Annotated in this window: 105 protein-coding genes and 8 pseudogenes; 32 read left to right on the top strand and 81 right to left on the bottom strand. The window is 68.0% G+C overall.

Translation table 11 applies throughout. The features are described from left to right. Positions 1 to 38: 38 nt before the first annotated feature. The 3 genes and pseudogenes from HUT19_RS42520 to HUT19_RS00545 form a co-directional block, all read right to left on the bottom strand. Positions 39 to 225: pseudogene (locus HUT19_RS42520) on the bottom strand (IS30 family transposase); the annotation flags it as partial. Between the two features lie 1,050 nt (positions 226 to 1,275). After that, entirely contained in the window at positions 1,276 to 2,229 is a 954-nt protein-coding gene (locus tag HUT19_RS00550; protein WP_176178561.1) for a sigma-70 family RNA polymerase sigma factor, read from the bottom strand. Between the two features lie 87 nt (positions 2,230 to 2,316). Beyond that, positions 2,317 to 2,738, bottom strand: a pseudogene (locus HUT19_RS00545) (IS5 family transposase); the annotation flags it as partial. Positions 2,739 to 2,940: 202 nt separating this feature from the next. On the opposite strand from HUT19_RS00545, the gene HUT19_RS00540 reads away from it, so the two are divergent. Further along, on the top strand, positions 2,941 to 4,311 hold the full coding sequence (locus HUT19_RS00540; RefSeq protein ID WP_254885339.1) for an IS701 family transposase: 1,371 nt from the start codon (positions 2,941 to 2,943) through the stop codon (positions 4,309 to 4,311). A gap of 169 nt (positions 4,312 to 4,480) precedes the next feature. Next, a complete protein-coding gene (locus HUT19_RS00535; RefSeq protein ID WP_254885339.1) occupies positions 4,481 to 5,851 on the top strand; it encodes an IS701 family transposase in 1,371 nt (456 codons plus the stop codon). Between the two features lie 64 nt (positions 5,852 to 5,915). Here HUT19_RS00535 and HUT19_RS00530 read toward each other — a convergent pair whose 3' ends face one another. Together HUT19_RS00530 and HUT19_RS00525 are read right to left on the bottom strand one after the other, a co-directional pair. Beyond that, a complete protein-coding gene (locus HUT19_RS00530) occupies positions 5,916 to 6,446 on the bottom strand; it encodes a transposase (protein WP_254886098.1) in 531 nt (176 codons plus the stop codon). Positions 6,447 to 6,487: 41 nt separating this feature from the next. Next, positions 6,488 to 6,982 carry a winged helix-turn-helix domain-containing protein gene (locus HUT19_RS00525; RefSeq protein ID WP_176178559.1) on the bottom strand — a complete coding sequence of 165 codons (495 nt, stop codon included), beginning with the start codon at positions 6,980 to 6,982 and terminating at the stop codon, positions 6,488 to 6,490. Positions 6,983 to 7,185: 203 nt separating this feature from the next. On the opposite strand from HUT19_RS00525, the gene HUT19_RS00520 reads away from it, so the two are divergent. The 7 genes from HUT19_RS00520 to HUT19_RS00490 all read left to right on the top strand — a co-directional run bounded on the left by HUT19_RS00520 (position 7,186) and on the right by HUT19_RS00490 (position 16,091). After that, entirely contained in the window at positions 7,186 to 8,556 is a 1,371-nt protein-coding gene (locus HUT19_RS00520) for an IS701 family transposase (protein WP_254885339.1), read from the top strand. Between the two features lie 674 nt (positions 8,557 to 9,230). Then, a complete protein-coding gene (locus HUT19_RS00515; RefSeq protein ID WP_176178557.1) occupies positions 9,231 to 9,491 on the top strand; it encodes a hypothetical protein in 261 nt (86 codons plus the stop codon). Between the two features lie 33 nt (positions 9,492 to 9,524). After that, positions 9,525 to 10,643: a helix-turn-helix transcriptional regulator gene (locus HUT19_RS00510; RefSeq protein ID WP_176178556.1), complete on the top strand. Its 1,119-nt coding sequence runs from the start codon at positions 9,525 to 9,527 to the stop codon at positions 10,641 to 10,643. Between the two features lie 816 nt (positions 10,644 to 11,459). Next, complete coding sequence (locus tag HUT19_RS00505) at positions 11,460 to 11,723, top strand: helix-turn-helix transcriptional regulator (RefSeq protein WP_176178555.1); 264 nt, start codon at positions 11,460 to 11,462, stop codon at positions 11,721 to 11,723. A gap of 180 nt (positions 11,724 to 11,903) precedes the next feature. After that, positions 11,904 to 12,782 carry a DUF6083 domain-containing protein gene (locus HUT19_RS00500; RefSeq protein ID WP_254885338.1) on the top strand — a complete coding sequence of 293 codons (879 nt, stop codon included), beginning with the start codon at positions 11,904 to 11,906 and terminating at the stop codon, positions 12,780 to 12,782. A 49-nt stretch (positions 12,783 to 12,831) separates the two neighbouring features. After that, positions 12,832 to 15,390, top strand: coding sequence for an ATP-dependent RecD-like DNA helicase (locus HUT19_RS00495; protein WP_176178554.1), 2,559 nt, complete (start codon positions 12,832 to 12,834; stop codon positions 15,388 to 15,390). A gap of 248 nt (positions 15,391 to 15,638) precedes the next feature. Continuing rightward, positions 15,639 to 16,091 (top strand): hypothetical protein, encoded by a 453-nt coding sequence (locus HUT19_RS00490; protein ID WP_176178553.1) that lies wholly within the window; start codon positions 15,639 to 15,641, stop codon positions 16,089 to 16,091. A 1,560-nt stretch (positions 16,092 to 17,651) separates the two neighbouring features. Here the strand turns inward: HUT19_RS00490 and HUT19_RS00485 are convergent. Then, positions 17,652 to 18,140, bottom strand: coding sequence for a hypothetical protein (locus HUT19_RS00485; RefSeq protein WP_176178552.1), 489 nt, complete (start codon positions 18,138 to 18,140; stop codon positions 17,652 to 17,654). Between the two features lie 199 nt (positions 18,141 to 18,339). Here HUT19_RS00485 and HUT19_RS00480 point away from each other — a divergent pair. Next, positions 18,340 to 18,544, top strand: a pseudogene (locus HUT19_RS00480) (transposase); the annotation flags it as partial. 195 nt (positions 18,545 to 18,739) lie between these two features. Here HUT19_RS00480 and HUT19_RS00475 read toward each other — a convergent pair. From HUT19_RS00475 to HUT19_RS42515, 4 genes and pseudogenes are all read right to left on the bottom strand, one after another. Beyond that, on the bottom strand, positions 18,740 to 19,861 hold the full coding sequence (locus HUT19_RS00475; RefSeq protein ID WP_176178551.1) for a serine hydrolase domain-containing protein: 1,122 nt from the start codon (positions 19,859 to 19,861) through the stop codon (positions 18,740 to 18,742). A 14-nt stretch (positions 19,862 to 19,875) separates the two neighbouring features. Beyond that, entirely contained in the window at positions 19,876 to 21,054 is a 1,179-nt protein-coding gene (locus tag HUT19_RS00470) for an MAB_1171c family putative transporter (protein WP_176178550.1), read from the bottom strand. Positions 21,055 to 21,632: 578 nt separating this feature from the next. After that, positions 21,633 to 23,009 (bottom strand): IS1380 family transposase, encoded by a 1,377-nt coding sequence (locus HUT19_RS00465; protein ID WP_176178549.1) that lies wholly within the window; start codon positions 23,007 to 23,009, stop codon positions 21,633 to 21,635. A 357-nt stretch (positions 23,010 to 23,366) separates the two neighbouring features. Continuing rightward, positions 23,367 to 23,676: pseudogene (locus tag HUT19_RS42515) on the bottom strand (helicase); the annotation flags it as partial. Between the two features lie 155 nt (positions 23,677 to 23,831). Here HUT19_RS42515 and HUT19_RS00460 point away from each other — a divergent pair. Next, positions 23,832 to 24,305, top strand: a complete 474-nt coding sequence (locus HUT19_RS00460; RefSeq protein WP_254885336.1) for a DUF3592 domain-containing protein — start codon at positions 23,832 to 23,834, stop codon at positions 24,303 to 24,305. Between the two features lie 77 nt (positions 24,306 to 24,382). On the opposite strand, the pseudogene HUT19_RS42510 reads toward HUT19_RS00460, so the two are convergent. Then, a pseudogene (locus HUT19_RS42510) lies at positions 24,383 to 24,885 on the bottom strand (helicase associated domain-containing protein); the annotation flags it as partial. Positions 24,886 to 25,279: 394 nt separating this feature from the next. On the opposite strand from HUT19_RS42510, the gene HUT19_RS00445 reads away from it, so the two are divergent. From HUT19_RS00445 to HUT19_RS00430, 4 genes are all read left to right on the top strand, one after another. Continuing rightward, the gene (locus HUT19_RS00445; RefSeq protein WP_176178546.1) at positions 25,280 to 26,215 is read left to right on the top strand and encodes a DUF6192 family protein; all 936 of its coding nucleotides are present in this window, start codon (positions 25,280 to 25,282) and stop codon (positions 26,213 to 26,215) included. A 2-nt stretch (positions 26,216 to 26,217) separates the two neighbouring features. Continuing rightward, the gene (locus HUT19_RS00440) at positions 26,218 to 26,634 is read left to right on the top strand and encodes a hypothetical protein (RefSeq protein ID WP_176178545.1); all 417 of its coding nucleotides are present in this window, start codon (positions 26,218 to 26,220) and stop codon (positions 26,632 to 26,634) included. A gap of 34 nt (positions 26,635 to 26,668) precedes the next feature. After that, complete coding sequence (locus HUT19_RS00435; protein ID WP_368661738.1) at positions 26,669 to 27,598, top strand: IS5 family transposase; 930 nt, start codon at positions 26,669 to 26,671, stop codon at positions 27,596 to 27,598. A 312-nt stretch (positions 27,599 to 27,910) separates the two neighbouring features. Further along, the gene (locus HUT19_RS00430) at positions 27,911 to 29,212 is read left to right on the top strand and encodes an MFS transporter (protein WP_254885334.1); all 1,302 of its coding nucleotides are present in this window, start codon (positions 27,911 to 27,913) and stop codon (positions 29,210 to 29,212) included. A 532-nt stretch (positions 29,213 to 29,744) separates the two neighbouring features. Here HUT19_RS00430 and HUT19_RS00425 read toward each other — a convergent pair. Next, positions 29,745 to 30,146 (bottom strand): ATP-binding protein, encoded by a 402-nt coding sequence (locus tag HUT19_RS00425; protein ID WP_176178543.1) that lies wholly within the window; start codon positions 30,144 to 30,146, stop codon positions 29,745 to 29,747. 281 nt (positions 30,147 to 30,427) lie between these two features. Here HUT19_RS00425 and HUT19_RS00420 point away from each other — a divergent pair, with 281 nt between their 5' ends. Both HUT19_RS00420 and HUT19_RS00415 read left to right on the top strand, forming a co-directional pair. After that, the gene (locus tag HUT19_RS00420; RefSeq protein ID WP_217712214.1) at positions 30,428 to 30,682 is read left to right on the top strand and encodes a DUF397 domain-containing protein; all 255 of its coding nucleotides are present in this window, start codon (positions 30,428 to 30,430) and stop codon (positions 30,680 to 30,682) included. 88 nt (positions 30,683 to 30,770) lie between these two features. Beyond that, positions 30,771 to 31,706, top strand: coding sequence for a helix-turn-helix transcriptional regulator (locus HUT19_RS00415; RefSeq protein ID WP_176178542.1), 936 nt, complete (start codon positions 30,771 to 30,773; stop codon positions 31,704 to 31,706). Between the two features lie 17 nt (positions 31,707 to 31,723). On the opposite strand, the gene HUT19_RS00410 is transcribed toward HUT19_RS00415, so the two are convergent. The 6 genes from HUT19_RS00410 to HUT19_RS00385 all read right to left on the bottom strand — a co-directional run bounded on the left by HUT19_RS00410 (position 31,724) and on the right by HUT19_RS00385 (position 36,681). Next, positions 31,724 to 32,539, bottom strand: coding sequence for an SAM-dependent methyltransferase (locus HUT19_RS00410; protein WP_176178541.1), 816 nt, complete (start codon positions 32,537 to 32,539; stop codon positions 31,724 to 31,726). A gap of 158 nt (positions 32,540 to 32,697) precedes the next feature. Continuing rightward, positions 32,698 to 33,051 carry a sigma-70 region 4 domain-containing protein gene (locus HUT19_RS00405; protein WP_176178540.1) on the bottom strand — a complete coding sequence of 118 codons (354 nt, stop codon included), beginning with the start codon at positions 33,049 to 33,051 and terminating at the stop codon, positions 32,698 to 32,700. A 174-nt stretch (positions 33,052 to 33,225) separates the two neighbouring features. Further along, positions 33,226 to 34,218, bottom strand: coding sequence for a helix-turn-helix domain-containing protein (locus HUT19_RS00400; protein WP_176178539.1), 993 nt, complete (start codon positions 34,216 to 34,218; stop codon positions 33,226 to 33,228). Positions 34,219 to 34,476: 258 nt separating this feature from the next. After that, positions 34,477 to 34,743: a hypothetical protein gene (locus HUT19_RS00395; protein ID WP_176178538.1), complete on the bottom strand. Its 267-nt coding sequence runs from the start codon at positions 34,741 to 34,743 to the stop codon at positions 34,477 to 34,479. Positions 34,744 to 35,590: 847 nt separating this feature from the next. Continuing rightward, the gene (locus tag HUT19_RS00390; protein WP_176178537.1) at positions 35,591 to 35,821 is read right to left on the bottom strand and encodes a DUF397 domain-containing protein; all 231 of its coding nucleotides are present in this window, start codon (positions 35,819 to 35,821) and stop codon (positions 35,591 to 35,593) included. Then, the gene (locus HUT19_RS00385) at positions 35,818 to 36,681 is read right to left on the bottom strand and encodes a helix-turn-helix transcriptional regulator (protein ID WP_176178536.1); all 864 of its coding nucleotides are present in this window, start codon (positions 36,679 to 36,681) and stop codon (positions 35,818 to 35,820) included. Before HUT19_RS00385 ends, HUT19_RS00390 begins: the two co-directional genes overlap by 4 nt. A gap of 396 nt (positions 36,682 to 37,077) precedes the next feature. On the opposite strand from HUT19_RS00385, the pseudogene HUT19_RS00380 reads away from it, so the two are divergent. The 5 genes and pseudogenes from HUT19_RS00380 to fxlM all read left to right on the top strand — a co-directional run. Further along, positions 37,078 to 37,422 (top strand): annotated as a pseudogene (locus HUT19_RS00380) (ATP-binding protein); the annotation flags it as partial. Positions 37,423 to 37,562: 140 nt separating this feature from the next. Beyond that, a complete protein-coding gene (locus HUT19_RS00375) occupies positions 37,563 to 37,760 on the top strand; it encodes an FxLD family lanthipeptide (protein WP_176178534.1) in 198 nt (65 codons plus the stop codon). An 86-nt stretch (positions 37,761 to 37,846) separates the two neighbouring features. Continuing rightward, positions 37,847 to 40,888 (top strand): lantibiotic dehydratase, encoded by a 3,042-nt coding sequence (locus HUT19_RS00370; RefSeq protein WP_176178533.1) that lies wholly within the window; start codon positions 37,847 to 37,849, stop codon positions 40,886 to 40,888. Further along, complete coding sequence (locus tag HUT19_RS00365; RefSeq protein ID WP_217712213.1) at positions 40,885 to 42,036, top strand: lanthionine synthetase C family protein; 1,152 nt, start codon at positions 40,885 to 40,887, stop codon at positions 42,034 to 42,036. Before HUT19_RS00370 ends, HUT19_RS00365 begins: the two co-directional genes overlap by 4 nt. Positions 42,037 to 42,131: 95 nt before the next feature. Further along, complete coding sequence (fxlM, locus tag HUT19_RS00360) at positions 42,132 to 43,346, top strand: methyltransferase, FxLD system (protein ID WP_176178532.1); 1,215 nt, start codon at positions 42,132 to 42,134, stop codon at positions 43,344 to 43,346. A 680-nt stretch (positions 43,347 to 44,026) separates the two neighbouring features. Here the strand turns inward: fxlM and HUT19_RS00355 are convergent. The 4 genes from HUT19_RS00355 to HUT19_RS00340 form a co-directional block, all read right to left on the bottom strand. Next, the gene (locus HUT19_RS00355; protein ID WP_176178531.1) at positions 44,027 to 45,232 is read right to left on the bottom strand and encodes a hypothetical protein; all 1,206 of its coding nucleotides are present in this window, start codon (positions 45,230 to 45,232) and stop codon (positions 44,027 to 44,029) included. Next, positions 45,229 to 45,840, bottom strand: coding sequence for an RNA polymerase sigma factor (locus tag HUT19_RS00350; RefSeq protein ID WP_176178530.1), 612 nt, complete (start codon positions 45,838 to 45,840; stop codon positions 45,229 to 45,231). The genes HUT19_RS00355 and HUT19_RS00350 overlap by 4 nt, the downstream gene beginning before the upstream one ends. Further along, positions 45,837 to 46,133: a hypothetical protein gene (locus tag HUT19_RS00345; protein WP_176178529.1), complete on the bottom strand. Its 297-nt coding sequence runs from the start codon at positions 46,131 to 46,133 to the stop codon at positions 45,837 to 45,839. Before HUT19_RS00345 ends, HUT19_RS00350 begins: the two co-directional genes overlap by 4 nt. Before the next feature lie 78 nt (positions 46,134 to 46,211). After that, positions 46,212 to 47,020, bottom strand: a protein-coding gene (locus HUT19_RS00340) for an IS5 family transposase (RefSeq protein ID WP_176178528.1) whose coding sequence is annotated in 2 segments (ribosomal slippage) — positions 46,212 to 46,670 and positions 46,673 to 47,020 — 807 coding nt in all. Because the reading frame shifts where the segments join, the coding sequence is not laid out codon by codon here. Positions 47,021 to 47,641: 621 nt separating this feature from the next. On the opposite strand from HUT19_RS00340, the gene HUT19_RS00335 reads away from it, so the two are divergent. The 5 genes and pseudogenes from HUT19_RS00335 to HUT19_RS00315 all read left to right on the top strand — a co-directional run. Further along, positions 47,642 to 48,241, top strand: a complete 600-nt coding sequence (locus HUT19_RS00335) for a helix-turn-helix domain-containing protein (protein ID WP_176178527.1) — start codon at positions 47,642 to 47,644, stop codon at positions 48,239 to 48,241. Between the two features lie 46 nt (positions 48,242 to 48,287). Then, complete coding sequence (locus HUT19_RS00330; RefSeq protein WP_176178526.1) at positions 48,288 to 50,426, top strand: hypothetical protein; 2,139 nt, start codon at positions 48,288 to 48,290, stop codon at positions 50,424 to 50,426. Beyond that, positions 50,423 to 50,668: a hypothetical protein gene (locus tag HUT19_RS00325; protein ID WP_176178525.1), complete on the top strand. Its 246-nt coding sequence runs from the start codon at positions 50,423 to 50,425 to the stop codon at positions 50,666 to 50,668. The genes HUT19_RS00330 and HUT19_RS00325 overlap by 4 nt, the downstream gene beginning before the upstream one ends. Next, entirely contained in the window at positions 50,665 to 51,414 is a 750-nt protein-coding gene (locus tag HUT19_RS00320; RefSeq protein ID WP_176178524.1) for a hypothetical protein, read from the top strand. The genes HUT19_RS00325 and HUT19_RS00320 overlap by 4 nt, the downstream gene beginning before the upstream one ends. Before the next feature lie 237 nt (positions 51,415 to 51,651). Next, positions 51,652 to 51,930 (top strand): annotated as a pseudogene (locus HUT19_RS00315) (CRISPR-associated endonuclease Cas3''); the annotation flags it as partial. Here HUT19_RS00315 and HUT19_RS44135 read toward each other — a convergent pair. From HUT19_RS44135 to HUT19_RS00280, 9 genes and pseudogenes are all read right to left on the bottom strand, one after another. Further along, positions 51,903 to 52,277 (bottom strand): annotated as a pseudogene (locus HUT19_RS44135) (lantibiotic dehydratase); the annotation flags it as partial. The pseudogenes HUT19_RS00315 and HUT19_RS44135 sit on opposite strands and share 28 nt — an antisense overlap. 128 nt (positions 52,278 to 52,405) lie before the next feature. Continuing rightward, entirely contained in the window at positions 52,406 to 52,591 is a 186-nt protein-coding gene (locus HUT19_RS00310) for an FxLD family lanthipeptide (protein WP_176178522.1), read from the bottom strand. An 83-nt stretch (positions 52,592 to 52,674) separates the two neighbouring features. Further along, positions 52,675 to 52,827, bottom strand: coding sequence for a hypothetical protein (locus tag HUT19_RS00305; RefSeq protein ID WP_176178521.1), 153 nt, complete (start codon positions 52,825 to 52,827; stop codon positions 52,675 to 52,677). A 363-nt stretch (positions 52,828 to 53,190) separates the two neighbouring features. Continuing rightward, the gene (locus tag HUT19_RS00300; RefSeq protein ID WP_176178520.1) at positions 53,191 to 54,453 is read right to left on the bottom strand and encodes a GntR family transcriptional regulator; all 1,263 of its coding nucleotides are present in this window, start codon (positions 54,451 to 54,453) and stop codon (positions 53,191 to 53,193) included. Then, positions 54,450 to 54,659 carry a DUF5999 family protein gene (locus HUT19_RS00295; RefSeq protein ID WP_176178519.1) on the bottom strand — a complete coding sequence of 70 codons (210 nt, stop codon included), beginning with the start codon at positions 54,657 to 54,659 and terminating at the stop codon, positions 54,450 to 54,452. Before HUT19_RS00295 ends, HUT19_RS00300 begins: the two co-directional genes overlap by 4 nt. 129 nt (positions 54,660 to 54,788) lie before the next feature. Beyond that, positions 54,789 to 54,920 carry a hypothetical protein gene (locus tag HUT19_RS43875; RefSeq protein WP_303331496.1) on the bottom strand — a complete coding sequence of 44 codons (132 nt, stop codon included), beginning with the start codon at positions 54,918 to 54,920 and terminating at the stop codon, positions 54,789 to 54,791. 505 nt (positions 54,921 to 55,425) lie between these two features. Continuing rightward, the gene (locus tag HUT19_RS00290) at positions 55,426 to 56,010 is read right to left on the bottom strand and encodes a hypothetical protein (RefSeq protein WP_176178518.1); all 585 of its coding nucleotides are present in this window, start codon (positions 56,008 to 56,010) and stop codon (positions 55,426 to 55,428) included. After that, the gene (locus tag HUT19_RS00285; RefSeq protein ID WP_176178517.1) at positions 56,007 to 56,432 is read right to left on the bottom strand and encodes a hypothetical protein; all 426 of its coding nucleotides are present in this window, start codon (positions 56,430 to 56,432) and stop codon (positions 56,007 to 56,009) included. Before HUT19_RS00285 ends, HUT19_RS00290 begins: the two co-directional genes overlap by 4 nt. Continuing rightward, positions 56,429 to 56,803: a DUF6415 family natural product biosynthesis protein gene (locus HUT19_RS00280; protein WP_176178516.1), complete on the bottom strand. Its 375-nt coding sequence runs from the start codon at positions 56,801 to 56,803 to the stop codon at positions 56,429 to 56,431. Before HUT19_RS00280 ends, HUT19_RS00285 begins: the two co-directional genes overlap by 4 nt. A gap of 478 nt (positions 56,804 to 57,281) precedes the next feature. Between HUT19_RS00280 and HUT19_RS00275 the strand changes: the two genes are divergently transcribed. Both HUT19_RS00275 and HUT19_RS00270 read left to right on the top strand, forming a co-directional pair. Next, on the top strand, positions 57,282 to 58,673 hold the full coding sequence (locus tag HUT19_RS00275; protein ID WP_176178515.1) for a helix-turn-helix transcriptional regulator: 1,392 nt from the start codon (positions 57,282 to 57,284) through the stop codon (positions 58,671 to 58,673). A 33-nt stretch (positions 58,674 to 58,706) separates the two neighbouring features. After that, a complete protein-coding gene (locus HUT19_RS00270) occupies positions 58,707 to 59,612 on the top strand; it encodes a phosphotransferase (protein ID WP_176178514.1) in 906 nt (301 codons plus the stop codon). 366 nt (positions 59,613 to 59,978) lie between these two features. Here the strand turns inward: HUT19_RS00270 and HUT19_RS42505 are convergent, their stop codons facing one another. From HUT19_RS42505 to HUT19_RS00150, 24 genes are all read right to left on the bottom strand, one after another. After that, positions 59,979 to 61,697, bottom strand: a complete 1,719-nt coding sequence (locus HUT19_RS42505; protein ID WP_254885330.1) for a DUF2637 domain-containing protein — start codon at positions 61,695 to 61,697, stop codon at positions 59,979 to 59,981. 60 nt (positions 61,698 to 61,757) lie between these two features. After that, positions 61,758 to 65,126: a LysM peptidoglycan-binding domain-containing protein gene (locus tag HUT19_RS00260; protein ID WP_176178513.1), complete on the bottom strand. Its 3,369-nt coding sequence runs from the start codon at positions 65,124 to 65,126 to the stop codon at positions 61,758 to 61,760. Next, positions 65,126 to 65,593, bottom strand: coding sequence for a pilus assembly protein TadG-related protein (locus HUT19_RS00255; RefSeq protein ID WP_176178512.1), 468 nt, complete (start codon positions 65,591 to 65,593; stop codon positions 65,126 to 65,128). Before HUT19_RS00255 ends, HUT19_RS00260 begins: the two co-directional genes overlap by 1 nt. After that, positions 65,594 to 66,010 carry a TadE/TadG family type IV pilus assembly protein gene (locus tag HUT19_RS00250; protein ID WP_254885329.1) on the bottom strand — a complete coding sequence of 139 codons (417 nt, stop codon included), beginning with the start codon at positions 66,008 to 66,010 and terminating at the stop codon, positions 65,594 to 65,596. 26 nt (positions 66,011 to 66,036) lie between these two features. Further along, complete coding sequence (locus HUT19_RS00245; protein ID WP_303331491.1) at positions 66,037 to 66,465, bottom strand: TadE family protein; 429 nt, start codon at positions 66,463 to 66,465, stop codon at positions 66,037 to 66,039. Continuing rightward, the gene (locus tag HUT19_RS00240) at positions 66,465 to 66,671 is read right to left on the bottom strand and encodes a hypothetical protein (protein ID WP_176178510.1); all 207 of its coding nucleotides are present in this window, start codon (positions 66,669 to 66,671) and stop codon (positions 66,465 to 66,467) included. Before HUT19_RS00240 ends, HUT19_RS00245 begins: the two co-directional genes overlap by 1 nt. Before the next feature lie 32 nt (positions 66,672 to 66,703). After that, the gene (locus HUT19_RS00235; protein WP_176178509.1) at positions 66,704 to 67,588 is read right to left on the bottom strand and encodes a type II secretion system F family protein; all 885 of its coding nucleotides are present in this window, start codon (positions 67,586 to 67,588) and stop codon (positions 66,704 to 66,706) included. Further along, positions 67,585 to 68,511, bottom strand: a complete 927-nt coding sequence (locus tag HUT19_RS00230; RefSeq protein ID WP_176178508.1) for a type II secretion system F family protein — start codon at positions 68,509 to 68,511, stop codon at positions 67,585 to 67,587. Before HUT19_RS00230 ends, HUT19_RS00235 begins: the two co-directional genes overlap by 4 nt. After that, positions 68,508 to 69,995, bottom strand: a complete 1,488-nt coding sequence (locus HUT19_RS00225) for a CpaF family protein (RefSeq protein ID WP_176178507.1) — start codon at positions 69,993 to 69,995, stop codon at positions 68,508 to 68,510. The genes HUT19_RS00230 and HUT19_RS00225 overlap by 4 nt, the downstream gene beginning before the upstream one ends. A gap of 28 nt (positions 69,996 to 70,023) precedes the next feature. After that, on the bottom strand, positions 70,024 to 70,866 hold the full coding sequence (locus HUT19_RS00220; protein WP_176178506.1) for a hypothetical protein: 843 nt from the start codon (positions 70,864 to 70,866) through the stop codon (positions 70,024 to 70,026). Beyond that, positions 70,866 to 71,540, bottom strand: a complete 675-nt coding sequence (locus tag HUT19_RS00215) for an SAF domain-containing protein (RefSeq protein ID WP_176178505.1) — start codon at positions 71,538 to 71,540, stop codon at positions 70,866 to 70,868. The genes HUT19_RS00220 and HUT19_RS00215 overlap by 1 nt, the downstream gene beginning before the upstream one ends. A gap of 24 nt (positions 71,541 to 71,564) precedes the next feature. Then, the gene (locus tag HUT19_RS00210) at positions 71,565 to 72,491 is read right to left on the bottom strand and encodes an ATP/GTP-binding protein (protein ID WP_254885327.1); all 927 of its coding nucleotides are present in this window, start codon (positions 72,489 to 72,491) and stop codon (positions 71,565 to 71,567) included. Then, positions 72,437 to 72,973: a hypothetical protein gene (locus HUT19_RS00205; RefSeq protein ID WP_176178504.1), complete on the bottom strand. Its 537-nt coding sequence runs from the start codon at positions 72,971 to 72,973 to the stop codon at positions 72,437 to 72,439. Before HUT19_RS00205 ends, HUT19_RS00210 begins: the two co-directional genes overlap by 55 nt. A gap of 193 nt (positions 72,974 to 73,166) precedes the next feature. Beyond that, positions 73,167 to 73,973: an SAM-dependent methyltransferase gene (locus tag HUT19_RS00200; protein ID WP_176178503.1), complete on the bottom strand. Its 807-nt coding sequence runs from the start codon at positions 73,971 to 73,973 to the stop codon at positions 73,167 to 73,169. Further along, the gene (locus HUT19_RS00195; protein WP_176178502.1) at positions 73,970 to 74,818 is read right to left on the bottom strand and encodes a helix-turn-helix transcriptional regulator; all 849 of its coding nucleotides are present in this window, start codon (positions 74,816 to 74,818) and stop codon (positions 73,970 to 73,972) included. The genes HUT19_RS00200 and HUT19_RS00195 overlap by 4 nt, the downstream gene beginning before the upstream one ends. A 204-nt stretch (positions 74,819 to 75,022) precedes the next feature. Then, entirely contained in the window at positions 75,023 to 75,973 is a 951-nt protein-coding gene (locus HUT19_RS00190) for a replication-relaxation family protein (protein ID WP_176178501.1), read from the bottom strand. After that, entirely contained in the window at positions 75,970 to 78,600 is a 2,631-nt protein-coding gene (locus HUT19_RS00185) for an ATP/GTP-binding protein (protein WP_176178500.1), read from the bottom strand. The genes HUT19_RS00190 and HUT19_RS00185 overlap by 4 nt, the downstream gene beginning before the upstream one ends. Before the next feature lie 691 nt (positions 78,601 to 79,291). After that, positions 79,292 to 80,410 carry a bifunctional lytic transglycosylase/C40 family peptidase gene (locus HUT19_RS00180; protein ID WP_254885326.1) on the bottom strand — a complete coding sequence of 373 codons (1,119 nt, stop codon included), beginning with the start codon at positions 80,408 to 80,410 and terminating at the stop codon, positions 79,292 to 79,294. Further along, on the bottom strand, positions 80,407 to 82,989 hold the full coding sequence (locus tag HUT19_RS00175; RefSeq protein WP_176178499.1) for a hypothetical protein: 2,583 nt from the start codon (positions 82,987 to 82,989) through the stop codon (positions 80,407 to 80,409). The genes HUT19_RS00180 and HUT19_RS00175 overlap by 4 nt, the downstream gene beginning before the upstream one ends. A 6-nt stretch (positions 82,990 to 82,995) precedes the next feature. Continuing rightward, complete coding sequence (locus HUT19_RS00170) at positions 82,996 to 83,385, bottom strand: hypothetical protein (RefSeq protein ID WP_176178498.1); 390 nt, start codon at positions 83,383 to 83,385, stop codon at positions 82,996 to 82,998. Then, positions 83,382 to 86,036, bottom strand: a complete 2,655-nt coding sequence (locus HUT19_RS00165; RefSeq protein ID WP_176178497.1) for an ATP-binding protein — start codon at positions 86,034 to 86,036, stop codon at positions 83,382 to 83,384. Before HUT19_RS00165 ends, HUT19_RS00170 begins: the two co-directional genes overlap by 4 nt. After that, on the bottom strand, positions 86,036 to 86,650 hold the full coding sequence (locus tag HUT19_RS00160; RefSeq protein WP_176178496.1) for a hypothetical protein: 615 nt from the start codon (positions 86,648 to 86,650) through the stop codon (positions 86,036 to 86,038). The genes HUT19_RS00165 and HUT19_RS00160 overlap by 1 nt, the downstream gene beginning before the upstream one ends. Further along, entirely contained in the window at positions 86,647 to 86,958 is a 312-nt protein-coding gene (locus HUT19_RS00155) for a hypothetical protein (protein WP_176178495.1), read from the bottom strand. Before HUT19_RS00155 ends, HUT19_RS00160 begins: the two co-directional genes overlap by 4 nt. Beyond that, on the bottom strand, positions 86,955 to 87,965 hold the full coding sequence (locus HUT19_RS00150) for a conjugal transfer protein (protein WP_176178494.1): 1,011 nt from the start codon (positions 87,963 to 87,965) through the stop codon (positions 86,955 to 86,957). The genes HUT19_RS00155 and HUT19_RS00150 overlap by 4 nt, the downstream gene beginning before the upstream one ends. Before the next feature lie 674 nt (positions 87,966 to 88,639). Between HUT19_RS00150 and HUT19_RS00145 the strand changes: the two genes are divergently transcribed. From HUT19_RS00145 to HUT19_RS00135, 3 genes are all read left to right on the top strand, one after another. Next, positions 88,640 to 89,008, top strand: coding sequence for a hypothetical protein (locus tag HUT19_RS00145; protein WP_176178493.1), 369 nt, complete (start codon positions 88,640 to 88,642; stop codon positions 89,006 to 89,008). A 40-nt stretch (positions 89,009 to 89,048) separates the two neighbouring features. Continuing rightward, entirely contained in the window at positions 89,049 to 90,356 is a 1,308-nt protein-coding gene (locus HUT19_RS43870; RefSeq protein WP_176178492.1) for a hypothetical protein, read from the top strand. A gap of 207 nt (positions 90,357 to 90,563) precedes the next feature. Next, the gene (locus HUT19_RS00135; protein ID WP_176178491.1) at positions 90,564 to 91,040 is read left to right on the top strand and encodes a hypothetical protein; all 477 of its coding nucleotides are present in this window, start codon (positions 90,564 to 90,566) and stop codon (positions 91,038 to 91,040) included. Between the two features lie 119 nt (positions 91,041 to 91,159). Here HUT19_RS00135 and HUT19_RS00130 read toward each other — a convergent pair whose 3' ends face one another. The 26 genes from HUT19_RS00130 to HUT19_RS00005 all read right to left on the bottom strand — a co-directional run bounded on the left by HUT19_RS00130 (position 91,160) and on the right by HUT19_RS00005 (position 115,309). After that, positions 91,160 to 91,987: a hypothetical protein gene (locus tag HUT19_RS00130; protein ID WP_176178490.1), complete on the bottom strand. Its 828-nt coding sequence runs from the start codon at positions 91,985 to 91,987 to the stop codon at positions 91,160 to 91,162. A gap of 597 nt (positions 91,988 to 92,584) precedes the next feature. Then, positions 92,585 to 93,796 carry a hypothetical protein gene (locus HUT19_RS00125; protein ID WP_176178489.1) on the bottom strand — a complete coding sequence of 404 codons (1,212 nt, stop codon included), beginning with the start codon at positions 93,794 to 93,796 and terminating at the stop codon, positions 92,585 to 92,587. Between the two features lie 215 nt (positions 93,797 to 94,011). Further along, positions 94,012 to 94,827 carry a hypothetical protein gene (locus HUT19_RS00120; RefSeq protein WP_254885325.1) on the bottom strand — a complete coding sequence of 272 codons (816 nt, stop codon included), beginning with the start codon at positions 94,825 to 94,827 and terminating at the stop codon, positions 94,012 to 94,014. A 275-nt stretch (positions 94,828 to 95,102) separates the two neighbouring features. After that, entirely contained in the window at positions 95,103 to 95,732 is a 630-nt protein-coding gene (locus tag HUT19_RS00115; protein ID WP_176178487.1) for a hypothetical protein, read from the bottom strand. Between the two features lie 86 nt (positions 95,733 to 95,818). After that, entirely contained in the window at positions 95,819 to 97,099 is a 1,281-nt protein-coding gene (locus HUT19_RS00110) for a DNA cytosine methyltransferase (RefSeq protein WP_254885324.1), read from the bottom strand. A gap of 136 nt (positions 97,100 to 97,235) precedes the next feature. Beyond that, on the bottom strand, positions 97,236 to 98,306 hold the full coding sequence (locus HUT19_RS00105) for a phosphoadenosine phosphosulfate reductase (RefSeq protein WP_176178486.1): 1,071 nt from the start codon (positions 98,304 to 98,306) through the stop codon (positions 97,236 to 97,238). A 134-nt stretch (positions 98,307 to 98,440) separates the two neighbouring features. Continuing rightward, complete coding sequence (locus HUT19_RS00100) at positions 98,441 to 98,941, bottom strand: hypothetical protein (RefSeq protein WP_176178485.1); 501 nt, start codon at positions 98,939 to 98,941, stop codon at positions 98,441 to 98,443. A gap of 138 nt (positions 98,942 to 99,079) precedes the next feature. Beyond that, the gene (locus tag HUT19_RS00095) at positions 99,080 to 100,093 is read right to left on the bottom strand and encodes a hypothetical protein (RefSeq protein WP_176178484.1); all 1,014 of its coding nucleotides are present in this window, start codon (positions 100,091 to 100,093) and stop codon (positions 99,080 to 99,082) included. Positions 100,094 to 100,366: 273 nt separating this feature from the next. Beyond that, positions 100,367 to 101,224: a DNA-processing protein DprA gene (locus tag HUT19_RS00090; protein ID WP_176178483.1), complete on the bottom strand. Its 858-nt coding sequence runs from the start codon at positions 101,222 to 101,224 to the stop codon at positions 100,367 to 100,369. A 121-nt stretch (positions 101,225 to 101,345) separates the two neighbouring features. Further along, positions 101,346 to 102,908, bottom strand: a complete 1,563-nt coding sequence (locus tag HUT19_RS00085) for a ParB N-terminal domain-containing protein (RefSeq protein ID WP_176178482.1) — start codon at positions 102,906 to 102,908, stop codon at positions 101,346 to 101,348. A 109-nt stretch (positions 102,909 to 103,017) separates the two neighbouring features. Continuing rightward, positions 103,018 to 103,707, bottom strand: a complete 690-nt coding sequence (locus HUT19_RS00080) for a hypothetical protein (protein WP_176178481.1) — start codon at positions 103,705 to 103,707, stop codon at positions 103,018 to 103,020. Between the two features lie 79 nt (positions 103,708 to 103,786). Beyond that, a complete protein-coding gene (locus tag HUT19_RS00075) occupies positions 103,787 to 104,485 on the bottom strand; it encodes a PP2C family serine/threonine-protein phosphatase (RefSeq protein ID WP_176178480.1) in 699 nt (232 codons plus the stop codon). 77 nt (positions 104,486 to 104,562) lie between these two features. Continuing rightward, complete coding sequence (locus tag HUT19_RS00070) at positions 104,563 to 104,979, bottom strand: hypothetical protein (protein ID WP_176178479.1); 417 nt, start codon at positions 104,977 to 104,979, stop codon at positions 104,563 to 104,565. Between the two features lie 331 nt (positions 104,980 to 105,310). Next, on the bottom strand, positions 105,311 to 105,964 hold the full coding sequence (locus HUT19_RS00065) for a hypothetical protein (RefSeq protein ID WP_176178478.1): 654 nt from the start codon (positions 105,962 to 105,964) through the stop codon (positions 105,311 to 105,313). Positions 105,965 to 105,976: 12 nt separating this feature from the next. Then, on the bottom strand, positions 105,977 to 106,417 hold the full coding sequence (locus tag HUT19_RS00060) for a hypothetical protein (RefSeq protein WP_254885323.1): 441 nt from the start codon (positions 106,415 to 106,417) through the stop codon (positions 105,977 to 105,979). A gap of 107 nt (positions 106,418 to 106,524) precedes the next feature. Continuing rightward, complete coding sequence (locus tag HUT19_RS00055; protein ID WP_368661737.1) at positions 106,525 to 107,454, bottom strand: IS5 family transposase; 930 nt, start codon at positions 107,452 to 107,454, stop codon at positions 106,525 to 106,527. Between the two features lie 26 nt (positions 107,455 to 107,480). Continuing rightward, positions 107,481 to 107,900 (bottom strand): hypothetical protein, encoded by a 420-nt coding sequence (locus HUT19_RS00050; RefSeq protein WP_176178476.1) that lies wholly within the window; start codon positions 107,898 to 107,900, stop codon positions 107,481 to 107,483. A 2-nt stretch (positions 107,901 to 107,902) separates the two neighbouring features. Further along, positions 107,903 to 108,583 (bottom strand): DUF6192 family protein, encoded by a 681-nt coding sequence (locus tag HUT19_RS00045; protein WP_176178475.1) that lies wholly within the window; start codon positions 108,581 to 108,583, stop codon positions 107,903 to 107,905. Between the two features lie 490 nt (positions 108,584 to 109,073). Continuing rightward, on the bottom strand, positions 109,074 to 110,330 hold the full coding sequence (locus HUT19_RS00040; RefSeq protein WP_176178474.1) for a DNA polymerase III subunit beta: 1,257 nt from the start codon (positions 110,328 to 110,330) through the stop codon (positions 109,074 to 109,076). 117 nt (positions 110,331 to 110,447) lie between these two features. After that, complete coding sequence (locus HUT19_RS00035) at positions 110,448 to 110,813, bottom strand: hypothetical protein (protein ID WP_176178473.1); 366 nt, start codon at positions 110,811 to 110,813, stop codon at positions 110,448 to 110,450. A gap of 105 nt (positions 110,814 to 110,918) precedes the next feature. Next, the gene (locus tag HUT19_RS00030) at positions 110,919 to 111,308 is read right to left on the bottom strand and encodes a DUF2958 domain-containing protein (RefSeq protein ID WP_176178472.1); all 390 of its coding nucleotides are present in this window, start codon (positions 111,306 to 111,308) and stop codon (positions 110,919 to 110,921) included. A 124-nt stretch (positions 111,309 to 111,432) separates the two neighbouring features. Beyond that, a complete protein-coding gene (locus HUT19_RS00025; RefSeq protein WP_176178471.1) occupies positions 111,433 to 112,179 on the bottom strand; it encodes a hypothetical protein in 747 nt (248 codons plus the stop codon). Between the two features lie 251 nt (positions 112,180 to 112,430). Continuing rightward, entirely contained in the window at positions 112,431 to 113,486 is a 1,056-nt protein-coding gene (locus HUT19_RS00020; RefSeq protein WP_176178470.1) for a hypothetical protein, read from the bottom strand. Positions 113,487 to 113,624: 138 nt separating this feature from the next. Next, entirely contained in the window at positions 113,625 to 113,861 is a 237-nt protein-coding gene (locus HUT19_RS00015) for a hypothetical protein (RefSeq protein ID WP_176178469.1), read from the bottom strand. Positions 113,862 to 113,971: 110 nt separating this feature from the next. Continuing rightward, positions 113,972 to 114,517 carry a hypothetical protein gene (locus tag HUT19_RS00010; protein WP_176178468.1) on the bottom strand — a complete coding sequence of 182 codons (546 nt, stop codon included), beginning with the start codon at positions 114,515 to 114,517 and terminating at the stop codon, positions 113,972 to 113,974. Between the two features lie 117 nt (positions 114,518 to 114,634). After that, positions 114,635 to 115,309: a hypothetical protein gene (locus HUT19_RS00005; protein WP_176178467.1), complete on the bottom strand. Its 675-nt coding sequence runs from the start codon at positions 115,307 to 115,309 to the stop codon at positions 114,635 to 114,637. Positions 115,310 to 115,343: the final 34 nt, after the last annotated feature.

Raw genomic sequence — 115,343 nt, 5'->3', positions numbered from 1 at the left:
GATCGGCGGGCTCGAGCGGTCAGCGCATCACCGCTGTTTCAGGAGGTCAGTGTGGACCTTGCCGCCAGTGCGGTCGCGGGGGGCCTGCGCGGGCGGTGGTTGAGCTCGTCGGCGGCGTACCTGGTCGGTCTGGCTGGACGTGCGGAGGTCCGCGCTCTTGGGGAGGTACTGCCGGAGCAGCCGATCGGTGTTCTCGTTGGTGCCGCGCTGCCACGGGCTGCGCGGCTTGCCCAGGTGGATCGGCATCCCGGTCTCGGCGGTGATGGCCTGGTGCTCGGCCGTCTCCCGGTCCCGGCCCGGCCCCGGCCCCGGTCCTGGTCCCGGTCCTGGTCCTGGTCCCGGTCTGGGTGGGCGTTGGCCGGGGCGGGGGCGGGGTGCCGAGGGGACTTGGGGTGGGGTGCGGGGTGACCTGCCCGGCCTTGGTGCCGTCCGGGAGCGCGACGTTGGTCGTGTGGCGGCTGGTGCGCTCGAGGGGCCGTAGCGCCCCCCGGGGGTGCACCTCACGAGGTCACCCCTGCCAGTGGCCGGGCACCTTGCGGTCCTGGACCTCGGCGGGGCGGGCGGTGATGGACAGCATGCCGCGGATGATGCCCTGCCCAGGCAGGCCGGCGGGCGGTCTTCGGACGACGCAGGGGCCTGGCTGACCGGAGCCGCTGGGTGAGGCTGCAATCGATCGCCTGACGCGGGCGAGGGCCGGCAAGGGAGAGGTGGATCGCTTCGTGCGGGATCTGCATGGACGCGTCGCGGGGGGCTGGCGGCGCAGCCCTCCTGCGATCTGTTCGGCAGACCAGTACAGAGCGGGCTTGGCCTCCACCAGGACGCGCAGAGCGGGCCCTTGGGCGAGCCTGGCCTCCTGGGGGCCTGCTGGGGGCGGCGCCCACGCGCATGGGCGGCCGCATCGGCCGACGCGGTCCGGTAGCGGTCTGTGCGGCCGTTCGCGGGCGGTCCCGGGGGAGAGGGCCGAAGGCGGTCTGTCCAGCCGCTGGGCCAGCTGCCGGGCCGATTCTCCGGCCGCGGTGCCGCGGGATGTCTCCTCGCGCTCGCTGCCGCTCGGATGTCACTTCGGCCGCGTCCGCGGGGTGAGGCGGACGCCGCCGCTCCGGTGCAGGAACCGACGGGCGTGTTGTATCGGCGCCCCGAGCGCCCGCCCGATCAGGCTGAACGGCTGCCCCGCGCGCCGGCGTCTGCAGATCTCATCCTGTTGAGCCGGCGAAAACCCGGAGTCACGCACCTGTGCCTCCACGAACACATGATCATCCGCGGGTGGTGCGTCGATCACTCGAGGGTGCCATCGTTTGCCGGCACCTCATCGCTATGCCACTCAGAGAATGGTGACTCGCCCAGGGTGAGGTCGAGAACGGCCAGATCAAGCTGCCGAAGTCGGTTCGGGTCGGCGATCAGTTCGTACCCGGTGATCCTCCCGCGGGCGGTCGTGACGGTAAGGGCGAGCCGCAGTCGTCCGTACGGCGCGACCACGATCCCCACGGCATTGTTGATGAGCACCATCTGCGCAACGTGCGCGTTCTGCCCGAAGACCGCGATCTCCTCCGCCACGGCCCGCGCACCGCGCACCTCGACCGGCCTGCCCGCTGGAAGAGCCGCGCGGTCCGCACGCCGTACGACGTCGGGCGCCAGCACCGCGAGGACTGCGTCGATGTCGCCCGCTCGTGCCGCTGCCAGGAACGCCTCGACCACGAGCCGCTGCCGGGCCGGCTCCGCGCCGGGGACGGCGGGGGCGCCCCGTACCTTGCGGCGGGCCCGGCTCGCGAGCTGCTTGGCAGCGGCGAGGGAGCGGTCCACGACGGGGGCGATCTCCTCGAACGGCACGGCGAACATGTCGTGCAGCACGAACGCGACACGCTCGGCGGGGCCCAGCCTGTCCAGCACGATCAGAAGGGCGCGGCCCACCGAGTCGGCCAGCACCGCCTGCTGTTCCGGGCAGCCACCCGCAGGCGCCCCTGGGTCCTCATCGGGCACCGGGTGGCCTGCCGGGTCCTCCCGCCGCGATACGCGGGCCCGCAGCATGTCGAGGCAAATGCGGGAGACCGTGGTCGTGAGCCAGCCGCCCAGGTTGTGCACGGCGTCGGCTTCCGTCCGGGCCAGCCGCAGCCAGGCTTCCTGGACGGCGTCCTCCGCCTCGCTGTGCGAGCCGAGCATGCGCTGGGCGACCGCCCGCAGTCGGCCGCGGTGCGCCTCGAAGCCCTCTGCGAGGCCGTCGTGCGCGCTCACCGGTCACCTCTCCCCGTCGCCGACCGTCACCACCGTAGAGGGTCCCGACAGCAGGTGGCTGGCGGGGCCGGAGTCGATATGCAGGGAGTGCCCGTCGGTGATCAGGTGGTGTTTGGAGCCGGCTCGTCCCCGGTCGACCGGCGACGGGCCCGTCTGGAGCCCCCTTTTAACGCCCTGACCTGGCTGGAGTCCACCACCGCTCTCGACCAGTCCAGACGGGCGGCGGCGTTCAGCTCGGCCAGCAGCACCTCGTGCAGCTGCTGCCACACCCCGGCCTGGTTCCAGTCCCGCAGCCGTCGCCAGCACGTCATGCCCGACCCGAAACCGAGCTCCTGGGGAAGGTGTTCCCACTGGATGCCGGTGTGGAGCACGAACAGGATCCCGCACAGCACCTGCCGGTCCGGGACGGGTTTGCGGCCCGGGTGCCGGAACCGCCGTTCCTTCTTCGGCAGCAGCGGCTCGATCCGCTCCCACAAGTCGTCCGACACGATCCAAGGCGAAGTCCCCACGGCCGGACAACGCCCAACTGGCCGTCCAGGCACGGGCACCAGGACCGATCCACCTCATTGTGTTACCGGTAGTTCGTTAAATCCGGCGGTGGTGCGGGTTGACGGCAGGCCGGGTTGGTCGTAGGCCGGTGGTAGGAGTCAACTACCTGGCTGGGGGCTGAAGATGACCGCTCGCCGTCCGTGTCCGCCTGCGCCGGGGCCGTTGGAGGACTATGCGGCGCGGTTCGACGACCTCTTCTTCAGTCTGGCTCAGCGGCGGGGGTTTCGCGAGTACCTGACGGGACTGCTGGCACCACGGGAGCGGAACAAGACGATCACATGCCTGGCAGGGGCGGAGCCGGTGGCGGGTGCGGGGACGGCGGGGGTGCAGCGGCTGCAGTTCTTCCTGTCCGAGTCCCCTTGGGAGGCCGAGCAGGTCAACGACCGGCGGCTTGAGCTGCTGCGTGAGCAGTCGGCGACGGCTCCGCACGACGGCGGGGTCATCGTGATCGACGATTCCGGGGACCGTAAGGACGGCACGGCCACCGCGCACGTGGGCCGACAGTGGCTGGGCCGGTACGGCAAGACGGACAACGGCATCGTCACGGTGACCACGGTGTGGACCGACGGCCGTGTGTACTACCCGCTGCACGCGGCTCCCTACACCCCCGCCCACCACTTCACCCGCAGCCGCTCCGACCCGGACTTCCGCACGAAACCACAGCTGGCCGCTGCCCTCGCGGCCCGAGGGAAGGAGGCCGGCTTCGGCTGCCGGGCGGTGGTCGCCGACTGCGCCTACTCGGTCAGCGACGACTGGTACCTCGCACTGCGCGAGGCCGGCCTGGCCTACGTGGTCGCGCTCAAGCCGCACCGCGGCACCTGGGCTCCGGCCGACCAGCCGCACACCCCCATCGAAGCCGCACACTCACTGGCCTGGCGCGATGCCAGGCATCCAGGCGACTGGATGCCCGTGGAACGTCACTTCCGTGACGGGCACACCGAGACCTGGTGGGCGGCTGATGCCCGCCTGGGCGGCTACGGCCCCGACTCTCCCTGCCGGCTGGTCGTGGCCACCACCGATCCGGGCAGCCTGCCGGAGAAGGCCACCTGGTACCTGGCCACCAGCCTGCCCCACCCCGACACACCCCACGCTGCCACCGGCCCGCACCCGCCGGCGGGCCTCGCCGAGATCGTCCACCTCTACGGACTGCGGCCCTGGATCGAGCAGAGCTACAAACAGATCAAGGACGAACTCGGCTGGGCCGACTTCCAAGTCCGCTCCGACCGCGCCATCCGCCGCCACCAGACCCTGGTCAACTGCGCCTTCTCCTTCTGCTGGGACCAGTGGTTCGCCCCACCGGGACCCCTGGATGCCACCGCGCCGGACCCATGCCCCGACGACGGGCCAGAGAGGGGGATCAACCGAACCCCACCAGCCCCAACAGCCCTGCTGGCCCAGGGCCTTACGGGCCATCCGGTCCTGGCTCACCCCCGCCATCACCCTCACCCGGTGGTGGCGAGCCTGGACGGACACAGACCCACCCTCAGAGCTCCAGGCCCTGATCGACGCGGTCACCACCGGACACGGCATTGACCTCTACCGCCGGATTTAACGAACTACCGTTACCGGTAGTTCGTTAAATCCGGCGGTGGTGCGGGTTGACGGCAGGCCGGGTTGGTCGTAGGCCGGTGGTAGGAGTCAACTACCTGGCTGGGGGCTGAAGATGACCGCTCGCCGTCCGTGTCCGCCTGCGCCGGGGCCGTTGGAGGACTATGCGGCGCGGTTCGACGACCTCTTCTTCAGTCTGGCTCAGCGGCGGGGGTTTCGCGAGTACCTGACGGGACTGCTGGCACCACGGGAGCGGAACAAGACGATCACATGCCTGGCAGGGGCGGAGCCGGTGGCGGGTGCGGGGACGGCGGGGGTGCAGCGGCTGCAGTTCTTCCTGTCCGAGTCCCCTTGGGAGGCCGAGCAGGTCAACGACCGGCGGCTTGAGCTGCTGCGTGAGCAGTCGGCGACGGCTCCGCACGACGGCGGGGTCATCGTGATCGACGATTCCGGGGACCGTAAGGACGGCACGGCCACCGCGCACGTGGGCCGACAGTGGCTGGGCCGGTACGGCAAGACGGACAACGGCATCGTCACGGTGACCACGGTGTGGACCGACGGCCGTGTGTACTACCCGCTGCACGCGGCTCCCTACACCCCCGCCCACCACTTCACCCGCAGCCGCTCCGACCCGGACTTCCGCACGAAACCACAGCTGGCCGCTGCCCTCGCGGCCCGAGGGAAGGAGGCCGGCTTCGGCTGCCGGGCGGTGGTCGCCGACTGCGCCTACTCGGTCAGCGACGACTGGTACCTCGCACTGCGCGAGGCCGGCCTGGCCTACGTGGTCGCGCTCAAGCCGCACCGCGGCACCTGGGCTCCGGCCGACCAGCCGCACACCCCCATCGAAGCCGCACACTCACTGGCCTGGCGCGATGCCAGGCATCCAGGCGACTGGATGCCCGTGGAACGTCACTTCCGTGACGGGCACACCGAGACCTGGTGGGCGGCTGATGCCCGCCTGGGCGGCTACGGCCCCGACTCTCCCTGCCGGCTGGTCGTGGCCACCACCGATCCGGGCAGCCTGCCGGAGAAGGCCACCTGGTACCTGGCCACCAGCCTGCCCCACCCCGACACACCCCACGCTGCCACCGGCCCGCACCCGCCGGCGGGCCTCGCCGAGATCGTCCACCTCTACGGACTGCGGCCCTGGATCGAGCAGAGCTACAAACAGATCAAGGACGAACTCGGCTGGGCCGACTTCCAAGTCCGCTCCGACCGCGCCATCCGCCGCCACCAGACCCTGGTCAACTGCGCCTTCTCCTTCTGCTGGGACCAGTGGTTCGCCCCACCGGGACCCCTGGATGCCACCGCGCCGGACCCATGCCCCGACGACGGGCCAGAGAGGGGGATCAACCGAACCCCACCAGCCCCAACAGCCCTGCTGGCCCAGGGCCTTACGGGCCATCCGGTCCTGGCTCACCCCCGCCATCACCCTCACCCGGTGGTGGCGAGCCTGGACGGACACAGACCCACCCTCAGAGCTCCAGGCCCTGATCGACGCGGTCACCACCGGACACGGCATTGACCTCTACCGCCGGATTTAACGAACTACCGTTACTGAGGTTGAACTCGTGATGTCGCTGGGGTGCTCAGGCGGGTCGGATGGTCAGGCCGGTCTCGGCGAGGCAGCCGTCTATGAGGTCGCTGCGGTACTGGATGTGCCGTAAGCCGCGTCGGATGCGGTGGACGAGGTGTTCGGGAGTGCTGAAGGCGACGTTGGAAAGCCAACCGCGCCGCAGCAGTGACCAGATCCCTTCGACGGGGTTGAGGTCGGGTGCGTAGGGCGGCAGGTAGTAAATGGTCAGCCAGTCCCGGACTGCCGCCCATTCCCGCAGGTCGGCGGCTTTGTGGACGTTCAGGTTGTCCCAGACGAGAACGATCGGGCCGCCGAGCTGCTGGTGGGCGGCGATCAGCAGGTCCCGGTAGTCGCGCCAGGAGAAGCTTTTGCGTCCGTCGCGCGGGCCGTCGTCCCGGCGCGGCCGGTAGATCAGCCGGGACCGGTGGCCGGGTTTGTAGCAGGTCAGCGCAGCGATCGATATCCGTCTGCGCGAACGGCCGCGGACCCGCACCACCGGGGTCCGGCCGCGCTGGGACCAGGTTTTCGCCTGCGGCGGCGTCATGGAGAATCCGGCTTCGTCCTCAAAGACCAGCCAGGCTCCACTCACCGCCGCGAGCCTTCCGCGCAGGGCCACACCTCCTTGACCCACCCGGCCACCGCATCGTCGTCCCGCTCCATCGCCCGTCGGGCCGGGACCTGGCAGGACCATCCGTTACGGACCAGCAGCTTGCGCACGCCCTGGACCGTGTAGGTCAGGTGGAAGCGGCGGCCGATCACCGTCTTCACGCGGCTCAGGGTCCACCGCTGGTCTTCCCAGCCGTGAGCGGCCGCCCCTTTGGCCAGCTCTGCCTCCAACTGGGCGAACTGCTTATCGCTCAGTCGCGGCAGCGACGCCGGCCCCTGCGACCGCAGAGCCCGCGGACCGCCCTCGTCCCACACCTGCCGCCACCGCTGTACCGAGCGGACGCTGACGCGCAAGTCCTTGGCGATCACCGAGCTCGCCTCACCCTGGGCGAACCTCTCAGCCGCCTTCAGCCGTAACTCCTCGCGGAACTGCTGCCGTTCGGCGGTCAGCCCGCCCCCTTGTGGATACCGCATGTCCTGGTGATACCGCACAGACGACGAGCCGTCAGCCCCTACGACACCACGAGTTCAACCTCAGTACCAGTAGTTCGTTAAATCCGGCGGTGGTGCGGGTTGACGGCAGGCCGGGTTGGTCGTAGGCCGGTGGTAGGAGTCAACTACCTGGCTGGGGGCTGAAGATGACCGCTCGCCGTCCGTGTCCGCCTGCGCCGGGGCCGTTGGAGGACTATGCGGCGCGGTTCGACGACCTCTTCTTCAGTCTGGCTCAGCGGCGGGGGTTTCGCGAGTACCTGACGGGACTGCTGGCACCACGGGAGCGGAACAAGACGATCACATGCCTGGCAGGGGCGGAGCCGGTGGCGGGTGCGGGGACGGCGGGGGTGCAGCGGCTGCAGTTCTTCCTGTCCGAGTCCCCTTGGGAGGCCGAGCAGGTCAACGACCGGCGGCTTGAGCTGCTGCGTGAGCAGTCGGCGACGGCTCCGCACGACGGCGGGGTCATCGTGATCGACGATTCCGGGGACCGTAAGGACGGCACGGCCACCGCGCACGTGGGCCGACAGTGGCTGGGCCGGTACGGCAAGACGGACAACGGCATCGTCACGGTGACCACGGTGTGGACCGACGGCCGTGTGTACTACCCGCTGCACGCGGCTCCCTACACCCCCGCCCACCACTTCACCCGCAGCCGCTCCGACCCGGACTTCCGCACGAAACCACAGCTGGCCGCTGCCCTCGCGGCCCGAGGGAAGGAGGCCGGCTTCGGCTGCCGGGCGGTGGTCGCCGACTGCGCCTACTCGGTCAGCGACGACTGGTACCTCGCACTGCGCGAGGCCGGCCTGGCCTACGTGGTCGCGCTCAAGCCGCACCGCGGCACCTGGGCTCCGGCCGACCAGCCGCACACCCCCATCGAAGCCGCACACTCACTGGCCTGGCGCGATGCCAGGCATCCAGGCGACTGGATGCCCGTGGAACGTCACTTCCGTGACGGGCACACCGAGACCTGGTGGGCGGCTGATGCCCGCCTGGGCGGCTACGGCCCCGACTCTCCCTGCCGGCTGGTCGTGGCCACCACCGATCCGGGCAGCCTGCCGGAGAAGGCCACCTGGTACCTGGCCACCAGCCTGCCCCACCCCGACACACCCCACGCTGCCACCGGCCCGCACCCGCCGGCGGGCCTCGCCGAGATCGTCCACCTCTACGGACTGCGGCCCTGGATCGAGCAGAGCTACAAACAGATCAAGGACGAACTCGGCTGGGCCGACTTCCAAGTCCGCTCCGACCGCGCCATCCGCCGCCACCAGACCCTGGTCAACTGCGCCTTCTCCTTCTGCTGGGACCAGTGGTTCGCCCCACCGGGACCCCTGGATGCCACCGCGCCGGACCCATGCCCCGACGACGGGCCAGAGAGGGGGATCAACCGAACCCCACCAGCCCCAACAGCCCTGCTGGCCCAGGGCCTTACGGGCCATCCGGTCCTGGCTCACCCCCGCCATCACCCTCACCCGGTGGTGGCGAGCCTGGACGGACACAGACCCACCCTCAGAGCTCCAGGCCCTGATCGACGCGGTCACCACCGGACACGGCATTGACCTCTACCGCCGGATTTAACGAACTACCGGTAATGAGCTTTTGCTCACGTGATCAAGTACTTTCGGACCCCGGCAGGTGCTGATGCGACCAGACGGGCGTTTTCCGCGGGGCGTGGTCGTTCGCCAAAGGACCGCAGCGATGCGTCGTCGATGGATGTTGGCTGTCAGAGAAGAAGACGGCCGGTGCCGCCTATCAGGCGGCACCGGCCGTGGCATGGCCATGCGCCAACATGAACATGCGGGAGTCCCTGGTGTGTGCTGTGGTTGGAGCCAGTAGCAGTCAGGGGCGTGACGTCAGAACCGCGTCATCCCGGGGATGGTCGCGCTGAAAGGGCGCTTGGCGCAAGGAACGTTGGGGCAACACCGCATCAATTTCTGTACCCGTCGGTCCCATCTTCGTCACGCCAGCCGACCTCAGTTCGCTGGTGTGCTGATCACCGGACTACTGAACGATTCTTGATCATCTGTTGGCGGCCGCAGTGGGCATCTCCACGAGCCATGCGAGCGGGACAGCCGGGCATCAATGCCCGACGCCGGTCTCGAACCGGGGCCTCTTGGTGCCAACATATCCTCACCGCCCGCTAGGAGCGCCAACTCCTGGCGATGCGGTCGTTGTTGGAGCCAGTAACAACCCCCGTCAGCTGCGCTGACGAAAGCCCACGTCAGGAGCAAACATGCCCACCCGTCTGTTCTCCCACGCCTGCATCAGCAGCTGCCTGATACCGCCCGGACGCGAAGCAGGAACCGACGTGACCGTCATCGTCGTCATCCTCATCCTGGCCGGCCTCCTTGTCGGCCTAGGGCTCCCGCCGGAGCAGATGCTTCAGACGCTGGCTGGCTCGACCCTGATTTCAGTCACCACAGTCAAGCTGTGGCGCGCGACTCCGCTACGCTCGGCAGCATCAGGGCTGCATAACCTGGCCTACCGGGCGTAAGGCGGTGCAACGATGGGCCGCCGAGAAGCACCAGTGAGGACAACCAACCAAGCGCTCGCCGCCCTAGCCATGTGGCTGCGCACCGTTCGCGCCAACTCCGGCCTGACCTACCGCTCGCTTGCGGAGCTGGCCGACTGCCACGCCACCACGCTTCAGCGCGCTGCATCCGGCGTGCGCGTTCCCTCCCGGGATGTGGTCATCGCCTATGCCACGGCGTGCGGAGCTCGGGCAGACCACGCCGAGCAGCTATGGAAAGAGGCCCGCTACGAGGCGCGCCGCTCAGCCCGTGGTCGACACGCTAGCCTGACCGCGCCACGCCCCGAACTTGTCCGCGACTTCGCCGATCTCGGTGCAGTCCTGGTCGAGCTGTACGACAAAGCGGGTGCCCCACCGCTGCGCGAGATGGAGGCGCGCGCTGGAGGGTACGGACTGCTGCCGCGTAGCACTGCCCACCGCATCGTCAACAAGCAGACGATCCCGCAGAGTCGCGCACAGTTCGAGGCTTTTTTGCGCGCCTGCGACGTACACGGCGTGGATCAAAAGCCCTGGCTCGAAGCGTGGAAGAGGGCCTGGCAGGGACATGCCGGAGTCGGAGACGACATCATGAGCCCCCAGGAAGTCTCAACTCTCCCTGTCCCGGCCGAGCGTCGGCTTCCCAGCCCCCGTTTTCTGAGAGGTCTCGCCGCAGCAGGTTACGAGCTGCTGTCATGGCACACCAGCGATCCCGCAGCCTGGAGAGTGCGCTGTACCGTCTGCCTTCGACCAGTCACATTGGAAGTAAACAAAATGGCAGGTCTCAGGGAGTGCCGATGCCGCGTTGAGGTCTACCCGCACGAGGTCCTACAAGAAGACAGCATCATTGGCAACAGCGCTGATGGCACTGACCGCCGAGTTACCCAGGCGATGCAGGAACTCGAACTCGCTCGATCTCGATTGCGCGCGCCGCTGTCTGATCCAACGGACGAAATCCGTGCCGTCACAGAGCTCCGCGCGGCTCTGCAGAAGCTGTACGTAGCTATGGCCGAACACGGCCGCATCGACACCGCGTTGCGACATGAGGCGCAGCGACTGCTCAATCGCTCCACCGACTTGCTTGCCTGGGTCGAAGCAGAGGTTGAAGCTCAACACGGAATAATTGCCGCTCCCCTCTAGTCTCCTGGTCAGCGAGTCTTATAGATGGCCCTAGCATCTTTGTGGAGCTGCCCTGGTGCTCTTCCTTCTCCCGCAGTTCATGGCTTAACCGGCTGTATCCGGCTGGGGAAACGGCCGCGGGGGAGGGGAGGGCCTCCGTGTCAGAAGAGAAGATGTGGTTCGTCGGTCCACCAGAGGTAGCTGTCGAAGGTTTCGCACCTCACATCTTCCTCCGGAAGCCGCGCAGGGGTGTCAGGAGCGTGGGTTGTCGGGGTGTGACGGTGTTCGGGCACTACTGCTGAGTGCGGAGTGACCATGGAGCAGGCGCGGCAGGTGTCGGCCAGGCGCCAGAAGCTGCCGCTGTGGTCGCGGGCGAGGAGTAGTGCCAGGGGGCCGTCGCAACCGCGGTGCCGTGGGTGCCAGCGGCAGGCGTGTTCGCCGCACTGACAGGTCCGCAGGTGAGGTGCCAGGGTCTCACTGCGTGCGTGTTGTGCCAAGTGGGCAACTACGGTCGCGTGAACTGCCGCAGGTCCGGCATTGACGGGGGTGGGGTCGCAATGTGGGCACAGCAGGACCAGGCTCCGCGCATGCGGGCGGATCTCTACTGTCCAGGTGCGCCGTACCGGGGGAGTGGTCGCGCCGGACCCCATGGGTCGTCATCCTCCGTCCTGTGCTTGAGGGCAGCCAGCCATGCCCGTGGCTCCCGTTTCGGGTGTGAGCGGGCTGGCGGCGGCACAGTAGTGCAGACCTCTGCCCTGCTCGGACTGGGCGACTCCAGTCGAAATAGGGCAGAGGTCTGCACTGACAGGGCAGGGGTCTGCACCGTGCGATAGGCGGGTGACGATCTTCCCGCCCGACCCCAACCTCGACGAGCTCCGCCTCGAGCTCTCCCGGCTGCGGGCCGCGCATGGGTGGTCCTATGACGAACTCGCCGCCCGAAGCGGCCTGTCACGCCGCACCCTCATCGAGATCGAGCAGGGTCGCACCATCGGCACACTCCAGACCTGGCACGCCCTCGCCCACGCCCTGGACACCCCCATCGACCAACTCCTGGGCACCCTCTGCGAAGGCCACGAACCACCGGCAACGCCGACCTCCTAACCCGCCTGCTCCCACGCAAGGCCCGCCCGAGCCCCAACAATCGGCGCCACCCGAACTGACGACACCCCCCAGAACGTCAGTCCGAGAAAAGAACGCAAGTACGACCTCTTGCGGCCGCTCAGGGGACACCGGCGGCCATGCTGCACATCCCGCAGCGTGTCGCCTGCCAGCTTCCCGCACATGCACGCCACCAACACCCCCGCAGCCGGAGACCTGGCCTGGGACGGCAGCTACAAAAACCGCCGCCCCCCACGCTTCCTACGCGTAGCCCCAGACAGCCCCACCCGCCTGCTGCGCACCGCCCAGCAGAGCCGATGCTCCGACTGCGGCAACCACATCGAGTGGTACGACTGCACAGCTAGCCACAATCCCGTCCCACTCCACCCTCACGAACTCCCCGCCGCGGCAGTACCTCCAAGCCAGCGGTGGCACATCGACACCGGCATCGCCCACCCATCCGGTGACGGCTCACCCTGGTGCCGCGTACGCCACCGCGCCCTGTGCCCCACCACCCCCGCACAGCCCGGCAACCCCACACTGGACACCCTGCGCCGCAACCTGGCCCTCACCTCACGGCGCCTACAGGACACCGGCCACTTCACACCACCCCCACCCCCGCACCTTGGCCCACCCACCTGCGATCCGGCACCGCCCGAAGCCCGGCCGGTCGTCCAATTCCTGTGTCTGCGCTACCTCGCCCCCGGCCCCCTCGAACACATCCCCTGCGTAGCCCAGACCCGCGCCCGCCGCCGCTGCCCGTACCCCGTCCTCGACACCGACGCTCTCCCCGGCACCTGGATCCTGGCGCCCCTCCACTCCGACCATCAGCCAGACCACCTACCGATCACCGAATGGTGGATGGCCCTCTACGACCTCACCCACCTCCCATACAGCGAACAACTGCGCTGGCGCGCGCAACGCTGCACCACCCACACCACCGCCCCAGACGCTGCCGACATCGCCCGCACCACCTGGGAGCCCTTCAACCCCCACACCCACCACCAGCACATCCGCCATCACCTGCCCGACACCCCGCCCACTCACCAAGGCCGCAGATGACAGACGCCGGCTCTTCCGCGACCTGAGCCGCAGGAAGCCGCCGCTCGCCTTGGCCGGCACCATCCCCACCGTCCTGAACGGCGCAGCAGCCCGGAAACCAAAGCCCCCGTGGCCCTCGAGAGCGCCATCACCAGCGCCACCACCCACCACTGCACCGGGGTCTGCGCGTCTGGGACACCGAACATGCGGCTCAATGCCTCTCCAGCAGTGTCCACACGAACACCACTCAGACCGCAACCGGCCGCATCAGCGACCCACCGTCCGGACCCAGCCCGCCGAGAAGAGAAACCTCGTGACCGCTTTGACTGGCTCACCACCTCGCGACTGCGTCGACGGAATCGTCGACCACCTTGTCCACGTCACCCACGACCATCACACCGTGATCCGCCTGACAGTCGCAGAGGACGACCGCGCACCACAGACGGTCACTGCCGTCGGCAAAGCGCTATTCGGCACACAACCGGGAGAGAGCCTTCGCCTGACCGGCACCTGGACCCACCACCCTCGTTACGGACGCCAGTTCAAGACCGAGGTCTGCCACAGGACGCTTCCCGCCACCACCCGCGCTACCCGCCTGTACCTCGCCTCCGGACTCATCCACGGCATCGGCGAAACACTGGCCACCGCCATCGTGAACCACTTCGGGGACCAGACCCTGCACATCATCGACACCGAACCCGGACGCCTCCTGGAAGTCACCGGCATCGGCCCCGCCCGCCTCGAACGCATCGCCCAGGCGTGGCAAACCCAGAAAGCCATCGCTGAAATCATGGTCTTCCTCCAGGGCCTGAACATCTCAGCCCACCTGGCGGTGAAGATCTACCAGACCTACACCGACAGCGACCGCAACCCCATGGAAGTGGTCCGGCACACGCCCTACCAGCTCTGCCACGACATCCACGGCGTCGGATTCGACACCGCAGACCGCATCGCACTCGCTGTCGGCATCCCCAAACACAGCAACCAGCGCCTCCAGGCCGCCCTCCTCCACACCCTCACCCAAGCCCGCACCCGAGGCGACTGCCACCTGCCCGAACGCGTCCTCCTCGCCCGTACACGCCACCTCCTCACCGACCACGACCCCACCACCACCGACATCCTCGAAGACCCGATCCTGCGCCAGGCCCTGAGCACCTTGCGTTCCCGCGGCGAGACGGTCCTAGAGAACCTCCCCGTGCCCGCTGTCGAAGACACGGAGCTCTTTCACGCGACCACCGTCGTCAGCCTCACATCCATGCACCGAGCTGAGGCTGGCCTGGCCGAAGACATCCTGCGCCTCCACCGCGCCCCGCCCACCCTGGCTGAGCACACCGACTGGGTCAGCCAGCTCACCCAGGGCGCTCCCGACAACCTGACCGACGAGCAGCGGCGCGCTGTCCTGACCGCGCTCACCACACCTCTATCGGTCCTGACCGGAGGCCCCGGCTGCGGCAAAACCCATGCCCTGCGCACCCTCGTCGCGATCGCCAACACGGCCGGGATCGGCGTCGCGCTGGCTGCCCCCACCGGGAAGGCCGCCAAGCGCATGGAGGAAGCCGCCGGACACCCGGCCACGACCATCCACCGTCTGCTCAACCCCCCACCCAGACCCTCCGGCAGCCGCGGCGAGCACACGCCGGTGGACGCAGCCGACCTCATCGTCATTGACGAAGCCTCCATACTCGACGTCCAGCTCGCCGCCAGACTCACCGCGGCCATCCGCACAGGCTGTCATCTGCTCCTGGTCGGCGACACCGACCAGCTCCCCAGCGTCGGGCCGGGCCGCGTCCTGCGAGACCTTCTGGCCGTCCCTGAAATCCCCCGCACCCGGCTCACCCGCATCTTCCGCCAGGATGACGGCAGCACGGCGATCATCGACAACGCGCACCGCATCCTGCGAGGCCAGCCACCCCAGCCCGCACCAGGCATCTTCGGCTGCCGCCCCCTTGAAAACGCCAACCACATCGCACAACACGTCGTCGACCTCGTTGCCACACACATTCCGCAGCACTTCAACACGACGTCCGAGGCCATCCAGGTCCTTTGCCCCGCACGACGCCACGTGACCGGCACCCTTGCCCTCAACATGCGACTACAGGCCCGTCTCAACCCACACGCACCCGACAAGCCCCAGCATCACCACGAGGGACGGATCTTCCGCCTCGGAGACCGCGTCCTGCAGATCCGCAACCAACCCCACCGCGGGAACAACGGCGTCTTCAACGGAACCAGCGGCACCATCACCGCCATCGACGCCCAGGACCACTACCTTACCGTCACCTTGACCGACGGCGAACGCGTCCCCTACCACTTCACCGACCTCGACGAACTCCTCCACGCCTACGCCCTGACCGTCCACCGATCCCAGGGCAGCGAATACCCCTACGTCGTCATCCCGATGGCCACCTCCGCCAGCCAACTACTCCAACGCAACCTGCTCTACACCGCTGTCACACGAGCACGCCGCGGCGTCATGCTCATCGGCCAGCCCGCCGCCGTCCATCAAGCCCTCGCCAACACCCACACCCGACGCCGCTTCACCGCCCTCGACCACCGCATCCGACAACCAACCACAGCCCCACCCCGGGCACACGCCAACCACCTCGTTGGACAACTCACCCTCGCATGAAGATGCTCGCCTCCAGGACCCGCTCCGCCCTGTCGCAACGCGCAGTGCTGGAACGGAGCCGTGGAGAACCTCGGCGAGCTGAAGGCCCGAAGGCATACCTTGTTTCTGAGTGCCCGACACCTCGTGCTTCCAGGCCCGTGTCTAGCAGGGCGAGTCTTTGGCGTCCCATTACTGTTCCTGCTGCATGAGTGCTGGCTGGACACGACTGAATATGTGAGATACTCACCTAAAACGCCCTTGGAGTCTCAGTGGCCAACTTGAAGCTAACCGAAGACTTAAGAGTCCATGTCACCTATTACAGTTGGTGCTTTCAAGAATCCGATGAATCGCGAGTCCCGGTCGAGTACCCTGACGAATCGGCTGCCGATTCATTCTTGAGTGAATTCCAGGGACGCTTCGACATCCTCAGCGCCGGCCATACCCACACAGCCAACGTGGCAGTGGAGGTCTGGGATGCAGTGCCTCCGCCAGATGAGCGGCAACGGTGGGACTTTCAAGCCGAGGTGGATTTTGAATCCACGTCAGGGGAAGTGGCAGTATGGACCGAGGGCCGCGATCACAGCTTTCAGCTGACATCTCCAGGCACCTGGAGGGTTCGTGTCCACTGCTCAGGTCGTACTGAGGTGGAACGAATCTCTCAAGAAGAGGGTGTAGCCGACGGCATCGAGCAGTACCTGGTTCAATTCTGGCCGACATCTTAGTGTTGACGACGACAGCCTGTCTCCTGTTTGTGTCATGCCGGCGAGTATCCCCGTACAGGCGGTGAAGCTGAGTCTGGGGAGTCTGTCCGGGTACGTTCTTCGCTGACATGTACGGCTTGGTTTCAGCAGGGCGAGTGAATGCCTTCTTGATGTGCTGAGCCACTGCCTTTTCGGCGGCACCAGACTTAGCGCTGTACTTCAGTGTCGCCATGACAGCGAACGAAGCACCGCCTCGCTTCCGAGGATCCCCGCCACCGGTGGAGTTCCGCAGGTATTTGGCCGCCTCCCAGCGCGGGGGAAGCATGAAGAGGTTCCCACCGCGGGCGCCGTTAACTCCTCGCGGGAAGGCCAATTTGATGGACGGTTGATAGACCATTTCCACCATGTCAAGGGAGCCGCTGCTTCCCTGGCCTGGATCCACCTTGACGGTATGAGTGAACGTACTTGCTCGACGGAACTGATCGAAGCTCTTGGTACCAGGCACCCTGCCGCCCTGCTGCACATGCACCCGTGAAGGCCAGGTCTGAGGGATGTTGCCCTTCGGCGTGATCAAGAGTTGGTCCGTCTTGGTCCTTCCGCCCTTCTCCATCTTGGTGAAGTAGTACTGGTAGCGGACTTCGCGACTGTCCTTGGCTATGGTTCCAACAGCCAGCACGATAAAGTGGCTCCAGCCGACAGGACGCCCGCGCCTGGTCCACGTCTGCCGAAACACGGCCCCCGAACAGATCGCGAACCGCGACTTGATGAACAGCTTCCTGTCGGAACCCAGCCCATTCCGGCACTCCGTCGCCGTCATCGAACGAGAAGGCTCCGGGTAGGACACGCCAGCGGCACGCTGCCCTCGAACGGAGGGCTCAGACGATGCCATAGCCGACCGTTCACTGGCCGCTCCAGCGTAAGAGCGGGCCGGCCCCACAACCTCCATCGGCACGTGCAAAGCCTCAGCAGACTGCTGTCGAGTGCGGCGGGCAAGGTCCGCTCGGAAACCCGCGGATTGCAGCTCCTTCATCGACGGTGCTGCCGCACCCACAGGTAAGACATACGACTCCACGCTCAACTCGTTGGATACCGGGCTGTGCGCATCCGCAGACGGAACAGTGACCGACGACAGCACAGCAGCTGTGAGCAAGCCGACTCTCGCCACAGGTCTTCTCAAGCCAAAACGCATCTAGTGCGCCCCCCTCGTCAAATACATACCGACAGGCAGCCAACTCGTGAACGAGCATCGCGTCGAGTGTCCGGGTGCGGCATGGCTTGATCCACAGGAGACTTTGGCGGATATGTACTGCTCTCGCCCGGCCGTTTTCGTCCATGGCCGTGCCCCAAATCCGGACGCCGAACCTCGGTTTCGAATTCAACCGAAAACCTGATGGGGAAGCGGTTCGTCCTGCGTGATGTAAGAGGTCGGCGAGTTCCGCACACGCCGCAGAGGAGCGTCGAGGTCCAGGAGCCGGCTGTCAGGGGTCCTCCTCCCAGGAGCTGCCACTGGTGCACACTCTGCATAGGGCCGCCTTTACAAGCTCTAACAGAATGATCGGCGGCATGGTGCGGAGCGTCCGGTCAACGGATGGGTCCTAGGAAGGCTGTGTAGTTCTCTCCGCCATAGAGGGACTCGTAGCGGATCATGAGCGTGAGCCGCCGATTGATCAGGTCCTCGACTTCGGCGTGGTTCTGCGGGTCGTAGCTGGCCACACTCAACACGTACTGCTCGTAGTCGGTGGCGATGACCTCTCCTTGGTTGCAGGTCACAGCGGATGGGCGCACCGACAGGAGGCCTCGGACGCGGTCGACACTGCGTGCGTTCCAGGCGCCGAGCACTTCGTCATCGACGGTGAGCGTGCTGTCGACGATGACCGCCGGCCCGAGTCCGGAATTGATGAGCCGGATCCCCGCCCTGCCTCCCGGCGGCCAACCGCGGTGCAGTTGGAGTATCGGGCGCAATGAGTGGCGGTTGTGTTGCCGCATGGCGTGCGTCTGGTAGACCGAGACGATCAGCGACGCGACGGCGATCACGACCGCGCATACCGCGGTGACGGTTTCAGCGTTCATCCCATCCCCCTGGTGAAGTCTGATCGCTCGGACGGTATCCGAACCGATCATCGTGTCCCAGCCCGACCTTCATCGGTTGGTCAGGTCATGAGGGCGTCTCCGTGGGTCGTGTCGGATGAACTGTGGGAGCGGATCGAACCGCTGCTACCCGGCGCTTCCGATATCCGGGCCGCAAACCACTCCCGGAAGCGGCTTCGTGCCGGCCATCGCCCGCCGTGGAACGCGGCATGGCACGGGGCTGGGGCATCTACCGTTGGGTGATCGAGCGCAGTTTTGCGTGGCTGCACGGCTTCCGACGCCTGCGGATCCGATGGGAACGACGGGCCGACATCCACGAAGCGTTCCCCAGACTCGCCTGCTGTCTAATCACCCATCGACAACTCGGCTCAAGAGTTGTCCCGTAACCCGCGAGGCTGAGGGTCATGTTGTGCCAGGGGCGGTGCCGATTGGCACCGGCCGAGCGAAGCGAACGCCCGAGGTCTCCGGTGAGGAGGCGGGGGTGTCGCCGCCACCACCACAGGTCGGGGCCGGGCAGTTTGTGGAACTGGCCGAGTGCTTGGTCGTCTTCGTCGAAGATCGCGGCCCGACAGGGCTCTCCGTCAGAGTGCCAGTGCTTCGTAGGCGGTTTGAAGGAGCTTGTGGCTGCGTGGGTCGGTGAGGCCGAGGTGGGTCATCTGATTCATCACGTAGGCGATGGTCATGCGCGCGTCGAGGTCATTGACGACCAATGATCCGCCCCTTCCGCCCCAGTAGCAGGTGTGGAGGTTGGGCATCCCCACCGGTGCGTCGCCAGCCTTCAAGGCGTAACCCATTCCGAAGCGCACGGGGATGCCGAGCACGAGGTCCATGCCGTGGGACTGCTCGTCGAACACCATGCGGCAGGTAGCTTCGGACAGAAGGCGCGCTGAGGGCGTTTGGCCTCCGGAGGCGAGTACCGCTTGGACGGCGGCTACAGATCGTGCGTTTCCGAAGCCTGCCGCTGCAGGAATCTCGGCGCGGCGCCACTGTGCGCTCCAGGTATCCTGGGCAGTCACGTAGGTGCCGACCGGAATGGCCACCCGCGGGTTGGCTGCGGGTGCGGGGCCGTGTGCGGGGATGGCATCGGAGACACGGTGGTCGTGTTTGACTGCGAGCCCGATGTGGAAATCGGCATCGAGTGGGGCAGCAATGTGGTCGGCGAAGAATGTGCCGATTGGCTGCTGGCAGATGCGGCGGATGACCTCGCCGATCAAAAAGCCGTGGGTGAACCGGTGGTAGCCAGAAGCCGCGCCAGGTTCCCAGCGGGGCGATTGGCGGGCCAGCAGGGTGGTGGCCTTCTCCCAATCGCACAGGTCGTCGAGGTTCATTGGCTGGTCCCAGTCGGGGAGACCAGCGGTGTGGCCAAGCAGGTGCCGGATCTCGATGTGATTTTTTCCTGCGGTACCGAACTCGGGCCAATATTTTGTGACCGGTGCGGTCAGGTCGAGCTCGTCGCGGTCGGCGAGGACGAGGACACACAGCGCGGTCATCGTCTTCGTAGTGGACCACACGTTGGTGATGGTGTTGCGCTGCCATGGTTGGGTACGCTCCTGGTCGGTGTAGCCTCCCCACAGGTCGACGACGGGTTCGCCGTCGAGGTAGATCGCCACCGAGGCACCGACATCCGCTCCGCTGCGTAGGGAGTCGGCGAACGCCTCCCGTACTGCGCTGAACTGATCGCTACAGTTGCCTTGAATTTTCATGTCGATCTCCGATCTCAGCGCGTCGCTATCGGGCGGTTAAGGCTGGCGGCGACTTCGCGGAGCTGAGGTGAAGTGTCAGCCTTGGCGACTTTGCGTAGGAACTCGATCTCGCCAGGGAGGTCTGCACCTCCGAGGACCGGGATGGTCAGATCACCGCGCAGTAGGGGCGCACCGCTTGCCTTTGCGTGTCGCGCTATGCGCAACCAGCAGGCTGTCACGCGGGGATCGACCTCGGTAGGGGACGAGCCATCGTGTTCAAGCTGTGCCCGAACGTCATCTAATACTGCCTGGGGGATGTAGGCACGCAGATTGAGAACGGCGTCACGGATCTCGATCACTGTCCGGTAGAGACACAAGCCCAACGGGTTAGAGCGCCGCAGGAAATCAAGGCCGCGTTGTTGAGTCTGCACCAGGCGGACGTCGGGCACTGCGTCGACCAAGTCACGCCACAGCGGCCAGAGCTGCCACAAGATCCGGACGCGTCTGAGCGCGAGCGCCGCCGCAGTCCCGAAGGGGACGCAGATCGCGCTCGCTCTTGAGATGGCATAACAACCCAGCAGAAGTGGAGTGATCGATGGGATCCACGAGTATCGCATCCCGATGTAGGTAGCGCTGAGTAGCCAGTACGCTCCGGCGAAGACAGCACCGAGGCCGAAGAGCCGCAATCCGACACGTAGAGCGAGGTCTAAACTCGCACGGCTATACCACCAGCAGGCAGTTGCGCACACCAGGTTCGTGCTGAGATTGACGGTGATGAGGACCACCCAGTATGTCCCGGACGGGGTGGGATCACTAACGGAAGGGATCGTGTGTGACACGTGTGGTTCTGCGGCTAGATCTAGCCAGGCGAGCGCGGTCATCACGAGCCCGGCTACACCGTACAGCAGGTACGTGTGACGGCCGCGAATCGCCAGGAACACGAAGTCCAGTACGGCGGCAGAGGTGAGAACGCCGAACAGGTTTCGTGCCAACGCGGTCAGATGGGTGGGTCCAGTGGCTTGATACATGAGGTCGTTGGCCCATTGCAGATGGAGCGTCACTGCGGCTGCGGCACCCAGGACCGCTAGCCACAGGACCCGTTGCTCGCTTGAACGCATGGCGGTCGGAGCACGTAGCACCACTGCCAACCACAAGTAGGCGATGCCAGCCGTCTCCAAGCCAATCCCGAAACTCCGTAATTCGCTGATCGTCACAGTCGGCGTCGCCTTTGAGTGATTCCCAGCGCCCTGCTGAGTGCCCCCAGCGCGGGAGTTGGGGGCCTAGTGATTCCGGCGTTCTGCGTGGCGAGAATCAGAGTCGCCATCATCTCAGCTTCTTGTTCCTGGGCATCAGAATAGTTTGCACGCTGCAGCATGTTCCGTACGAGCTCTGGATTCAGATCCGGAAACATCAATCGGGCGGTCGCATCGTCCAGGGATGAGCTGCTGCGATGTTCACAGATCATGTGAGCCAGCTCGTGCACGATGATGTGGTCCTGATGAGGCCGCGTAGTCTTGGCTTCGAATATGATGAAGTCGGCAGCGTCCGAGGCTATCCAAAGACCGCACGGCTGTGCGGCCCGCATGGCAATAGGGATCAGATGGAGAGGATGACCGCGCCGCTCGCTTAGCCTCGATCGTTCATGAGGGGTCGTCAGTTTGCTGGCGGACTCTTTGGGGTGGGGGTTTCGGCGTCTGGGCAGGCTGACGGCCCGGTTGTCGCGTCGGGTGGGCGCCGGGTTCCACGGCTCCGGTCGGGGGTGGTGCTGCTCGCAGGGACGGGAACGTGCCGGTCAGCCGGGGTTCGGGAGGACGCGGAGCCGGTCCAGGGCATCGCTGATCACGTCGGCCCAGGGCCAGTGCCTGGCCAGGCGGAGGTAGCGGCGGCGGCCGGTGGTGATGAGCTGCGCGGCGGCGGAGAACAGCCGAAGCCGAAGGCGGCGGGGCTCCCACAGGCGGGCCTTGCCGGTGAGAGCGAGCAGGGGCATCCAGGCCAGCAGGTCCAGGGCGATCTGGACGATCTCCAGCCAGATCTGGTTCTGTGCGGCGCCGTGGTGGGGAAGGTTGCGCAGGCCGGTGGCGCGGGCGGCGCGGATGCGGTCCTCAGCACGGGCACGCTGGCGGTGGCGCAGTTCAAGGGCGGCGATCGCCTCGCCCGCTGTGTTGGTGGCAAAGCAGGTCAACCGCATGCCGTCGGCGTCGGTGAAGCGCAACTGGGCACCGGGGTGCGGCCGTTCCTTCCGCACGATCAGCCGCAGCCCGTTGGGCCAGCCGGTCAGGCAGTCGCCGCCGAGTTCGGCAACCCAGGCGCCGTCGCGGATGTCGCCGTCGGGTTCGACGGCCGGTGTCCAGGCCGAGGCCGGGACCTTCAGGACGGCCTGGTGGATGGCGTCGGTGATGGTCATGCCGACCGAGTACGACAGCCACCTTCCGCGCCGGGCGAGCCAGGCGACGAACTCGTGGGTGCCTCCGCCGGAGTCGGTACGGATCAGCGTCTGCCGGCCGCGCCGGAGCCGTTTCGGCAACTGGGCCAGGGCCAGTCTGGTGGCCTCGATGTGGTCGGCGGCGGTGTTGGAGCCCGCGTTGCCGGGCCGCAGCAGGCCCACGACCGGCTCGCCGGACCCGCTGCGGCCGTGGTCGACGAATCCCATCAGCGGGTGGTGGCCGAACGTCTTCTTCCAGGTCGCGGCTGCGTCCTGCTTCTCGGAGTGGGCCAGGACGAGGACGCCGTCGATGTCCACGATCACCTGCCCGCCCGTGTCCGGCGCTGCTTCACCGGCCAACCGCCATACGCGTTCGCGTACTTCAGCACGGGCGGTGCGCAGTGCTGCCAGGACCCGCTGTCCGCCCGACGCCAGCGTGTTGATCAGCCGGGAGACCGTGGGGTCGGAGGCTACCGGCCCGAACACGGCCGGCTCAGCCCGCAGCAAGCCCACGTCGGCCAGGCAGTCCCCGCCGAGTGCCACCGCGAGCGCGACATCCAGCAGGATCTTGCCCGGATCGTGCACCGCCCGGGCCTTCCGCCACGGCTCAAGCGCCGCCGATATCGCCGTGTCGAGACCGGACTTGCGGATCGTCTCGACCAGCAGCACGGCCCCGGCCTGCGAGACGACCCCACGACCGCCGCCCTCGACGCGGACACGCGGGTAGGACCCGATACGCTTCTTCACCTGGAAAGTGCCTCCGGCGGTGGCGGGAACAAGGACCTCAGCAATCCTCATTCTCGCTGGTCAGAGGCACTTTCTGCTTTCTTGATCACCAGTCGGACAGCCCGCCTCGTGAAAGCGCGAGGCTAGGCCGTCCGCGCCCGTTCTGGCTCCTACTCCATGCCGCGCTGCGCGAGGATGACGGCTTCCTGCATCGCCGGTTGCTCGACCTGAGAGAGGCCACGGGCTGCTGGAGCTGGTGAGCGTGCTGAGGGTGTGTGATGTGGCCGTGTGGAGGGGCCACTGCGCGCAGTCGACCACAACTGCCTGGGGGCCGACTGCCGTCAACACGACGTGTGAAGAGGGGGCTCTGACGTGTGCGGCTACGAGGGGCTTGAAGCTCGCGCTTGCGTCCATGTTGGTCGGATCCTCGTCGGCTCCAGGGACCACGGGCGTGATCGCGGCCACCTTCGTGCTGCCCGTCGTGGTTGAGCCGCAGTGCCCGTCCGATGTTCTGCACGATCTCCGTCTACAGCCGGGGGTGTCGGTGAAGCAGCTCGCTTTCACCCCCGGGGCTCACCGGTGATGTCGGCAGCCTCCCCGAGCACGAGCACGGATACGACAAGGACCGGTGCACGCGATGGCCAGCATCGTCGGTGTCGCCTGCGAACTGCCGCGGGACCTCGCGCCGCGGTCACGAGGCCGAGGCTGGGACAGCGGGTCGCTGGGTATGACTCCAGGAGTGGTCGATACTGAGCTTCGTAGTCGCCCAACCGCCCGAGGCGGGAGCATGGCGGCCGGGCACCTGGGATAGCGTTCCTTTCACTCCGGGCGAGTGAGGGGGAAGTGGTGCAGGTTCAGGGACGTGGGCGTGTCGTCCGCCGGTGGATCGGGTTCGGGGCGATCGCGTTCGGGACGGTGTTCTTGGTCGTCGGGTTGATCCTGGCGGGGGTGTCGGTCTCGTTCCTGGCGGATGCGGAGCGTGCCCGGGGCACGGTGGTAGCGCTGGATTGGCGCAACGACGACCACGGCGCATCCGGCAAGGAGCGGGAGAACGACAAGCCCGCGGCATACCCGGTGGTCGAGTTCACGTCGGCGGACGGCGCGCGGAGGACGTTCCGGAGTTCGACGGGTTCCAATCCCCCCTCGTACGAGGAGGGTGACCGGGTCGAGGTGCTGTACCGCGCCGATTCCCCCGAGGACGCGCGGATCAACGGGTTCGCCTCGCTGTGGCTGCTGCCGCTGGTCTTCGGTGGGGTCGGGCTGGCGATGGCGGGGATCGGGACGGCCGTTGTCAGGGCGAGGCGGTGGCGTTCCTAGGCTGTGTGTTTAGTGGCGAACTGCGATGTACAAAATGGCCAACTGTGGCGCTCAGTGGCCGCACCCGCATGATGACGTCATGCCGCCCATTCGATGCCCAGCTCCCGCAGGGCGTCCAACTGCTCTCGGGTGAGCTTGTTGCGCCTCGATTTGGTGTTGGAGACCCACACATCCAGCTTCACGAGCACCGGTTCTCGCCGTTGACAGCGATCTTCTCAGCGTGCCCTCGTGGTACGGGCCGGTGGACGACTTCTCGGTCGACCCACTGCGTGAGGGCTGTCAGGTCTTGTTGGAACGCCTGCTGCGCCTTGCTCGGGCCCCTCCTTCGCTCGCGCGGCCGTCAGGGCGGGAGACGGCGCCTCAGCAGGCTGTACGCCCAGCCTGGACGCTCCTGCTGTTCGGTCGACAGCTGTGCCCAGGTGCCCGGCTTCTTCTGCTGCTTGAGCCACCGTCCGAGGTCGTCGCCGTCGAACCGCACGCCCGGCTGGATGTCGGGCAGCACACCGTCGGCTTCGGTATCGGCGAGGTCGGCGAGCACGCGGTAGTGCTGCTGCCAGTCCAGCGGCCACGGGCGGTTCCAGACGTGGGATCTGGAGGGGTGGGCGCCGGATGTGTCGTGGGACTACGCCCTGAACCCGGTCCTGGTCCCCGATCACCTGTGCAACTGGCACAAGCAGTAAACGGCTGGTGCAAGCGCGAAGGGCCCGCCCTCGCAGCAGCGGGCCCCTCGCTCAGAAGCTGTTTCAGAACCGGAGATCCGTGACGTTCTGTAACGGATGGCAGAGTCGTTCCGCTGTGTGTCGGGTATGGGGGCGTGTTCGCGCATAAGCGGGCAAGCCCGCACACGAAGCGGGGTATTTTCTGTCGTTTGTGGTGACCTGGGGGCGGGCGGCGGAGCGTGGAAGGTCTACGCGGGCCGGAGCGGTGGTGGCCGGTGAAGTGCCGGCCTTTTCGGGCCCCTGGGAGCGTGTGCCATGGTCCAGACCGTCGGCAGTGTGCCGTGCGAGCGTTTCGATGATCTGGTGGACCAGTCAGTGAAGCTGGTCCGAGTGATGACGGGCTGCCAATTCGCACTCGGAGACTTCGCGCTGGAGATCGCGCCGCTGCGTACGCACGGCGGGAACATGGCGCTGGGGGAGGGCGAGGAGCAGGGGGTGGAGGACTCCTTACGCCTCTTCGCCGAGGAGATAGGACTGTCCTTCCACACGGTGCGGACGTATCGGTGGGTGGCCGCGCGGTGGCCGAAGAATCAGCGCCAGGAGGGCGTCTCCTTCGAGGTGCACCGGATCTTGGCGTCGGCGCCGGACGCGTACGAGTTGATCCAGCATCCTCCAGTCAATGAACGGACGGGCCACTCCGAGTGGAGCGGGGACGCGGCGAAGCGAGCGGCGGGATGGGCGACCGCGACACCGGTGACGGCGGCGGAGAAGGTCGAGGCCATCCGGGACCTTGCGCAGGACGAGGCGGTGGCTGCCCAGGCGGCATGTGACCTGCTGCACCGGCCTGAGGTGGCCTTCAAGGCGATGCGGGACCGGCAGGCCCGTGAGCTGGTCAATCAGGCCCAGTTCGATCAGGCCGAACTCGTCGAGGAAGGAGACGAGGAGGAGGCATGGTGGGACGAGAACGACGCTGGGGAGGAGGACGGCGTTGTTGATCCCGTCGCGATCGTGCGGGGTTTCCACCGGGCTATGGAGTTCACCGACTTGATCGGTGTCTGTCAGGGCTTCGTCGCCGGGGCGAGCCGGCTGGTTCCCCGACTGCGGGGACGGGAGTTCTCCGAATCCCAACTCGCGCTGGTCGCACGGCATTTAGAGAAGATCCGGGCGACGGCGGACTGGATCGAGACGGCGGTGTCCACCGGGAAGGTGGACCTGGATGAGGCCCTGGCCGAGCTGCTGAGGGACAGGTAGCCATGAAACGGCGGGCGGGACTGCCCGCTCATGTTCACGGCGAAGCCGTACGCAAAGCCCTGCAAGAGGCACGTCCTGCCGGGCTGCACCTGAAACAGCTGGTCAAAGCTACCAAGTGCACCCCCGCCCAGGTCTGGACGGGCATCCGGTTCCTGCGGAAGATCGCGGTCAAGGAAGGACTGCCGCCGGTGACCTTCAACCGCCGGGACGGGTTCCAGCTGTCCGAGGAGCCCGAGGTGTGGATCGCTTACGAACGCGCGATCTTCGGGGCCGAGCTGCATCGCATCACGAATTTCATCACCGGGATCGTCGCCCCGCACGCCAAGCGCACCCCCGAGGACGAGTGGGCCCGCCTGGTCCTGGAACAGCTCGGCGGGGTCAAGGCCACCCTGGAAGTCCTCACCCGCATGGAACGCTGAGATGACCTGCCCGAACGAGACCCGACCGCCAGCCGTGCGCGAGCGGCGCTACCCCAGCGACACTACGGACGCCGAATGGGCCGTCCTCGAACCGCTGCTGCCCGTCCCGGCCTGCCGGCTTCCCGCGGGCGGGCGCCCGGAGAAGCATTCGCGCCGCAACGTGGTCGATGCCATACGGTATGTGAACGACAATGGGTGCAAGTGGAGGGCCGTTCCCGTCGACTTCGGGATCCCCTGGCGCACGGTCTACGGGTTTTTCCAGCGATGGCGGGCGAGCGGAGACCTGGCCCGCATCCACGCCGAACTGCACCAGAAAGTCCGCGTTCACGACGGCCTCAATCCCCACACCGTCGCGGTGATCCTGGACTCCCAGTCCGTCAAGGGCGCCGAGACGGTGAGCCAGGACACCCGCGGCTTCGACGGCGGAAAGCTCATCAATGGCAGGAAGCGGCACCTGGCCGTAGACATGCGCGGCATGGCGCTCGCCGTCATGGTCACCCCTGCCGCCCCGCACGACAGTATCCCCGCCCGCGACCAGCTCTTCCGCCTGCGCCTGACCCATCCCGAACTCGCCGTCGCCTGGGCGGACTCCGCCTACGGCGGAACCCTCATCGACTGGTCTCACTCCTTCCTCGGCATCACCCTCAAGACGGTGCCCCGCCGCAAAGACCAGGACGGCTTCGCCGTCCTCGCGAAGAGGTGGCGCGTCGAGCGGGCCATCTCGTGGATCATGAGAGCCAGGAGAAACGTCCGCGACTACGAGCGGCTCATCTCCCACAGCGAGGCCCACATCACCTGGACCTTCATCACCCTCATGGTCCGCCGCCTCACCCACCCTCCCCGGCCACCCCGCACGTCACCACACCCCGTCGAACCGGTCGAGACGAGCGCCGACAAGCCCAAGCCCATACGCCTGCGGAAGCCGTCGAACACCATCCGCCTCGCCCCAGCTGCTCTGAGCTGACACATCTTGCGGCCGGTGTCACTCCGAGATCCGGGTGGCTAGCAGATCTGTCTTCATCGGTGCCACTCGGGGCAATTCCGTGTGCGCGCAAACCCACTGCCAACGGGTCGCCGTTGCGGAGGACCGGTACCCGAGGGGACAATGCGTGGAGGTGCCGGGTGGTCATCCCGGCGAAGTGTTGGAGGCGCTGCTTGTGAACACCGCATCGCGGTGCGCCTCGCTGTGCGCGCCAGACGCTGACCACTTCGCTTCGCCCACCGGCTGACCTGCTTCGTTCGCGGTGGGCGCTTCCTCTTATGGGAGACCACCGTAGTGCCCGAAGACTTCTTGACGGGTGATCGCCGTCCTCTGACAACGGTTCTTGGCGCCAACTTCGTTTCGATCACTGGGAATTGCCTCACGTACATGGGCGTGCCGTGGTTTGTGCTGCAGAGCACGGACAGTGCCGCCAAGGTGGGGATCGTCGCGTTCTGCACACTGCTGCCCGTAGTGCTTGCTGCGCTCGTCGGTGGTCCGGTCATCGACCGGATCGGGCGACGGCGGGTGAGTGTCGCCTCGGATCTCGCCTGCGGGGTTGCCGTTGCGGCGATCCCGCTGCTGCAGTTCGCCGGCATCCTGCATTTCTGGATGCTGTGCGTGCTGATGGCGATGACCGGGCTGTTCCGTTCGCCGGGTGAGACTGCCCGCGGAGTGCTGTTGCCCACGCTCGCCGAACGCGCCGCAATGCCGCTGACCAGGGCCGCCGGGTTGTACGACGGTGCGGCACGCTGTGCGGCGCTGACTGGATCCGCTCTCGGAGGTGTGCTGATCGCCGTACTCGGTGCCGAGAATGTCCTGTTGGTGGATGCCGCGACCTTCGCTGTGGCCGCGCCGCTGTTCGCGTTCGGGGTGCGCGGTCTGCCTGAGGCGCAGGCCCGACGGCGGGTCGAGCCCGCGTCGTTGCGTGCCTACCGTCGTGAACTCGCGGAAGGGTATCGCTTCGTGGCGGCCACGCCGTTGCTGTTGGGCCTGTGCCTGATGACGCTGGTCACCCGGGGGCTCGATCAGGGATGGAGCGCCGTGCTCCTCCCGGTGCATGCCCGTGAGAAGCTTGATGGTTCCATCGATCTCGGTCTGCTGAACGCGGCGTTTGGTATCTGCGCACTCACGGGGGCGCTGGTCTACGGTGCGGTGGGCAGCCGGTTTCGGCGGTGGCCGGTGTTCACGGTTGCGTTTCTCATCGTAGGCCTGCCGCGCTTCGTGGTGGCCGCCTTCACCGACACCTTCGGGCCACTGGCCGTGATCATGGCGGTTGAGGGCCTCGCTTGCGGTGTGCTCAACCCCATCATGGCCACCGTGACGTATGAGACGGTGCCGGAGGCACTGCGCAGCCGGGTGCTGAGTGCGACGACAGCCTCGGTCCAGCTGGTCACTCCGCTGGGCGGACTGGCTGCGGGCTTCCTCGTGGACTCGGTCGGCCTGCCCTCCACGCTGCTGACGATCGGGGGTGTGTACCTGCTCGCCACGCTGTGCCCGGTGATCTTCCCGGCCTGGAGACAAATGGACAGTACCGGCTCTCCCCACGACAGGGCGGAGGGCTCGCTGCCGCAGAGTTCGGGGTCGAAGCGGGTGTAGTCACGCTGATGGCCGTTTCGGCGCTGCTCACAAACACTTGACGTCGGTGCTCCCCGTCGCGTGATCAGGCGGGGGGCCTTGTCCTCTTCGGTGAGCCGCAGGCGCCAGACCAGGTCCTATATCAGGCGCCAGTCACGGAACGTGACAGATCTCCGGTTCTGAAACAGCTTCTAAGCCCCGGGCCCAACGCTCCAGTATGTCAACGTGGTCCGGAGCACCGCCATCTTCCACCACGTGCCCCCCGACTCGACAGCCGCGCCACGTGCCCACTTACCATCCCGCCCGACTGTGAAGCGACTGTCAAGAGCGCATGGCAGGCCGCCGTCTCGTCGTGGGGCATGTCGCCGTACGTCAAGCCCCCAATTGCATTGGCTTGCAAGGCGGAGGGTGAACATTGCCTGATGCGGCACTATTCGCCGCAGGAAGCTCAGCGGCGCCGAGGCTCTTCCCCGTCAGCGTGCCTGGCAGCTGACGGTACCTGTCGGTCGGGCGGTGATTGGCTCCTCTGCCGGGCTGTCCTCCTGGTGGTGGTTCAGGTCGGGAGGAGTGCCCAGACTGTTTTGCCGGAGTCGCCGTGGAGTGCGTATCCCCAGTCGTGGCTGAGGATGTCGATGATGATCAGTCCGCGGCCTTTGGTGTCGTGGAGTGTTGCTGGGTGTGAGACGGGCCGGTCGAGGCTGGGGTCGTGTACGGCGCAGATGATGGCGTCGGGGTGGTTCATCAGGCCGAGCCATCCGTTGCCGTCGGGCCGGTTTTTGAGGGCGTGGCGCAGTGCGTTGGTGACGAGCTCGCTGGCGACGGTGGTGGTGTCCTCAGCGCACGAGCGACGCCCCCAGAGTTTGAGTGTGCGGTGGGTGAAGCGGCGGACCCGGTACAGGCACTGGGGATCTCCGGTGAAGCGGCAGGCGGAGAAGTGAGGGACTCCGAGTCCCATGGCCAGTCCCCAGTCGAAGGGAGCGGGTCGAGTCTGCGGAGAGCGAGGGGAGTCGCTGCGGGGGGCCACCGTGTCCTCTCAAGCGATGCTCGGCCAGCTTCCCTGGCGGTGACGTGAACACTCTTTCGGGGGACTTCAGAAGCGGGCTGGTGAGGCTAGTATTCCGACTACCCCACCCTCCGTGCAATTGCAGGTGAAATCTCACGCATGCGGGGAGCGCTTGCGGATGACGGCATTTCGTCAGCTCTGGCACCGGCCCCGGAGGGTGATATTCGAACGGCATGGCGAAAGAGGTCACGGTGGAACACTTCGTCAACGGCGTCCCTGCCAGCTCGATCACTTGCGTGAAGTGGATCAAGAGCCGGAAGAGCAACGCGGAAGGGGCCTGCGTGGAAGTGGCGGAACTTCCGGGCGGGGGAGTAGCGATGCGGAACTCCCGTCATCCCGACGGGCCCGCCCTTGTCTATACACGCGCTGAACTCGCTGCGTTCGTGGCTGGCGCAAAGAGCGGAGACTTCGATCATATGACGGCCTGAATCCGGGCCCGGGCAAAAGCGGTTGAGGCGGACAGGCAGGCTCCATCCTGGGATAGTGGTGGACGCCGCCAGCCCATCAGGAGCCTGCATGTCCGCCGACCACCCCGACAGAGGGGCGTTGACCGCCACGGCGGTCCCCCTGCCCCGCCGCGGCGAGAAGCCGGTCGCTGCCGGCAAGGTCCTGGGCGCCTATCTGCGAAGGCTCCGCAAAGAGCGGGGCATGGCCATCAAGGACGCTGCGCCGGTCATCCGGGCATCCGTTTCCAAGATCAGCCGCATGGAGCGCGGTGAGAATCCCCCTCGGGAGCGGGATGTGCTCGACCTCCTCAACCACTACGGCGTCAAGGACGACCAGCAGGTCCAGGCCATCCGTGATCTGCTCCGGCATGCGACTGCCGCGGCGTGGTACGACGAGTACAGCGATGTGACTCCAGGCTGGCTCAAGCGTCTGATCGGACTTGAGGACTCGGCCACCGAGATCCGCGCCTACGAAGTCAATGTCGTGCCAGGGCTGTTGCAGACCCCGGGCTACGCAAGGGCCGTCGTCAAGAGCGGACGGCCGCACGACAGTGAAACCGAGATCAAGCGGCGTGTTGCACTCCGAATTGCCCGGCAGAAGCTGCTCCACGCCGCCGGCAGTCCCCAGCTGGTGGCCCTGCTGGACGAGGGCATCCTCCGCCGGCCGGTCGGCGGTCCTGAGGTGATGGCCGAACAGCTCCAGTACCTGCTGCACGCGGCAGAGCGTAGCCGCATCGCCATCCGCATCGTGCGGTTCACCAAAAGCGCGCAAATCGCCCCTACGACTCCGATAACGTATCTGAAATTTGCCCACGGCGGCCCCACGGAACTGATCTACCTGGAGAACGCCATCGGCGCGACGTACGTCACCAACCACAGTGACGTCGAGCGGTATCGCCACCTCCTGTCCGAGCTGTGGGGGGTGGCTGAGTCCCGGAAGGTCACCATGCGGCTTCTCCGTGAAGCCCGAAAAGGCTACTCAGCTCACCCCTTCCGGCACTGCTGACACGACCTGTGCGCAGGTCAGGAGAGTCGGGCCACCCCGCCGTACTCTTCCCACTCGAACGTGCGCTGCCGGGGAGCGACCTCTGAATCCGGACGCCACGTGGAGACCTCGACAAGGTACGGCTGGAGAAGCTCCATGCCTTCGAAGTAGTCCCGCACCTCGCTCTTCTCCCTGACTCTGCCCCACTTGTTGCCAGTCACTCGCAGCATGAAGTCGGTTGCCGCTTGCCGCGTGGCCGCATCATCACTGACAAGCTGGCAGATCACCATGAAGCTGCCGGGAGCCAGGCGGTCGGCCACCTCGCGCACCACTCGCCCGGGCTGCTCTGAGTCGGGGAGGCAGTGCAGGACCGAGACGAACAGCGCAGCCACCGGCTGGGCGAAGTCGATGAAGCCGTCGACATCCGGATGATTGAAGATGCCCTCGGTGTCTGTCATCTCCGCCTGGATGAAGGCGGTCTCGTCGTTCTCGTCGAGCAGCGTGCGCCCGTGGGCCAGCACGATCGGATCGTTGTCGATGTAGACGACGCGCGAACTCCGGTCGACAGCCTGGGCAACCTGATGAACGTTGTTCTGTGTGGGGAGCCCGGAACCATGATCCAGAAACTGGCGTACCCCGTAGTCCCGGGCCAGGACGCGTACCACGCGCTGGAGGAAAAGCCTGTTGTTCCGCGCCAGAGCAGCAGTGCTCGGCGCAATCTCTAACAGCTCCTGACAGGCCTTGCGATCCGAGGCGAAGTTGTCCGTGCCCCCCAGGTACCAGTCGTACATGCGGGCGACACTCGGTGTATTAACGTCGATAGCATGAGCAATGGGATTCTCCCCGCGATCCATCCGACCCCCCTTGCCTCCCTCACCCGGGAGGCTCCTCAGCAGCAGGGAGGCCCATGCTAGAGAGGGCAACGGGGCAATGCCCAGGCATCCTGGGAAGGACCCCCGGACGGCTGACGCGAACTAGACGACCGGTGGAGAAATCACGCGCGCAGCATTCCTCATCTCCGCCCCCACAGCGTCCCTGCCTCGGGCGGACGCAGGGCAGTGGAAAGCCACCGCGGCAGACTCCGCTCCGCCATGAGCAGATGGGCCGCCATGACCGACGAGCTGATCCCCATGAGATCCGCACCCGCGGTCAGCGTCATCCCCAGCCGGTAGTGCAGCAACACCGCATCAGCCTGCTCTGCCGGCAGCACACCGTACAGACCCCCCAGGCTCTCGTCCGCCGCACCCTCCGCCCGGTCGGCTTCCGATACGCACCGGCCCAGCAGCCGCCACGAAAACGCTGCCGGGCACGCGCTGCTCAACGCTTCGGGCCACCGGCACCCCAGGGAGTCAAACGCTGCTCCCACCACAGCAGTTCCTCTGTCCCCGACCCGGACCCGGGCGTAGCGGAGGTAGCTGTCACGGTGCATCTGCCTGAAGGCGCGGTAGCCCAGTAGCGCAGTCGCGGACGGTCCACCACAGGCCACGACAGCCTCCCTCCTGAGACATCGACTTCTGACACTCCTGACCCACCGGGCGATTCACGGGCCTGCGGTCCCGGGGCCAGCGCTGCCCTCTGTGCCGGGCAGCCCGGAGCGTGGCAGCCCGCCCGCAGGGAAGACATCACGAGAGGCGAGAAATGCGTAATGCATGTCCTCCCACAAGGGACGGATGGCCGACGCCTCTCCGCCCAGGCGCACCACCAGGTCCTCGACCGTAGGCCAGTCCGGGATGAGACCACCGCCGAACACCTCCTGGACCACCTCGGGAGTCAGGGCAGGTCCGCCGCCTTTGCACAGGCGCCGCAACTCGGGGCTGCCCGCCGCCAGATACAGCCCCCGCAGTGCGGCCTGTAGCTGCGATGCGGCACCGGTCACTGACCGCCGCACCGGGAAAGACATCCCTTGAGCCCGCTCCCAGAGGAACCGCAGTTCCCCGGCCTGCCCTCCAAAGATTGTCGCCAGCATGTGCACGGTCGGCCAGGCAGGCAAACGGGCTCCGGCCAGCACGCGCGACACCGAGGAGGGAGACAACACCGCCTCCTGAGCGGCATCCTGAAGGGTCATCGAGCTCTGGCGCTGCAGGTGGGAGAGAGCGGCTGCCAGTTTCTGACGCGCCTGTTCAGCTCCTCCGCCGTCACGTCCCGGCGGAGTCTCATCGTCGCCCATGGCAGATGCCCACTTCCCTGCTGCTGGCTCCGGCGGTGCGGACCACTGCTGATCACGCCGGGCCAGCAGCCGCTTGACCTTGAGGTCGCTCCACCTGGCCCGCGCTGTCTCCACGCTCACCCCCGCGGCCTGCGCCACCACGCCCCAGCCTGTCCCGCGGGACCGTGCGTCCTGCACTGCCGCCGCCATGTAGCAGCCCACATTTCTCGCCAGCCGGTCGGCATGTGACAGGAGGTCAGGCAGGGCTTCCTTCTTTCTCTCCGCCTCGGCCAACCGGGCCGCCAGGACGAGCGTGTCGTCCGCGACCTGTCGCCCCCAGTCAGACGGAGTTGTCTCCCCGCGCGCTGCCGGCTCGCTGTCACGCAAACGCTGAGCCTGCCGTCGGCAGGACTTGTTGCAGTAGTCCCGCTTGCGGCCCGGTCCTGACCGTTGCCGGAACGGGCCTCCGCAGTGCGCGCACTGCGTATAGGAAGGCGCACTCATATGCCGTTTCTCCCCTCCCTCCGGGACACTCTTCGTTCGCCCCGGAGCAGAAAATCCCCGACGAACCCGGCACTGAGCCGTCGGTGGCACCGGACGCCTGTTCCGGAGGGACACACCCTCCGGAACAGGCGCTCGGCATCTCTAGAGGAAGCGAATCCGCAGGTGGCGGACACTTGAACGGCCAGCAGCGGCCGTCAGCACCCCCAACGGGATGACCCACGGAGGAAGGTGGCTGGATCCCGCCAGGGCAACCCAGATCACGATGACCACCCAGATGACGCTGCGCAGCCGCACCGTGACATCGCTGGCAATCAGCATGCGGTTTTGACGGGGCAGAATCGACGGCCTGCTAAGTTCGCTTTTCGCCGAGGTTGGCGTGAACGCCCCTCGCGTGATTCGGTCGAGCACCAGCTGAATCCTATGTTCGATCGGACAAGCCCCGGGGTGGGCGCAATCCACCCTGGGGCGACTTCATGCGGGGGGTACTCCCCGCTCAAGGCATCAACGTACAGCCGGTCGCACAACCCCTTGGAATCCGTGCAATCGGCGATATGCTTCAGGCCTTTAACTACTGCAGAGGGAACCTGATCGCCTGCTGTCAAAGAATGGCAAGGTGCTCCATAGCGGCGATCACTTGCGATCAAGGTGATCCGCAAAGGGTAAAGTTTCACACAGGAATAGGCCTTCTGTTGGTGACGCTACCGCCGATCAGGTATGCGATGGCGTAGAGATGCCAATTCACCCGTGTGGGTTACGTACTGCACGTGCAGGTGCAAAAATTCCGAAGCCTTCGGGTCAGGCTCTCGCACTGAAGGGGGCCGAAAATTCATCCCAAACCGGCGTAAGCAGGGGAAGTGCCGCGCGCGTCGCTCCACCAGCATGCCAGGCACCGCTCAAGCGAGCCCGGCGAACTCAAACATGCATGGCATGTCGGACCACGGCACTCCGAACCTGAGCTCACGTCAGCGCTTCAAGCTGCCGACGGCCGCTACGACCCAAAGGCGCTCCAGGAGTACCGCAGCGGCACGGATGCGGCGCGGCACAGACCCAGGTGGGATCTCGCTGGACGAGTTTGCATCAGTTCCGCCGTCGTGGCCGCCGCGGTCGCGCGTGACATGATGGTGAGGTGCCGTGACAGGAGACGCCCCGCCGCACCCTGACAGGGACTGCTCGGCGGGGACGTGGGGAACGGCTCTGTGCTGAGGCCGCCCCGGGTGTCTGACTCGCGTCCCGGCCGGCTCTTTGTGTGCTCGCTTCAGGACTGGATGAACTCGCCCTCGACGGCACCACGGACGAAGGCGGCCCATGCGTCGGCGGAGAAGAGCATCGCGGGCCTGCTGATGTCGTTGGAGTCGCGCAGGGCCACGATGCCGCCGGTGACGGCGATCTCGACGCAGGCCCCGGTGCCGGAGCTGTAGCTGCTCTTACGCCAGGCAGCGCCGGTCAGATCGACCTCTGGGGCCGGTCGCCTGTGCTGGTTGGTCATGGCTGCTGCATCTCCTTCGCGAGGTTTTCCAGGATGCTCGGGGTCTCTTGGGGGTCGGGGCCGGCTGCGCGGACCATGTCGAAGGTCTGGGTGAACTTGCGTACGTCGCGCTCCTTCTCCAGGTACACATTCCCGGCGATGGAGTCGACGTAGACGACGCTTGGGGTGGTCGGTTCGAAGTCCAGCAGGGCGAACGTTCCGGCCATGGCCATGTGGGCGCCCTTGGCGTTCGGCATGACCTGCACGGTGACGTTCGGCAGGGCGGATGCTCGGATGAGCTGGTTGATCTGTGCGGCCATCACTTCCTTGCCGCCTACCGGGCGCCGCAGCGCGGACTCCTCGATGACTGCCCACAGCTCCAACGGGTGGGAGCTGCGAGTCAGCAGCTTTTGACGCTCCATGCGGAAGCGGACCAGCCGTTCGACCTCGTCGGGCTCATTGGGGCGAACCGCAGCGATGACCGCACGGGCGTAGTCCTCGCTCTGCAGCAGCCCGTGCACGAAGATCGGCTCGTAGGCGCGGACCGTCCGGGCGTCGGATTCCAGACCTGCGTAGGTGGCCATGCCCGACGGCAGGATCTCCTCATAGTGGGCCCACCAACCCTGCTTCTGCGCGTCCTTGTGGATCTGCATCACGGTCTCCACCTGTGCGGAGTCGGTGACCTCGTACCAGTCCAGAAGGTCGCGAACGTCCCGGGCCTTGATCGGAGCCTGTCCGGTTTCCACCCGGGAGACCTTGGACATCGAGCACTCCAAGTAGGCCGCCGCGTCCTCGATCTTCTTGCCTGCCGCCTCGCGCAGACGGCGCAGCTCGGCACCGAGCTGGCGCTTGCGCACCGTCGGTCCGCTGGCTGGTGGCATGACACCCCTCCTGACAGCACTGCCCGCGTGTTGCTGCACGCAATTGTGCCGCATCACCCTTCCACGCACCGTCCCTCCAGCATTGAACGTCACCACTGCATATGCCATTTCCCTGACGCACTTGCGTGAGAGAAGTTCGTGACGCCATTCTGAGGGGACTTCACGATCCGTAGCGCTGCTGTCGCTGATCGTTTGCGTCGTGGTGCGAGCAGGTATCGCCCGCCCGAAGGGAGCCCCCGGTGATGCACGCAGTGCCCAGCCCGGTGCAGGAGCACAACGCGAACGCCGGCGCAGCCCATCCGATAGCAGCACTGGTGACCGGACGACGCCTGTCCTTCATCGTGCAAGCAGAAAAAGAAGCCGTGCCCGTAGCCCGCAGGGGAGGCCGCAGCCCACCTTCAGATGTGGGGCCTGCCGCACGAGGCGGAGATTGTTGCAACTGCCGTCCTCGCGGCAAGCGAGCTGGTCACCAACGTCGCCCAACACACGACCAGTTCGACCACCACGGCGGATGTCACGCTGACTCTCGAAGATGACGAGCTGACACTGACCGTCCACGACCGGCACCCCGCCCTGCCGAAGCCGTCCGCGACCGTGGACGCCTACCAGGTCAGCGGGCGCGGCCTGTGGCTGGTTGAGACCCTGACCGCCGAGGCGGGCGGGTCGACCGATATATCCGTCGACGCAGACGGCGGCGGCAAGTCCGTCGAGATACGCCTGCCACTCGACGCCATCCCCTGAAAGAACCCTCCGCATACAGGGCAGCTGACTCCGCCACCCTCGCTGCGCCTCCACGCCGCCCCCGGCCCTCCCACTGGTGCCACGCCGGACCACCCCGTCCAACCGGCCGGGGTACACGAGAAAGCTCTCAAGGAGGTCTGATGACCACCGCAACACCCGTAAGGAAGCCCGCCACCGAGCACACCGCCGTCACGGAGCACGGAGGCGAGAGCGTCGACGATGCCTTCGTCCTCGACATCCACGTCATCTCCGACGTCCGCCCCGACTTAATGCCCACGGCGTGCGACACCAACGACGGCTGCAAGAAGACCTGCGCGTCAGCCTGCACCAGCACCTGACAGACAACAGCGGCTCAACGGGCCCAAGGAGCGATGGCCTCCTCCGGCCCCTTAACGCCCCACAGACTGTCGGAAAGGATGACCCCGTGCGCAGGTCCACCCGCACGCCGCTTTACCAGCACACCCCCACCGCTCTGCTCCGAGCCGCATCCGCCCCGCTCACACAAGCCCCTGCCATCTGGCCCGACCCATCCGACAGTCGCGCTGTGCGGGCTTGGTTGGTGCGGACCTGGACAGATCCGGATACCGCCGAGGCCATCCGCGTGGCCAGCCCCGCCCTCGCCGACCGCCTCGACGCCACGATGAGAACGAGTGGCGAACTGACGGCGAAACAGCTGCGCCGCCTGGCACAGTCCACCGCCCGCTACCTACTCCGGGCCACCGGTCGCCCGACCCCGTTCGGCCTGTTCGCCGGGATCGCCCCGGTGACCGTGGCCGACACGACACAGGTAGCCTTCACCGACCGACACTGCAGCACGGCCCACGTAGACGCCCAGTGGCTGGCCGACATCACCACACAGCTGGAGACGATCCCCGCACTCCTCGATCGCCTCCCGGTCGTTTTCACCAATCTGGCCATCCGCCGCGGCCACCATCTGCAGGCGCCGCACGGGCCCAACCGAGTAGCGATCCGCCACACCAGCGCCGTCGCCGCAGTGCAGGAAGCGGCAGCATCCCCGCTCCCGCTGCGCACACTGGCAGACAAACTCGGCAGCCTCTTCTCCACCGTCTCGCCCGGCACGGTGCACACGATGCTCACCGAACTGGTCCGCCAGGGTTTTTTGATCACCAGCCTGCGAGCCCCTCTCACCGTCGCCGACCCGCTGGCCCACCTGATCGGCCGCCTGTACGAGGCAGGGGCCGACGCTCTGCCGGAGGCCGTCGGGCTGCTCGACGAGCTGGAGGCCGTCCGCGCCGCGGTCCACCGCCACGACCACGCACCAGCCGGAGAACAGCACCGCATCCGCGCGGACCTGACCGGCCGGATGCGCCGGGTCTCAAAGGCCGGACGCACCCCGGTGGGGGTCGGCCTCCGCCTCGGGTGCGAGGTGCACATTCCCCGCCGCGTCGCCCATGAGGCGGAGCGAGCCGCATCGGCGTTGCTGCGACTGACCCGCGAGCCGACCGGCACGGCCGCCTGGGGCGACTGGTACACCGCCTTTTGCGAACGGTACGGCACCGGCACCCAGGTCCCGGTCACCGAAGCCGTCCACCCGGACGCAGGCCTGGGCTTCCCGGCTGGGTACCCCGGCAGCACCCACCCCCGGCCCCGGCCCGTGTTCACCGCGCGGGACGAGCGGCTGGCCGCACTGGCCTGGCGTGCGATGGCCGACGGCAGCCGCCAGATCACACTCACCGACGAGGAAGTCGACACCCTGGCCGGGGGCCTGCTCGATGAGCAGTACATCCCGCCGCACGTCGAGATCTCCGCCCGCATCCACGCCACCACTGCCAACGCCGTCGACCGGGGCGATTTCACCCTCACCGTCGCCCCCGGCCGGTCGGCCGGGACGTTCACCGCCCGCTTCGCCGACGCCTCTTCCGAGCTCGCCCAGGTCTATGCCACGGTGCCGACCATCACCGACGGGGCTCTGCCCGCGCAGCTGTCCACCCCGCCCGTCTACCCGCACGCGCAGAACATCTGCCGCACTCCCGCCTTCCTCCCGCACGTCATCCCGCTCGGCGAACACCGGGACCCCACCGACGACGCCGAAGTGATCGAACTGGAAGACCTGGCGCTGACCGCCACCCGGGAACGGCTCCACCTGGTCAGCGTCTCCCGCCGCCGTGTGATCGAGCCGCAGACCTTCCACGCACTGGCGATCGAAAAGCAGCTGGTCCCGCTGGCCCGCTTCCTCACCCAGGTCCCGCGCGCCGGCCTGGCCTCTTGGACGGAGTTCGACTGGGGCCCCCACGCCCGGTTACCGTTCCTGCCACGCGTGCACTACCACCGCAGCATCCTCTCCCCGGCCCAGTGGCGGCTCACCACCGACGACCTCGCCACCAGCGGGCCAGAAGACTGGCACCAGACCCTGACCGCCTGGCGAGCGCAATGGCACTGCCCGGCACACGTGGAGCTGCGCGACGACGACCGTCATCTCCGCCTCGACCTCGACGTTCCACTGCACACCGCCCTCATACACACCCACCTGAAGAGGCACGGCACCGCCATCCTGACCGAATCCGCCGACAACGCCGACACGTTGGGATGGATCGACGGACACACCCACGAGATCGCCCTGCCCCTGGTCGCGGCCCGACCGCCCGCACCGGACCCGCTCACCGGCCCGCTGCCGCTGGTGACCAACCAACGACAGGGGAAGACTCCGATGTCGGCGGGCTCGCGCTGGCTGAACGCAAAGATCCCCACCCACCCCGAACAAATGGGCGAGATCATCGCCCACCGCCTCCCGGACCTCCTCGATGTACTGGGGGAGGAGACCGCGTACTGGTTCGTGCGCTACCGCTCCGCCCACGAACCCGACCACCTGCGCCTGCGTATCCGCACCCGAGACGGCAGCGACACCGCGGCGTACGCACAGGCACTCGCACAGTGGTCTGACCAGCTACGAGCCGACCACTGGGCAGGGCCGCTGACGTTGGAGCCATATCGGCCTGAGACCGGCCGCTATGGCACCGGAGCTGCGCTGGAGGCCGCTGAGGCGGTCTTCGCAGCCGACTCGGCCGCCGTGGCCGCCCAGCTACGCCACCTGCCCGCCACCACCATGGACCCCATCGCCTTCACCACCTGGGGCATGACCGACACCGTCCGAGGCTTCCTCGGCCCGGACAAGGCGATGCAGTGGCTGGCGAACCGACACGCGCCGAAAGGGAAGCCGGCCGACCGTGCGACGGCCGACGAGGCGATCCGCCTCGCCCAGCACACCACCCCCGAAGCTCTGCCCAGCCCGGTCGCAGCAGCGTGGCGCGCCCGCACCGCCTCCTTGACGGCGTACGCGGCGGTGCTGCCCGAGGACATGGACACCGACGCGGTCCTGGAGTCGCTGCTGCACATGCACCACAACCGCGCTCGCGGGATCGACCGCGACGGCGAGGCCGTCTGCCGCCGCTTGGCCCGGCAAGCCGCCCTCGCCTGGAAGCACCGCAAGGACGGCGGTGCCCGGTGATCCCGCTGACACCGCCGAACGATCCGCCCCCGGGATGGGCACAGTCCTTATCCACCGGGGCCGCCGGAATCGCCCTCGCCCACATGATCGCCGCCCGCACCAGCACCGGCGACCCGGCGACCGCCCACTCCTGGGCCGCGGCCATGACCCGCGAACCTGTCCTGGCCCACCCTGACACCTGCGGCCTCTTCCACGGCGCCCCCGCCGTCGCCTTCACCCTCCACACCGCCAACCAGCCCGCCTACCAAGGCGCGTTGGACACCCTTGACCGCCATGTCATCCGCCTCACCCATACCCGCCTCGCGGCCGCACACGAGCGCATCGACCGCGGCGAGCTACCCCGGATGAGCGAGTACGACCTGATCAGCGGACTGACCGGCATCGGCGCCTACCTGATGCACCGGCACAGCGACAGCGACCTGCTCAAACAGGTGCTGGCCTACCTGGTGCGGCTGGCCGAGCCGCTCACCAGCAACGGCGAGATGCTGCCGGGCTGGTGGACCTCCGACGGCACCGACGGCCGCCCCTCTGCTGATGGAGGGCACGGCAACCTCGGGATGGCACATGGTGTGAGCGGTCCGCTCGCCCTGGCAGCCACCGCGATGCGGCACGGCATCACCATCCCCGGCCAGATGCACGCGATCAAACTGATGTGCACCTGGCTGGACTCCTGGCGCCGGGGCACCGAGGGCATCCCGTGGTGGCCGGAGACGGTCTCCCGCACCGAACACCGAGCCGGAGCCACCCGCCAGAGAGGGCCGGGGCGGCCCTCATGGTGCTACGGCAACCCCGGCCTGACGAGAGCGCAGCAACTGGCCGCCGTCGCCCTCGGCGACACCGCCCGGCAGCGACACGCCGAGCACGCCCTGGCCGCATGCCTCGCCGACCCCCACCAGCTCGGCCAGCTCACCGACGCCTCCCTGTGCCACGGCTGGGCCGGGCTCCTCCAGACCGCACGCCGGGCAGCAGCCGACGCGCACATCAGCTCGATTGCAGACCGTCTGCCGGACCTGCGGCAGTACCTCGACCACCACCTGGAGGACCGGATACCCGACGACCACGGGCTGCTGGAGGGCACAGCCGGCATCCAGCTGACCCGCGCCACCACCGCGGTCGCCTGGGACACCTGTCTGCTGCTGGCCGGATGACGGCCAGCCGCACCGCACGACCCCGCTCCACTCACTAGCATCTGCTCTCCGCTTGGTCCGGCGGGCACCTCACGGAAGGACACCTCCCCACGCCGATGAACACCACCACCCCCACCTCACCCGAGGCCCTACGCTCAGCCATGGTCGACCAGCTCGCCGCCGAGGGCACCCTCGCCCCCGGACGCGTCGAGCAGGCGATGCGCGAGGTGCCCCGCCACGCGTTCGTGCCCAACGCCAGCCTCGAGGAGGCCTACGACCCGGACCTGGCCGTCATCACCAAGCGCGCCCAGGACGGCGCCGCCCTGTCGTGTGCGTCGGTGCCCTCCGTCGTCGCCATGATGCTCCAGCAGCTCGACATCCGACCCGGCCAGCGCATCCTGGAGATCGGCGCGGGCACCGGCTACAACGCCGCCCTCCTGGCACACCTGACCGGCGACGACGGCCGGGTCACCACCGTCGACATCGACCCGGAAGTCACCGACCAGGCCGCCAAGGCCCTTCAGACCACCGGCTACGGCCACGTCCACGTCGCCACCCGCGACGGAGCCCTCGGAGACCCGGACGACGCCCCCTACGACCGGCTGATCCTCACCGTCGGCGCCTGGGACCTCCCCCCAGCCTGGTGGGATCAGCTGTCGGTCGGCGGACGGCTCGTGGTCCCGCTGCGCTGGCGCGGCCAGACCCGCTCCGTCGCCTTCGTCCGCGAAGCCGACCACCTGCGCTCCCAGGATGTCGAGCTGTGCGGCTTCGTGCCCATGGTCGGCCAGGACGGCGAACACCAGGGCACCATCGACCCCGGCGGCCACGTCACCATGCACTGGGACGCCGACCAGGCCATCACCCCGGCCGCTCTCACAGGCGTCCTCGACCAGCCCAAGACGGAAGTCTGGTCCGGGGCGACGGTCGGTCCGTACGACTCCTTCCACGGCGTCTGGCTCCGCATGACCGCCACCGAACCCGGCACATGCCGCATCGCCGCCGACCCCACCGCCGTACAAACCGGCCTGTGCACGCCCGCCATCCCCACCCGCAGCCCCGCCCTGGTCGAAGGCGACTCGCTGGCCTACTTCACCGTGCGCCGCCTCGAAGCCGCCGAGGGCACCGAGCGCCGCTCAGAACTCGGCGCCACCGGCCACGGCCCCACCGGGCAACAGCTTGCCGACCGGCTGTGCGAACAGATCCGCGCCTGGGAACACGACCGCACCCCCCAGCCCGCCATCACCGCCCATCCCACGGGCACCCCCGATGCCAAACTCCCCCCAGGGCAGGTCATCGACAAGACCGCCGTCCGCCTCGTGATCGCTCTCTGACTCGCCATACGACGGAGGGACGTCACCGTGCGAGCCACGGGCGGGTGGGCTTCCTGCTGTAGATGAACTGGTAGACGAGGGCGAGGGATCGCCCTGTTTCTGCTCGGACTCGGCATCCAGCTCCAGCACCTGTATCAGCAGAACAACAACGGCGACCCCGACGAGCAGCGCCGTACCGCCCTTTTCGTTTTTGAACGCGAAGTAGCTTGCGCCGGCCCCCAGTGCGAGCACGACAATATAAGCGAAGGGTCAAAGGAACCTCCCGGTCATCCAGACCCCACGGCCCGCTCGCCGTGCACCTACCAAGTCCTCAGCGAGCGGGCCCTTCTCATGCCCGATTCTGGCGGATGTCGGTAACACGATGTAGTGACAAAGATGCCTGCTGGCGCTTCCCCGCTTCTCCTTAGGTGTGAGAGACCCCAAGAAACCATCCCGGTTGATCTCAGCGAAAGTCCCCACCCCTCCCATGGATTGGGCACGGCGAGGGCTGCTGTCGATCACGATGGTCTACCAGGGCCCCGCGCCTTGCGGTCCTGCCCTGACCACGGCCTCTACCCCCGGCGTGCTACACCGTGATGCTTCCCTCACATGAAACAGGGCGCTTCGCCTCAGGTCCTGTCGCCCACCCGGGCCTACCACTTCGAAGACCTTGCCCACCCCGTGGCAACGGACGTAAGCATTCACCGGCCTGTCGCATGCGCCGCCCCCTCAGCGTCCAGCGTGCCTGATGCGCTGTTTTCCTCTTCATCCCCGTCACAGTCAGCGTCCACCCAAAGGACCGTCAGGACACGGTCGCCCCAGTTCATCTCAGAGGCAGCAATTGCCGAGGAAGCCTCATTCCCACGGCTCTCATAACACCACCTTGTGATCCTCTTGAGTCTCGCCCACCACTCGTTCCTTTCCAAAGTATGCAGATCACGCCCCAGTCGAACGGCCACGTAGAGCGCTTCGGGAATGTCACCCTGCCACGAACGCCGGTCATCCCGGCGCCTCACTGTTCCGGCCTCGCCGATGGAGGCAACCCACAAGGCGGCTGCGATTTCCCTTCGCGTGCTGGGCGCCCACACCAGACGCCGACCCGGCTCTGGATCAGCGCCCGCGCACTCGGTGCTCTCGGCGGCAGAACACTCCCACAAGTCGTCCGAAGCCCTGCTGCAGGCCTCTTGGGCGGCATACATCAGTGCCTGCCAGCTCCCCGCGCACGCCTCGTCCAGGCCAGCTTCCAACACACGCACCGGCTTCCACTCCGAGGCGCCGCCCTGCTGACGTACCTCAGCACCGATCTGGGCGGCCCGCGCCTGAGCCTCCTCGATCAGCGTCTGAGCTTGCTGGCGTGCCTCGTCGATGACCGCCTGGGCCTGCTGCTGCGCCTCGCTCAGGAGAGCATCGGCTGCGCCGTGAGCCTGCTCGGTGATCTGCTTGGCCTCTGCCTGTGCAGCCACTGTCACTTGACGAGCGGCCGGATGATCCTTGACTGACATCCACGTCTGCACACCCTTGATGGCCTCGGCATCCACAAAAGCGACAGGACGCGACGGGTTTGTCGTGCATGACGCGTCATCTGCACAGATGCCGACGGCGGCCATGTCGGCCAGGCCCTCGCGCGGCTGCCTCATCTCGATCTCTTCAAGGGCCTGCTCCGTGCCGGGGACGCTGTGGTCTGCGGCCACGCGCAGCCACCGCTTCGCAGCGACGTAGTCGCCACGCCTGAGGTACTCGTGTCCCAACGCGTAAGCCTCATGTCCCAGCACCGCGGCATCGGCGTGCGCCCGCAGCCGGGCCCTCTCATCCGAGCTGCGGCTCTTCAGCCGCTGCATGACCGCGGCGAAACCGGCCGACTTCTCGTCCGGGCTCAGTGTGATGTCCTGGTGCAGTTCGGGGTTCACCGGTGCGCCTCCTTCGCTGTCCCGGCGGTCTCGTAGCCGTCCATACGGGATGACTGCCGCAGCTTCCGCAACGCCGTCTTGAGGATCTTCTTCATGTTGTCGATACCGACCCCCAGGACGTCAGCACAGTCCTTCACCGGCAGATCGGCCAGGTACCGCAGCGACAGGGCCTGCACCTCACGTTCGGTCAGCTCGGCCAAGGCCGTGCCGAGATCGACACGCTGGACGACGGCCGCGAGCTCGTCGCGGTGGGTCTCGCGGGCCGCAGCCTTGGCAAGGTCATCAGCCTCAACGGTCAGGACCCGCCCGCTGCGACGAAAATGATCGTTCAGACGACAGCGCGCGATCTGATAGAGCGTCCCCACCGGCTTGGAATGCTCGGGATTCTTCGGCCACCACGTGAAGAACTCCTCGAACACCTGACTGAGGATCTCCCCGCCGTCATCCCGCCCGGCCTTGCGGGCCAGAAAGCTGAAGACCCCCTCGACCTGGGCTTCGTAGAAGGCGGCGAACATTGCCTCGTCGACAACCGGCGCACCGGCGAGCTGCCCGCCGCGCTCGGCCGCGTCGCGACCGATCCCCGCCCCTGAGTCGTCCTGCACGGTCACCGGCGCCGCCTCACAGCGCCCGTACGCCCCCTATCCGTCGGCCCACGCCCAGCGGACGCGGACACAGTGCCCGTGAGCGACCACGTGCCCACCACACCACCGTGATGCACCTGGACCTCCCGGCCGCCGTCGGCGACCTCGGCCACCATCTTGGCCAGCAGTTCCTGCTCGCGCATGCGGCGCTTTTCACGTGCCAGCTGCACGCGCCGCCACTCGCGCGCCCCGACAGCCACCAGCGTGGCCAGGAGGGCGATCACCCCCTCGGGCACCAGCATCTCCTGCACTACCTCCACCGCCCCGTTCCTCGGGCTCCCTTGCCTGTCACCAGGTTCATCGCACGAGCAGCCCATGACGGGTACTGAGACGCCGTTTCAGTTGGTGAGGCGGCGGTAGCCGATCAGAGCTGCGGCTATGCCGACGAAGGCCAGGAAGTGCTCGGCCTTGCGCTCGTAGCGGCGGTGCAGGCGACGGCATCCAGCGAGCCAGGACACTGTCCTTTCAACAACCCAGCGGTGTCGGCCAAGACGCTGCGAGGACTCGATGCCCTTGCGGGCGATGCGATGACGGATGCGCCGCTGGCGAAGCCATCTGCGTAGGTGCTCGTAGTCGTAGCCCTTGTCGGCATGGAGCTTGGCCGGGCGCCGACGACGCGGGCCACGCCGGGAGCGGAAGGGTGGGATTCCACGCACGAGCGGCTTCAGACCGAGGCTGTCGTGCATGTTGGCGCCGGAGATACCCAGCGACAGGGGCAGTCCGTTCCGATCCGTGATGAGGTGGATTTTCGATCCGCTCTTGCCGCGGTCGGTCGGATTCGGTCCCGTCAGTGGCCCCCTTTTGCCGCCCGCACGCTGACCGAGTCGATGGCACACCGCGACCAGTCCAGCTCACCGCGGGCGCCGAGTTCATCGAGGACGACTCGATGGAGCCTGGCCCACACCCTGGCCCGGCTCCACTGGGCGAAGCGCCGGTGAACCGTGGGCCAGGCCGGGCCGAACACCGGCGGCAACTGCCGCCACGTGCAGCCCGAGGTGGCCACGAAGATGATCGCTGCCAGGGTCTCGCGGTCACCAGCCCGTCGCCGGCCCCCGCCCTGCGGGCGCTTCACCTCCGTCGGCGGCACCACCCGCCGGAACAGCATCCATAACTCGTCCGGTACCAACCGCTCAACCAGATCCGTCATGCACGGCTCAACGAACGATCACACCAAAGGAAACGGTGTCTGAAGAGGCCAAGATTTTTTAGGCGGCCGTTCCCCAGGTGGGTACTCCCGCAAGCGCATCAGCTGCAGGGCTCTGCTCAGCCTTGAATGGGGGAGGCGTGCAGGCAATAGCTAGGTCGAGCGCGCCACGCGCGGACACTTGGGCTGGACGTACCCGGCCCGCACAAGAGCTTGCCCCCGCCGCTTTGATTCCCACCGACTGGCTCGACTGACCGGGTCCGATCGCCCCTTGTCGCTCTCTGGAGGAGGGGTGGTACGGCCGGTGCCTAGGACCCGGGGGCCCGTCCGGAATGCGTTGGGCGGATGAATCCTGCCATTCTCCGCTTCTTGGCATGTCCGCTGGACGTCGAGAGCTGGGCGGGACGTTCGCGCTTTCGTTTCGACACCTTCAGTGAGCGACCCCACTGAACGAGGCCCTGGGTGCGGAACGACGCTGGCTTGCCGTGTCTTCGGTTGGAACCGGCCGTCCGAATCCACCGGGTGGAGTGGTCCGCCCTCTTACGTTGACACCAGTGGCGCGCCTCGATAGTTTCGATGCCTCATTAGATATCGAAGTTGGGATCGACGTTAGGGAGGAGTGAAGTGTTGCTGACAACGGGGCAGGCTGCCGATGAGTTGGGCTGCGCGGTTACGACCTTCCGACGCCTCATTCAGGCCGGAGTGCTGCCTGGCTTGTCACGCCGTGGGGTGCGTGTGATGGTTCCTCTGGAGGTAGTGCAAGCTCTCCGGGATCGTGCCGTTGCCCCGCTGGAACGACTCCAAGTCCGGGAAATCGCGGTGCTGCGCGCCGACGTGGCCAAGCCGGTACAGGAAGAGGACCGCCAATGGCTCGGATTCTCTGCGACGCTGCCTCCTAGTGACCTCCTGAAGGCGCTGCAGGGCTGGTGGCGCTGTGATGCGGCGAGTGTTGCCGCTGGAGAAGTCCTCCCTGTGACACTCTCCGGCTACGTCGTCGCGGTGCTGACCCAGCTGACACGCTGGGAGAAGGACAACCGTGGCCGGCACGGATTCCCGCACGCCGTCCTGGCTGGCTACGTCACCGACCTGGTGCGACCGGTGAAGGAACTGACGGCACCCGATGCGGCTGACCGGGAAGTGGCCGACTCTCTGCTGGGCACACACCTGGCCTCCCACTCGGGCGGCACCATCGCCTACGTCACCACACAATCCACGCCCGTATAAATCCACGACCGCCCCGTACTCACCGCAACGCCGGGAAGAGACCGTGATGGACAGCAAAGAATTCACCGCAGCTCTTGGCGAGCTGCGTCGAGTTCGCGACGACATCAAGGCAGTGCGCAAGGAGCTGCAGCGTCTGGAGTCGGACCGGGACAAGCGGATCGTGGCCTTGGGGACGTTTGAGAAGGCTAAGGCCGAACGGATCGCCCCGGCGGCTGGACTGAGCGTCGTCGACGTCGTCGCCCTGGTCCCGCATCTCGGCCCCCAGCAGCCGCCTTCCGCGCAGCCGACGCCAGCCGCCCCCGCTGCCCCGGCGCCGGGCCCTGCCGGCGCTCCTGCCCCGGACCTGCGCCGTCAACAGGGGCCTGCAGCCGCCGACAACGGTGCCGCCCTCGACACGGACCTGCGAGCAGCGGACGACGGCGTGCCGGAGGCTGTGGAAGGCGCGCTGGACCAGCCCGGGCCGGCAGTCGCCGCTTCTGCGCCTGAGCCGCAGGTACGGGAGCTGCCGTCGATCCCGCCCGGGGAACGCGGTGACGCCTGGTGTGCACCGGCGCCGAACCTCGCCTCAAAGCGGCCCACCTTCACTCAGCAACCGCGCCAGATGGCATTCCTCGACACGAACACCGGTGTTCTCGTTCACCGCGACCAGACCGTGCGCCTGGATTTGGGCACCGCCAGCGTGTCCGAGATCCTCACCGCTGTGTACGCCACCGTTCCCGACAGCGTGGAGCGGATCTACATCACCGCCGGCGACCCGTGGCACCGCGACACCGACCGGTACCCCTTCCTGCGTGATGCCGTCGCCGCCTGGCTCAACGCCCCAGTACCCGGCTGGCAGGTGGAGTCCTCACGCGGCAAGGACCGCCTGGCAGGACACCTGGTCCACCCGCGTAACCCGGTGGGCCGCTGGCAGCGCGGCGACCAACACACCGAAATCCGCTCGGTGGGGGAGTGGTTCGACTCCGACGGCGCTGACCCCGCAACTGTGCGGGACGCCTTCGTGATGCTGTGGAGGGCACTGCACCGGCACTGGCCGGATGTGACGTTGATGGGCTCGCCCTCGCAGACCGGCCGCGACCTGTGGTCGCGCACCATCCCGGCGAAGGCTGGGTCGCGGTGGGCCGAGGGCTACCCGGTGATGTCGGAGGAGATCCGCGGACTGCTGCACGCCACCGCCGGACAGGGTCGCACCGAGCTCATCACCCCGCCACGCGTGCCGGACAAACTCCCGCAGCTGGTGGAGTACGACCGCACCTTCGCCTACGCCAAGCACACCTGGGCCTCCGGCGTCGGCGCACCCCGCCGCATCACCGCGGCCGCCTTCGCCGCGATGACCGAAAAAGAGCAGACCAACGCACTCTTCGCCCCCTCACACTGGCAGATCCGGGTCACCGTGCCCGACCGCTGGGACCACGTCGGGATCCTCCCGGCGCCAGCCGCGGGAGACCGGGCCTGGTACTACCCAGCCGAGCCCGGCCAGACCTTCACCACCTGGGCCGGGGGCGCGGAAGTCAACCTCGCCCTGCGCAACCCGATCACCCCCTGGCGGATCGAGATCCTCGACGGCCTGCTCTGGGAATCCAGCACCCCGCTGCGCGACTGGTCGACCAAGCTGAAAGACGCCTGGGCATCCCTCCAGGCCCTCGCAGCCAACCACGGGGATGAGCGACAGCGCACCGCCGCCCACCTCGCCTCGCGGGCGGTACGCAGCATCCTGCTGTATGGCATTGGTGGCTTTGCCCAGCGCCCCAGGATCATTACCCGCTCGGTGCCGGTCGGTCATGAGCACGAGATCCCGGCCGGTGCGCAGATCATCGGCTCCGACGGTGAGACGATCACCTGGCAGCGCAGCGCCGGGTTCTCCCGCGACCCGTACACGCACCCGGAGTGGGCCGCCGGAGTATGGTCCGGTGCCCGGGCTGCGCTGCTGTCGACGAAGATGCGCGAGGACAACGCCTACGTCGGCGCACTGCACCTGCCACCCGACTCCATCGTGGCGTTCCGCACCGACGCCATCTACACCACCCACGACGCGGCCTGGCCGTATCACGGACAGCCGGGCGATTACCTCAAGAAGGGCCACCTGCCCGGGCCGTTCACCGGCCCGCGTACGGAGGAGGAACTGCTGTCGCTGCAAACCCTCGGCCGCGCCCACCTCGCCGAGGAGCAAGAGGCCGGGCTATGAGCAACAGAGTGCAGTGGGGCGGCCAGCGGGAACACCTGGCGGGTGACACCACCGGTGAGCAGATGTCGGCGGACGAAGCCACCGTGCTCTCTCAGCAGGATTGGGGCTGCAACACCGAGGTGACCTGGCACGCAGAATGGCACCGCCATGCATGCGGTGCGACGGGCGATGGCCTGCTCCGCGACGACACCGTCACCTACTCCGATCACGCCTGCCGCAACGACCTCGAGGAGGCGGCGTGACACCACGCAGACGCCAAGCGACCGGCCGCCGTGGCCGTGCTGGTCAGCCACAGCTGAATGAGGCGGCTCGGCTCACCCGGGAGTTGCTGAGCGCCGGTTTCACCAAGCGCGACGTCGGCGAAATCATCGGCCGCAACCCATCCCTGGTCTCCCAGTTCTTCACCAAGGGCAAAGGAGCCTCCTACGAGGAGGCTCTGCGGTACGCAGTCCAGGAACTGCAGGTCGGGACCGCCACCACGGTCGCGGAACTCAAGGCGGTGGCGCAGCCGTACGTTCACCGCCGCCGGACCAAGGCTGGGAAGACGGCCCGGGTGCGCACCAAAGACGTCGTCGCCACTCCGGGCCACTCCACGATGGCCCGCGCCGCCAAGCAGCACATCGCCTCCGGCGCGTCCCGGCTACGGCCGGTGGTGGAGAACACCGCCGCGGCCCAGGGCCGGATCGCGTTCACCGTCCGGGCGAAGAAGAAGTACTTCCTCATCGACTCCGGCCGCTGGGCCGACTCACCGGGCGTGCGCCGCAACGTCGTCCAGCGCAAGGACAGCACCGAAGAGCGCGCGTACGGCAACAGCGCCGGCCCCGGCCTGGGCGAAGCCGGGTTCGACGCACGGGAGTGGAAGGCCCGGGTCGACGCGCACGGCGGCGACGTCGCCGCCGCGGTACGCGCCTGGATGGTGGAGACCGGCCGCCTCGCACCCGGTGCGCAGATCACCCACCTCGAAGTGCGAGGCTGGACACCCACCTGACAGCTCATCGCGGAGCGGTCCCATGCCGCCAGGACTTCAGCCCAGGCGGCACCGGCCACTCCCCGCTCACCGCTATGGTCGGCAACCGCGCGGTCCGTCTACAGATGGTCCAGCACTACAACACGCGGCCATGAGCCGCGACGGGCGTGAGGCCGTTACGCCACCGGTCCTGGCGCGGGGCCCGGGGCTGCCCGACGAGCCGCGTGCGCCGCTGCCGGGAGTTTCCTTGATGCGCGGTTGTGGGGGAAGGCACGGGGTCTGCCGTGGCCTTATCCGTTGGTGTGTCATCTGCTCGATACGGCGGCTATGGCTGGTCGGTTGTGGGATGTGATGCTGGGGCATCGGTCCCGGCGGCGGATCGCTGAGTGCCTGGAGTTGGATGAGGGTGCGTCGCGGCGGTTGGTGGGTTGTTGGGCTTGTTTGCATGACTTGGGGAAGGTTACTCCGCCGTTCCAGAGCATGGTGGGGGACCGGTTCCACTCGGCGTCGGCTCGGGCCACCGCCCGATGGTTTGTGCCCCACCGCAGGTCGGGTCGGTCTCCGAACGAAGCGTGTGCTACTCCGGCGAACAGGCCGGACGGGGTGGGACGCCCGGTCATCCGCAGCAGGTAGCGGGCCACAGAAAGTGCCGCACGGCGGGTCTGCCGCGGCTCCGGGGCATCTGAGGCCCGCAGGTGCTGGACTTGCCGGGCGAGTCCTGGGCTGGCGTAGCTGATCGCCTCGGAGACGGCGGCGGTCGCCCAGACCCGTCGCAGCCATTCCACCTGCTGATAGACCTGGCCGTCAGCGGTGCCGCTCAGGTTCGGCCACGCTGGCAGGGACAGCGAGCCGTGGGGGACCGACCGGATCAACGCCCAGTCCATCGCGCGATAGCCCCTCGCGGCGATATCTGTTGACCTCACGTGGCCTTCCCGGAGTCGTAGTTCGGTGCTGACAGCCGGACGCCACCTGGCGGTGATACCCCGCCAGGAAGCGCCCGGCCGACCGAGGGTCAGACGGCGCTGATGCAGGTCGTCTTCTGGCAAGTGGAACCGCAGTTGTCGTCGGTCATGTTGACCAGACCGGCGGGGTCCGCGATCTCCAGCAGGGTGATGTCGAGGACGAAGCCGTCCGGCTCGTCCGCTGTCTGGGTCAAAGCGAGGTCGCGCGGCGATGTACTGCTCGTCGTCGTTGCCATCTCTGTTCCTCCAGTAGGGAATGGATGTGCTCTTGCCGACCTGGCCCCCGATGGGTGGTGCGTTCAAGGCCAGGAGATGAGAATTAGGACATGCCGCTCGGAGATGCCTCGCCCCCGGGGAGCTGGTCGTCCGGGACGGCCAGCGAGTGGGCTCGGATGACATGGCTGGGAACGCCCCACCATCCGGTATTACGCAGACGTGTCGCCTCATCGTGTTCGGGCAGCCACTCAGCCATGGGACGGTCCTCCTTCCGGTGGTTCGAGGTATCAGTTCACAAGGTCTGACGTTCAGCAGCCGACCTTGGCGATCGCGTTCCGGTCGCTGCCGCGTACTCCTCCGTTAGCTCAACTGACCGAAGTCGTAGCGGCATTGGGGCAGGTCAGCTGCTGCGTCGCAACGTCTAGGCAAGGTGCCTGCCCCTTCCGCTTCCACGCGCCGGACCGGCCGCCCCCGTCAGGTCTCGACGGACAGGTGGTTGAGATTGTCCGAAAGCCAGTCACTGTCGACGTGAGCCGGATGACGTGGTGGTCCGACTCAATGAGCGGTACCTGATCACGTCCATGCCCGAGACCGTGTACACGGGCCGCTTCCCTCTTCGTCAGGTTGATTCGACGGCGGGTAACCGCACATGCAGCAGCGCGCTCTCGACGTCACGCCGTAAGGGGGTCGTGGTGGAGCCGACCGGGCGGAAGCGGTCAATGACGTCGAGGAGCGCCAGCAGGTCGCCCACGGCCGTGGCGAGGCAGGCTGTGTGCCATATCCGGAGCTGGTAGTGGGGATGGTGTACGGCGGTGGCTGTGATGGTCGTGCGCGCGATAAGAGTGGACAACTCCTGGCGCGTGGTGGATGGCGGGAGGGGCCCACGTTGGGCCCGGTCGGCTAGTTGATGAGCTGCCGCGTTGAGCTGGTCGATGACCTGATCCAGTGCGCCAGGCGTTGGTGAGAGTCGTGCGTTCCACCAGGTGCGTGCCTGGCGTACTGCCTCTCGGATCTCGTCTGTGTGAAGGCCCTTCAGGTTCGGGGCTGGTTCGGGAAGGCGGCGCGGGGCTGGGTTGGTTTGCTTCACTGCATCTCGACGCACGGTCAGCCGCCGGTGAGTACCGCGCTCCAGCAAGCCCTCTTCGAGCAGGAGGCGCAGTGCGATGGCCAGCGGCTTCTTTCCCGTGACCAGGATGCGGCACAGTTCCCGTCGGTCCGGCAGTGCTGTGCCGGTACTGAAGGCGCCGCCCGCTGCCAGTTCGCGTAGGTGTTGGGCGAGTTGGCGGGGCCGGTCGTTGAGAGGGTGTGCACCGGGGACTCGGGCGCGACCGTTGGCCTGCTGCTCGATCACGCTTGTGTCCGCAAGGTCAGCCAGGGCCAGATGGACGCTTTGGAGAGGGAGGGCCAGGTCCGCGGCGATCCGGCCAGGTGCCAGGACCGCACCGGGAGGGTAGGTACCTGCCTTGATCCGTTGCTCGATCCGCTGGGCGACATCTGCGACCGGCACGAACGGAGGCAGGGTGTCCGCCAGTGTGCGTAGGAGGTCTCGTGCATTGCCCACGCGTACGATCAGCTTTTCGTACGACGCATCGGTCGGGTTCGGAGGGTGGGTGACCGCCTCGATCAGCCGGGACCATCGGGCCTGGTCCGCTGGTGAACCGGCTGCGGCTTCTCGGCGGCACTCGGCCAGCGGCACCCACGGGTCGGTGTGTCGGTCGATGAGGGCGTGGCCTTCGATGACGGCGGCAGATGAGCTCGCGGACCTTGCGCCGCCGATCCGCCCCAGGCGCAGCAGGTCAGCGCGCAACGCACGACGGGTGCCTGCGGAGTCCGAGGGTGTGGAGCTGGATTCTGCTGTTTGCCTCTGCACCTCGCCGCTCATGCTGCCGCCTTCTCCCCATGTGCGGTGGTCGCCACGCGGCGGGGTGGGACGACCTCCAGATCAGGCCTGATCTCGCCGGTGTCGTCGAAGAGCAGGACACCGTTGCACAGCAGTGTCCAGCCCTGTTCTAAACGGATGGCGATGGGGTGGGCGGCGTCCGCGTCGGTGGCGTCGGCCGCAGGGCACCTTGGGGTGTGCGGGCACATGGGGCTGGTCCTTCCTGCGGGGTGGGGAACGTCGTGCGGTGGTTGGAGATCGGCTGACGAGGGGCTCCGCGGAGACGCTGTACTGCCAATGAAGGAGTCGTCGAGGGAGATGGGCAGGTGCGCCAGGATCTACGTCACTTCGCTGTCTTGGTAGCTCGTCTCCAGTGAGCCGTGGGCGGCCAGGACTCCGTTGAGGCTCGGGTAGTGGTGTGTGCCCATGACGTACTCGGGCATCGGGGGCGTAACACGGAAGGTGTGCACGCCGGTTCACCTGATCCGGGCACCGGTCCCGTGATCCATGGCGCAGGACACGCAGACCGGTGGGCGGGCCGTTGACGGGCGGATGGGGGTTGCAGGGTCAATGGGGCTCCATCCACAGCACACCCAGCTCATTGGTTTCGGCCTCCAGCTCGCACACATGGCACAGCATCTGCTCCATTGCCAGCCGCTGAGGGCGCGGATGAACCCCGGCCGGGCTCGGGTTCGCCCTGCCTACGCGGTGGGCACGGCGGACACAGATGTCTCCTCGATGTGGTCCAGGGGATGGGTTAGGGGATGGCCGTGGCCGGCCGCCACTCGGTGACTGCGGGCGAGGGCGGCCGGGGCACCAGCTCCCAGCGATGGTGGATGGGCAGTGGCGCCGTCCTTTCCGGGGGTGTCCCGGGGCTGCCATAGGGGCGGGTGTATGGCGTCCGCACCGGGACAGAGAGGACCCACGTAGAGAGGCCGCCGGTGCGTCGATTCCGGTCCGCACCGGCGACCGGCTTCAGGGAACGGTGCCTCGAAGGGTTGCCAGCAGACGCTGGGCGGGATCGATATCGATGGTGCCGAGCTGGATGGCAGGCTCTTGATTGCATCGGATGCAGTCCGGGTGGGCGTACAGATCGACAAGAAGGCAACCGGTGACGGCCTTGTACGCGTCGGAGAGCAGGTCACGAACTCGCACCTGGTGGGCCCACCTGGCCGCGCATTCCCTCGCGTCGGCTCCGGCTTCGACTTCGTCCCGTGGGGCGCCGAGCAGGATGGCGAGTCGCGCGGCGGTGGGAACGGAGACCTCTCCGAGCATGATGCGACCGCTGTCCACCTTCAGGTCAGGCACGTCCAGGTCGTGCGCGAGGAACCCCCTTCGCAGTCGCCGGGCAACCTTGAAGGTCTCTCGCATGCCTTTGCGGATCAATCGGGCCAGCTCAACGGCCTCAGCAGAGGTGACGGTACTGAGCCCGATGAGAGGGCCGTGCAGTCCGATCGCGGGACATGGACCGTTGATCCCCGCCTGTTGCAGAGCGGAGCGTAGCTCGTGCGCAGCCATCACGAGAGCCGCTCGGTCATTAGACGGGGGCAGGCTGTTCATGCGGACCTCCGTTGGGCAGGGCAGTGCAGAGGGCTCGCCGTCTGACCGTGAAGCACGCGGACCGGGCTGAGAGCGGACAAGACGCGTGGGGAGGAGCCAGTGCAGGTATCGACGAGGTCCAGGCACGAGACCGGGTGGACGATGAGCCACACAGGGCGCTCGTTACTACCAAGACGTGCGGTGTAGGGGATGTCCTTGTGCAGATTGTGGACGGCGGCGCCCGCGCCTTGGTGGTCGCCGAGCCATGCCCAGACGATGCCGAAGGAGTCGCGATCCAGATTGACGGCGATGTTCCGTACGTTCGTCCTGAGCCAGGTGATCGTGCGGCCGGGGAAGCCCGTCGTTGTGCTCAGTGCCACGGCGTCGCGCTGGCCTGGTTCCGTGTAGATGACCTGGCACCAGTAGCCGCGGGGCATGGTCATACTGACCACCATTCCTCGACCGAGGTGGAGCCAGCTGTGTCTGCTGCCTCGGCTCTCAGCACCTCGAGGACGTCTTCGGTGAGCAGTGCCAGTCGGCGCACGTATCCTCGGGCTGATGCGAAATTAGCGGGCAGGGTGTGAAGGTCAAGCTGGCGAGCTCGGTTCGCGAACACCGTGAGATCCGGACTTTGGACTCTGGCGGCACGCTGGACCAGCATGTTCAGCAACTGGTGCAGGTGGCGGTGGATGCGCGGTGCCAGTCCTTGAACGTCCTCCATGGTGAGCAGGGCGGACTGCAAGCCGATGGCCGTGTCCAGGTCGTCGTCGATTCCCTCGTCGGAGACGAACGACTTGTGCAGAGCGGTGATCAACGCATGGACGGTTGCCGCTGGGACGAGCCGGGCAGGCTCGACGTTTAGATTCCGGCGCTGGCGGCTCGAGATCTCACCCGTGCAGAGGACTGGTACGACGGACTGCGGGAGACTCTCGAGCTCTCCCGCTGCTTGGGAACGGTGACGTTCCATCGTGTCTGTACGCTGCAGGGCGGCTGTCACGATATTCACCTCCTGTTCTGCGCCGGATGCCATTCTTCGGAACCACGGCACTCGTAGACTCGGTGACGCGATGTCAGGCCTCTAGCCATTGAGAAGCTTGTTGGCCGTTCGAGTTCAGCAAGATTCCCCCCTGGCGCCACGAGCGGACAACCTTGATGCATCACTGATCAGTGACTTTGGAAGGCGTCAAGTTACTGATTCGGGCGCTTCACTGTAAAGAGATCGCTGTTTTGAACGCATAGCCGATAGGACGTCACTACCCTTTCTGAGTAAAGAGCCAGCTGAGGGGGAAATCGTGGACGTGAAGCCGCACCGTCCGTCATGCGCCAAGCAGCTAAGGGAGATGGCCTATCGGCGTGGCGAGTCCCCCCGCCAGGTGGCGCAAGCCATCCGGGTTCACTGCTCGGTAACCTCGCTGCGTGCCCAGCGCCTGGCCCGGGGGCTGACCCTGAAGGAAGTCGCTGACGGTCTGAATACCCTGAGCAAGGGGCGTGCAGACGCTCCAAGGGTGGATGGTGATCAGCTTGGGCACTGGGAGACTGGTCGGCACCAACCGCGCCCTGCCACCGTCGGACTGCTCTGCGAGTACTACGGGTGTGGATCCCAGGATTTGGGGTTTGGGCCCGCAGCCGCAGCCGTCCAGGATTCGTCGAGTACTGCTGTTCCTGTTGATCCGCTAGTTGCACCCCCGGTCTCGCCGGGGCCGTTCGTGGCCGGGTCTTTCGAACAGCAAGTGGACGCGGCACGACGGTCGGTGGACCGCACGCTGGCGGTTGGTACTGTCAGTGCGACCCAGCTGGATCTGTTGGATGAGCAGGTGCTCTGGGCACGCGAGCAATATGTCTACACGCCACCTGCGCCGATGATCGCAGTGCTCCTCGGCCACTTGTCGGAGGTAGAGGACCTGGCAGTGAGCCGGCAGCCAGCTGCCGTCCAGGTCCGGCTGTCGGAGTTGACTGCCATGCTCGCCACCTTGATTGCTGATGCCCTGATGAAGCTGGGACAACTGCCCCGATCGCAGTCCTGGTACGCCACGGCGCGCAACGCGGCGGATGACAGCGGCAATACCGAGGTGCGGGCAAGGGTGAGGGCACAGGCCGCGATGCTGCCCTTCTACTATGGTCCGCTGGAGGCAGCGGTCAGTCTGTCCCGGGAGGCTCGGATCATATGCCGCGGTCGGCCCAGCGCCACTGCGGCATTCGCGTCAGCGGCTGAGGCACGCGCCTTGGCGAAGCTGGGTGATGTCGAGGGTGCGGATGCTGCGCTCCGGCACGCCACTGCGGCGTTCGAGCAAAGCAAGGCCGGAGGCTCAACAGAGAACGACGCATTCGCCTTTCCCGAGAGAAGGTTTAGGCTTTACGAGAGTGGGACCCTGACAGCTCTGGGTCGCACAGGCCAGGCACGTCGCGTTCAGGAGGCCGCCCTTCGGCTCTACCCGACCAAGACTGGAATCGACCCTGCACTCCTCGGTTTCGAGGCAGCCATCTGCCTGGCTCACGAGGGCAATCCGGTCGAGGCGTGCCAACTGGCTAGCGTCACGTTCCTGAGAATCTCCCCGGAGCACCGCACTCCGATCGTGGAACAGCGAGCTCGCGAGGTCATCGGGGCCCTTCCCTCCGATACGCAGAGAGGTCGAGCTGCACGACAGCTCCACGAGATCCTTGGCCGCCCTCCTGGACAGAGGTGACAGCACCGCCTCTCATCGGTCAGCCTGGACCCCATGACAGAAGCGGCACCTGCCCCTGGCGGGTTCGATGAGTCCGAGATGCATCAGGTCCTGAAACGAGGCTGCGCGACCATCGGCCTTGACTGCTCCGACGCACGCCTCCTTCGAGGGCACACCAATGCGGTCATCCTTCTCGAAAAGGAACATGTCGTCGCCAAGATCGCGCGAAGGGGATCGCGCGTCGATGACGTAGCGCGCACGGTCAAATTCGTCCGCTGGCTTATGGATACTGGATTCCCCACCGTCCCGCTGCTTCTCCCCGACCAGCCCGTCGTCATTGACCGGCACGCCATTACCTTCTGGTCTTACCTACCCCAGCCTGATCATCCGGTTGCTGCAGCCCAGCTCGCCAAGCCTCTTAGCGCCCTCCACGCAATCACCACGCCACCCGTGGCTCTACCGAATCACGACAACCTCACTACGATCCGACGGTCACTCGCGGCGAGCACCTGCCTTCCCGACGAGGGACTGTCGTTTCTGGTCGAGTATGCCGATCAGCTTGAGGCCGACCTTGGTGCGGTGCAGTTCGAGCTACCAGAGGGGGTGATACAGGGCGATCCGCAGCACCGAAACGCCCTCCACACCGTTGAAGGCGAAGCTGTCCTCTGCGACTGGGATACCGTGGCTGTCGGTCAGCCGGAGTGGGATCTGGTCACCCTGGAGGTTCACTGCCGGCGTTTCGGCCACGGACAAGGGCATTACGCGGCCTTCGCCGAGGCCTACGGCTGGGATGTCACACGCTGGTCGGGGTACTGTACGTTGGCCGCCATCCGTGAGCTGCAGATGGTCACCACCAATGCCCGGAAGGTCAACCATGCTCCAAGCAGCTTGCAGGAGGTTGAGCGACGTGTGAACGGGCTTCGTCGTCAGGACAGGTTCGAGCAGTGGAAGCTCCTCTGATGACAAGTCAGGCTCGCCGCCGAGTGGACCGCTTACGCCGGCGTCACCTCCGGTGGTGCCTGAGACCTCCATCGTGTGCAGCCGCCGCATGATCCTTGTGCCTTGGGACATTGACTCAGATACGAGCGCTACCTTCCATTGGTGCTGCACATCGACGGACTTGGGGCTGGCCGGTGACGCAGGTCGGACGAAGCCGCATCCTGACTCCATCGCCATGGACGTGTAAGAGTGCCTGCTGGTGGTACTTAGCCCGATCTATGCTTTTCCCGATCAGATCGCGCAAGGCGTCGTGCTGCGCAGTCGGATCAGCAGGGAGTTCGAGGCGGGATGTCTGTGCATTGAGGCTGATGCACAGAGCGCGAACTGTCATCGCGCAGTGGTCGTGGTGCGCATTGGGAGGTGGATCGGGGAGCGTAGTCGGCGCCGCCGATGGAAGTCAGGGAGTAGGGGCTCAAGGTCCTCGAGTGTCCATGGTGTGCCCCCGTTATTACGCTTCACTCCGCGCTCGGTCAGGGCTGTCAGTAGCTGCTCGGCAGTCGGCTCTTTGCCCTGGAGGTCGCAGTGCTCGTTCCAGATCTCGAAGCAGGGGAAGGCGGCAATGTAACGGCGCAGGGTGCTGGGACTGACCGCTCCGTTACTTCGTCCCTTTATGCCATGGTCGTAGAGCCATCGGGAGAGCTGGGCGCCCTTCGGCGGCTCGCCATGTTTGTCGCGGTAGGCGCACCAGGCGTCGTAGTAGCGGTCCGCCACGGTCTCTGTGGGTGATGGTAGATCACTGTGTCTCTGTTCGGGTGCGGGCTTCTTCGGTGATTCGGCAGTGTCAGGGCGAGGTCCAGTGGGGGCGTCGTTCGCTTCTTGACTGGGTGCCGAGGGAACGTACGGCTTCTCCGGGGGAGCGGGGGAGTGATCTCCATTTGTCGGGTGACGCACGCGGTTTGTCAGCTCGGTGACGTCACCAGTTTGCCGCAGCTGCCCGAACTGGAACGAAGAGGGGAACGTGCCGTTGTCGTCGAGGTGGTGGCGGAAGTCGCCGTAGAACACCTCGTCCAGCGGGATGTCGTTCGGCGTCTCGGCCAACGGTCGCCCTACCGGTTCGTGCTCGGGGTACGGCTCTGGCTCGCGTTGCTCGGGGACGTGGACGCCCTGGCCGTTCAGCACGCTGTGGCCATCGAGCTGCCGCCCCCGGGCGCCGACTGGCAGCACCACGTCCTCGTTGGCAAGCCTCGGGGCAGGCGCCGCAGACGGAGCTGCGGGACCGGCGCCATCGGCTTTGAGTGTGGGGTGGGTTTCCCGGAAAGCCGGGTCATCACCATCGGCCCGGGTAGCGTCGGCCGCACCCGCCGTCGCCCCCGTGCCCGTGCTCGTGCCGGCCGGAAGCGCGGACGGCAGGACCGCGTTCGTCTCCAGTCCGGCCGCGGCCAGCCCCGCCGGGGCGGTGTCCCTCAGCGGTACCCCGTACCGCGCGAGCCGCAGCGGCATCAGCGACTCGACGGGCGCCTTGCGGCGCCAGGCGCGCCCGTAGCGGGCCCGCAGCCGGGCGCGGTAGACCAGCCGGTCCTGCTCCAGCTTGATGACCTCGTCGTAACTGCGCAGCTCCCACAGCTTCATCCGGCGCCAGAGCCGGAAGGTGGGCACCGGCGCGAGCAGCCAACGGGCGATGCGGACCGACTCCATATGCCGGTCGGCGGTGATGTCGGCGATCCGGCCGACCGCGTGCCGGGCCGCCTCGACGGAGACGACGAAGAGCACCGGGATCACGGCGTGCATCCCGACCCCGAGCGGATCCGGCCAGGCGGCGGCGCCGTTGAAGGCGATCGTGGCGGCGGTCAGCAGCCAGGCCGTCTGGCGCAGCAGGGGAAAGGGGATTCGGATCCAGGTGAGCAGCAGATCCAGGGCGAGCAGCACGACGATCCCGGCGTCGATCCCGATGGGAAAGACGTTGGCGAAGTCGCCGAAGCCCTTGTCATGTGCGAGATCGCGTACGGCCGCGTAGGAGCCGGCGAAGCCGATCGCGGCGATCACCACCGCTCCGGCGACGACCACGGCGATTAAGGCCTTGTGGATCCCAGGTGAGGTTGCAGGCACGTGTCCGTTTCCGTCAGTTGCCACCTGCCGCCGCTGCCTCATCAACATCTGACCTTCTTCCTACACCGCGTTTGTGGACGGAGTGTTGATGAGCAGGAGACTGATCAACTGCTCGGTCTCCGGCTCGAGGTCGAGGTCGAGCGTGCGGATGGCCTGCTGGAGTGTGGTGATGGCGGTGTGGAGTCCGCCGCGGTTACCGGCGGCGTGCTCGATGCGCATCCAGTCGCGGTAGAGGAGTTCGGCGGTGGGCTCGACGTCGATTCCCACGGCGATGGCGCGGCGGGCTGCCTCGAGGTCGAGCTCTCCATGAGTGGGGTCGGATCGGTAGGTGGCCAGAGTGTGAGCGACATCGATGATCCGGCTGATCATCTCCTGCTGTAGCGGTGCCGCCCAGGGAAGGTCCCGGCCGCCGAGGGGGCGACCGCGCACCAGGCTCAGAGCTTGCTCCAGGTAGCCTGCCGCGGTGGTGGGTGATGCTGCGGTCAGGCCTCTCTCGGCGAGTTGCTGGAAGATGGTCCAGTCACAGCGAACGGCGGGGGCCAGGCGGTAGCTGTCCGTTCCGCGGGTGCGGCGGGGGACGTAGGGGTTGCCGTCGGCGTCGACCCCCAACTTGTTGCGCAGCCCGTACATGCGGGAATTGAGGGTGCTGGTAGACCAGGGGTTGGCCGGGTCCATGGCTTCGCAGATTCCCGCGGTGTCCCGGTGGGGCCGGAAGTAGAGCAGCACGGCGAGCTCGGTGAGCTTGGGGCCGTGCCCGGAGGCCCCGACGCCGGTTACTTCGAGGGGACCCAGGACCCGGACTTCCGGAGCGTGTAGATCGCGCGCTGTCGGTACCTCCGGCGCGTCATCCGTGGGAGAGCCCGGAGCGGGGGAGTCCCCGGCGTTCCGGTCCGTCGAACTGCCGGGATCCGCGGCGGCGTCGGTGAGCTCGGGCTTAGCGGCCTCGACGTCGGTTCGCTCAGCAGCGGGGCATTCGACCGGGTCGGCGATGTCATCGCTGTCCTGCGGGAGACGGGGGGAAGGCGCGGAGGGGGAGAGGAGCCGTAGCCCCGCTGGGTCGCTGGCGGCTCCGATCAGGGCGGGGAAAGGTCCTTCCGGTGCCTGCTCGTCGTTTCCCGGACCTGCGTCCTCTAGAGCCTCGCCTCCTTGGGCGGGGATGGGGCGGGGCGTGGGCGGCTCCGGCGGTACCTTCTCCCATGCGCCGTCCGCGGGCCGTGACGGCTGCTCGGTGACTTCGAGGGTGGCCACCAGCTGTTCGTAGGCCGTGCTGGAGACGGACTGGACCTGAATCCGCGCGCCGAGCACCTCCAGTTCCTGTGCCTCCTCATCGGTTCCCGCGTTGAGCTGTTCGGCGTTGGGGAAGAGATGGCCGATGCCGCTCTCGGGCAGGACAGCGGCGACCTTCAGGCCCCGGGCCTTGTCGAGGGCGTCGGCCAACTGCCACGCCTCCTCTTCGCTGATGCGGCTGGCGCAGATCAGCATCCACGGCAGCTGGGCGCCGAGCTCGGGGTCCTGGTGCGCTTCCAAAAGCCGCTCGCCCAGGTCGCGGATCGCCGCGGCGGCGTGGGGGAGGTGCCGGGCCCTGCTGGTGGGCAGCAGGCGGGGCAGCTCACGTCCGAAGCCGATCAGAAGGATGTCGGCCTGGTCCGCCCACGGGCTCATGCCGGTTTCCAGCGCGATCGCCGTACACACCGCGTCCACCTGCGGCTGATCGCCTTGGATGAGCAGGGTCGAAAGCTGGGGCAGGTTGGCCAGGTACAGCGTGCCCTCGGCATCGGTGCCGAGTGTGGCCAGCCCCGGGTAGGGGGCCTGAACCTGCCGGGCCCGCTCCGGCTCCAGCAGTTCGGCCTGTGCGTCCAGCGCCCACCAGTCGCCAGTCCCGGCGGCGAACGGCGGCATCGGCTCCCCGGGGGTGTCGGGGAGAAGTTCGACCGTTCTCGCGGTGACCCGGGCGCCGCGCACCACGGGAAGTGTGGACTCTGCTTGGGCGGCCTGGTGGGCCAGTGTGCGCAGCGCGGTATCGAGGAGTTCGGCGCTGGCGGGTGCGGCGCTGGCGGTCAGCGTCTGCTCCAGCCGGCTGGACTCCTCGGGCATGGCGATGGTCTCGCCGGGCTTGCGTCGCCGCTGCTGGATGAGCCTCCGCAGGCCGATGCCGCCGACCAGGACGGCGGCCAGCAGGGCACCAACCCCCGCGGTGGTGCGCACGGAGACACCCTCGGAATGTGCGGCGGGCTCGGGCGTGGACCGATGCGAAGTGTCGGTGTGCTGCTGTGTGGGGGCCGGGGTGGCGGGTGGTCGTGTCGTCTCCTCGCCGCGACGGCCGTCCTTGCTGCCGGGGGTGTGCTCCCTGCTCCGGTCGTGGTGATGCCGCGGGTTCTGGGGGCGGGGGCTGGCGTCCGGCCGGCGGGTGTCGTGGTCCGGCTTGCGGGGGCTGGGGGAGGTGCTGTCGTGGTTGTTCTCGTGGTCACCGGACTGGCGCCGCTCGGTATCCGTCCCTGGGCGGGTGTCGCGGTCGTGCGGGGCGGTGGGGGAGGGTAGGAGGAGTTGCTGTCCGGGGTGGATCTGGTCCGGGTCGGTGAGGGGGCGGCCGTCAGGCCCGGCGTGGCCCTTGTTCCGGTCAAAGATCTCGTCGTAGCGCTCGGGGTCCCCGAGTTGCTCCTCGGCGATCGTGGAGAGTGTGTCGCCGGGCGCGACGGTGACCGTGCGTCCAGAGCCGCCCTGATGAGGGTCGCCGGAGCCGGAGCCTGGGCTGCCGGGCATGAGGAGTTTCCAGCCGGGCTGGATGAAGGAGTCGGCGTCGAAGCGGCTGCCATCAGTCATCGTGCGGCCTTGGTTCAGGGCGGCGATCTCCTTCCACCGTTCGCCGTCGCCGAGTTGCTTCTCCGCGATGCTCCACAGGCTCTCGGCCGGACGGGTGTCCTGCACGGTGTAGGTGTGCTGCCCTTTGCCGCGTTCCGTGGTGGCGGTGGGGGAGGGGGCTTGGTCGTGGTGGGTCTTGGCGGTGCCGGGGGTGGACTCGGCGGTGGGGGCTGCGGCCGCCGGGCTGGGTGTGGCCAGTGCGGTGCCGGTGGGCAGCAGGACGAGGACGCTGCTGATCAGGGCAGCAGCGGCGTGGCGGCTGACGTTGATCCGGCGGGAGGGCCGCGGTGCGCGTCCGCGGAGCTGGGCTGGGATCTCGGCGAGCACGCAGAAGGTGAAGTGGGCCCAGGCGATCCAGGCGATGGCGACCAGGGCCAGGAGGAAGGCTCCGCCGGTGTCCTGGCGGTCCAGCAGGTGCGTGAGGTCGTCGTGGCCGCTGTGCCATAGGGCTGTGGTGACCACTGCAAGGAGAACAGGGAGCCCGGCGATGGTGGCGGCCAGGAGCAGGAGGGCGGCCAGGCCGCGCAGTACTGCGTGGCGGGGTTTCGTGGGCAGTGGGGGAGGGGGCATTACGGGCCTTCCTCGGGAGCGTCGACACCGTAGAGAAGGGTGGCCTTTCCATGGCCGGTCACGGCGAGGGTGTCGACGCCGGCGGCGGCCAGGAACTTGGTGCGGTAGGTGGTGTGGGTGGTCACGGTCAAGGACTTGCCATCGGGGGAGACCCGCACGATGCCGTGGGTGCCGGTGGCGCGCAGATAGGAGCGTGCTGCTGCTTGAGCGGCTTGCGGGTCGGCGACGATGGCGTGGCCGGGGATGGCCTGGCCGGGGTCGATCGCCTGCCCGCCGGCTCGGGCGGCCTCGGTGGCCAGGGCATCGGCGCGCTCCACTGCCCGAGCTTTGCCGCCGCCGTCGACGGCGATACCGATGATGGCCAGAAGCGGCAGGACACAGATGGCCAGGTAGACGGCGACCCCGCCCCGGTCGCCAGTGGGACAGCGGGAGCGGCAGAACGCGGCCACGCTTCGGTTCAGGCGCATCTAGTGTCCTTCGCGTTGCCGGTACTGGTCGATGACCGAGGTGAAGGTCGAGGTCAGCGTGCGGGACCCCGGGGCGGGTAGCAGCAGGTCGGTGAGGTCGACCGTGCACCGCACGGTCACGGTGACCGAACTGGCCTGCCCCAGCGGAGCGTTGAGGCCGCTGGTGTCCACGCTGGTACTCGCGCAGCTGAGACCCTGGTCGCGCAAGGATTCCCGCGCAGCCGCGGTAGCCGCTTGTTGGGCGGTGGTTGACGTTCGCGCGATGGAGGCTTCCCGCGCGGCATCTTCAGCGGCGGCGTCGATCTTCGAGCCCGACATCGCCAGACGGCCTCCCGCGAGAGCCAGACACACCAGCATGATTAACAGGGGGGTGATGATGGCGGCCTGCACCGCCTCACTGCCCCGGTCCTCGCGCATGCGCTTCCGGAGAGTACGCAACCGCCTCATCCCCCCGGCGTGGTGAAGCGCTCCACAGCGCCGGACGCGGACTGGGTGACCGGCAGGTCGGGCACGAATGGCAGCAGCGACGGTGCCGCGCCACTGACCTGGATGCGTATCCGCTCTCCCGTGCTCCCGGCCGAGGACACCGTGGCCCGGCGCAGGCTGTCGCCGGCCGTGCGGTCCAGCACCTCGCGGGCGCGGTTCGCTCCCGTGCCAGGCCCGGCCTGATAGGTGCGGCCCGCGGCAATACCTTCCCGGGCGGCGGCCAGGGCGATCTGGCGGGCGTAGTACCACATGCTCGCCTGCACGACCACGATCGTGAGCAGTATGACGAACGGGAAAATGATCGCCATCTGCACCGACGCGTCGCCTCGGTCACTGGCCAGGCGCCTTCTCCACCTCTGCTGGGCGGTCGATGTGACAGACGGCATCAGATGCCCGAGAGCTTGCCGTTGTACTTCGCCACCACGGCGGCGATGGTCCCGGCGATGGCGATGGCGCCGCCGATGGCCGCCACCCAGATGATGATGGTCGTGATGCTGATGTCGCCCCGGTCGGGACGGCGCCGGACCTCCTTCAGCCCCCGACTCAGAGCGGCGGCCAGCACAACAGCGGTCTTCGCGGCGAAGTAACGCATGACAGGGGTTTCCCCTCTTTGGTGATCGGGAGTTAGGTCTCGAGGATCCGGAGAACAGCTGGGAAGGCGATCAGCAGCATGACCAGCACCGCGAGCAGGGCACCGGGGGCGGTCATCCGCTCGCTGTTGGCGTTCGCCTCAGCTGCCTGAGCCTCGAGGAGTTCGGTGCGCAGGCTCTGGGCGCGGGCCCGCAAGCTGGTGTAGACGGCGGCTCCGTCATGGGCCGAGCGGCGCATGATCTCGGCGATGTCTTCCAAGGCGGGCAGATCGTGCTCCCGGTGGAGTTCCTCCAGCGCCTCCCACGGGGGAATGCGGTCAACACGAGCCCGCAGCAGGGCGGTCTGAAGGAGCTGGAACGGCCACCCTTTGCCGACGGCGGCCGCCCGCTCCATGGCCTCGGTGGGCCCGGAACCACCGGAGCGCTTGAGCGCCACCAGGTCCAAGTAGGCGGTGAGCGCGTGGGCGAACTCTTCCCGGGCCCGCTTGGCCTGGTCGCGTACAGACAGGTCCGGCATGATCCACAGCAGCGTTGCGACGGCGAGCCCGGCCACGGCCGGCACGTAGAACGGCATGCCGACGCCCAGCAGCAGCCACGGTGTGGCGGCAACCGCCGGGGCCAGCAGCCCCAGGGCTGCCAAGGCAACTTTGGTCAGCACAAACCGCTCGGGGGTCTGCTGAAGCAGGGCGAGGTTCTGGGTCGGAATCCGCACCCCGGGCAGGTCGCCGAAGCGGTCGACCAGCCAGCGGCCCCAGACCGCGTCCCGGTCTCGCGGCGCCTCACTCTGCTGGGCACCGCCGGGAGGCGTGCGCTGAAGGGCTGCCGCCAACGACGGTTGCGGACGCAGCAGTTCCCGCACCAGCAGGGCAAACCCCGCCCCGGTGGTGCATCCGGACAGAACAGCAAGGCTGGTACTCATGAAGTCTCCCGTCCGACGGCCGTCGCCGGGTCGACCGTGCTGCGGACACGGCTGCGCGGATCGGGGGCCAGAAAGCGGGGGATGGGCCGGTACTCGGCCAGCGACCGCATCCACGTCAGCACGGCGATGAAACCTGCGGACACCGCGGCCAGGACCAGCTCGCCGAGCAGCGTGCCGTACGGCGCCGTGTAGCTGGGCACCAGAAAGCCCAAGCCCACCAGGCTCAGGGTGATGAACACCATCCAGCGCACCGTCTGCCGTGACTTGGCTCGGTCCGCTTCGCTCTTGCGGCGCTTGCCGACCTCCTCACGGATGGTCTCGGCCAGGTCCTCCAGCGACTGCGCCAGCCCCGGACCACGGTCGGCGATGGACAGAATGAGAGCGGCTACCAGCTTGTCTGCCGTGATATCGCCCAGCTCGTCGGCGAACTCGCGCAGGGCGTCCTCGGGGTTCCAGCCGAGCTGGAGCCGGTCCGCCAAGGCCTCCACTGGTTCCTCCAGCGAGGCCGGAGCGCCCTTCCGGCTCGCGGTCAGGGCCTGTTGCAGTCCCCGCCCGACCCTCAGACCATCTGCCACCTGGCGCGCCCAGTGGCTCAGAGCCTCCATCTGGATGATCCGGGCCTGGGAGGACTTGGTCGGCGACAGCAGCCAGGGCAACCCCACGACGGTGAGTGCCACCAGGCCCCCGGCCACGAATACCCCGGTCACTAGCCACACCGCCAGGCCGAGCGTGATCCCGGCCATCAGACGGGCCTGTCGCTTCATCCGCAGCTCCAGCGGGTCGGGCTGGCCCGCCTTCCGGGCCCTGAACTGGGCCAGTAGACTCGGCCGCGCAGGGCCGGTGGTGCCCACCACCCCCAGTGCCAGGGCCACCACACCTCCGGCGACGGCCATCCCGCACGCCATCATGATCAATTTCGTCATGCCGTGGCCACCTTCAGCGACAGCGGCTGCCCAGCCCAGCTGTCGTATGCGCCGTTCAGCAGGTGGTCCTGGAACCCGACGCGGCGGAGGTCTGCGAGGCAGGACGGGGGCATCCTCGGCACGGCCCTGACCTCGCCGAACTCCTCACCCGGGGTGAAGATCGCGTTGGTAGCGGGGCGGCCGTACTCACCGACGCCGGTGACCTCCAGGACATGGGAGACGAACCGGTGACGCTGCCCGCCGATCTTCGACTCATCCAGCATCCGTACGAACACGATGAAGTCCAGCCCGTTGGCCGCCTGCCGGTACGCCAGTTGCTCGGACATGTTGCCCTGCGCCAGCAGATACAGCTCAGCGATTCGGTCGAAGACCACCCCGGGATCGGAGGCATGTAGGGTGCACAGATTCCCGCCCTGCCCGTTGGTCATCGCCTGAAGCATCGCCACGATCTCCGGGCCCCGGACCTCGCCGACCACGATCCGCGACAGCGACATCCTCAGCGCCCGGTACATCAGGTCCATCAGCGTGATCTCGCCGATCAGCCGCCCATCCGGGCCGCGCTCACCATTGGACTCCCGCGCCTCCATCGGCACGACCTGGCGGTGAAACCCGTTCTTGTGGGCATACAGTTCGAACTCGGTCTCGATGGTCGCGAACCGTTCGTCCGGGCCGATCTCCTTGAGCATTGCCCGCATCAGCGACGTCTTACCGGCTGCCTGCGGGCCCGCGATCAGCACATTCTTCTCCGCCTTCACGCACGCAGACAAGAACGCCGACAGCGTGGGGCTGACCATGCCCAGACGCATCATCTCCTCGAGATCGGCATCCTGGACCCTGTGCCGACGGATGGTCACATAGGTCCGCGGACTCACCTCGGTGACAGCCTGCAACCGCGATCCGTCCGCGAGTCGCAGCGCCAGCATCGGGCTGGCCGTGGTCAAGGTGCGTTCGCTCTGGCCGCCGTCACCGCTGGCCAGGCGCCGAAGCAATTCCCGAAGTTCCTCCTCAGAGTCGGCCACCCGCTCAGCCCGGACCCGCTGTCCACCGGCCAAGTCCAGCCAGACCTCGTCATGCCCGTTGATGAACACGTTCTCGACCTGGGGGTTGTCCAGGTGCTGCTGGAGACGGCCGGCCCGGAAGAGCTCGTCGAACACCGCCCGGCGCAGCGCCGCGTCCTCAGCCGCTGTAGGACTCACTCCGCGCTCGGCCGCGGCGGCGTCCGACCACTCCGCCACCGCCTCGTTGATCCAGTTTCGGGCACGCTGCTCCACGGTGTCCACGCCCACCATCGGCGAGGCCTTCCGGAAGTCGGTCACCTGCCGGGCCACGCGGTCTTTGACCAGTGCGACAGCATCCCGATCCACCACCAGCGACGGCACCGCCGCTCCGAGTACCTGGTGCTGTCCCGCGCTCCCCGCCGCAACACCCGGGCTCCGCAGGGTGCCTGCGGAGACCGGAGTGTCAGCGGTCGACGGCGGCGGCATCCGAACCGTCGGGTCTGGGTGCAAGGGCTTACCACGCACTCGTCCTCACCTCCCTGCCCCCGGCAACCGACCCACCGCGGGGAGCCAGGCGAGCACGCCGCAACGCGGCCCGCTGCCGCAACGGCGTGGTCGCCCCATGCACAGCCCGCATCAACTCACTCCGGGCGAAGCGCGCAGGCTGCTCCGCGCCGTCCGACAACACCCGGGCCTGCGACGGCCGGTAGGGCAGCGTGCCAAGGACAGGCGTCTTCAGCAGCTTCTGCACTTCCCCGGCCGAATACGGGCCCTCGTCCACCAACAGCAGGCCGACCTCACCGACCCGGCCCCGAAGCGCCTCGAGGCGCACCTGCACCGACTGAACTGCGCGCATCGTCGATCGAGCCACTATCACCAGCAGGTCGGCCCGTTGAGCCAGGGCCGCCGAAGGGCCGAACGCCCCACCCCGGCCCAGGTCTATGAGCACGTCATGCGGATACTCAGGGTGCCGCTCGATCCCCGCGAACAGGTCAGCCAGCTGATCCCAGGCCGGAGCCAGAGCTGCCGCTTGCGCAGGGTCAGTGAGCCCGGGCAGCACCACTCGACGATGACCCTCCGGCTGCGCGGTCCGGTCGTCACCGGAAATGTCCACCAGCTGCCGCCAGAAGGCCTCGGGCAGTTCCCCCTTGCGGGCGGCCACGGAGAGGTTCTTCAGCCCGTACTGGTCTCCGAGCGAGCCCTGAAGCAGCCCGTACAGCACCGATCCGCCGTCCGGATCGCACTCGGCCAGCACCACCCGGCGCCCTGGATCCAGGGGCCAGGACAGCAGCAGCGCCAGCGCCGTCGTCGTCACACCTGGCGAGCCCGCACAGCCCGCCAAAGCGATCACCGGCATCACGCACCGCCCTGCGCATCGATCAGCAGCCGGATCTTCCCCGTGGACACCCATGCCGCCAGCAGGGGAGTCTCGGTGCGATCCGCCGCGACGTCGACGACCACCGATCCGGTTCCAGGCGTGGGGTCGCCGACCCTCACCACGCGAGCTGAGATCGGCTCGGCCTGGGCCTTGCTCGCCTCCTCGTCCTCACCGGGCACCTGGACGATCTGGACTTTCTGCCCCGGCGCCAGGGAACTCGCGGGCACCTGCTCCGGCTTCAACCCCACCGGAACAACCTGCTCACCGGGCCTCACCAGGGAACCGCTGGTCACCTGCCCGCTGGACAGCAGCGAGCCGGGTTTGAGCTCCACAGCAGCCCGCTTGCCCACCACATCGGACCGGTCCGCCACCTTCACCGCCGGATCCAGCGCGACCGACGCCTCGCCCAGATCCCGGTCAGTGATCACCTGGCCCACCGGCACAGCCCGGACCACGGTCACCACCTCGGTACGGTGTCCGCTCTCCATCAGCAGCACCGCCCCACCGGCGCCCCCGCCGGTGATCAGCACCACGGCCAAGGCGATCAGCCCTGGTCTCCTCCGCCGGGCCGAGACCCGCGGAGGAGTCACCGGCCCCGCCACCGGCGCCGGAACTCCGGCGCCTGGCGCGCTACGGTCCTTGGTCTTGCTCACTACTTCGTCCTTTCTCCACCGGGGTCAGCCGAGAGCCTGAAGCTCGCCGACCGACACCTCCACCTGGGACTCCCGGACTTCCGTGAGCTCCCCTGACTGACCGCCGCCGGTCCACTTCACCGTCCACGTTGACGTCGCGTTCACCTTGAACTCCTTGCCGGACTCCGTCGCGGAGGTCTGCGCGTAGGTGTGGCCGCAGTCTGGCGAGGTCCGCTTCCCGTACGCCTTCTGGTACGGCGTGCCTGCTCCGGTGCAGGTCACCGTGGACCCATCGCCCATTGCCCACTTGATCTTCGAGACCTTGGCCGTGGCTGTCACCGTCACCGCCCCCGCCGATGCCGTGGCCGAGTTCGGCCCGTAGGTGGTCGCCGACTTGCCGACGTGCATCCACACCGGAACACCCACCGCCCACCGGCCCGTCGCACTCGGGCTGACGATGTCCGGCCCCTTCAGCTGCATCTTGTCGACGGCCTGCTGCGCCAGCTGGGCGGGATCCGGTCCCGTCGCTGCGGGAGGTGTGGCAGACCAGAACGTTTGGAGGGGTAGCGGAACACCGAGGGTGGATGCGGCGGTGGACGCGTCGAAGATGCAGGAACGCGTGTAGATGGCGCCGTCACCTGGCTTGTGACCCTTCCAGACCGCGCTGCCGGCTGGTGGCTGCGGATTGAGTCGACTCACCGTGCAGGACCGGACCTTCGGCTTTCCGCCCTTGCTCCCCTTCGGGGCAGGCTTGTGCCGAGCTTCCGATCCGTTGGAGGCGGGCGATCCAGGATCCGTTGCGCAGACACTCACCCAGGAGTCCGTGCCCCCGCACAACCCGTTTCCGTCTGCATGCGCTGTCGCGGGCAGCGCGGCACCGAAGACGGCGCCGCCGGCGACCGCCAGCGCCAGTCGCTTCAGCAGGTGCGGGGTTTTGACGTGACTTTCAAAATCATCCACTGCTTCCCCCACTTCTCAGCATTTATCGTGGTTGCGTAGCGCTTGAGCTGCCCCTTAGGGGAGGGCACGGTCTTCCCGGTCTTCCGGTCGACACGTGTCCACTTCGAGACGTCGAGACAGTCGGCGATCGTTGCTCGAGGCACCTTCCGGTCCATGTCGAGACCGGAGACCTTGGCGTCGTTGACCGGCGCTCCCTTGGCCACGACGCCGGCCTTCTTCAGGCTCATCACGTCGCTCTTTGCCCTGGCCAGAGCGTCGGCGCTGGCGTATTCGTCGAGGTCGGTGCCCTCGACGGTCACCTTCGAATAGGCCTTGACTTGTTCGTCCCAGTAGTGCCGGTAGGCGGTGAGTACGTCGCGCTTATCAGGAGCCTGTGGGTCAGAGCTGGCCGTGGTCTGCGAGGACTGTGGCGACGAAGCGGCCGGTTTCGAAGGGTGCTTGGACTCCTCCGACTTCCCGTCACCGCCAGAGCACGAGGAGACAGACAGTGCCACGCCGACCGCAACCGCCCAATACCGTGTGACCTGGTCCCTCCTGCCGCGACGGAGTGCGGATCGAGCGGATGAAGATGGCGGTGTCACAGAACCCCCTCATTGAGTGCTGACGACGCGATCCGGAAGCCATCCGGGCCGCTGGCAATGGAATTGATCAGGTGCAAACCGGTGGAGATCGCGTTCTTATGCACCGTCAAAGCGGCTTGTAGGCGAGAGCGGCGTGAATGCAGGAGTCGGCTTCCAGCCCTGTCTCGGTGTCGTCGGGTCTCCACCGGTTGGTGGCCACGATGCCGGGCTCCAGGACCTCCAGGCCCGCCCCGTCCAGAAATCCGGCGATGGTCGCCTTGCTCCGTGGAGTGACGATCACCCCGCCCTCGCCATACATCCGCGTCAGGTTGTAGACCGGGCGCCGGTCGTCGTCGTAGTCGTAGGTGCCCTGGCTGAAGGCCACGTAGCTGCCCGAGGGCAGCGCGGCGACCAACCGCTTGATGATGCCCGCCGGATCGGCATCGTCCTGCACGAAGAGGAACACCGAGGCCAGCAGCAGGGCGACGGGCTCCTCAAAGTTGATGATCCTGCGTACCTCGGGGGAGCCCAGGATGGAATCCGGGTCGCGGACATCAGCGGTGACGTGGGCGACCCGGTCGTCGTGGTGCAGGGAGGCCGCCAGGTTCGCGCTGATCACCGCGTCCCGGTCGACGTAGGCGACCCGGCAGTCAGGAGAGATCTCCTGCGCGACCTGATGCACATTGGGCTCGTGAGAAAGCCCCGAGCCGACGTCGAGGACCTGGCGCAGCCCGTACTGGCCGACCAGGGTCCGCACCGCTCGTATCAGGAAGCTGCGCTGGTTGCGGGCGATCAGCTCGACGTTGGGCACCTGCGCCCGGATCCGCTGGGCCAACTGCATGTCTCCCGGCCAGCTGTCCTTCTCTCCCCGCTTGCTCAGAAATCCGGCGTAGAGCCGCGCGCCGTGCGCGTGGAGGGCATCATCAGAGGTCATGCTGATCTTCTCCAGTCTTCATGAATCCCCTCCAGTAACCGGCGTGTCGGCTCCCCGCGGGGCGTGGCCTGTCCTGCTGTCTGGTCCAGGACCTCGGTGTAGGCCGCCACCGCCGCTGGTTTGTCCACGAAGACCAGGCCCTCCAGTTGCTCCGCGCACACGATGTCGGGCAGCTCCTTCGGCCGAAGCCGGTAGACGCAGCACGCGCCGGCACGGGCTGCTGGCGCGGGACCGGCAGAGAAGGGAACGACCTGGATAGTGATGTGCGGTCGGGAGGCCATGGTCAGCAGGTGGGCGAGCTGGCCCGTCATGACCTTGCAATCCCCGACCTCCCACCGCAGTGCCGATTCGTCGAGCACTGCCCACAACATGGGGCTGCCGTCGCTGTCCAGCAGCGCCTGGCGTCGTTCGAGGAGTTCGATCCAGCGGTCGGGCTCCGGTCGCGGGGCGATCGCACGGGCGTACTCCGCTGTCTGCAACAGCGCGGGCACCTCCCATGGCGCGTACGCCCGGATCCGGGCCGCTCCGCTCTCCAGGGTGAGGCAGTTGGTCATCGGCCCGTCCAGCAGATCGCTGTAGGGCTCCCACCAGTTCTTCAGCGCCGCCCGCTCGGCCAGCGCCACCAGGGCGCGGACCTCAGCCTCGTCAGCTCCGTAGTAGGAGAGAAGGGCTCGAAGGTCCGAGATGCGCAGCCGGTGCTCCGCACGCTCCATGCGCCGCACGGTGGTGTGATGCAGTCCAAGCTCGCCGGCCGCCTGGGTGAAGCTGCGTCCGGCCCGCTCCCGCAGAGTCTGGAGGTGCCGGGCGAGCACCTTGCGCAGAATCGCCGGACTGTCCTCGAACACGCCGCTCCCGTCCCGTGCCAGCCAACCGCGCCCGCGGCGACACCATGGTTTTGCGAATCGCAAAACGCGCTTCGGACTTCCGATGCTAGTACTCGAACCACTACACAGCGCAAGCGACATACCGACACACGGCTTGCGCTGTACCGCAACTTGCCCACTGGCAAGGGCATTTGACTGGAAATGCTTCGCTTTGTGAGGAAGTGGCTACAGGTCTGTCCACGCACAGCGCCCTGCGGGGGCCTCCAGCGAACGCCATGCTTCCGGGAGGCCGCCGAGCGGAGTCCAGACCGGCGCGCGGGGACCGCGCTCCTCAAGTTCGGACAGCACCGCCGCTCCGAGGGGCACCTTCGCGGCCATACGGGCGACCAGCGGATGCTCGGCCACCATGGCCTGAAGGTCCTCGATGCGGTGCTGGTAGGTCACCGGGCTGGCATTGGTCAAGACGAACAGCACGCGCGGAAAGACCGGGTACCAGCGCTGCCACCCAGGGGCTGCCGTCTGCTGGGCTGCCGCCGAGCGGCGCCCGAGGACCGGCACATGGGTGTGAGCGTAGAAGCGGGCGTACCGGATGAGCTTGCTCGCGAGCGTGCCACTGCTCGTCGTCGCCCGATCGACCTCGATGAACGCGCGCAGCTGCGCGCGATTACCTTCAAGCGAGGCTGCGCTGTAGTGCAACAGGGCGTCGGCCTGGAGGAGTTCGCCATCAGTCAGGTTGTGGGTGGTCTCGGGAATCCAATCCCAGGGCCCGTGCTCATCCCCGTGCCGGCGTGCATCGCGGACGAAGGCCAGATGGGTATCGACCACCGCGCGGGCGTGAGCGGCAGTCAGCGACGCGACAGTCCTGCCCGTGATCGGGTACTGGGCTCGCCTGCGGACCTCCGGCCACGACTCCGTAGCCCGCACGCCGCGCCGGGTGAGGAACCACGCTCGCAGCCGGTGGGTTCCTGCCAGGGTGACGCAGTCGATCAGGTGCTCCTTGCGGAGCTTTGTCAGCACTTCCGACATGTGTTGACGGCTGCCGTCGGGGAGCAGCAGGGCCTGCAACTGCCGTGTGTCCACCACGCGGTGCTGAGCGATTGCGGCGATGACCTCATGGGCCACCGTCTCCCTCAGCGAGGGCCGTGCCCCGTGGCGGTCGGTCGCGGATGTCGTCATCGGTTCCTCCGGGGTCGTGAAGCGGCCTCGCCAGGGCCGGAAGAAGTAGTGGTGGTAGCCCGCGCCGTCACGTGGGGTGCGGTGCTGGTCAGGAAGCCGAGGACCTTGTCCCGCTGCTTGTCGGCGATGTCCGTCAGCTGGTGTAGGGGCTTCGCCTGTGCTTGGGCGTCGGCCGCACGGGTGAGGGCGCCGACTGCTCTGGGGCGGGCCAGTTCGCGGAAGGTCTCAGTAAGGTCGGGGCCGCGTAGTTGCAGCGGGCCGACCCGACGCCCGTCGACGGTGAGACTGATGTAGTGGTGGTAGAGGTCCAGCTCGGTGACCTCCGCGGGGTCGACCTGATCGCCCCACTCGTTGGTCACATGCCGGATCGCGTCGACGGCCCCGGCGGTGGTGGCCAAGGTCGAGGAGTTCTGCATCAAGGAGGCCCGCACCTCCGGCGAGAGCCGTTGGAGCAGCTGGGTCATGCCGTGCACCCGCACCCGGAATTTCCGCAGCTGCTCGAGGATCTCCGCGATGCTGGATCCTGCGGCCCCGTCCAGGGAAATGAGTTCGTCCAGGTAGGCCCGGAACGGCACCCTCACGCGCTCGTCCAGTTCCCGCCGCGACAGTCCAGCCCGCAGCAGGTCACGCACCAGCAAGGCCACGACGAGACGATCGGTGGGGCCGTTGCCAGCCGGGCAGATCCACACCACCATCCGCTGGTCCATGGCTGTACGGATGTCGTAGGCACCCACCGGGCTGCCGAGCATCGCCCGCACGGCCGGGGTCGCGGCCAGCCGGTCCAGCGGGTTGAGCACCGTCGGCAGTGCATCCGCGGGGATCGCAGCGAACGACGTCTGCCACCAGGCGGCCTGCTCGCTGTCCAGCCGCGCCACGACTGCCTCACGGAAGGCCTGGTCGGACAGCAGCGGCCGCACGTGGAAGATCGTGGCCTGGCAGTCCGGCCTCTGCGCCCGACAGGCTGCGATGTTGACCGCGACCAAGGCCTCGACGGCCTTCGTCGCGATGGTGATCGCCCGTGGTGCGGTCATATCGCTCCAGCCCAGCGCGGCAGCAAGAGCGTCCACCACAGCACCGACGACCTCGTGGGCTGGCTGCCCGCGGTCCACCCCCAGCGGATTCCAGGTTCCCACCAGTGAGCGCGGGCCGGTGACAGCCAGGTCGATCCGAGCAATCCGTTCCATGATCGCGTCATGGGCGAGATACGGAGCAGCCCGTCTCCACGAATCACCGTGCGGATCCACGTACGCCAGACCGTGACCGGCGTGAGCGGCGCCGACGGCCTGGCACAGCGCCCGCTCCGTCTTCCCACCGCCCGACTTGCCGACGGCGAGCTCATACAGAGTCTCTTCTTCCCGCGTTGCCAGCAGTCTCCACCGGCCGTCCGCTCCGCGGTGCCAGCCCTGGAGCAGCACGGCGGGATCCCCGACCCGGAAGGTGGGGACATCACTGGCCAGCACAGGCAGACGGCAGTGCACGGTCGGGGGCTTGAGAAGCCCGGCGAGCTCCTCCAGATGAACCCAGTTGGCCCGAGGCGGACGCATCTGACCGGTGCGCCAGCGGTGGTCAAAGACGCTGCGCCACGGGCGCCGGTCAGGGCCCCACCTGATGGGACCCCACACCCGGCCCATCCACGCGAACCGGGTCCGAGCCGCGAACACATCCAGCGCCGTTTCGATGTGCCGCAGCCGTCGCTCGGCCCGGCCCGCCGTATCGGAGGCGCAGCGCACCATCAGCTGAACACACACCAGATGCGCATCATCAGCTAACTTGCCCAGCGCCTTCTCACGCTCCACCCGGCGAGGCGCTGGCGGCACCATCAGGCGCCTGTGCGGGTGCTGCCTTCGCTCTGCTTCACCCGGGGTCAGCAGACGTGACAGGTGATAGCCGATCGAGTCTTCCACGTCGCGGTAGTCCTGCTGCACCCACCGAGCGGCCCGGTGCGCCTCGCGCCGCTCGCGCTGCCGGGCGGCCTGGAGCACCTGCCACCGGCGAGCCTTCAGCCTCCATCCCGGTGCCCGCTGAAAATCCAGACACACCTCCGCCAGATCACCCAGCTCGACACGCAGATCAGCGACCGCATCCACCAGTGGCTGCAACGGGTCGGGCTCCAACGGCACGTCTCGCAACCGGTCGCCCGCACCGCCGCGCAGCTCGAACTGGGCCCGGACCACATACTTGCGCTGCTTGTCCCGCACGACCGGAGCGGTCCTCTCACAGCGCACCTGCCCATACGGCGAAGTCCGCAGCAGATGCACCGCCGCTCCCGGCCCTTCCACCCGGTAGGACAGCGGGCGGGTCCCATCCGCACGCAACCGGACCCGTACCGCCTTGGCCTGCCTCGGCATCCACCACGGCTCGGCCGCCGCCGCACGGGTCAGCAACGCCCCGTACCGGAAGATCTCCTCAGCAGAGGGCTCGAAGCGCCGGGACGGCACGAGCTCGACCGCCACGCGTCGTGGAGCCGCTCGATCGGCCAGCCGCCGCTTGACGAAGGCCACTGCGCCACAGACCAGCAGACCGGCCACCGCCAGCCACAACCACTGATCCCATTCCCACCTCACGATGCTCAGCGAGGTCTCCAGCACGCTGCCGGCCTGCCAGCCATCAGAGGATGCGCCGGTCATCGCATACGCCTTCAACGTGACGGCCTCCACCTGTCACCTCCATCCCGGGTGAGGAACACCCGTGCTGTGCGGTTGTCCTGATAGCCAGAGCCGGAGGGGGAGGCCCCGGCCCACACCAGATGGACCGCCACCAGGCGGCCGGAAACCTGTCGTGCGACAGCGGCCTGGATACGGAAACGGCGATAGGGACGCACATCGCCGGTGTCCTCTCCGAAGTAGCCGGGCCATCGCTCCCGGCCGCGGCCGGTGACCTCCGCTGTCCACACCGCGCGCCCGAGTTGGGCCAGGCGCCGCGCCCTCCCCTGGGCCAGATGAGAAGGGACCGCACGCTCGAGACCCCGCTGGATCGCGGCATCCCCGGCGGCTCCGTCGCCGGGCGGCGGCAGCACCTCGCGCTCGGTCGGCTTCGATGCGCGGGCCTGCGGACCGTGCGCAGGGTGCGTAGGGCCCGCTGAACGCGATGGCACGACCGCATCCCGCACAGATGGCGAGGATGGCGAGGAAGAAGCCGGTGGTGACGAGCCGTCGTCGGCATGGCCGGACGATGCGCTGCCCCATTCGCTGCCCTGGACCAGCAGCATGCCGCCGACGAGGGCGAGCGCGGCGGCCGCCCCCAGTATCGCGCGGCCAGAGCGCGCTGAGGAGCGCGGGTTGCGACGCTTCTGCGGCTGAGAGGACTTCCTGGACAACGTCACCATGGCCGAGCCCCTCCGGCGAAGTCCGGCATGACGCTCACCGGGTCGACCTGTACCTTCGCGCCCGGTCGTAGCGCGTTGATCATCTTGCCGTTACCGAGGTAGATCCCGACATGGTGGATGGTCCCGTCCTGCGTGGGCACGTAGCCGAAGAACACCAGGTCACCTGGCTGGAGCGCCTTCACCCCGGCGGACGCGGGGATGCGCCGCCCCACTCCGGCCTGTGCTGCCGCGGTACGCGGCAGGCTGATGCCCGCCTTGGCGTAGGCGTAGGTGGTCAGTCCCGAGCAGTCGAACCCGCGGATGCGTTCGCCGGAGGAACCGCCTGGGCTGCAACAGATGCCGTAGGAGGGGCCTTTGGCGGATCCGCCGCCCCAGGAGTACGGCACTCCGCGCTGGCTGAGCGCCGCTGCCACGACCCGCCGGGCCCTGCCCTTCACGCCCTTGACCGATGCGACCGACCCCGTGCTCTTGTAGCGGCTGATCCAGCCCATCACGTCTGACACATAGGCGTCGGAGTGGTTGTAGGAGCGTATGGCTGCCTTCAGTTGCCGCAGCTGCGTCAGATCACGGCCCTTCCCGCACAGGTAGACCGCCGCGCTGAGCGCCGCATCGTCCGCGTTGTTCGGGTCCTTCTTCCTGTCTTTGTTGCCGTCCTTGCCGACGCTGCGGAAGGTGGAGGGCAGGAACTGGAAGGGGCCGACGGCGCGCTCGAAGTCCGCGTCACCGTCCCACCGGCCGTGGTCGGTGTCCCGCACCGCGGTGGTGTTGCCGCCTGCTCCGGAGCCGTCGAGCTTCGGGCCGAGGATGCGCGGCCGCACATCGCCGTTGGCGCTGACTGTGCGCCCGGAGGCGTGCCCCGACTCGATCTTGGCGATCCCGGCGAGCACCGGCCACGTCATCCCCCGGCACCGCGGCCGGTAGGCGCGCACGTTCTCCGCGCCCGCGACGTAGGCGGCGAACATGCGGGCGGGGATGTCTGCTGGCCCGGCTCCCGCGTTCGACGCGGCGCTGCCCGAGCCCGACGACTGCGACATGGATATCGCCATCGGGCCTGCGCAGCACACCAGCGCGAAGAACAGCACCAGGCCCAGGCACCCCATCTTCCGCTTCACGAGTCTTCACCCCCCTCGCCTCCGCGGGCGCCCCATCGCGGCCGTCGCTCCCACGTGGCGCGCTGGGCCTCCATGAGGCTGTCGAGGATCCGGCGCCGCGCCTCGCGACGCGGGTCAACACCGGCGCTGGAGGAGGCTGCGGGCCGCGAGCTTCCGATGTGCGAGTGCGGACGGTCCGGTGAGGTGGCAAGGACAGCCGCCGTAGCGGTGTTCCGTACGCCGCGGCGTACGGCGGCAGCAGCAGGCGGGCCATACACCCGCGCAGCTGTGGCGGTGCGCTGGCCGGCATGGGTCACCGCCGCGGCGGTGCGCTGGCCGGCCCGGTGCACCGCATCCGCACCGGTCACCCATCGTGCCGCTTCCTCCCGACCCCGGTTGCGATAGACGCGCAGCTGCGTGCGGGCATCCTGCGCGGCCCGGGTGGCGCGGCCGCGGCCGCGTGAGGCGGCGGTGGGCAGTCCGTAGGTGGAGTAGTAGCCCAGGCGCCCGGCCCGGCGTGCGATCCGGTACCCGCGGAAGCGCACCATGCGGTTGTGGACCCGGGCGCCCAGCAGCGTCCGCCCGTCCTGGGGGTCGTAGAGGACTTCCCCGGTACGCGAGTCGGCGACCATCCGCGCGCCGCCAGTCCGCCCGGAGCTCGTTCCCTCACCGCCGTCCGCACCGTCAGCGCCGTCGTCACCACTGCTTCCCGAGGCCGCCGTCGGCTTGCGCCACCGGTCGAGCTTGACGTCGTCCGGGCGGCGGCCGATCAGCAGACCGTAGGCGGCCCCCGCACCGAGACGCCCCGCGATGAGTCCCGGAGCCAGACCACGGCGCGCCTCGGCCGCGGCATCCCCCAGCAACTGACCGGAATCGACGGGCATCCCGGTCCCGTCGGTCAATGCCGCCAGATTGTTGAGGACCTTGTGGCGCATGCCCAGCGCGGAGTGCGCTGGGGACCCGCCACCGAAGGGCAGCAGGCCTGGGGCGCGCCCGATGCTGCCCGCCCCGTGCATGGCCAGGGCGGCTCCGATCTCGGAAGTGTCCCCGGGCAGGTGCGTACCGCCGACCTTGGCGTAGCGCATCCGCATCGCCATCCGGGACCCGAACTCGTTCGCCCCGCGCAGCAGACGGCGGTGGAAGGCCAGACCGGCCAATGCCAGGGCGTCGACGAGCAGCAGCCGCTCGACCATCAGGTCCGGCCCGTTCATCAGCACCGTGTCCACCGCGATGCCGAAGGCAGGCAGGAAGCCGGCGGTGGCGAACATCAGCAGCACGGAGACGAAGAAGATGCTCATCCATCGCCACACGACCATGCGGTTGGGGCCGGGCAGCATGCCCCAGACCAGGGCGACGCCGCCGACCGCGGCGGCGCCGACATCGGCGCCCTGGGCGCCGAGCAGGACCAGGGCCATCGTGCTGGCCAGGGCGGCGATCAGGATGACGGCGATCAACAGCAGCGCCACGGCGCCGACCCGGTCCCAGGTGGGATTCTCGGCATACGCGGCCGCTGCTTCCCCTGTCTTCCCAGCGTCCTTCATGTCGTCCATGAAGTCGTCGAAGTCCGTCTCGGACGGGTTCAGCGCGCTCAAGGGATCGAACTTGAGCTTGATGGTGTCGCCGATCTCGTGGAGCGTCGCCTTCCGGCGGCTCTCGCCCCGCAGGCAGTACTCCAGGGATCTGCCGGTCAGCGCGGGCTCCGCCTTGCAGATCTTCTCCCGCTCCGCACGCTTGGCCGCCGTGTCGTACTCCTTGCCCCGCACCCACTTCAGGTGCGCCTGGTACGCCTCCTTTTCATCAGGGTCCTTGGGGTGGAGGATCCGCCCGTACTGGAGCAGCTGGTACGGCTTGACCACCAGGACGTCGGTCAGCACATCAGTCATCGGCTGGGATACCGAGGAGGCGTGGACGTCGGTGTCGTCACAGGTGTCCTGGAGCGGCCCCACGATCATGTCGCACGGGTCGTCCCCGGTGCCTTTCCCCCAATGGCTGTCCACCGTGATCTGGCTGACCTCCATGGCCGCCTGATGCGTCTGCTCCAGCGGCCCGTCCTTCCCCAGCAGGACATCGGGCCGGATCAGACTGCTGGCGGCGATGGCCGCGATCAGCAGCGTCAGCACGATCTCGCCGAGCCCGCGGCCGACCTTGCCCCGCTGGAAAAGGATCAATCCGAAGACGAAGGCCCAGGACAGCAGCAGGCCCTTCAGCCCGAGGGCGTCGACGACGACCTTGTTGTACTCGTCGGCCACCTCCTGCGCGGGTTTGATCAGGAGTTTGAGCAGCGGGAAGTCGAACGCGGTCTTGATCAGCCAGCAGCTCAGGCCCACCAGCAGCCGCACCAGCGTGAACAGCCCGCCCAGCATCAGGGTGCGGATCTGCCCGCCGACGTTCGTCACCTTGCCGCCGTCGGCGCCGAGTTCGTACCGGTTCAGCGGGGCGCCTTCGGAGGTGGTGACGTTCAGCGGCGCCAACAGCCCGCCGCCGTCCTCTCCCCTGCCGTCCGCGGCCGCGGCGACGGACGTATTCACGATCAAGAAGACACTGGTGGCCAGCGCCACGAAGCCAGCCGCGCGCAGCGTGCCCCGGTCAAACCGTCGCACAGGTCATCACCGCCGCCGACCGGATGCCGCGAAGGCCAGCAGTCCCAGAGCAAGAGGCGCCAGCAGCATCAGCCACCCCGGCCCGGCGGGTTCGGCACCGGTGTCCTCCCCGGGAAGCGACACGTGGCAGGAGGGGCGGCCGCTGCTCGAGGGCGACGGACAGGGCCCCTCCGGCCCGGTCTGGTCTCCGCTGGGGGACGTGGTCGCGGTGGCGGTGAAGGCCTTGCCTGTGCGGGGGAGCGCCTCACCCAGCACGGCCTCGGTCCCGGCCAGCAGCCCCCAGGCCAGAGCTCCTCCCGCCACGATCAGCATCACCAAGATCGACAGGGACGCCAAGTGGTGTCGGCGACGCCACCGGGCATCGGCGGCCGATCGCAGGTTCCTGCGGGGTGTCATGCCTGCCTCCCTCCGGCCGCAGCCGCCGTTGACTCCGGTCCACTTGTCTCGGCAGAGCCTTTGGAGAGGTCACCGGGGGTGGTGAAGATCTGGTCCTGGATCCGGGCGACGGCTGGCACGATGACCTTGATCCGGCCCACCTGCATGGACGGGAAACGCAGCAGCATCTCGCCCTCCCGGCCCGGCTTCCCGACCGGCGACAGGCCCGTGGTGACCTGCCGCACCAGGTCCTCGTCCTTCGGATTGAGCCCGAGGAACTCCAGTCCGCGGCGCGCCCGTTCCGGATCGCTGGTGCGCGCCAGGGCCTTGTACGCCAGCAGCCCGCTGACGTCGTGAAGGTGCCGCTCGTCGGGGGCGCCGAAGATGCCGGCCGCGTTGTGCTTGCGGCCGTCGTAGGTGATCTCATGGGCCAGGGCCCGGCCTTCGGCGCTGCTGGTGAGCCAGTAGCACTCGTCCATGACGATCTGGCAGAACCGCGAGGGGTCGGTGAAGGCGGCCTGGCGGGCGATCGCCGCGATCAGATACATCACCGCCCGGCCGATGAGCGCTTCCAGCGGCTGCTGCCGCAGCACCTCCGGCTGCGCCAGAGCCTCCAGGGGCGGCAGGGTCAGCCCGGCCGTGGTGATCACCACCAGGTCGTGGCCGAGGTCGTCCAGCCGCAGCGGCGGCAGGTCGGGGTCGAAGACCATCGCGGCCAGGGGGTTGGCCACGACGATCTGGAACAGATCGGTGAGGGTCTGCGCGGCCTCGCGTCGTGCCGGGCCGGCGTTCTCGGAGTCGGCCATGGTGCCCAGCGCTTTCAGGACCGTGACCATGGACGGGTCGGGGGAGGCGGCTGCTTCCTCAATGGCCCGGTGCAGCACGGCTCCTGTGGTGGTCATCGGCCCGATCCCCAGCTGCAAGGTCAGGTAGCTCATCGCGTAGTGGGCGCCGACGGGACCGGCGAAGATCCTCAAGGGGTCGATCGACAGCTTGGCCGCGGCCGCGTCGATGACCTGGCAGGTGTCCGGGGCGGTGGCCCGGGCGAAGCGGGCCCACTCGCGCACCGGCGTGCGGTCGATGACGATCGCCCGGCCGCCGCGGTCGACCACCGAGATGGTCAGCAGCTTCTCCAGGACGGACTTGCCACTGCCCAGATCCCCGATGACTCCCACGGAGGCGGAGGCCTGCTGCTGGGGCGCGCCTGCGATATCGACCAGAACGGGCCGCACCGTGCCGCAGTCCAGATCGATCCCGATCAGGGCTCCGTGCTGATCGCCCACCGCGGTGTCGGCGAAGGCCCCGCTCATCGCCCAGTCCTCGGCGAGCTGAACCTGCCGGAACTCCCGCCGGATGTTCGGCGGCCAGGACGCGCCCGGCAGACCGAAGGTCAACAGCCGCTCCTGGAGACCGACGGCCCGCACCGCCCGGTAGTCCGCTCCCCGCAACAGTCCGGTCAGCGTGCGCGCCCGCGCATCACAGGTCTCGGTGTCCCGGCCCCACACCGTCAGCACCGTGACCGGCTGGACCTCGACCTCCACACTGGACTGCGACAGCCGCGCATCCTCCTCGCCCAGATCCTGGGCCGCGCTCGGCAGCGAACTGGGCATCCCACTGGGCTTGGCATCCCACTGGTCAGCCTGGTCGACCAGCTCGTTCTTCTTCTTCCGCAACTGCTCCATGGCCCGGTCCGCGCTGAGAATCTCCAGCTCGATGAGGAAGTCCACAGGGAACGGCAGGCTCTCCAGCTGCGCGAACAGATCCGCGACGTCCTCCGACACCGCTGAGGGCACTTCAGCCAGCGCAAGATGTGCCTGATAGCCGGTGCCCGCCTCGGCCTCCACCTGCAACCAGTTCCGCCGCAGCGGAGAGGGCAGTGCCGCCCTCCACCAGGGCTTCCTGCCCGCCTCCGCACGGCGGCCCCGACGCCCCGCGGCCGACTCGTCCTCGTCATCGCCCGTGCCAGGACGGGACATCCGGCCGCCTTCGGCCAGCCGGACCTGGCCCAGATCGGCGTAGGAGGGGGAGCACAGCACGCCCTCGCGCACCCGGCCGCCGTACAGGTCATCGGACTCGGCGTCGGACAGCAGGGGCTCGTCCATGCCGCGGTGCACGGCGTGCTGCACCATCCACACGACCTCCGACGGGCTGGCCGGACGCAGCGGCAGCCCACTGCCCAGCGCGGCCGCCACCCGGTCCGCCTGCTCCTGGTAGGCCTCCACCTCCGCCCGGCGCACCGGGGTCGGCGGCAGACCGAAAGCGGCCTGGGTGTCTGCCCAGATGGAGCCGACCACCGCCGATACAGCGGCCCGGCCACCACCGGAAGCGGACAGGGGCACCACCAGCCACAGCGTCCGGGTGTGCATCTCCTGCTCGTCCAGCAGATCCAGGCCCGCCTCGACCGACTCGGCCCACTCCGCAGACCGCTCCAGATCGACCCCGGTGACCATCCGCTCGGCGACCTCGGCGGGATCGACCTGCGCGCACAGCCCGAACAGCCGCGGCGTGCCGGTCAGCGACCGCACCAGCGAGGTCACCTGGCCCAGGACTTCCTCCCGGACCTGATCCGGGACGTACCGGCCACCGATCGGGGTCAGGCGCCAGACTCCCCAGACGCCGCCGTGGGTGGACCACAGGATGTGCCCGGCCAGGTGCCGGATCGGCACGCGCATCACTTCTCCCTCCCTTCCGATTCGATGGATGTACCGGCGCCCAGCAGCTGCTGAAGCGCCGTCTGCGGCACCGGAGCGAGGTGCTCCCGGTCCCGCCGGAGGCTCGCCCGGCGCCGGCCCAGGGACCGAAGTCCGCGCCGGTGTTCCGGCTCGGCCGACGGCGCCCGCGTGGCCGACCGCCGCACTACCGGCGCTGGCGGTACCGGCGGCACGGCACCGGCGACAGCACCCACCACGGCGCGCTCGACGGTGAACGCCCCCAGCAGCATCTGAGGACGGCGGTCCCGCGCCGGGCGCCCGCCGATGCGCCCTGCGGGCGGCTGGAACAGCACACCGATCACGCCCGCCACAGCCGCCCACGGTGATCGGCCCCCGATCCGGGCCCGCCGGGCCATCCAGACCGCAACGGCCCACGCCGCCACCGGCACCGGCCCCAGCCACGACCACCAGCTGAACGTCTTGATCAGCAGCACCGCACCCACGAAGGCGACCGCCAGCTGCGGCGGCGTGTACGGGCCCAACGGGATCTTCCAGTCACCCACCCGTCCCAGCACCCACGGATGCCGACGCGCCGCGGTGTACGTTCGGCTGACCCGCCGCTTCGCCGCACTCATCCCGAGCCCCCTGCCGGGGGCACCTGATCCACGACGCGCACCACGGCGGGGGAGGACTTCGCGGGGTTCTTGACCTCATCCTCGAAGATCGACGCCAGGCTGAATTTCGAGGCGTAGATGCCCAGCGCGATCGCCATCGCCAGAAGGGCTCCGATGCCCGCCTTCAGACTTCCCCGGCGCACCAGCTCCGTGATCACGATCCACGACAGCGCCACCGGCAGACCCTTGTCGGCCCAGCGGCCGAGCATGTCCAGCCAGCCAGTGCCCAAGTCGTCAAGCTTCCCCGCCAGAAGAACACTGCTGTTCACAGCGCACCCCCAGCGGTCCGCTGGTCCGTGCCCGCCGCCGTCGGCTGGTCCCATGCGGCGCCCCAAGCGCGGTGCCCCCGCCCGGCGGACTCGGCGTCCAGCGACGCGATCTCCCAGCGGCCGTCCCGGGCTGACACCCGCAGGCTGTAGACCAGCGGCCAGCTGGCCAACGCGTCCACGGCCCGAAGTCCCACCTGGACCCGGACCACTGTGCCCTCCTTGGCCACCGGGCCCTTGGCGACAGCGTCATCGGCCGAGACCTCCTCGACCTCCACCCGCTGATACCCGGGACCGCTCACCGGTGCCAGCCGCACCCCGGGCGCCAGATACCGCTCCGTCTCACCCACCCCGGCCAGATACGCCGAGAGGAACTCCGACACCGTCGACGACAGCGCACTGCCCTCCGGCACCGTCACCCGATACGCAGACTCCGGCGCCCGCCCCGCCGACGGCCCGGCGACCCGAGCCGGTCCAGCCGTCACCACGAACGCGCCCGCATCCGAGCGGCCCGAGGCCACCAGCGGCACCGCGAAGTACCGCACCTGCCCACCGGACTGCGCAGCCACCGTCACCGACCACGCCCCACCAGACAGCCGCGCACTGCGCACCGCCACCACCCGATCCACATCCGGCTGCGCACCCTCACGCGGCTCCGGAAGATCGACCCCCGGCGCCATCGCACGAAGCCTGCGCACCTCCGCCCGCTCCTCGCTGCGGCTGTCACTGCGCAGCCACAGCGTCACGAACAGCTCGGCATACCCCGAGGGGTCGGCGGTGGACCGCACCGGCCGCGGTGCCGACGCAGTCTTCTGAACCACCGGCCCCGGCTCGGGCGAGGCCGCTGCGATCACCAGCGCGGCCGGTCCCGCTGCCAGCGCCCCCCAGACGGCCACCCGGCCCAGCCGGACCCACCGACGGGCGCGCAGCAGCCGCACCGAGACACCCGCCGTCTGCGAAGGCGGACCTCCGGGCTCCAACGACGCCTGACGGCGTGGGAATACAGGCATGACGAACTCCAGGTCACAAGCGGTCGGATCGATACCTGGAGACAACCCGCCGCCTCTGACCGGTCGGCTGGCCAGCGCCCATTGACCACGGTCACGACCCCGTCACATCCCCCCGGCCACGCCGTGGTCAACCAACCGGTCAACCCTGACCACGCCCCCCACCTGGGGCCCCACCATCCGGCCCGACCCGCCCGCGCCTCCGGTTGCAGTCGCTGCCGAGCAGCTGGCACCTCACCTCAGCGCGGTGTCCCGATCAGCCGGGGGTGCTCGGTCTTCGCCAGAGCGATCGCAGGAACGCTCGTCAGCCTCTCCTCGGTGACCCTTCCTTCGCCCTGCGCGGCCGTGCCGCCGCGAGGAGATACGGGACGCGCCGCTTCCGTACTCCGCAACCAGAGCGACGAGAGGCCCCCGGCAGGAGCAGGGGCGCCCTGCGCAGCCGACCGCGGGCCAGCCGATGCCCATCGCATGGCTGCGCAGCCCGGGCACGCAGACCACAACTGCGCACTCCCCGGCGCCTCTCGACTGCGCAATCCCCGACCAGAACCTTGACCACGAATCGACCACGGCAAGCGTGATGCGAGCGTGACTCCCGGCTCCGGATTTGGTGACCGGTCTGGTCAGAGCACACGGGTCTGCTGATCGACATGCAGAACCCGTCCTCAAGGAGGAGCCCGATGCTCTGGCGCCATCGCTCACGTGGCCGCCGTGCCATCCCGCATGCGGCGCCCGCCCCGCTCGACTGCACCACGCAGCACACGCCGGCGACCCCCCTGCTGATCCACGAACTGCGGGCCGTCAGAACGCACACCCGCAACATCGGCAGCTGGCTCGCGGTACGTGAGACGCACCCGGAGGAGTACCTGCGGCTCGCCCGCAGCGTGATCGCGGATCTCGCCTGCGGCTGGCAGGTCCAGACCGGCGGCGAGGGCCGAATCGAGGACCTGCTGACCGACAGCCGCATCCGTCTGCAATCGCCCGATCACGACACCCCCGCAGCGCGCGAGCACCTCGAATCCACCCGCATCCACGGGGACAACGCATGACCCCTCGCACCCCGCCCAGCACAGACCACGGCGGTGAGACGTGAGCGGTGTCGACGCTGCCGCGTACGTCATGCGGCTGCACCTGCCCACCCCGGCGCACAAGCTGGTGCTCCTGGCGGTCGCCACCCGCTGCGACCAGAACTACTCCGCCTTCCCCGGACGCGCCCTGATCGCCAGTGAGGCGTTGGTGAGTGAAGAGCGCACCAAAACCCTGCTGCGCGAGCTCCGGCGTGACGGCTACCTGTCCGCTCGGCAGCGCTATCGCAGCAACGGCAGCAAGACGACCAACCGCTTCTTCGTCCACGGGCCATGGGACCAGTGGGGCGGCACCAACCACCCCTTCGCCGAGATCAGCTACTACCAAGATCACGACGACCGGTACGCGGCCATCCGCGAGGGCGAGTTCATCCCCCGCCCGACACTTCGCCTCCCTGCCAAGGGAGGGGTTGCCGACAACCCCTGCCCTGACCAGGGCTCACCTGCTCCGGGGGCAGGGGTTGTGGGCAACCCCTCCCAGGGGTCGCCCACAACACCCTCCCCGGGTATCACCCACAACCCCTCCATAACCAATCAACAAGAACCCACCAAGGGGAACCACCTTCCGGACGTCCGCAGGACTGGTGCGGGTGGTAAGGAGTCCGCCTCCTCAGCGGCTGGCGCCGCGGCGAGGACGGCGGGAGCCACCCCCAAGTCCCGGTCCCCGAAAGCCGTCACACCGCGACCGCGAAAGCGGCCCGCCGGGTGGGAGCAGGTCGCGGCCGCACTGCCCCGCGAAGTTCAGCCCGCCCGCGCCGGGGGCCGTCTCGCCCCGACCCTCATCCGCGCCATCTGCGACGCCCTCACAGGCATCCCCGGCTCCGCGCCCGGTACCTACCGGATCCCGCCCCGCACTCCCGAACAGCTCATCGCCCGCATCAACCGCCGCTGGCACCAGGCCCGGGGCCCCGAACGGACGGCCGAGCACTACACCGGGCCCGACCCCATCCGCCGCCCCGTCGGCTACGTGGCCGATCTCCTCACCGCCCACGACTGCCCCGACCCGTCCTGCGAAGACGGACTGATCATCAACACCGGCCGACTCTGCGCCACCTGCCAGGCACGCCGCGCCGAGCAGCGCCAGGCCGAGCAGGCACGCGCCGAACTCGAAGAGCGCCTCACCTGCGACGCCGAGCTGTCCTCCGCGCACGACGCCTACGAAACGGCGGCCGCCCGCGAAGGACACCAGATGCGCGAGCGCCTGGCTGCCGCCGGTCACTGGGGGGCGCTCCTGGACCACGAGGTCGAGACCCACATGCGCGCCTGGCGTCACCAGCACCCGTCACCGAATGGCGGCTCCCATGCCTCGTAAAGCGCCCCTCCACCACAGCGACGCGACCGTGCAGCGCTCACCCTCCAGCAGCACCGCGGCCCCGGGCCGCGCAACACGGTTTGCCCGCCGAGGACGACCTGCGGCACTCCCGCGCAGCCGCGCGCCCCCTCAGGCAGGAGCCCGGCCCGCTCCATCACCAGAAGAAACCCAACAGCAGCAGACGAAGTCGATGAAAAGGAACGATTCATGAGCATGATCCGTAAGTCCATCGTGGCGGCCTCGGCTGTAGCCGTGCTCGGCAGCACGGTCGTCGTCGCCACCGCGCCCAGCGCGAGTGCCACCAACCGGGTCAACCGTTGCGGGGCGTCCTACCACTTCAAGAAGTCGTGGCCGCTCAAGAGCACGGGGCAAGTCGACCCCTACGGCAAGAAGGTCGGATACATCGACGTGTACTGGTCCCCCTCCAGCGGCAAGAACTGCGCTATCGCCCGGCCGAAGAACGGCGTCTTCCGCCCGACGGACGTCATGGTCAGGATCCAGAGGAGCGGTACGGGCCGCTGGGACCAGGACGGCTACCGGCCCAGCCAGCACCACAAGAAGTTCGCCGGGCCGGTCTACGCGAAGGCCCGGGGCAAGTGCGTCGACATCGAGGGCGGCTTCAGCTACATGTACGGCGGCGCTGACGGAGCCTACGGCCTCTACGAGAGGAAGCACTGCTCGTAACCCGCACTGTCTCAGCATGAGGCGCGCGGGCTCCGGTCATGTCGACCGGGGCCCGCGCGCCTCATGTCCGTGCCCGGCTGGGCTGGGTCACCCGCCGTGCCTGCCGGGAGGGGCAGTGCCTATTCGCCCTCGCGGATGAGCTTCATGCGAGCTTCCTTGACCGCCCGCTCCCACTTCCACGTCGGCTCGTTGTGCCGTGCGGCGAGTTGGGCGCCCATGCCGCGGCGGTGGCCGCCCTGCTCGCGGATGAAGGCCAGTGCGGTGGCGATGCGCTCCTCCGTTTCCGGCTTGCGCTCTCGAGACTGGGGGTGGCCTTCGGGCCGTCCGGCTGTGCCGGTGTTGTCGCCCTGGCGCTTGCGGTCGAAGTCCTGAAGGTCGCCACGGCGGAAGGCGGGGATCTGTCGACCGCTGGGCCCTTCCACGGTCCCGACCGAGTCCGGGAAGTAGCCGGGGTTGTCCTTGAGGTACTTGCGGATGACGTTCGGGCCGGCGAAGTGGAAGAACTCCGCGGCCTGGTTGATCGAGATCCGGTCCTCGACGTCCCCTTCATAGAGGTCCGGCGACGTCGGAAGCACCTTCTGCTTCTTGCGCAGCTGCAAGGCCGCGTAGAACGCTTCGAACTCCCGCTCGTCGTAGAAGTCGACGCGCCTGATCTTCATCTTCTTCTCCGGGTGGCGCGGGACCTTGACCTCGTTACCCTCGTCATCCGTCATGTACTCGGGAGCCTCGTGGCGCTTGCGGTACCACAGGTTCACCGTGACGCGCGCGGCCCCGGTGCGTTTGACCATCCAGTCCCGGTTGACCACGGCGCGGCCATTGACCATGGCGCGGCCATCGATGACCTCGATTTCGCCCTCCGGCAGCTCGGTCGCGAAAGGGACCTCCGAGGGATCTGTATGGTGGGCTCCCTGTGCGCTGGGGTTGCTCTTATACTCGGGATCGTTCACTTTCCTGCTCCTCGGGGCGGAAGGTGGGTTGGATATTGATGGCCGGTGGGACGTTCGGTCGGGGTTGCCGCTCTGGACCGACACCTTTCGAGGTGTATTCCGCCGGCCATCGCCATGTGGTGCACACGCCGGACCTAACCGACAGTCGTAATTATGCACTCATGCTCTGGGGGAGTCAAGCGAGTCCATAGCTCGCCGCAACGGGCTCTCCTTCGTACGCGCGGCAGCAGCGTGACCACGCCGACAGGCTCCGCTGAGGCGGAGCCTCCAACCCCAGCACTCCCGGGTGCTCACGCTCACTACCAGAAACCAGGCCCTCGGCGTCCCCTACCCGCCGAACGCGGGCGTGTGCGAGCGCTACCCGGTGAGTGACGGGCCGCCGCCCGTTACTCGCCGGGTCTTGCTGACAGAGCTCGGAGGCGTGTCCGGGGTCAGCGTCTGCGGACCTCGGCGAGGAAGTCCATCGGGTGCTTGCGAACCGACCGGCCTCAGTCCGGGTGAGCCACTCCCGCAGAGCGGCTGGCACCCGGTGGTTCCCGCCGTACACGCCTCGCAGACCGGCGCGCACTGGACCAGCCGCACGACGGCCGACGGCTCTCACGGGCTGGTCAACTCCAGCTGTTTCGTCCTCAGTCCAAGCGTGCGCCACGCCCCGAGGAAGCCCGGCCGGACCTTGTCCCTGGCCAGCGTCGGGGCGACGACGTCAAACCACTCGCGCACCGGATACCGCTCCCCGCGCCGCAGCGCCCAGGAACGAGGGATGCGGTATTCGTCGACCTCCACGCTCCCGCCCTTGGAGGAGGCCAAGCGCCGCAGCTGCTGCACCGCCCCAGACCGTGTGCTGGCCACACTCAGAGTCTGAACGCTCCGCCAGGCCGGACCCTTGGCTCCCTCGTCCCCGCGGGCCCAGATGATCCGCTGAACCCGGTACACCGACCAGGTGCCGGCGAGCTGGGCGCGCCGGAAGGCGGTCAGCGCATCGGTGTTGCGGTCGGCCACGACGTGACTGTGCAGGGTCGTGGTCCCGAATAGGCGGCTGTTCGGGTTCAGGGCAAGTGCCGAATGCTCCAGCATGAGCACGTCCGCCGCCCGCTCAGGAAACGACCGCAGCCGCTCAAGGTGCTGAGGCAAGCTACCAATATTGCCCGGAAAGGGGCATTGCGCACAATGCGACTTGCGCCAGGTGATGCCGAACTGCTCCCGCAACAGCTCGAGGCACTCCGCGCGACCGTACCCCCACTCGATCAACGGGTACTCCGGGGAGCGGGTGAGCGAGGTGTACGTCTGATCCCGCAGTACGCGCGTTCCCTCCTCGGCATTGAAGCCCAGGACATGCCGGTACGGGCGGCCGTGGAGTTCTGCGGCGATGAACCGGTCGATCACGGATCCCTTGAACTTGACCGAGCAGGTTCTCCGGCCTTGCGCCACCATGGGCACGGTGCCGGTGGTCCGCAGCTCGTCGCTCAGCCGCCAGGGCCCGGCCTTGTGCAGCCGGGTCGGCGAGCGGCTGTCGTCGAGGACAACGATCCCGTCGGACTCAAAGGGACCGCCCCGCGCGACTTGGACCAGGCGCACGCCGTGCTTGCGCAGCAGCGGCAAGACGTACCGCTCCCCGGCCCTCAGGGTGTCGTCCCATTCGTCACCGGTCGCCGCGTACACCACGATCAGGTTGTCGGGGCTGTAGCCCAGGGCCCGGTACATCGGCTGGGTCTGCGAATTGCCCAGGATCAGTGTCAGGAACGCCGTGGAGTCAACCCCAAGGCCCCAACTGACCACGACCGGCGCTTCAGCGGAAGGCCCGGCGAACATGGCGGGCACCGTGCGGGACGCCCCCAACAGGCGCGGCGGCTCGCCGAACAGATCCTGCTGAACGACGGAGATCACGCGCGCCCGCCCTTCTGGTCCTTGCTGAGATCGATCTGCTGCTGGACGAACGTGGACATGGCGGGGATCCCTTCGGTGGGTTGGACGCCGTCCCGGGGTTGCCGCCCTGGGACAGGCGTGAGGTCGTGGGGCCCGGAAGGTCAGGAAGGGGTCCGCGTCGTGCGGAGCACCATCTGACGGGGCTTGTGCAGGACCTTCAGCACTCGCTCGCGCCACTGCATGGCCCAGTAGACGCAGTTCGAGCACGAGGCGTGGGTGTGCCCGGGCAGTGGCGGGTTCCAGCGGGCTTCGCGGGACCAGGCCAGAGAGTCCGCAGAGACGAGGAACTCAGCACATTTGTCCAGTGCGTCGAGTGCGAGGCCGAAGCCGTGGAGGGGCAGACCGGTCTCGGCCAGCGTGCCGAGGATGGCGGCCGCTTCGCGGGGGGATGTGCGGCGGCAGATGGAGCCGACGCCGACCAGCGGGAGGGCGCTCAGGTCGACCCCCGCACGGTCGTACAGGCTGAGGCAGCGTACGTAGTCGGCGACCGTATCGCCCTGTACCGACGGGATGATCTTCAGAGTGTCGTCGATGGCCATCAGGTCGAGGTAGTTGCCGACCGTTCGCGCCAGGTGCTCAGCCACGCTCAGTCCGGTCTTGGCGATGATCTGCGGCTCGCACATCCAGTCCTGGGGCCCAGCCCAGCTCAACCAGCCGATCTCGTCCCGGTACCGGCGGAGCTCGCGGGCGTAGGCGTAGGGGGTGATGGTCCAGCGGCCGTGCAGGGACAGCTCGGTGAAGGCGCCGGAGTCGCACACCCAGGGCGCGGCGGCCCGCGGAAGGTCGCGGAGGTTGGCGAGGTTACGGCGGGAGACACAGAGCGGGACGCACCACCTGGCAAGAGCGCGTGCATGGTGCGCGCCGAGCCAGATCGTCGGCCCGTGGGGCGGATCCTCTCCGGGGGTGAATCCGAGCATGCAGTGGCAGACGCATCCGTCAACGGCACAGAACCCGCAGTCAAGGCACTGGTCGTGCCAGCAGTGGCCACACCGGAAACGGACAGCGGGTCCACAAGCGCATGTCTCGGGGTACTCGCCATTCGGCGGCAAGGGCTGTCGGGACAGACGCTGAAGGCTGGTGCATGTGGTCATGGTTGTCATTCCCTCTCGGGCGTGTCGAAAGCCGTGGAGTGGGCGCGCCAGCCCCTGCGACGGCGTCGGGGCGGGGGCTGGCGCAGTGGGACGCGACGTGGTCAGCGGGAGCGAATCGCGTCACGGACGGTGGCGGCCTGGCCGAGGGTGCGGTCAGCCCGAGCGGCCTTGTGGAGCTGCTGCATCCAGTCGGTGACCTCTCCGGCGAGTTCGCGGAGGGAAGCGCCGCAGTCGCCCCTGCCACTGCGGGCCTGGTCGGCCAAGTGGTCCCGCTCGGCAGCCATCTCCTCGACGGCGAACGCGATGACGCTGAGAGCGCCGCGCCGTCGCTGTAGGCGGCTCCAGCTGCCTCGGCCGCAGTGTGCTTCCTGTTCGAGGACGGCCAGAGAAATGCTGGGCCACTGCATGAAGCTGTGGCGGTGGAAAGCCAGGTCGAACAGGCATGTCACCTGCGTGTCGTGCCAGGGGGTGTAGAGGTACGGCTCTGCCGGGGCGGGCACCGGAGATGCGGCCCGGCTGACGAAGTAGTCCTGGAACGACTCGATGGTGGGCTCATCGCCTCGCTTGCGCAGGGATCCGATGTACCCGGCGACCAGAGCCAGCTGCCAGGGGGTCCGGCCGAAGGGCGCGGCTGGCGTGGAGAGGGACAGCAGTTGGGATCCCTCCCTGTTGGGGTGGGGGATCGTGGCCTGAATGACGAACAGGTCCGGGCGCCTGGGGTCGAGTGTCACGGTGGAACTCCTTCGGGGCTGGCGGGGCTGGGTTGGATGGCGGCCGGTCTCGGGGTTGCCGCCCCGAGACCGGCGGGGGAGGCATGTCAGGCGAGGCAGGGAAGAAGGCGTTCGCCGAGCCAGTGCGCGGCGTTGACACTGACGGCGTTGCCTGCCTGGAGGATCTGCTCGGTCTGATTCCCGTGCACGGTGTAGTCGCTGGGGAATCGCTGCACGGCCATCAGCTCGCTCGGGATGAACATGCGGATCGTGCAGTCTTCGACGGCCGGGGCGGGACGCACCAGGGAGTGGTGCTGCTTGGTGGCGATCGTCGTGAGCGGTTCGCTGGTCGTACGCGGGAGCCCTTTGCGGCCGTTGGGGATGACCAACGCGTGGTGACGCCCCTGGGCATTCAGCGTCGGCACGGGGCCGGTGACGGGAACCGCGGTGCCGTTGCGCCGGAGCATGGCCACGTGCGGGTCCGTACCGAACATCCGGAGGCCGAGGGCGATGCGGGCTTGGGTGGACGGGGCGTAGGGGGTGAACTTCTTGCGGTCGGGACGGCCATCGCCGACTCGGCGGCCGGGGCGGCTCCAGTCGATGACCTCGGCCACCGGCCGGGTCGTCGGCTCCAGGATCAGGTGGCCACACGCTCGGTTGGGGCACCTGTAGTCGTACTGAACGCCCCACTTGCCGATCTTCCGGCGGCGCGGGTTGCGCCAGACCTGCCGGGCCTGGACGGGCCCGCACTCGGGGCAGATGGCCTCCGGGCGGACCTCGAGGTCGGGAAGCGGGATGCCCTCTCGGGTGAAGCAGACGTAGAGGCGGTCGCGGAGCTGCGGCGCGAGCGGGTTGTCCACACCGCCGAGGTGAGCGGAGGAGGCGCAAACGATCTGGTGGTTGTAGCCCAGGATCGCCATGCCGTTCAGCCACCAGTCGAACAGCTCCCAGTCGGTCGCGAACTCCAGGACGTTCTCGCACAGCACCGCGTCGTAGCGGTGCACGTCGGCCGCGGCGATGATGTCCAGAGCGGTGGCCCGGGTGCGCTCGTAGGTCTCGGCCCTGGCTACACCGTCGATGTCGAGGGCGGTCTGCCCTCGGGTGCGCTTGCGGCCGCCGCACGGGGCGATCTCCGTGCAGATCGGCGAGCCCCACAGCACTCGCGTGCGCGGGAGGCGGCGCTTTTCGTAGGTGTTGAGGTTTTCACAGATGTGCTCGGCCATCGGGTGGTTGGCCATGTGCGTGCGGATGGCAACCGGGTCGTGGTTGGCGGCCAGCCGCAGGATGTATCCGGCGTCGACCAAACCCGTGGAGCTGCCACCGGCTCCGCAGAACAGATCGGTGAAGTCCAGATCGCTCCTGCTGAGGCACGGCACGAAGAACGCCACGGGGACTCCTGTGATGGTGGGTTGGAGGGTGCGTGCCGGATTGCCGTCCAGCCTGCATAGATAATTATACGCTCTTGGGTTGTGGTGCGCAATCCGTCCGTGTCTTGAGAGCGGTGGGAGGGTGGGCTGTCCTCGTTCACAGTCCGCATCCGGAGCAGGTGCCGAAGTCCAGCAGGTCGAGTTGTCGGGGGGCGTTCGGCATGGTCTTGAGCTTCCGGCGGGGCGGCTCGGTGAGGGCAGCACGGACGGTGTCTTCCAGGGCGTCGAACTCCGGCCCGTCGTCGGGGAGGACGACCCCGGGTGCCGGCCCACCCGGCCGCTTCGCCAGTTCGACCAGCGCGGCGATGGACAGATCCCGGCGGAAGTGGTGCCCGCGGACCCGCTCGACCTCGGCATACAGCGCAGTGAGCCGCGGGCGCCTGCGTGCGGCCAGGATGAGGTCGTTGAGGCTGCCCATGATGCACAAGGAGCAACTGCACCGAGAGGAACCGCCCCAGTCTCCCGCTCCGGGCACCGAGTCGTACGTCCAGTGGTGGGGGATGCCGGAGGCGTCGCAGAGGCGGCGGACGTCCTGGATGGACCAGTCCCGGATCGGCAGCCACTCGTCCACGTGCCGGTTGCCGTTGCGCAGGATGTTGCGGTAGGGCGGCCTCTTGGACCGCTGGGGACTCTCCTCGGCGCGCAGCCCGAGGACGTTCAGGATGCGCACCGGGCGGCCGAGGCCCGGCCGCATCTGGCGCACCAGCGGTGTCCACGCGGCGAAGATCCGTTTGGTCTTCCAGTCGCCCGTGCAGAACTGCGCGTCGCCCTGGACCGGCCACATGCCGCGCTCAGCGATGAACGTGAGCAGGCTGTACGGCACGAGTTCCCCGGCCGCGTCCTTCACGGTGCGCTGCACCTCGATGTGCCGTTCGGCCGGGATCCCGTACGCGGTGCTGTGCAGTGCGGCGAGTTCGCCGGAGCTGGGGTACCGCCGTCCCTGGAATGTCACCGAGGGCCATTCGAGGGGCCCCAGGCTGGCGTGGAAGGTGAACACCCGGTCAAGCACTCCGTCGGCCCGGGCCCCCTCGGTGGTGACCGCGAGAGCAGCATGGGAGTCCTTGCCGCTGGAATCGCTGAAGGCAATCAGGTCATAGTCGCGCAGGGCCGGGGTCCAGGCGCGGGTGACGGTGCTCCTGGGCGGCGGCAGATCGAACAGTGTGTTCATGGGCCGATGTCCTCGAGATCTGTTGAGCTGGGGGCGTGCAGGGGGGCGACCGGACGTTGCCACGTGGCGGTCGGTGGGGAGCAGCTGCCTGGTCGGGAACTTGTGTTTCCTGGCCAGGCAGCCGCACGGGGCGCTCAGCGGCTGCTCTGGGCGAGCGCGTGGGCGCGGTTGGCCGAGGCCGGGCACGGACCGAGCAACCGGGCGAGGCCGAGAAGAAGCCCCGTGCCGTCACCTACCTGGCGGGCGTAGCGAATGCCCTCCACGACGTCGGCCGCCTCGCTGGGAGTCGTGGGATGGGCGATGACGCAGCGGCATCCCGCGCTCACCAGCTGGGCGAGCTTGTCCGTCCACTGGCTCTGGGGGATGCAGCCCGGATGCCGGAAGTTCGGGAGTGAGCAGAGCACCTGGCTGTAGGTCCGCGGTCCCTCCCAGCCGCACAGCAGGCACCGCATCTGCCAGGGCTCATCCCGGCCGGGGTAGCCGGTCAGCGGGTGCCATCCGGCGGCGGTGGTCGTGGCGACGGCCTGCGCCGCTTCGGCGAGAGCGCTCTGTGTCGGCTCCAGGTGGTCGGCCAGGTAAGCCGCGCGGCTCACCGGATGGGAGACAGCTGAGGGCTGAGGTTCGGTGGGGTTCACAGGACTTCTCCATGCTTCGTTCGGCTGGTGGGCTGGGTGGACCGGCCGGGCGTTGCCGCGCCTGGTCGGGGCGAGGGCCGGGCGGGCCCGGCGTTGCTGTCCGGGCCCGCGTCGACTGAGAGTGCTGCGGGTCGCTGCCTATTCGGCGACTTCTTCGCTGCTCGGTTCGGCTCGGGCCAGTCGCTCCCAAACCGGCTTGAACAGTTCGCGAGTTTCGGGGAGGAGTTCAGCCTCGGGGATGAAGCTCTGCGGAGTGATCCGCTGATGGTCTCGCTCTTCGTCTTCGGAACGAAGGCTCGCGAACAATTTCGAATGCCACATCTCGGTTTTCAGGACGATCACGGGGGTCATACCCCGGTAATCCCTGATCCCGATCCGGTCGTAGGGCTTGAGCTCCGGCAGCTTGAGCTTCTTCCCCTTGCGGTGGGCATCGTGATGACGGAGGGTCGTCCACATCACGTACTCGGCAGGGAACCGGTCCCGGAAGGCAGCCAGGTAATGCGCGGCTTCCAGTGCCCATTCGCGCCGCTGCTGTTCGCGGTACTCCACGGTGGGGTTGGGCCACGATTGGATGGGCCGACCGGTGGCAGCGGCCTTCTCCTTGGCTTCCTGGTGGCGCCGCGCGTCGTACACGCGCACCGGGATATCCGTCGGGAAGTCGTTGAACTTGCTTCCTCGCTCTGCCCGCTCCAGGTGTTCGAAGATCACGCTGACGAAGCCGCTTGCCGACATGCGCTCGATGTCGCCGCGCTCGTCGGCCAGGCTCTGCTGTGTCTCCTGGTCAACGCCCAGGTGGCGTCGGGCGAAGTCGCGGGCCTCGTTCATGAGCGGGTCCGGGAATTCGCGATCGGGGGAGCGCAGCACGCCGTCGTAGGGGAGCCAGGCGACGACCGTTCCGTTCACGATGACCTCGTACACGAGATCGCCCGGGGCGAAGGGGGCGCCGTGGCGCATGTAGGTGTCGTGCTTTCCATCGGCTGCCGCGAGGTACTGGGCGTACTCCTCGTCGGTCAGTTGACCCTGCCCCTGGGGGAAGGCGCAGACTCCGAACGAATGACCCTCAATTCCCTTTTCCCGGAAGCTGTGCAGCTTGCGCAGCTTGTACGCGGCTCCCTCTGAAAAGCGACTCACCCTTGAAAATGAACGCGCCATATTCTGTTCCTCGGTTGCGTAGTGCGGGTTGGATGGTGTCGCCCCATTGCCGTGTGACGACACAGGTAATTATACGCGCATAGGTGCTCGGGTCAACTCCCATAAGCACGCCGGAAATAGGGGCTGCGATTTGTTGGCGCTGGAGCACGCAGCGGCACCCTGCCCTGATCGCAACCGAGGCATTGGGCGGACCCGTGGTCGGCGCTGAGGTGCCGCTTGGTGGCGTCGGCGCCGACCACGGTCACTGCCTCCCCGGCACCCCGCGTCGGGGGTTCAGGCGAGCGCGGCCAGAGCCTGCTCCGCGGTGAGCACAGGGCGGGCGTCACCGCTCTTGAGCAGCTGGGCCGTGCCCGTGGCATACATGTCCAACAGGTCGTTATCCGGGGGGATGGCGAACAGCGGGCGCCCGAGCTGGCGGGCAGCGGCCGCGCTGTCCATGGCCGGGTCATGGGCGATGGATTCGACCACGACCACGGCGGCCGACAGTGCGGCGGCCAGCGCGGCGGTGGTGCGCAGCGTGACCTCGCTGGCGGTTGTGCCCGGCCGGTACACGCTCACCACGGCGCCGCCTCGCTCGGCGGTGGCGCGCAGCAAGTCGCGCTGATCATGAGGGTGGCACAGGTCGAGTCCGCACGGCACGACGGCGAGGGTGGGCGCGGACAGCAGGTGTGCACCGGAGTGCGCGGCGGCGTCGATGCCGTGGGCCAGGGATGCGGTGACCGTGTGTCCGGCGAGGGCCAGGGTGCCTGCCATCAGGGCGGCCCGCTGCTTTCCCCGGCTGGTGGCGTACCGGTTGCCGGTGACGGTGATGGCGCGGCTGGAGAGGGTGGCCAGATCGCCGGTGCCGCGTACCCACAGTCCCAGCGGTGTGGAGGTGCCCAAGGTGTCGAGGGCGGCCGGCCAGCAGGCGTCCCCGGGGATGACGAACTGCGCGGTGCGCTGGGCGGCATCGAGCTGGGGGCCGGGGCGGTAGCTGGACAGCGCGCCGGTGTGGTCGTGGCGGACCCGGATGTGCCACAGGGCTTCGGGGCCGTGTTCGGCCAGTTCGGCGGCGATGGATTCAGGGGAGTGGAAGGCGGCCAGCGCGGCGCGGGCGGCGCGCTCACCGACCGGTGCGGGAAGAGCATGCATGGGAAGGACCTCGCTGATGGGCGGTGGAAGGACGTGGGCCGGGCCCGCGGCGCGGCGGCGAGCCGCGCCGCGGGCCCGGGGTTCGGCCCCTCCCGAACGGGGGAGGGGCCGGGGTGATGGGTCAGTCGTCGTCGGCGTCGCCCTGGTCGGCGCTGGGCTCGCCGTCCGGGTCGTCCTCCTGGTCCTGGTCGAGGGCCGTGGATTCCTGCGGGGCGTAGGGCTCGCCGCTGATGATCGCCTGCTCGATCGGCGCGAGGGGGTACCCCACCTCGCCCAGGAACTCCAGGTAGACACGGGCGTCCGCCCGGATCTCGTCGGTGTCCCACGAGGGCCGGTCATGCCGCCAGGTCTGCACCTGGTCCATCCGCTTCTCGTAGCAGGCGGCCAGAACGGCGAAGTTCATCAGCATCAGGCGTCCGGGCGTGGCGTTGGCCGGTGCCCACTCACAACGTCCCTCCGCGTCCCCGGTCTTCTCCTCGCCCAGCAGCTCAGCCAGCAGCGCCACGCGGGCGACATCGCCGGTCCAGGACGCGACGGGCTTGGGGCAGCTGAGCAGCTGGGAGGTGACGAAGCGGGCAAGAACCTTCGGGGCGGTCTTGCGGGAGAGGAACTCGGTGCGCAGCCACTCGCGCCGGGTCTTGAGCGCGGCCCGGTACGCCGCGTTGCCCTCGACCTTGAGCTTGTGCGGCATCTCGTCCTTCGCGGGCCCGGCGGGCCCGGTCGGCGGGGCCGGACGGTCGCCGTCGGTGGCTCCGTCCTCGCTCTGTGCCGTCTCCTCTGCATCGGTGTCCACCGCCCAGCGGGGGGTGTGCCCGTGGGCGGCGGGGTCGGCGCACAGGTAGGCGACCGCTGCCGGATCGTCCAGGTCCTCATCCCAGATGGCGGCGTGCCCAGGGCACTCGGCGTGCGCCTGCGGGTCGAGGTCGTTGCCGTCAGCGTCGCGGAGGTCGGCCAGGTACTCGGCGCCGGTCGGCCACTCGCCGTCTTCCTCGATCAGCGTCACTCCTGTGGCGGCGAGTTCGCCTCGCTTGGCCTCGCGTGCGCGGGCCGTCTCGCGGTCGGCGCGCTCCCGGGTGACCTGGTGGGCGAAATAGCCGATGGTGTGGGCGGTGATCAGCCGGTCGACGGCTTCCGGGTCATCGTCGAACTCGGCGAGGGCGGCCAGCACGTCCATGGTGAACTCGTAGTCGTCGGCCTGGACCAGGGCCGATCGTGTCCGCTTGCCGATCTTCCCCGCTGCCGTGACGGCATGGCCAACTTCCTGCTCGGAGCGGTTGGTGCGCTTGGCGAGGACGGCGCGCGGCATGCCTGCCTCTTCCGCGTTGAACAGCGCGGTGGCCTGCTCCAGCGGTGTGAGTGCGAGACGGCCCTCGTCGGCGTTCTCGATGAGCGCGTCGATGTAGTCCTCGCCCGCCTCGCGCAGGGCGGGGTCCACGATGTAGACGGGGACTTCGGTGTGATTGAGCTGCTTGGCCGTGCCGAGCCGACGGTCTCCCTGGAGGACCTTGTACAGGTCGTCCTTGCCGCCCAGGGGCACGACGGTGAGCGGAACCCTGATGCCGTTGGCCTGGATGGAGTCGATCAGCCAGTCATCGAGCCGGATGTCTTCCCGGGCGCCGTTGGGCACCAGCTGGTCGATGGGGAGGGTGGTCCTGGTGACTGTGGGGGCTGTCGTGGTGCTCACGATCGCTCCTTGCGATTGATGGGCTGGATGGGTCGGTCAGGGAAGGGTTGCCGCCCAAACCCCTTATCGACATAGATAACTATACGCTCTTGGGTGGGGTGTGGTCAAATCAGTCGCACAGCTCGTGAAGGAGAGAGCGGAACGCGGCCTCGCTCGCGCACCCCTCATACAAGTAGGCGAGTTGGGCCGACCGCCCTTCCATATTGATCTTGCTGGCGATGACGTCAGCGTCGGCGTGCACCGCCCGGTGGGCTCGATCGTCGCTCACCTCCGGGTACGCGCCGCTGTTGTAGGAGTCGGCGGCCACTTCGTGCGCGGCTGCGCAGACTGCCGCGTCCAAGGCGGCGTCCGTGATGCCGACTTCGGCCGCGATGGCCAGCAGCCGCACGGGGGCACCCGGCGGCGCGGTGGCCACATCTCCGGAGTAGGGCGTGTGGTCCAGGCCGGGACGGGCGGGGCGCTGGAAGTAGGTCCCCCGGTTGGTGGCTCCGTGGGAGGTCCACCCCTCTTTTGCCAGGTCCCGGGCCAGACGGCGGGCGGCGTTGAACCACTCCATGCCCTGCCCTTCCTGCCACTCGTACATGCCGCTCCCGGGCGCCATGTCGTTTCCGCCCACGATGGGCGCGATCAGCAGTTCATGGGGGCCGAGGGCCGACGGGCGCATGCGGAAGGTCTCACCATCGCGCCATCCTCGCTCGGCCAGGACCGCGGCGGCCGCCGCGAAGGTCTCCGGTGACGTCTTGGGGCTGAGGTCGTACTGGCATTGTCCGCGGGGGCGGGGCCGGCGGGATCGTGTCACGGGGGTGCCTCCATGGCTGGGCGGGTTGGGGGCCGGTCCGGGTTACCGCCCGGACCGGCCGAAGGAGAATGGGGGAGCGTTACGCGGTGTGCGGCGCGATGGCGGTGACTGCGATGTTGTCGGTGCTCCTCCGGGAGCGGGCGGCGTCGACCAGTGCACGGGTCATGTGGCGCGGCCGGACCGGGGCCGTGACGATCCGCTCGATGACTTCGTGCGGTACGACCTTGGAGATCCCGTCTGTGCACAGCAGGACGAGTTCAACCGGGCCGGGTACGCGCACGGAGGCGATCTCATCGTCGCGGAGCACCGTGCGCGTGACGACGTGGTCAAAGGTGGGGGCCAGCGTTGCCCAGTAGGGGTCTTGCCAGTTCCTCATCTTCTGGCCTTCGGTGTGGTCCTCGGTGACCTGGCGCAGCTGCCCGTGCTGGACGACGTAGGCGCGGCAGTCGCCGACCCAGGCGAAATCCCATCCGCCGCTGGTGGGCATGGGGACCGCGGTGACCATGACGCAATCGCCTTCCTGCCCGCTGGGACACCCCCGGTAGAAGTCCTGGAGTTCGCTGCGGGCGGCTGCCAAGCCGTAGGCGGCGCCGCCGGAAGCTGCCGCGAAGGGGGCGAGGTCGGCGGCCGTGGCGGCCGCGTCGGCGGGCTCGAAGTCGTCACCGATCCCGTCGGCGACAGCCCATGCCCGGTACTCAAAGTCGTGAGCGGCATCGGCCATGTACAACCGCGGGCCTTGGTCGGTGCGGGTGGAGGAGGTCCATAGGGGGGCGATCATCTCGGGCTCCTGCTGAGGTGGTGGGTCGGGTGTGGCTGGCCCGGGATTGCCGTCCCGGGCCAGCCGGTGAGCTGTGGTCAGCGCTTGATCGGCACGGGGACGAGCGGGATGTCGCGGCCGATCTGCTCGGCAAGGCCACGATCACGGGCGGCCTGGTCCAGGACGTCGCCGATCTCGTCCACCACAGCGGTGCACCGCAGGTAGCGAGCGCCGAAGCCGTGACAGAAGTGGGGAAAGCCGTTGGCGCCGAACTTCGCGTCAATGACCCACTGCTTCTCCCCCGCGAGCCGCGAGAGGAACAGCGTGGACGGCTTCTCACTGGCTGCTGAGGCGAGCTTGAGGTGCGCCTCGATGCCGTCCACGTCGCCGAGCACACCACGATCCAAGCGGCGTTCCATGCTGTGCAGGGTCAGGGTGAGGGTGAACGCCGTGCCCTCGTGCTGCACGGTGACGGTGATCGGTTCGGGAGTGGCGGGGGGCTCGGGGGAACTCACGTTGACTCCTTCGGTCGGGCCCAGTTGCCCGGTGCTGGAGGGTTGGATCGCCGGTACGGGTGGGTTGCCGCCCAACTCGTTCCGACATTGCTAATTCTACGCTCTTGGGGGGTGGTGTCAACCACCGCGCTTCGACCTGGGCGGGGACGGTCCGGTCACGGCGGGCCGTCCCCAGGTACATGCCCTCAGTGCCTGTGCCATATCCCATGATCTGTGACGCACCGTGAGGAGTGTGGAGGCGGCCCACCGCCGCGCCGCTGGGACTGGTTCGGTGAGGCTCCCTGACGCCACGCGCTGGCAGCCAGGGACCGGGTCTGGGCCATCGTGCTTGTCACCAGTGAGTAAGGTCCATCAGCGTCGCGCAGTATGGATCACCATGGTCCGTGGCGTGGGGTTCCTCGGTGATCAATGAGCCGAGGGCGGAGACCAGGGCGGTGACGGCGCCGGATGGTCGGACGTCGGCGGCCGTGACGGTGGTGTCGTCCTCCCTGTCGAGGTAGAGCCGCAGACGGTCGGGGGCGTGCAGGAGGAACCCCCGCAGCCGTGGTTCGGGCTGGTCCTCGGTCCACGGGCAGGTGAGGCTGCGCAGGATGGTGAAGGCGCCGTCGTGCGACGAGGCCGGGGCAGGCTTCAGAGACGCTACGTCCACGCGGACCAGGGGCATGCCCATCACCGTGTCGACACGGTTGCTTGAGTAGATATGGGTTCCGCTGAGCAGGGCTCTCACGATGGCGAGGACATCCTCTCCGCTGAGCAAGGACTCCGGGTCCTGCACGGAGGCCAGCGGGATCTGCCAGGCAGTCAACTCATCCGCTGCATCCCGCGGCAAAGGGCCTGTCACGACCTGGATGGCCTCGCTCCGAAGAGGCGCAGGAAGGATGCCCCGGATGAACTGGCCACCGGGCAGGGGCATGTGGAAATGGTGGAGCAGCAGGCGGGTGATGTCCGCCTGCTGCTCCGCGATGTCATCGGGTTCGAAGGTCACTTGCTGATGCTGTCATTGGTTGAGCCAGTTCGGGCACTTGGTCATGCCCTTGCAGTAGGCGGTGATGACGCCGATCTTCTTGCCGCGGCCGGCGTCGTAACGTCCGTCGCTGGTCTTGCGGGCGTACTGGGCGATGACGATGACCTTCACCCGGCGGCTGCCGTTCCACGCGTATGCCCAGTACTCGAGGCGAGCGCCGCTGACCTTGTCGGGCTTGCCGTCGATGGCCGCATTCACGATCTTGCACTTCTTGATGTTGTGTCGGCCGGAAAAGTGCTTCCATCCCAGCTCGCTGTTGCCGACCCGAGTGGGAACCACTCGGCCGTCCCAGTCTTTCTGTTGGCACTTGACGGTCTTGTCCCAGGCCGGGCCGGCCTGAGCGGGTGTAGTGATGATTCCGGTGAGAAGGGCCGTTGCGGCAATGGTCGCCGCCCCCGTTGCGATCCTCTTCATGACCCGACCATGTCATAGCCGGTGGCTGCGCGTCACCCACTTTCACATCAAGTAACAATTTTAAGACAACAGTTCGATGGCCACATTCACCAACTCTGCTCAGAGTTTCAGCGCAGGACTGCGGGGGCGAGGCGGATCGGCCGGGGCAGCTCTGTCCGCAGGCGTATGGGCATGGGCTTGCAGGCTTCCTTCTCCGGCTCGACGGGGTGGGAGTTGGTGCGGGGCCGTCTTGGTGGCTGGGTGAGCCGGCGGGTCATGAGGGTGATGGTGGTCCAGGTGATGTGGGCTTCGCTGTGTGAGATGAGTCTTTCGTAGTCCCGTACGTTTCTGCGGGCTCGCATGACCCAGGAGATGGCGCGTTCCACTCGCCATCGCTTGGCGAGGACGGCGAAGCCGTCCTGGTCTTTTCGGCGGGGCACCGCCTTGAGGGTGAGGCCGAGGCGGGTGCGAGCCCAGTCGGCGAGAGGTCCGCCGTAGGCGGAGTCAGCCCAGACGACCGTGACTTCAGGGTGGGTGAGGCTGAGCCGGAAGAGCAGGTCACGGGCAGGAACGCTGTCGTGCGGGGAGGCCTCGGTGACCATCACGGTCAGCGGCATGCCGCGCATGTCCACCGTGAGGTGGCGCTTCCTCCCATTGATCATCTTGTGCCCGTCGAAGCCTCGCGTATCCGCTCCCACCGTCTCGGCGCCCTTGACCGACTGCGAGTCCAGGATCACCGCGACGGTGCGGGGATTGAGTCCGTCATGGATACGGACCTGTTCGTGCAGCTCGGCGTGGATGCGGGCCAGGTCCCCGCTGGCTCTCCACCGCTGGAAGAACCCGAACAGGGTGCGCCAGGGGATGCCGAAGTCGACCGGCACGGATCTCCATTTCACGCCGTTGTCGTTGACGTAGCGAATCGCGTCGACGACATTGCGGCGCGGGTGCACCTCGGGGCGCCCGCCCGTCGGTCGGCAGCACGCCGGCCGGGGCAGTAAAGGTTCCAGGACGGCCCATTCGGCGTCCGGGGTGTCGCTGGGGTAGTGCCGCTCGCGCACGGCGCTCTGCTGGGTATGAGGGCAGGTCATGGCCGTTCCATGCGCCAGAGGACTTCCAGGGTCGCTCTGACGCCGCCGAGCTGGTCGAGGACCAGGCGGGCCCACTCGTCCTTCGGCTTGCGTTTGGTGTGCGGAGCGACGATCCCCTCGATGACATTCGTCATCCGGTTCAACTCCGCCTTGAAGACCGCCTTCTCGTAAGCGATCCACACCTCGGGATCCTCGGACAGCTGGAACCCGTCCCGGCGGTTGTGCGTCACCGGCGGAAGTCCGTCCTTGACCGCGTTCTTGCGCAGAAACCGGATGGCCGTCCAGACCTGTGCTGGACTCCGTTTGGTGGCCTTGGCCAGCTGCTTTCCGTGCAGTCCGGCAGGCTTCGCCTCTTCCAGGGCTTTGCGTATCGCTTCGGCATGAACATGAGCGGGATGCCCCGCCCGCCGTTTCATGGCTACTGGTCCCGCAGCAGTTCAGCCAAGGCCTCGTCCAGGTCCACCTTGCCGGTGGAGACCGCGGTCTCGATCCAATCCGCGGTCGCCCGGATCTTCTCCAAGTTCCGTGCCACCAGATCGAGTTGTGACTCGGAGAACTCGCGTCCGCGTAGTTTCGGAACCAGCCGGCTCGCCCCGGCCACGAAGCCCTGGCACACCCCGATCAGGTCGGTGAACTCCATGGCGCGGTGGAAGCCCCGCACGATCGCGACGGGATCGAGGACACCGTCGTCCTGGTCCGCCTCCGGCTGGTCCCACCAGTCCTCTTCATCATCGTCCTCGTCGTGCTCAGCCTGGTCGAACTGGGCTTCATTGACGAGCTCACGGGCTTGCCGGTCCCGCATTGCGCGGAAAGCGACCTCCGGCCGGTGCAGCAGTTCACACGCAGCCAGCGCCGCGACCTGCTCGTCTTGCGCGAGGTCCCGGATGGCCTCGACCTTTTCCGCGACCGTGACCGGCGTCGCGGTGGGCCAGCCCGCCGCCCGCTTCGCCGCGTCTCCGCTCCACCGGGACTCGCCCGTGCGCTCGTCGGCCGGCGGATGCTGGATCAGCTCGTACGCGTCCGGCGTCGACGCCAAGATCCGGTGGACCTCGAACGAGACGCCCTTCTGGCGCTGGTCCTTCGGCCATCGCGCGGCCACCCAGATACGTCCGCACCGTATGGAAGGAGAGGCCTATCGCCTCGGCGAACAGCCGCAGACAGCCTTCCACCCCCAGCTCGTCGTCCTCGAGCGACATGTTCCCGCCGTGCGTACGCAGCGGTGCGATCTCCAACGCAATGTCACCCAGCGTGAACTGGCATCCCGTCATCACATGGACCAGCTGAACCGACTGGTCCACCAGATCCTCGAAACGCTCACCCGGCACGCTGCCGATCGTCTGGGGCACGACAACCCACTCCCTGGACGGGGCGGAAGGGCTGGCCCCTCACCAGCCGCAGCAACTCCGGCCCGCATATGCCCGCCAGGCTCCGCCGCCCACCCCAAGGTCACCACAAACGACCGTAAAAACCCCACATCACGTGCGAACCGTCCCGCTCCTGCCCGAGCGCAGCACCGATCCCGGCACACAACTGAACGACTCTGCCATCCGTCACAGAAGGTGACAGATCATGGGATATGGCACAGGCACTCAGTGCAACTCGACAGGGACCAACAGGTGCCGGTATCCCTCGCCGGAGATGGCGTCACATTCGGTGAACAGTACGGGCCGGCGGAACTGGCCGTTCTCGGACTCGCCAAGGTGCAGGGTGACGGTGTCGCTGCTGAACGCGCTCAGGGCGTCCAGCAAGTAGCCGGTGCCCAGGGTCAGGGTGGCTCCGGGAACGTGAGCGCCGCGGCCGTGGGTGATGTCGGCGGGTACCTTCACGCCGCGTACCCTGGCCTGCTCCTCGTCGTCGCCGACGTACGGGGCGAGGGTCAGTTCGCCGTCAGCGTTCCACTGTGCCGTGACCGTGACGTACTCGGCGGCCACGCCTTTCGCTGTGGCCAGGGCGTGACCCTTCTTGGTGGCGTTGACCATGGCGGTGCGGTTGACCGTTAGGGCGGTGTGGCTCTCACGGGGGAAGTAGGGATTGAGGAAGAGGAAGTCACGCATTTCGCAGTGGATGGTGACTTCTGTTGTCCCCATGGTCAGGGAGATGAACGCGTTCGAGTCGTCCGCACGGATGCCGATTCCGATGGGGCCGGTGTGCTTGCCCATGTGCTTGACGATTGCGGTCAGCACGCGAGCGGGGATGAGGGCGCTGCGGGGCGGCTCGGTGGCCATGGTCTGTCGTGGCTGCGCTGCCACTTCGGCTCGTGCGACACGGCGCCGGTCGGTGGCCTCTACTTCGAGCACTCCGCCGGACAAGGTGAAGTGCGTCATGGTCAGCGTGGTCTGGGTCGGGTCAGTGCTCGCGGCGGGGAGCACACGGGCCAGCTGGCCGAAGAACTCCGGCCCGGCGACGGTGACGGTCGGCGGCACGGTGGGCGGCAGGCTGGCGTACTCCTCCAGCGGGTACGTGGTGAGCGGTACTGACACGTGCGGCGTTGACAGTTGACCATCTTCGACGGTGACGACGGTCTCGGCGGCGGCGGCCTTGGGCTCACCCTTCACGACGGCGGCTACGACCTTCTTCAACTCGTCGTAGTCCAGCACACTGCACCCGGAGGGGCCGGGCTCCGCGGGGACGCTCACCGTGACCGCGACTTCCTGATCGGATGCGCGCAGCTTCACGACGCGACCCTGCGCCTGGGCAACGATGCCCCCGGCGATCGGTACGGCGGGACGGGCAGGGACGGCGAGAGCGGTGAGTTTCAGCGCGGTGGTGAGGTCCTGATGACGGGCTCTGAAACGAACCGGGCGCTCGGCGGTGGACGGGGACGGTGTGCGGACCGGATTGACCATGTGGTGCCTCCTGGTGGGTTGGGTGCCGCCGCACCGGGGATGCGCGCCAGTGCGCAGCCGGGCGGTGGGGTCCGCCGGGCCTTGCCGGGCCCGGCGGAACCCGTGGTGAGCAGGGGTTCAGCGGATGACGCGCAGACAGATCAGGGGGAAGAGGGTCTCAGGCGTCCACTGCTCCACGTTGTCCGGAACATTGATCTTCCGGCTGCGGGCACTCCAGCGCAGCTCTTTGGTGGACTCCTCGTCGAAGGTGATGCTTGCGGACCGGCCGATGATCGCCTGGACGGTGCCGCGCTTGCCCTTGAAGTCAGCGGGGCGGATGTTGACCACCTCCACCAGTGCACCGGTGGTCACGGCGGCGGCAGCAGCATTCGCCAGTGCCTTCCGGCGCTCCTTAACGACCTCCTGGATACGAGCGAGGTCGTCCTCGCTCGTGTGCGTCGCGATGAACGAGGTGACCTGGGACATGGTGAGCGTGTCGCTCATGGGACTTCCCTTCCTTGGTGGGTGGATGACGGTGGCCGACCGTGCCTTGCCGGGCGCAGCGGCCACCCGGTGGCCGGGCCCCGTTTCGGGGCCCGGCGCTGGGGGCTAGCTCGCGCGGTTCGCGACGTTGATCAGGGGGATGTCACCAACGCGCGTGGGGGTGAAGTACAGGTCCCGCTGGATGAGGAACGGGCTGGAGACGTTCGCCAGATCCGGGAGACGGAAGAGGCCCCATTCCCCGTAGGGCACGTTGATCCGCGCCCATCCGAACGCCATTCCGTCCCTCGGGTTCAGCTCGGTGACGAACCAGTCCGAACCGGCGACGGTGAAGTAATGCAGGTGCACCACCAGCTCATGCGTGGGCGTGCCTTCCGTCTCGGTCAGCGGCGGAATCTGCGCGATGGCTTCCGGCTCGGGGTAGAAGTCGTGGCCGCGACGCTGGCGGTAGTTGTCGGGGAGCGCGTTGTGCTGCGGGGGGTCCGCGTCGTGGAACATGTGGCTCCTTCGGTTTCGGCGGGGCGGCTGGCGTGCAACCGCTGCCGTGCGGAGGTGGGTTGGATGAGCTGTGCCGGGCCGGTGGGTTGCCGCCCAATCGGTCCAACAGTGATAATTCTACGCCTCAGAGAGTGGTGTGCAACACCGCTGCGCCGCACTCGTGTGCTTCGATCCACTGCCAAGCGATGCCCTGTGAAACTGCTGCGTAGACCGTGCGTTGGGAGTCCCGGTCTATCACCGCGTGGCTACGCGGACCGGGGTCCATCCCGGCCCCCCGCGGCCCGAGGCGCACCGTGTAGTAACGGCCACGATCCCCCTCCAGATGGGTCCGGATCCGGTTGCACTGAACCATGTGCTTTCCCGCGCGGTCGGCGTACCGGTGCCAGCCGCGCAGTCCGTAGGCGGCCGCGTAGGCGTCCAGGCGCGCCGCGTGCCACGCCCGGTCTTCTGCCGGGGCAAGTGTCTCGGCGGCTGCGAGGTTGGACATCACTGCATCGTGGACGCTGGCATGCCATCGACGCATCCCCTCCCCGGTGGCTTGAGTCCGCCCGGCTCGGCGAGCTGCCGCGTTGGCCTCCTCCCGCCGGTAGCCTCCCCCGTCGGGCATACCCGTCAGATCGGCCAGATCGGGAACGGGGGCGATCGGCGGCACATCGGTGCCGGGCCGCGGCACCGCGCGGGCCGGGGTGGGCAACTGCAACCGTGTGCGTAGGGCATTGCGGGCGGCCTTGGCAGAGGCGGGCCACTCCTCGTAGGGCGTGCACTGCGGCGAGTCCCCCGACCGGCAGGCGGCTATGGACCGCTCCACCTCTGCCCAGTTCTTCCGGTCGAACTCGGCGTCACGCTCGGAGTGTGTGGTGCGGCTGTCCATGATCCCGTGACCCCGGCCCCAGTCGTCGGACTCGGTTCTGCCCCTAGCCGGAATCGACATTCCGGCTGGCCACTCACCCGGATGGCGCCGGTCGTAGTGGTTGTCCCTCCACCTGAGAGCCATATCGCGGTGGGATGGGCACAGGTCGGGAGGAATGGGCTCGTTGAGCATCTGTCTCGTCCAAGGGGATGGGTTGGCTGGTAGATAGGGCAGATTGCAGCCAGCACTCCGAGAGAGGGGGGCTGAGTTGGTCAGGGGTGGGCGGCGGACGTTGCCGCTCGACGGTCATCGGATTCCGGGTCACCGGGTTCCGGCTCTGCCAGCGATGCGCCTTTGAAGCGCTTCGCGATGTCGGTCCGAATCTCGCGCAGCACATCCGGGCGGTAGATCGTGAACCGGGTACCGAACGGCCCCAGATAGCCTTTCCCGCTGGTCTCCAATACGCCCCGTGCGGGGTCAGCTTCGTACTCCCGCTTGAATCGGACGGTCACCCATCCTCTGCGGTTGCCTGATGTCAGGTGCCAGATGACGTCGCCCGGCTCCAACTCCCTCATCGTTACGGTGCAGCGCTTCGCCACCGCAGCCTGATACGCCGTGCACGCTCGCTGTCCCCGGCGAGTAAGCGACCGCTTCGTGCCGTTGCACTTGAAGCACACCCGCCCGAACGAGCGGCGCCCGGTCCCGCTACAGCGCGTACAGACCTCCGACTCGAAGGCAATCCGAGGAAGCGGCCTCCTCGCCCCGTCCTCAGATGACGGAGCGGACTGGTCGGCAAAAGACCGTGAAGCTCGGCTGAGACGACCGGAACGCACATGGAGGGCGGCGGTCCGGCCCCGAGTCTCGGGGGAGTCCTCGCGGTCCTCCTGGGCCGCGCAGAATCCACACAGCATGCCACGGGCAGGCATGGAGTTGTCGCCGATGGCGTCGCACCGCGCGCACAGCAGGTGAAGGTACACAGACATCGCAGGAATAGCGTGGATGTTCGTCTCGGCCTGTCCGTCCGGCCGGAACAGAACGACCCACGACCCACCCTCTCTCCCTTCCTTCCCCGTGACTGTGCCTTTCCCCATCGGGGTGCTGATCCGCGTTCCGGGCGTGGCCCGGGCAGCGATGATCTCACCACGCGCGACACGACCGGTGTCGGTGACGTAGTGGTGCACCACGGTGCGCCGCGTGGTGCCGCACTGCTCGGTACGGCACTCGGCCAGGTCGTGACGGACCAGGAACTCGAGGGTGTTGGGCCGGGCCTGAATCCGGCCGTTGACGGCAGTCATGAGGGCCCGCTGCTGAGGGGGGCTGAGCTTCACGGAGATCTCCTGGAGACAAGTCCTGGGGAAGGGAAGGCGGGCCCGGGGGCGGGGGTGCCCCCCGGGCCGAACGTGGCGCGTGGTATGCGGTGCGCGGCCGGTGAGCTCGGCTGGGCCTCAGTGCGTGTTGGAGCGGCGCTAGGCAGTGCGCACGGACTGGCCAAGCCAGGTGGCCAGGTGCTCCCACTGGGCTGCCTCCTGGCGCACGGCGCTGATTTCCTGGGGGCCGAACATCGCCGGTACCCCCGCCATGTGGTCCGCGTCGCCACGGAGGTTGTACGCCTTGCGCTGGGCCGCGCGCATGGTGGCGAATCGTTCGGAACGCTGCCACACAGAGAGCGACGCGTCAGTGCGGGTGAGTCCAAGAGTGATCACGATCTTTGCTCCCTGACATGGGGCGATGGGCCGTAGCGGTTGATGCGGTGTTGGAGAACCGTTGGGCCGGGGGTGTGGTGCGGGTTGCGCCCGCACCACACCCGTTGAACTCAGCCGTTCAGGCGCTTCTCACGGTCCCGCGCCGCGCGTTCGAACCGCTCGGCCTCAACGGTCTCTTCGAAGGAAGACATGGAATCGAACAGCACCTGCACCGGATCGCATCCGAACGAGACGGCGACATGGCACAGAGCTACGAGGAATTCGACGGTGTCGTTGGTCTCCCGGTGCTCGACTTCCGACATGGGCCCGGCCACCAGCGCAACACCCCCGTACTCCTTGTCCTCTCCCGTCCTCACCTTGAACACGCGATGCGCGACGGATACGAGCGCGTCAGCGTGCACAACTCCATCCATGTGGTGCAGAACGTCGGTGGCAACGTCGATGAGGGTTGCCATTGTCGCGTCGGGGTTGATCTCTTCCTCCTCGGGCAACTTCCTTTCCTTGTTGCCCTTCTGCACCGCGTGTTCGTTGGCCACCCTCTCCGCGATGGCTTCCAGCACCTCATTGGTGGGCGGGTGCTCGCTTGCCAGGAAACCGAAGGCAGTCAGGGCCTTTTCGCCCATGCGGGCCCGGTAAAAGGTGTTCGCGTAGTCCACGACACTCCTTGGTTGGTGGGTTGGAGCCGGCTCGGGGTGGTTGCCGCCCTCCCCGTTCCGACAGTGATAAATCTACGCTCTTTCAGCTAGGTTGGCAACCCCACGCGTGGGAGAGATCTACACCCGGGGGTCGTTGCAGAACTCGACGTCAACGTCAGTGACGGCGAGGTATCGCCGCGCAGGGTTCCTGCGCCATAGCCGCTGGCGTGCGTTCGCTGCGGCGTCCCTCCGGCCGTCGACTCGCCAGAAGTGATACAGGATGGGGGGATGGGCGTCCTGCCATCCGCTGTCGGTGTGCACTCCAGCGGAGATACGGGCCGTGATCCGCTTGCCCTGCTGCTTGTCGGAACTGCACCATACCCGCACCACCGGTGTCCCCCGGCGGATGGCCTCTACCTCTTCAGTGCTGGCAGTGACCTTGGCATAGGCCAACGTGGCAGCGGTGATCGTCTCCGGTGTCACGGGCATGTCGATACCTCGGAAGCGTGCGGCGGTCGGCTCGATCGCCAAGATGAGTTCTTCGGCGTCCCGTAGAGCAAGCTCCGTGAGCTCTCGGGCCTCGGCGTAGGCCCGGGTGCGGTCCCTTCCTGACAGGCTCCCGGCCTTGGCCGTGGCCTCACTTGCGGCCGCCAGGGCGGAGGCAACGGTGAGCATCAACAGGCGCATGTTGGGGGGCACATCAGGTTCCAGGGCCGTCATGTGGCGGTGGAGATTGTCCAGGCGGTCTGTGCTGGGGGTGAGCTGGGCGAACGCGAGCGCTTCGTGAGCGGCGTACGCGGTGAAGTTGGGCATGGCGGTCTCTCCTGGAAGTGGGCTGAGGCGGGGG

Origin of the sequence: Streptomyces sp. NA02950, from assembly GCF_013364155.1 — a bacterium.
Taxonomy (GTDB): Bacteria; Actinomycetota; Actinomycetes; order Streptomycetales; family Streptomycetaceae; genus Streptomyces.
Note: the sequence above shows the minus strand (reverse complement) of the source record. Positions and strands in the feature narration are given on the sequence as shown.

Excerpts from the sequence above, each read along its gene's own strand:
- HUT19_RS00250 (WP_254885329.1), bottom strand. The coding sequence starts at position 66,010 with ATGCGCGAGGACCGGGGCAGTGAGGCGGTGCAGGCCGCCATCATCACC.
- HUT19_RS00445 (WP_176178546.1), top strand. The coding sequence starts at position 25,280 with ATGGTCCAGACCGTCGGCAGTGTGCCGTGCGAGCGTTTCGATGATCTG.
- HUT19_RS00165 (WP_176178497.1), bottom strand. The coding sequence starts at position 86,036 with ATGCGCGTGCCGATCCGGCACCTGGCCGGGCACATCCTGTGGTCCACC.
- HUT19_RS00530 (WP_254886098.1), bottom strand. The coding sequence starts at position 6,446 with ATGACGCCGCCGCAGGCGAAAACCTGGTCCCAGCGCGGCCGGACCCCG.
- HUT19_RS00285 (WP_176178517.1), bottom strand. The coding sequence starts at position 56,432 with ATGACCATGCCCCGCGGCTACTGGTGCCAGGTCATCTACACGGAACCA.
- HUT19_RS00190 (WP_176178501.1), bottom strand. The coding sequence starts at position 75,973 with ATGACGACATCCGCGACCGACCGCCACGGGGCACGGCCCTCGCTGAGG.
- HUT19_RS00135 (WP_176178491.1), top strand. The coding sequence starts at position 90,564 with ATGAGCATGATCCGTAAGTCCATCGTGGCGGCCTCGGCTGTAGCCGTG.
- HUT19_RS00160 (WP_176178496.1), bottom strand. The coding sequence starts at position 86,650 with ATGAGTGCGGCGAAGCGGCGGGTCAGCCGAACGTACACCGCGGCGCGT.
- HUT19_RS00485 (WP_176178552.1), bottom strand. The coding sequence starts at position 18,140 with ATGAACGCTGAAACCGTCACCGCGGTATGCGCGGTCGTGATCGCCGTC.
- HUT19_RS00040 (WP_176178474.1), bottom strand. The coding sequence starts at position 110,330 with ATGGTCAATCCGGTCCGCACACCGTCCCCGTCCACCGCCGAGCGCCCG.
- HUT19_RS00185 (WP_176178500.1), bottom strand. The coding sequence starts at position 78,600 with ATGACCGGCGCATCCTCTGATGGCTGGCAGGCCGGCAGCGTGCTGGAG.
- HUT19_RS00035 (WP_176178473.1), bottom strand. The coding sequence starts at position 110,813 with ATGAGCGACACGCTCACCATGTCCCAGGTCACCTCGTTCATCGCGACG.
- HUT19_RS00415 (WP_176178542.1), top strand. The coding sequence starts at position 30,771 with ATGTCCGCCGACCACCCCGACAGAGGGGCGTTGACCGCCACGGCGGTC.
- HUT19_RS00245 (WP_303331491.1), bottom strand. The coding sequence starts at position 66,465 with ATGCCGTCTGTCACATCGACCGCCCAGCAGAGGTGGAGAAGGCGCCTG.
- HUT19_RS00375 (WP_176178534.1), top strand. The coding sequence starts at position 37,563 with ATGACCACCGCAACACCCGTAAGGAAGCCCGCCACCGAGCACACCGCC.
- HUT19_RS00475 (WP_176178551.1), bottom strand. The coding sequence starts at position 19,861 with ATGAAAATTCAAGGCAACTGTAGCGATCAGTTCAGCGCAGTACGGGAG.
- HUT19_RS00270 (WP_176178514.1), top strand. The coding sequence starts at position 58,707 with ATGACAGAAGCGGCACCTGCCCCTGGCGGGTTCGATGAGTCCGAGATG.
- HUT19_RS00225 (WP_176178507.1), bottom strand. The coding sequence starts at position 69,995 with ATGCCGCCGCCGTCGACCGCTGACACTCCGGTCTCCGCAGGCACCCTG.
- HUT19_RS00050 (WP_176178476.1), bottom strand. The coding sequence starts at position 107,900 with ATGAAACGGCGGGCGGGGCATCCCGCTCATGTTCATGCCGAAGCGATA.
- HUT19_RS00255 (WP_176178512.1), bottom strand. The coding sequence starts at position 65,593 with ATGCGCCTGAACCGAAGCGTGGCCGCGTTCTGCCGCTCCCGCTGTCCC.
- HUT19_RS00305 (WP_176178521.1), bottom strand. The coding sequence starts at position 52,827 with ATGGCTGAGTGGCTGCCCGAACACGATGAGGCGACACGTCTGCGTAAT.
- HUT19_RS00330 (WP_176178526.1), top strand. The coding sequence starts at position 48,288 with ATGGACAGCAAAGAATTCACCGCAGCTCTTGGCGAGCTGCGTCGAGTT.
- HUT19_RS00120 (WP_254885325.1), bottom strand. The coding sequence starts at position 94,827 with ATGCTCGGATTCACCCCCGGAGAGGATCCGCCCCACGGGCCGACGATC.
- fxlM (WP_176178532.1), top strand. The coding sequence starts at position 42,132 with ATGAACACCACCACCCCCACCTCACCCGAGGCCCTACGCTCAGCCATG.
- HUT19_RS00500 (WP_254885338.1), top strand. The coding sequence starts at position 11,904 with ATGCACGCCACCAACACCCCCGCAGCCGGAGACCTGGCCTGGGACGGC.
- HUT19_RS00310 (WP_176178522.1), bottom strand. The coding sequence starts at position 52,591 with ATGGCAACGACGACGAGCAGTACATCGCCGCGCGACCTCGCTTTGACC.
- HUT19_RS00030 (WP_176178472.1), bottom strand. The coding sequence starts at position 111,308 with ATGTTCCACGACGCGGACCCCCCGCAGCACAACGCGCTCCCCGACAAC.
- HUT19_RS00385 (WP_176178536.1), bottom strand. The coding sequence starts at position 36,681 with ATGCCACCAGCCAGCGGACCGACGGTGCGCAAGCGCCAGCTCGGTGCC.
- HUT19_RS00170 (WP_176178498.1), bottom strand. The coding sequence starts at position 83,385 with ATGACACCCCGCAGGAACCTGCGATCGGCCGCCGATGCCCGGTGGCGT.
- HUT19_RS00260 (WP_176178513.1), bottom strand. The coding sequence starts at position 65,126 with ATGCCCCCTCCCCCACTGCCCACGAAACCCCGCCACGCAGTACTGCGC.
- HUT19_RS00235 (WP_176178509.1), bottom strand. The coding sequence starts at position 67,588 with ATGAGTACCAGCCTTGCTGTTCTGTCCGGATGCACCACCGGGGCGGGG.
- HUT19_RS00200 (WP_176178503.1), bottom strand. The coding sequence starts at position 73,973 with ATGACCTCTGATGATGCCCTCCACGCGCACGGCGCGCGGCTCTACGCC.
- HUT19_RS00125 (WP_176178489.1), bottom strand. The coding sequence starts at position 93,796 with ATGTTCGCCGGGCCTTCCGCTGAAGCGCCGGTCGTGGTCAGTTGGGGC.
- HUT19_RS00300 (WP_176178520.1), bottom strand. The coding sequence starts at position 54,453 with ATGAGCGGCGAGGTGCAGAGGCAAACAGCAGAATCCAGCTCCACACCC.
- HUT19_RS00295 (WP_176178519.1), bottom strand. The coding sequence starts at position 54,659 with ATGTGCCCGCACACCCCAAGGTGCCCTGCGGCCGACGCCACCGACGCG.
- HUT19_RS00425 (WP_176178543.1), bottom strand. The coding sequence starts at position 30,146 with ATGGGACTCGGAGTCCCTCACTTCTCCGCCTGCCGCTTCACCGGAGAT.
- HUT19_RS00025 (WP_176178471.1), bottom strand. The coding sequence starts at position 112,179 with ATGGACAGCCGCACCACACACTCCGAGCGTGACGCCGAGTTCGACCGG.
- HUT19_RS00220 (WP_176178506.1), bottom strand. The coding sequence starts at position 70,866 with ATGCCGGTGATCGCTTTGGCGGGCTGTGCGGGCTCGCCAGGTGTGACG.
- HUT19_RS00060 (WP_254885323.1), bottom strand. The coding sequence starts at position 106,417 with ATGAAGAGGATCGCAACGGGGGCGGCGACCATTGCCGCAACGGCCCTT.
- HUT19_RS00290 (WP_176178518.1), bottom strand. The coding sequence starts at position 56,010 with ATGAACAGCCTGCCCCCGTCTAATGACCGAGCGGCTCTCGTGATGGCT.
- HUT19_RS00440 (WP_176178545.1), top strand. The coding sequence starts at position 26,218 with ATGAAACGGCGGGCGGGACTGCCCGCTCATGTTCACGGCGAAGCCGTA.
- HUT19_RS00325 (WP_176178525.1), top strand. The coding sequence starts at position 50,423 with ATGAGCAACAGAGTGCAGTGGGGCGGCCAGCGGGAACACCTGGCGGGT.
- HUT19_RS00410 (WP_176178541.1), bottom strand. The coding sequence starts at position 32,539 with ATGGATCGCGGGGAGAATCCCATTGCTCATGCTATCGACGTTAATACA.
- HUT19_RS00095 (WP_176178484.1), bottom strand. The coding sequence starts at position 100,093 with ATGGCGCGTTCATTTTCAAGGGTGAGTCGCTTTTCAGAGGGAGCCGCG.
- HUT19_RS00390 (WP_176178537.1), bottom strand. The coding sequence starts at position 35,821 with ATGACCAACCAGCACAGGCGACCGGCCCCAGAGGTCGATCTGACCGGC.
- HUT19_RS00145 (WP_176178493.1), top strand. The coding sequence starts at position 88,640 with ATGCTCTGGCGCCATCGCTCACGTGGCCGCCGTGCCATCCCGCATGCG.
- HUT19_RS00075 (WP_176178480.1), bottom strand. The coding sequence starts at position 104,485 with ATGATCGCCCCCCTATGGACCTCCTCCACCCGCACCGACCAAGGCCCG.
- HUT19_RS00230 (WP_176178508.1), bottom strand. The coding sequence starts at position 68,511 with ATGACGAAATTGATCATGATGGCGTGCGGGATGGCCGTCGCCGGAGGT.
- HUT19_RS00090 (WP_176178483.1), bottom strand. The coding sequence starts at position 101,224 with ATGCATGCTCTTCCCGCACCGGTCGGTGAGCGCGCCGCCCGCGCCGCG.
- HUT19_RS00240 (WP_176178510.1), bottom strand. The coding sequence starts at position 66,671 with ATGCGTTACTTCGCCGCGAAGACCGCTGTTGTGCTGGCCGCCGCTCTG.
- HUT19_RS00515 (WP_176178557.1), top strand. The coding sequence starts at position 9,231 with ATGCCCACCCGTCTGTTCTCCCACGCCTGCATCAGCAGCTGCCTGATA.
- HUT19_RS00105 (WP_176178486.1), bottom strand. The coding sequence starts at position 98,306 with ATGAACACACTGTTCGATCTGCCGCCGCCCAGGAGCACCGTCACCCGC.
- HUT19_RS00150 (WP_176178494.1), bottom strand. The coding sequence starts at position 87,965 with ATGCCTGTATTCCCACGCCGTCAGGCGTCGTTGGAGCCCGGAGGTCCG.
- HUT19_RS00525 (WP_176178559.1), bottom strand. The coding sequence starts at position 6,982 with ATGCGGTATCCACAAGGGGGCGGGCTGACCGCCGAACGGCAGCAGTTC.
- HUT19_RS00420 (WP_217712214.1), top strand. The coding sequence starts at position 30,428 with ATGGCGAAAGAGGTCACGGTGGAACACTTCGTCAACGGCGTCCCTGCC.
- HUT19_RS00005 (WP_176178467.1), bottom strand. The coding sequence starts at position 115,309 with ATGCCCAACTTCACCGCGTACGCCGCTCACGAAGCGCTCGCGTTCGCC.